This window comes from Streptomyces niger (assembly GCF_000718305.1).
Classification (GTDB): Bacteria; Actinomycetota; Actinomycetes; order Streptomycetales; family Streptomycetaceae; genus Streptomyces; species Streptomyces niger.
This window is the reverse complement of sequence record NZ_JOFQ01000006.1, coordinates 170,810-284,458: the sequence shown is the minus strand read 5'-3', so window position 1 is coordinate 284,458 and position 113,649 is coordinate 170,810. Positions and strand designations below refer to the sequence as shown.

Annotated in this window: 105 protein-coding genes and 3 pseudogenes (1 of these 108 running past the window's edge); 51 read left to right on the top strand and 57 right to left on the bottom strand. The window is 70.5% G+C overall.

The annotated features are described in order from the left end of the window. Positions 1–229, top strand: the 3' end of a protein-coding gene (locus IF20_RS13830) for a sensor histidine kinase (protein ID WP_052865421.1). It extends 980 nt beyond the left edge of the window; 229 of the gene's 1,209 nt are visible here — the last part of the coding sequence; the start codon falls outside the window, past its left edge; it ends in the stop codon at positions 227–229. Next, positions 220–888, top strand: a complete 669-nt coding sequence (locus tag IF20_RS13825; protein ID WP_407702491.1) for a response regulator — start codon at positions 220–222, stop codon at positions 886–888. The genes IF20_RS13830 and IF20_RS13825 overlap by 10 nt, the downstream gene beginning before the upstream one ends. 36 nt (positions 889–924) lie before the next feature. Here IF20_RS13825 and IF20_RS13820 read toward each other — a convergent pair whose 3' ends face one another. Further along, on the bottom strand, positions 925–1,482 hold the full coding sequence (locus IF20_RS13820) for a GNAT family N-acetyltransferase (RefSeq protein ID WP_052865420.1): 558 nt from the start codon (positions 1,480–1,482) through the stop codon (positions 925–927). 26 nt (positions 1,483–1,508) lie between these two features. Further along, positions 1,509–2,108 (bottom strand): TetR/AcrR family transcriptional regulator, encoded by a 600-nt coding sequence (locus IF20_RS13815; RefSeq protein WP_052865419.1) that lies wholly within the window; start codon positions 2,106–2,108, stop codon positions 1,509–1,511. An 89-nt stretch (positions 2,109–2,197) separates the two neighbouring features. On the opposite strand from IF20_RS13815, the gene IF20_RS13810 reads away from it, so the two are divergent. Together IF20_RS13810 and IF20_RS13805 are read left to right on the top strand one after the other, a co-directional pair. After that, entirely contained in the window at positions 2,198–2,623 is a 426-nt protein-coding gene (locus tag IF20_RS13810; RefSeq protein ID WP_052865418.1) for a nuclear transport factor 2 family protein, read from the top strand. Beyond that, positions 2,620–3,468 carry an NAD(P)H-binding protein gene (locus IF20_RS13805; RefSeq protein WP_052865417.1) on the top strand — a complete coding sequence of 283 codons (849 nt, stop codon included), beginning with the start codon at positions 2,620–2,622 and terminating at the stop codon, positions 3,466–3,468. The genes IF20_RS13810 and IF20_RS13805 overlap by 4 nt, the downstream gene beginning before the upstream one ends. Before the next feature lie 16 nt (positions 3,469–3,484). Here IF20_RS13805 and IF20_RS13800 read toward each other — a convergent pair whose 3' ends face one another. The 3 genes from IF20_RS13800 to IF20_RS13790 form a co-directional block, all read right to left on the bottom strand. Next, positions 3,485–4,852: an aldehyde dehydrogenase family protein gene (locus IF20_RS13800; protein ID WP_052865536.1), complete on the bottom strand. Its 1,368-nt coding sequence runs from the start codon at positions 4,850–4,852 to the stop codon at positions 3,485–3,487. A gap of 96 nt (positions 4,853–4,948) precedes the next feature. Continuing rightward, positions 4,949–5,644, bottom strand: a complete 696-nt coding sequence (locus IF20_RS13795) for a type 1 glutamine amidotransferase domain-containing protein (protein ID WP_052865416.1) — start codon at positions 5,642–5,644, stop codon at positions 4,949–4,951. 127 nt (positions 5,645–5,771) lie between these two features. Then, complete coding sequence (locus tag IF20_RS13790; protein WP_234426650.1) at positions 5,772–7,100, bottom strand: MFS transporter; 1,329 nt, start codon at positions 7,098–7,100, stop codon at positions 5,772–5,774. A gap of 447 nt (positions 7,101–7,547) precedes the next feature. Here IF20_RS13790 and IF20_RS13785 point away from each other — a divergent pair, with 447 nt between their 5' ends. Continuing rightward, positions 7,548–8,177 carry a histidine phosphatase family protein gene (locus IF20_RS13785; protein WP_052865415.1) on the top strand — a complete coding sequence of 210 codons (630 nt, stop codon included), beginning with the start codon at positions 7,548–7,550 and terminating at the stop codon, positions 8,175–8,177. 53 nt (positions 8,178–8,230) lie between these two features. Here IF20_RS13785 and IF20_RS39155 read toward each other — a convergent pair whose 3' ends face one another. Further along, positions 8,231–8,404 (bottom strand): hypothetical protein, encoded by a 174-nt coding sequence (locus IF20_RS39155; protein WP_199896593.1) that lies wholly within the window; start codon positions 8,402–8,404, stop codon positions 8,231–8,233. A gap of 217 nt (positions 8,405–8,621) precedes the next feature. On the opposite strand from IF20_RS39155, the gene IF20_RS13780 reads away from it, so the two are divergent. Next, complete coding sequence (locus IF20_RS13780; RefSeq protein WP_030608576.1) at positions 8,622–8,816, top strand: hypothetical protein; 195 nt, start codon at positions 8,622–8,624, stop codon at positions 8,814–8,816. Positions 8,817–8,865: 49 nt separating this feature from the next. Beyond that, positions 8,866–10,470, top strand: coding sequence for a hypothetical protein (locus tag IF20_RS13775; RefSeq protein WP_234426646.1), 1,605 nt, complete (start codon positions 8,866–8,868; stop codon positions 10,468–10,470). 114 nt (positions 10,471–10,584) lie between these two features. On the opposite strand, the gene IF20_RS13770 is transcribed toward IF20_RS13775, so the two are convergent. After that, positions 10,585–12,090, bottom strand: coding sequence for an SCO1417 family PLP biosynthesis transcription factor (locus IF20_RS13770; RefSeq protein WP_052865535.1), 1,506 nt, complete (start codon positions 12,088–12,090; stop codon positions 10,585–10,587). A gap of 100 nt (positions 12,091–12,190) precedes the next feature. Between IF20_RS13770 and yczE the strand changes: the two genes are divergently transcribed. The 4 genes from yczE (at position 12,191) to IF20_RS13750 (ending at position 15,832) form a co-directional block, all read left to right on the top strand. Beyond that, positions 12,191–12,928, top strand: a complete 738-nt coding sequence (gene yczE, locus IF20_RS13765; RefSeq protein WP_234426645.1) for a membrane protein YczE — start codon at positions 12,191–12,193, stop codon at positions 12,926–12,928. Between the two features lie 48 nt (positions 12,929–12,976). Further along, complete coding sequence (locus tag IF20_RS13760; protein ID WP_052865414.1) at positions 12,977–13,777, top strand: glycerophosphodiester phosphodiesterase family protein; 801 nt, start codon at positions 12,977–12,979, stop codon at positions 13,775–13,777. Positions 13,778–13,844: 67 nt separating this feature from the next. Continuing rightward, a complete protein-coding gene (locus IF20_RS13755) occupies positions 13,845–15,197 on the top strand; it encodes an MFS transporter (RefSeq protein ID WP_052865533.1) in 1,353 nt (450 codons plus the stop codon). Positions 15,198–15,454: 257 nt separating this feature from the next. Next, positions 15,455–15,832 (top strand): RNA polymerase-binding protein RbpA, encoded by a 378-nt coding sequence (locus IF20_RS13750; protein ID WP_052865413.1) that lies wholly within the window; start codon positions 15,455–15,457, stop codon positions 15,830–15,832. A gap of 155 nt (positions 15,833–15,987) precedes the next feature. On the opposite strand, the gene IF20_RS13745 is transcribed toward IF20_RS13750, so the two are convergent. Further along, entirely contained in the window at positions 15,988–16,143 is a 156-nt protein-coding gene (locus tag IF20_RS13745) for a hypothetical protein (protein WP_407702490.1), read from the bottom strand. A gap of 128 nt (positions 16,144–16,271) precedes the next feature. On the opposite strand from IF20_RS13745, the gene IF20_RS13740 reads away from it, so the two are divergent. From IF20_RS13740 to IF20_RS13725, 5 genes are all read left to right on the top strand, one after another. Further along, positions 16,272–17,012, top strand: coding sequence for an HAD family hydrolase (locus IF20_RS13740; protein ID WP_052865412.1), 741 nt, complete (start codon positions 16,272–16,274; stop codon positions 17,010–17,012). Between the two features lie 4 nt (positions 17,013–17,016). Then, complete coding sequence (locus IF20_RS13735; protein ID WP_052865411.1) at positions 17,017–19,425, top strand: glycoside hydrolase family 65 protein; 2,409 nt, start codon at positions 17,017–17,019, stop codon at positions 19,423–19,425. A gap of 250 nt (positions 19,426–19,675) precedes the next feature. Further along, on the top strand, positions 19,676–20,527 hold the full coding sequence (locus IF20_RS13730) for an MEDS domain-containing protein (protein WP_052865410.1): 852 nt from the start codon (positions 19,676–19,678) through the stop codon (positions 20,525–20,527). A gap of 48 nt (positions 20,528–20,575) precedes the next feature. After that, entirely contained in the window at positions 20,576–20,992 is a 417-nt protein-coding gene (locus IF20_RS39150; RefSeq protein WP_199896592.1) for an ATP-binding protein, read from the top strand. Between the two features lie 524 nt (positions 20,993–21,516). Further along, positions 21,517–22,434 (top strand): universal stress protein, encoded by a 918-nt coding sequence (locus tag IF20_RS13725; RefSeq protein ID WP_052865409.1) that lies wholly within the window; start codon positions 21,517–21,519, stop codon positions 22,432–22,434. A gap of 255 nt (positions 22,435–22,689) precedes the next feature. Here the strand turns inward: IF20_RS13725 and IF20_RS13720 are convergent, their stop codons facing one another. From IF20_RS13720 to IF20_RS13705, 4 genes are all read right to left on the bottom strand, one after another. Beyond that, positions 22,690–23,346 carry a potassium channel family protein gene (locus tag IF20_RS13720; protein WP_052865408.1) on the bottom strand — a complete coding sequence of 219 codons (657 nt, stop codon included), beginning with the start codon at positions 23,344–23,346 and terminating at the stop codon, positions 22,690–22,692. After that, on the bottom strand, positions 23,343–24,002 hold the full coding sequence (locus tag IF20_RS13715) for a potassium channel family protein (RefSeq protein ID WP_052865407.1): 660 nt from the start codon (positions 24,000–24,002) through the stop codon (positions 23,343–23,345). Before IF20_RS13715 ends, IF20_RS13720 begins: the two co-directional genes overlap by 4 nt. Further along, entirely contained in the window at positions 23,999–26,827 is a 2,829-nt protein-coding gene (locus IF20_RS13710) for a cation-translocating P-type ATPase (protein ID WP_234426644.1), read from the bottom strand. Before IF20_RS13710 ends, IF20_RS13715 begins: the two co-directional genes overlap by 4 nt. A 308-nt stretch (positions 26,828–27,135) precedes the next feature. Then, positions 27,136–29,271 (bottom strand): heavy metal translocating P-type ATPase, encoded by a 2,136-nt coding sequence (locus tag IF20_RS13705; RefSeq protein ID WP_052865531.1) that lies wholly within the window; start codon positions 29,269–29,271, stop codon positions 27,136–27,138. Between the two features lie 523 nt (positions 29,272–29,794). Here IF20_RS13705 and IF20_RS13700 point away from each other — a divergent pair. Together IF20_RS13700 and IF20_RS39145 are read left to right on the top strand one after the other, a co-directional pair. Further along, entirely contained in the window at positions 29,795–30,223 is a 429-nt protein-coding gene (locus IF20_RS13700; protein ID WP_052865406.1) for an Hsp20/alpha crystallin family protein, read from the top strand. A 123-nt stretch (positions 30,224–30,346) separates the two neighbouring features. After that, entirely contained in the window at positions 30,347–30,814 is a 468-nt protein-coding gene (locus tag IF20_RS39145) for a hypothetical protein (protein WP_199896591.1), read from the top strand. 235 nt (positions 30,815–31,049) lie between these two features. Here IF20_RS39145 and IF20_RS13690 read toward each other — a convergent pair whose 3' ends face one another. Together IF20_RS13690 and IF20_RS40495 are read right to left on the bottom strand one after the other, a co-directional pair. Continuing rightward, a complete protein-coding gene (locus tag IF20_RS13690) occupies positions 31,050–31,505 on the bottom strand; it encodes a CBS domain-containing protein (RefSeq protein WP_052865404.1) in 456 nt (151 codons plus the stop codon). A gap of 251 nt (positions 31,506–31,756) precedes the next feature. Further along, entirely contained in the window at positions 31,757–31,879 is a 123-nt protein-coding gene (locus IF20_RS40495; protein ID WP_267881130.1) for a hypothetical protein, read from the bottom strand. Positions 31,880–32,018: 139 nt separating this feature from the next. Between IF20_RS40495 and acsA the strand changes: the two genes are divergently transcribed. Genes acsA through IF20_RS13665 form a run of 5 tightly spaced genes read left to right on the top strand, consistent with a single transcriptional unit; the run spans position 32,019 to position 37,565 of the window. Next, positions 32,019–33,809 (top strand): acetate--CoA ligase, encoded by a 1,791-nt coding sequence (gene acsA / locus IF20_RS13685; RefSeq protein WP_052865403.1) that lies wholly within the window; start codon positions 32,019–32,021, stop codon positions 33,807–33,809. Then, positions 33,806–34,954, top strand: coding sequence for a pyruvate dehydrogenase (acetyl-transferring) E1 component subunit alpha (gene pdhA / locus IF20_RS13680; RefSeq protein WP_110944138.1), 1,149 nt, complete (start codon positions 33,806–33,808; stop codon positions 34,952–34,954). The genes acsA and pdhA overlap by 4 nt, the downstream gene beginning before the upstream one ends. Beyond that, positions 34,887–35,906, top strand: a complete 1,020-nt coding sequence (locus IF20_RS13675) for an alpha-ketoacid dehydrogenase subunit beta (protein WP_052865402.1) — start codon at positions 34,887–34,889, stop codon at positions 35,904–35,906. The genes pdhA and IF20_RS13675 overlap by 68 nt, the downstream gene beginning before the upstream one ends. Continuing rightward, positions 35,899–37,296, top strand: coding sequence for a 2-oxo acid dehydrogenase subunit E2 (locus tag IF20_RS13670; RefSeq protein ID WP_052865401.1), 1,398 nt, complete (start codon positions 35,899–35,901; stop codon positions 37,294–37,296). Before IF20_RS13675 ends, IF20_RS13670 begins: the two co-directional genes overlap by 8 nt. Positions 37,297–37,328: 32 nt before the next feature. Beyond that, the gene (locus IF20_RS13665; RefSeq protein ID WP_234426643.1) at positions 37,329–37,565 is read left to right on the top strand and encodes an acyl carrier protein; all 237 of its coding nucleotides are present in this window, start codon (positions 37,329–37,331) and stop codon (positions 37,563–37,565) included. Between the two features lie 42 nt (positions 37,566–37,607). On the opposite strand, the gene IF20_RS13660 is transcribed toward IF20_RS13665, so the two are convergent. Next, the gene (locus IF20_RS13660; protein WP_199896590.1) at positions 37,608–38,039 is read right to left on the bottom strand and encodes an ATP-binding protein; all 432 of its coding nucleotides are present in this window, start codon (positions 38,037–38,039) and stop codon (positions 37,608–37,610) included. Between the two features lie 284 nt (positions 38,040–38,323). Here IF20_RS13660 and IF20_RS13655 point away from each other — a divergent pair, with 284 nt between their 5' ends. After that, positions 38,324–39,250 carry an MEDS domain-containing protein gene (locus IF20_RS13655; RefSeq protein WP_052865398.1) on the top strand — a complete coding sequence of 309 codons (927 nt, stop codon included), beginning with the start codon at positions 38,324–38,326 and terminating at the stop codon, positions 39,248–39,250. After that, positions 39,247–39,681 carry an ATP-binding protein gene (locus IF20_RS37710; protein WP_110944137.1) on the top strand — a complete coding sequence of 145 codons (435 nt, stop codon included), beginning with the start codon at positions 39,247–39,249 and terminating at the stop codon, positions 39,679–39,681. The genes IF20_RS13655 and IF20_RS37710 overlap by 4 nt, the downstream gene beginning before the upstream one ends. Here IF20_RS37710 and IF20_RS13650 read toward each other — a convergent pair. From IF20_RS13650 to IF20_RS13640, 3 genes are all read right to left on the bottom strand, one after another. Beyond that, a complete protein-coding gene (locus IF20_RS13650; RefSeq protein ID WP_052865397.1) occupies positions 39,629–42,007 on the bottom strand; it encodes an ATP-binding protein in 2,379 nt (792 codons plus the stop codon). The two genes, IF20_RS37710 and IF20_RS13650, sit on opposite strands and share 53 nt — an antisense overlap. Before the next feature lie 353 nt (positions 42,008–42,360). Beyond that, positions 42,361–43,614 (bottom strand): SLC13 family permease, encoded by a 1,254-nt coding sequence (locus IF20_RS13645; RefSeq protein WP_234426641.1) that lies wholly within the window; start codon positions 43,612–43,614, stop codon positions 42,361–42,363. Between the two features lie 104 nt (positions 43,615–43,718). After that, complete coding sequence (locus IF20_RS13640) at positions 43,719–44,840, bottom strand: PrpF domain-containing protein (protein WP_052865395.1); 1,122 nt, start codon at positions 44,838–44,840, stop codon at positions 43,719–43,721. Positions 44,841–45,015: 175 nt separating this feature from the next. Between IF20_RS13640 and IF20_RS13635 the strand changes: the two genes are divergently transcribed. Continuing rightward, positions 45,016–45,969, top strand: coding sequence for a LysR family transcriptional regulator (locus IF20_RS13635; RefSeq protein WP_052865394.1), 954 nt, complete (start codon positions 45,016–45,018; stop codon positions 45,967–45,969). 221 nt (positions 45,970–46,190) lie between these two features. Here IF20_RS13635 and IF20_RS13630 read toward each other — a convergent pair whose 3' ends face one another. Beyond that, positions 46,191–47,159: a quinone oxidoreductase family protein gene (locus IF20_RS13630; protein ID WP_052865393.1), complete on the bottom strand. Its 969-nt coding sequence runs from the start codon at positions 47,157–47,159 to the stop codon at positions 46,191–46,193. A 136-nt stretch (positions 47,160–47,295) separates the two neighbouring features. Continuing rightward, a complete protein-coding gene (locus IF20_RS13625) occupies positions 47,296–48,192 on the bottom strand; it encodes an NADP-dependent oxidoreductase (RefSeq protein WP_052865530.1) in 897 nt (298 codons plus the stop codon). Between the two features lie 144 nt (positions 48,193–48,336). On the opposite strand from IF20_RS13625, the gene IF20_RS13620 reads away from it, so the two are divergent. Further along, positions 48,337–48,750, top strand: coding sequence for a winged helix-turn-helix transcriptional regulator (locus IF20_RS13620; protein ID WP_052865392.1), 414 nt, complete (start codon positions 48,337–48,339; stop codon positions 48,748–48,750). Between the two features lie 74 nt (positions 48,751–48,824). On the opposite strand, the gene IF20_RS13615 is transcribed toward IF20_RS13620, so the two are convergent. The 4 genes from IF20_RS13615 to IF20_RS13600 form a co-directional block, all read right to left on the bottom strand. Beyond that, positions 48,825–49,241 (bottom strand): alpha/beta fold hydrolase, encoded by a 417-nt coding sequence (locus IF20_RS13615; protein WP_052865391.1) that lies wholly within the window; start codon positions 49,239–49,241, stop codon positions 48,825–48,827. 308 nt (positions 49,242–49,549) lie between these two features. Next, positions 49,550–50,851, bottom strand: a complete 1,302-nt coding sequence (locus IF20_RS13610; RefSeq protein ID WP_052865390.1) for a C-glycoside deglycosidase beta subunit domain-containing protein — start codon at positions 50,849–50,851, stop codon at positions 49,550–49,552. A gap of 79 nt (positions 50,852–50,930) precedes the next feature. Then, a complete protein-coding gene (locus IF20_RS13605) occupies positions 50,931–52,265 on the bottom strand; it encodes an MFS transporter (RefSeq protein ID WP_199896589.1) in 1,335 nt (444 codons plus the stop codon). A 259-nt stretch (positions 52,266–52,524) separates the two neighbouring features. Continuing rightward, positions 52,525–53,799 carry an ROK family protein gene (locus tag IF20_RS13600; RefSeq protein WP_052865388.1) on the bottom strand — a complete coding sequence of 425 codons (1,275 nt, stop codon included), beginning with the start codon at positions 53,797–53,799 and terminating at the stop codon, positions 52,525–52,527. 113 nt (positions 53,800–53,912) lie between these two features. On the opposite strand from IF20_RS13600, the gene IF20_RS13595 reads away from it, so the two are divergent. The 7 genes from IF20_RS13595 (at position 53,913) to IF20_RS13565 (ending at position 62,179) form a co-directional block, all read left to right on the top strand. Next, positions 53,913–54,980: a Gfo/Idh/MocA family protein gene (locus tag IF20_RS13595; protein ID WP_052865387.1), complete on the top strand. Its 1,068-nt coding sequence runs from the start codon at positions 53,913–53,915 to the stop codon at positions 54,978–54,980. Continuing rightward, on the top strand, positions 54,977–55,897 hold the full coding sequence (locus IF20_RS13590) for a sugar phosphate isomerase/epimerase family protein (RefSeq protein WP_052865386.1): 921 nt from the start codon (positions 54,977–54,979) through the stop codon (positions 55,895–55,897). The genes IF20_RS13595 and IF20_RS13590 overlap by 4 nt, the downstream gene beginning before the upstream one ends. A 21-nt stretch (positions 55,898–55,918) precedes the next feature. After that, on the top strand, positions 55,919–57,436 hold the full coding sequence (locus IF20_RS13585; RefSeq protein WP_052865385.1) for a GMC oxidoreductase: 1,518 nt from the start codon (positions 55,919–55,921) through the stop codon (positions 57,434–57,436). A 398-nt stretch (positions 57,437–57,834) separates the two neighbouring features. Further along, entirely contained in the window at positions 57,835–58,935 is a 1,101-nt protein-coding gene (locus IF20_RS13580; protein WP_110944135.1) for a non-reducing end alpha-L-arabinofuranosidase family hydrolase, read from the top strand. 35 nt (positions 58,936–58,970) lie between these two features. After that, positions 58,971–59,879, top strand: coding sequence for an alpha/beta hydrolase family protein (locus IF20_RS13575; protein ID WP_110944134.1), 909 nt, complete (start codon positions 58,971–58,973; stop codon positions 59,877–59,879). A 61-nt stretch (positions 59,880–59,940) separates the two neighbouring features. Then, entirely contained in the window at positions 59,941–60,996 is a 1,056-nt protein-coding gene (locus IF20_RS13570) for an endo-1,4-beta-xylanase (protein WP_052865384.1), read from the top strand. A gap of 577 nt (positions 60,997–61,573) precedes the next feature. Further along, positions 61,574–62,179: a class I SAM-dependent methyltransferase gene (locus IF20_RS13565; protein WP_052865527.1), complete on the top strand. Its 606-nt coding sequence runs from the start codon at positions 61,574–61,576 to the stop codon at positions 62,177–62,179. A gap of 322 nt (positions 62,180–62,501) precedes the next feature. On the opposite strand, the gene IF20_RS13560 is transcribed toward IF20_RS13565, so the two are convergent. The 4 genes from IF20_RS13560 to IF20_RS13545 form a co-directional block, all read right to left on the bottom strand. Further along, entirely contained in the window at positions 62,502–63,689 is a 1,188-nt protein-coding gene (locus IF20_RS13560) for a beta-ketoacyl synthase N-terminal-like domain-containing protein (RefSeq protein ID WP_052865383.1), read from the bottom strand. Between the two features lie 120 nt (positions 63,690–63,809). After that, entirely contained in the window at positions 63,810–64,940 is a 1,131-nt protein-coding gene (locus IF20_RS13555; RefSeq protein WP_199896588.1) for a methyltransferase, read from the bottom strand. Between the two features lie 178 nt (positions 64,941–65,118). Beyond that, a complete protein-coding gene (locus tag IF20_RS13550; RefSeq protein ID WP_052865526.1) occupies positions 65,119–66,321 on the bottom strand; it encodes an acyl-CoA dehydrogenase family protein in 1,203 nt (400 codons plus the stop codon). 229 nt (positions 66,322–66,550) lie between these two features. Beyond that, complete coding sequence (locus IF20_RS13545; RefSeq protein WP_199896587.1) at positions 66,551–66,898, bottom strand: hypothetical protein; 348 nt, start codon at positions 66,896–66,898, stop codon at positions 66,551–66,553. Positions 66,899–67,287: 389 nt separating this feature from the next. Between IF20_RS13545 and IF20_RS13540 the strand changes: the two genes are divergently transcribed. Continuing rightward, positions 67,288–67,857 carry a DoxX family protein gene (locus IF20_RS13540; RefSeq protein ID WP_052865380.1) on the top strand — a complete coding sequence of 190 codons (570 nt, stop codon included), beginning with the start codon at positions 67,288–67,290 and terminating at the stop codon, positions 67,855–67,857. A gap of 371 nt (positions 67,858–68,228) precedes the next feature. Here IF20_RS13540 and IF20_RS13535 read toward each other — a convergent pair whose 3' ends face one another. From IF20_RS13535 to IF20_RS13525, 3 genes are all read right to left on the bottom strand, one after another. Beyond that, positions 68,229–68,660, bottom strand: a complete 432-nt coding sequence (locus IF20_RS13535) for a LysR family transcriptional regulator substrate-binding protein (RefSeq protein ID WP_199896586.1) — start codon at positions 68,658–68,660, stop codon at positions 68,229–68,231. A 925-nt stretch (positions 68,661–69,585) separates the two neighbouring features. Continuing rightward, entirely contained in the window at positions 69,586–70,509 is a 924-nt protein-coding gene (locus tag IF20_RS13530; protein WP_052865379.1) for a M56 family metallopeptidase, read from the bottom strand. Then, complete coding sequence (locus IF20_RS13525; RefSeq protein ID WP_052865378.1) at positions 70,509–70,877, bottom strand: BlaI/MecI/CopY family transcriptional regulator; 369 nt, start codon at positions 70,875–70,877, stop codon at positions 70,509–70,511. Before IF20_RS13525 ends, IF20_RS13530 begins: the two co-directional genes overlap by 1 nt. Before the next feature lie 147 nt (positions 70,878–71,024). Between IF20_RS13525 and IF20_RS13520 the strand changes: the two genes are divergently transcribed. The 4 genes from IF20_RS13520 to IF20_RS13505 all read left to right on the top strand — a co-directional run bounded on the left by IF20_RS13520 (position 71,025) and on the right by IF20_RS13505 (position 74,685). Then, entirely contained in the window at positions 71,025–71,708 is a 684-nt protein-coding gene (locus IF20_RS13520; RefSeq protein WP_052865377.1) for a DedA family protein, read from the top strand. Next, positions 71,705–72,313 carry a phosphatase PAP2 family protein gene (locus IF20_RS13515; protein ID WP_052865376.1) on the top strand — a complete coding sequence of 203 codons (609 nt, stop codon included), beginning with the start codon at positions 71,705–71,707 and terminating at the stop codon, positions 72,311–72,313. Before IF20_RS13520 ends, IF20_RS13515 begins: the two co-directional genes overlap by 4 nt. A 318-nt stretch (positions 72,314–72,631) precedes the next feature. Then, positions 72,632–73,294, top strand: a complete 663-nt coding sequence (locus IF20_RS13510) for a response regulator transcription factor (RefSeq protein ID WP_052865525.1) — start codon at positions 72,632–72,634, stop codon at positions 73,292–73,294. After that, positions 73,291–74,685, top strand: coding sequence for a sensor histidine kinase (locus tag IF20_RS13505; protein WP_052865375.1), 1,395 nt, complete (start codon positions 73,291–73,293; stop codon positions 74,683–74,685). The genes IF20_RS13510 and IF20_RS13505 overlap by 4 nt, the downstream gene beginning before the upstream one ends. Here the strand turns inward: IF20_RS13505 and IF20_RS13500 are convergent. Next, entirely contained in the window at positions 74,610–75,629 is a 1,020-nt protein-coding gene (locus IF20_RS13500; RefSeq protein WP_234426640.1) for a bile acid:sodium symporter, read from the bottom strand. The genes IF20_RS13505 and IF20_RS13500 overlap by 76 nt on opposite strands. Here IF20_RS13500 and IF20_RS39920 point away from each other — a divergent pair. Continuing rightward, on the top strand, positions 75,624–75,782 hold the full coding sequence (locus IF20_RS39920) for a hypothetical protein (RefSeq protein ID WP_234426653.1): 159 nt from the start codon (positions 75,624–75,626) through the stop codon (positions 75,780–75,782). The two genes, IF20_RS13500 and IF20_RS39920, sit on opposite strands and share 6 nt — an antisense overlap. Before the next feature lie 146 nt (positions 75,783–75,928). Then, positions 75,929–76,822, top strand: coding sequence for a COG4705 family protein (locus IF20_RS13495; RefSeq protein WP_052865373.1), 894 nt, complete (start codon positions 75,929–75,931; stop codon positions 76,820–76,822). Between the two features lie 100 nt (positions 76,823–76,922). Here IF20_RS13495 and IF20_RS13490 read toward each other — a convergent pair whose 3' ends face one another. Then, positions 76,923–79,064 carry a PIG-L family deacetylase gene (locus tag IF20_RS13490; protein WP_052865372.1) on the bottom strand — a complete coding sequence of 714 codons (2,142 nt, stop codon included), beginning with the start codon at positions 79,062–79,064 and terminating at the stop codon, positions 76,923–76,925. 303 nt (positions 79,065–79,367) lie between these two features. Then, positions 79,368–80,855 carry a glycosyltransferase gene (locus tag IF20_RS13485; RefSeq protein WP_110944129.1) on the bottom strand — a complete coding sequence of 496 codons (1,488 nt, stop codon included), beginning with the start codon at positions 80,853–80,855 and terminating at the stop codon, positions 79,368–79,370. A gap of 397 nt (positions 80,856–81,252) precedes the next feature. On the opposite strand from IF20_RS13485, the gene IF20_RS13480 reads away from it, so the two are divergent. Continuing rightward, positions 81,253–82,617 (top strand): DUF6056 family protein, encoded by a 1,365-nt coding sequence (locus IF20_RS13480; RefSeq protein WP_234426639.1) that lies wholly within the window; start codon positions 81,253–81,255, stop codon positions 82,615–82,617. Between the two features lie 375 nt (positions 82,618–82,992). After that, positions 82,993–84,426, top strand: a complete 1,434-nt coding sequence (locus IF20_RS13475) for a hypothetical protein (RefSeq protein ID WP_052865369.1) — start codon at positions 82,993–82,995, stop codon at positions 84,424–84,426. 616 nt (positions 84,427–85,042) lie between these two features. Here the strand turns inward: IF20_RS13475 and IF20_RS13465 are convergent. From IF20_RS13465 to IF20_RS13435, 9 genes and pseudogenes are all read right to left on the bottom strand, one after another. Further along, a complete protein-coding gene (locus IF20_RS13465) occupies positions 85,043–86,161 on the bottom strand; it encodes a hypothetical protein (RefSeq protein WP_052865367.1) in 1,119 nt (372 codons plus the stop codon). A 142-nt stretch (positions 86,162–86,303) separates the two neighbouring features. After that, positions 86,304–86,819: pseudogene (locus IF20_RS13460) on the bottom strand (hypothetical protein); the annotation flags it as partial. Positions 86,820–86,983: 164 nt separating this feature from the next. Beyond that, on the bottom strand, positions 86,984–87,157 hold the full coding sequence (locus IF20_RS39140; protein ID WP_199896585.1) for a hypothetical protein: 174 nt from the start codon (positions 87,155–87,157) through the stop codon (positions 86,984–86,986). Between the two features lie 171 nt (positions 87,158–87,328). Further along, positions 87,329–87,892: a hemerythrin domain-containing protein gene (locus tag IF20_RS13455; RefSeq protein WP_052865366.1), complete on the bottom strand. Its 564-nt coding sequence runs from the start codon at positions 87,890–87,892 to the stop codon at positions 87,329–87,331. Between the two features lie 124 nt (positions 87,893–88,016). After that, a pseudogene (locus IF20_RS37690) lies at positions 88,017–88,744 on the bottom strand (IS5 family transposase). Then, positions 88,744–88,872, bottom strand: a complete 129-nt coding sequence (locus tag IF20_RS40490; RefSeq protein WP_267881129.1) for a hypothetical protein — start codon at positions 88,870–88,872, stop codon at positions 88,744–88,746. The pseudogene IF20_RS37690 and the gene IF20_RS40490 overlap by 1 nt, the downstream one beginning before the upstream one ends. 49 nt (positions 88,873–88,921) lie before the next feature. Beyond that, a complete protein-coding gene (locus IF20_RS13445; RefSeq protein WP_110944127.1) occupies positions 88,922–89,563 on the bottom strand; it encodes a TetR/AcrR family transcriptional regulator in 642 nt (213 codons plus the stop codon). A 93-nt stretch (positions 89,564–89,656) separates the two neighbouring features. Next, entirely contained in the window at positions 89,657–90,535 is an 879-nt protein-coding gene (locus tag IF20_RS13440; RefSeq protein ID WP_052865364.1) for an alpha/beta hydrolase fold domain-containing protein, read from the bottom strand. 220 nt (positions 90,536–90,755) lie between these two features. After that, positions 90,756–91,508: an acetoacetate decarboxylase gene (locus IF20_RS13435; RefSeq protein WP_052865363.1), complete on the bottom strand. Its 753-nt coding sequence runs from the start codon at positions 91,506–91,508 to the stop codon at positions 90,756–90,758. An 85-nt stretch (positions 91,509–91,593) separates the two neighbouring features. Here IF20_RS13435 and IF20_RS13430 point away from each other — a divergent pair, with 85 nt between their 5' ends. After that, on the top strand, positions 91,594–92,457 hold the full coding sequence (locus IF20_RS13430; RefSeq protein WP_052865362.1) for a 3-hydroxyacyl-CoA dehydrogenase family protein: 864 nt from the start codon (positions 91,594–91,596) through the stop codon (positions 92,455–92,457). Positions 92,458–92,597: 140 nt separating this feature from the next. On the opposite strand, the gene IF20_RS13425 is transcribed toward IF20_RS13430, so the two are convergent. Beyond that, a complete protein-coding gene (locus IF20_RS13425) occupies positions 92,598–93,125 on the bottom strand; it encodes a GNAT family N-acetyltransferase (RefSeq protein WP_052865361.1) in 528 nt (175 codons plus the stop codon). A 166-nt stretch (positions 93,126–93,291) separates the two neighbouring features. Here IF20_RS13425 and IF20_RS13420 point away from each other — a divergent pair. Then, positions 93,292–93,758, top strand: a pseudogene (locus IF20_RS13420) (GNAT family N-acetyltransferase). 49 nt (positions 93,759–93,807) lie between these two features. On the opposite strand, the gene IF20_RS13415 reads toward IF20_RS13420, so the two are convergent. Then, the gene (locus IF20_RS13415) at positions 93,808–94,107 is read right to left on the bottom strand and encodes a hypothetical protein (protein ID WP_234426638.1); all 300 of its coding nucleotides are present in this window, start codon (positions 94,105–94,107) and stop codon (positions 93,808–93,810) included. A 134-nt stretch (positions 94,108–94,241) separates the two neighbouring features. Between IF20_RS13415 and IF20_RS13410 the strand changes: the two genes are divergently transcribed. From IF20_RS13410 to IF20_RS13405, 3 genes are read left to right on the top strand one after another with little or no spacing between them, the layout of a single operon-like run. Beyond that, a complete protein-coding gene (locus IF20_RS13410; protein WP_052865360.1) occupies positions 94,242–94,856 on the top strand; it encodes a TetR/AcrR family transcriptional regulator in 615 nt (204 codons plus the stop codon). Positions 94,857–94,893: 37 nt separating this feature from the next. After that, complete coding sequence (locus tag IF20_RS39915) at positions 94,894–95,118, top strand: hypothetical protein (protein WP_234426637.1); 225 nt, start codon at positions 94,894–94,896, stop codon at positions 95,116–95,118. Further along, complete coding sequence (locus tag IF20_RS13405) at positions 95,115–95,546, top strand: GNAT family N-acetyltransferase (protein WP_052865359.1); 432 nt, start codon at positions 95,115–95,117, stop codon at positions 95,544–95,546. Before IF20_RS39915 ends, IF20_RS13405 begins: the two co-directional genes overlap by 4 nt. A 27-nt stretch (positions 95,547–95,573) precedes the next feature. Here the strand turns inward: IF20_RS13405 and IF20_RS13400 are convergent, their stop codons facing one another. The 3 genes from IF20_RS13400 to IF20_RS13390 all read right to left on the bottom strand — a co-directional run bounded on the left by IF20_RS13400 (position 95,574) and on the right by IF20_RS13390 (position 98,539). Continuing rightward, positions 95,574–96,485 (bottom strand): GNAT family N-acetyltransferase, encoded by a 912-nt coding sequence (locus IF20_RS13400; RefSeq protein ID WP_110944126.1) that lies wholly within the window; start codon positions 96,483–96,485, stop codon positions 95,574–95,576. 153 nt (positions 96,486–96,638) lie between these two features. Then, positions 96,639–97,799, bottom strand: coding sequence for an agmatine deiminase (gene aguA, locus IF20_RS13395; protein ID WP_052865357.1), 1,161 nt, complete (start codon positions 97,797–97,799; stop codon positions 96,639–96,641). Beyond that, positions 97,796–98,539, bottom strand: a complete 744-nt coding sequence (locus IF20_RS13390; RefSeq protein ID WP_052865356.1) for a VC0807 family protein — start codon at positions 98,537–98,539, stop codon at positions 97,796–97,798. The genes aguA and IF20_RS13390 overlap by 4 nt, the downstream gene beginning before the upstream one ends. Before the next feature lie 226 nt (positions 98,540–98,765). Here IF20_RS13390 and IF20_RS13385 point away from each other — a divergent pair, with 226 nt between their 5' ends. Then, on the top strand, positions 98,766–99,347 hold the full coding sequence (locus tag IF20_RS13385) for a TetR/AcrR family transcriptional regulator (protein ID WP_052865355.1): 582 nt from the start codon (positions 98,766–98,768) through the stop codon (positions 99,345–99,347). 60 nt (positions 99,348–99,407) lie between these two features. On the opposite strand, the gene IF20_RS13380 is transcribed toward IF20_RS13385, so the two are convergent. From IF20_RS13380 to IF20_RS13350, 7 genes are all read right to left on the bottom strand, one after another. Further along, entirely contained in the window at positions 99,408–100,322 is a 915-nt protein-coding gene (locus tag IF20_RS13380) for a LysR family transcriptional regulator (RefSeq protein WP_052865354.1), read from the bottom strand. After that, positions 100,319–101,506 carry a glycine C-acetyltransferase gene (locus IF20_RS13375; RefSeq protein WP_052865353.1) on the bottom strand — a complete coding sequence of 396 codons (1,188 nt, stop codon included), beginning with the start codon at positions 101,504–101,506 and terminating at the stop codon, positions 100,319–100,321. The genes IF20_RS13380 and IF20_RS13375 overlap by 4 nt, the downstream gene beginning before the upstream one ends. 66 nt (positions 101,507–101,572) lie before the next feature. Next, positions 101,573–102,601 (bottom strand): L-threonine 3-dehydrogenase, encoded by a 1,029-nt coding sequence (tdh, locus tag IF20_RS13370; RefSeq protein WP_052865352.1) that lies wholly within the window; start codon positions 102,599–102,601, stop codon positions 101,573–101,575. Positions 102,602–103,115: 514 nt separating this feature from the next. Then, positions 103,116–103,679, bottom strand: a complete 564-nt coding sequence (locus IF20_RS13365; protein WP_052865351.1) for a DinB family protein — start codon at positions 103,677–103,679, stop codon at positions 103,116–103,118. 252 nt (positions 103,680–103,931) lie between these two features. After that, the gene (gene meaB / locus IF20_RS13360; RefSeq protein WP_052865350.1) at positions 103,932–104,918 is read right to left on the bottom strand and encodes a methylmalonyl Co-A mutase-associated GTPase MeaB; all 987 of its coding nucleotides are present in this window, start codon (positions 104,916–104,918) and stop codon (positions 103,932–103,934) included. A gap of 12 nt (positions 104,919–104,930) precedes the next feature. Then, positions 104,931–107,123 carry a methylmalonyl-CoA mutase gene (gene scpA, locus IF20_RS13355; RefSeq protein ID WP_052865349.1) on the bottom strand — a complete coding sequence of 731 codons (2,193 nt, stop codon included), beginning with the start codon at positions 107,121–107,123 and terminating at the stop codon, positions 104,931–104,933. After that, positions 107,123–108,934 (bottom strand): methylmalonyl-CoA mutase family protein, encoded by a 1,812-nt coding sequence (locus IF20_RS13350; protein ID WP_052865348.1) that lies wholly within the window; start codon positions 108,932–108,934, stop codon positions 107,123–107,125. The genes scpA and IF20_RS13350 overlap by 1 nt, the downstream gene beginning before the upstream one ends. A 460-nt stretch (positions 108,935–109,394) precedes the next feature. Between IF20_RS13350 and IF20_RS13345 the strand changes: the two genes are divergently transcribed. Both IF20_RS13345 and IF20_RS13340 read left to right on the top strand, forming a co-directional pair. Next, positions 109,395–109,616 (top strand): CbtB domain-containing protein, encoded by a 222-nt coding sequence (locus tag IF20_RS13345; RefSeq protein WP_052865347.1) that lies wholly within the window; start codon positions 109,395–109,397, stop codon positions 109,614–109,616. Positions 109,617–109,637: 21 nt separating this feature from the next. Continuing rightward, the gene (locus IF20_RS13340; RefSeq protein ID WP_052865346.1) at positions 109,638–110,390 is read left to right on the top strand and encodes a CbtA family protein; all 753 of its coding nucleotides are present in this window, start codon (positions 109,638–109,640) and stop codon (positions 110,388–110,390) included. A 143-nt stretch (positions 110,391–110,533) separates the two neighbouring features. Here the strand turns inward: IF20_RS13340 and IF20_RS13335 are convergent, their stop codons facing one another. Both IF20_RS13335 and metE read right to left on the bottom strand, forming a co-directional pair. Continuing rightward, positions 110,534–111,118 (bottom strand): histidine phosphatase family protein, encoded by a 585-nt coding sequence (locus IF20_RS13335; RefSeq protein ID WP_052865345.1) that lies wholly within the window; start codon positions 111,116–111,118, stop codon positions 110,534–110,536. 184 nt (positions 111,119–111,302) lie between these two features. Further along, the gene (gene metE, locus IF20_RS13330; protein ID WP_052865344.1) at positions 111,303–113,621 is read right to left on the bottom strand and encodes a 5-methyltetrahydropteroyltriglutamate--homocysteine S-methyltransferase; all 2,319 of its coding nucleotides are present in this window, start codon (positions 113,619–113,621) and stop codon (positions 111,303–111,305) included. Positions 113,622–113,649 lie beyond the last annotated feature (28 nt).

The following is a 113,649-nucleotide window of genomic DNA, read 5'->3' as shown; positions in this document are numbered from 1 at the left end:
CAACGTCGCCAAGCACAGCGGAGCGGGCCGCGCCGAGGTGCGGGCCCGGCTGCGTACGGACACCCTCGTCCTGTCGGTCGGCGACGACGGCACCGGCGGCGCCGATCCGGCCGCCGGGACCGGCCTGACCGGCCTCGCCGACCGGGTCGAGGCCACCGACGGCCGGCTGTGGCTGTCCAGCCCGGCCGGCGGACCAACCCTGATCCATGTGGAGCTGCCGTGCCGCTGAACCCCGCGGGAACACCCCTGCGCGTCGTGCTCGCCGAGGACTCGGCCCTGATGCGGGACGGGGTGGTCGGCGTGCTGACCCGTTTCGGGCATCAGGTGCTCGCGGCGGTCGGGGACGCCGAAGCGCTGGTCACCGCCGTGCACACGCACCGGCCCGACATCGTCGTCAGCGACGTGCGGATGCCGCCGGGCCACGGCGACGACGGGCTGCGGGCCGCCGTGGCGCTGCGCAGGGACCTGCCCGACCTGCCGGTGCTCGTGCTGAGCCAGTACGTCGAGCAGTCCTACGCCACCCACCTGCTGGACCTCGGCGGCGACAGCGGGGTGGGGTACCTGCTGAAGGACCGGATCAGCGCGGTGACGGAGTTCGCCGACGCGGTCACCGCGGTCGCGGCCGGCGGCACGGTCATCGACCCGGAGGTCGTCCGTCAGTTGCTGCGCCGCCGCCAGGACCCGTTGCAGCGGTTGACGCCGCGCGAGCGGGAGGTGCTGGGCCTGATGGCCGAGGGCCGTTCCAACACCGCCATCGCGCGTGGCCTGTTCGTCACCGAGGCCGCCGTCAACAAGCACATCGGCAGCATCCTGCAGAAGCTCGACCTCCCCGTGGACAGCACCGTCCACCGCCGCGTCCTGGCCGTCCTGACGTACCTGCGGGGCTGACAAGATCCGAGGTGCGCCGGACGGCCGGAGGCCTCGTCAGACGCGCGGCGGGCGGTCGTTGAGGATGCGCTGGAAGAGCCGGACGTCCTGCCACTCGCCGTTGATGTGGAGGTACTTGGGCGCGACGCCGTAGGGCTCGAAGCCGCACTTGCGCAGGACGTGCTGCGAGCCGGTGTTGTGCAGCAGCGTGCCCGCTTCGAGGCGGTGCAGCCCGGCCTCGTCGGCGTACCGGACGGCGGCCTCGACGGCCGCGCTCGCCAGCCCCTTGCCGGTGTGGTCGACGTCGATCCAGTAGCCGAGGCTGCCGCTGCAGGACGGGCCGTACCGGATGCCGGAGAGGGTGAGGACGCCGACGATGCGGGGGCCGGACGTCAGCACCCACAGCATCAGCCGGCCCTCGTCCCGCTCCGCCAACTGGCCGAGCAGCCGCTCCCGTTGCCCCTCCAGGGTGTAGAAGTCCGGCTCCCGCAGCGGGTCCCAGGGGCGCAGGTGCTCACGGTTGTGCGAGTACGCCGCGAGCAGCCCTTCGGCGTCGTCGGCGACGGCCGGGCGCAGCACGACGCCGCCCGGCAGAACACAGGGGTCACTGGCCATGCCCGGCACAGTAACTCCGCGGTGTGTCAAGCGGGATCACCCTGCACGGAGGTGCCGAGGACGGTGGCGGTGTGGGCCGCCAGCTGCGCGCGGAGGGTGTCGCGCGGTACGCCCTCCGGGCCGGCCAGGTGCTCGACGAGGTCGGCGCGTACGGCGGCGAGCAGGGCGTGGGCGGTGAAGCCGGCAGTGGGCAGCCCCGGGAGCTGTTCCAGCATGTCCCGGAGCAGGGCGTGCCAGCGCGCGTAGTGGCCCGCGTCGTACGGGCTCGCGCTGCCGGTGCCTTCCAGGGCCAGCGCGAGGCGGCGGTTGTCGAGCTTGAAGCAGAGGAGCGCGTCGAGCAGCGCGGGCACCCGGTCGCGCGGCGGGGTGTCCGGCCCCAGGGGCGGCGGGCCCGCCTCGACGGCTTCCTCGATGGGCTGGAGCCGTGCGGCGTACAGCTCCCGGATCAGGCCGGTGCGGTCGCCGAACGCCCGGAAGAGGGTGCCCTTGCCGACGCCGGCCGCCGTCGCGACGTCGGCCATGGTGACGTCGTCGGGGCTGTCGCAGCGGGTGAAGAGGGTGTCGGCGGCCGCGAGGACGGCCGCCCGGTTGCGGGCTGCGTCCTTGCGGGGCTTGCGGTCGGGCACGCGGCGTCTCCTTTACAAAGCGGACCACGGGTCCGTATATTTTTCGAAGCGGACCCAGGGTCCGCATTCTATGGGAAGAGAGGACACCCATGCCCGCACACACCGCACCGGAAGAGCTGTTCCGCCACGGCCTTCGCCTCCTGCTCGACAAGGACATCCCCGGGTGGGTCGGCCTGTGGGCCGAGGACGGCGTCATGGAGTTCCCGTTCGCACCCGACGGGTGGCCCCGGCGGCTGGAGGGCAGGGACGCCGTCGCCGCCTACATGCGCGGCTATCCCGACCACATCGACCTGCACGACATCCCCGAGCTGCGGATCCACCGGACCGAGGACCCGGAGACCATCGTGGCCGAGATGCGCGGCGTGGGCCGCCTGGTACGGACCGGCGCGCCGTACGACATGACGTACATCGCCGTCGTGACCGTCCGGGAGGGGCGCATCGCCTCCTACCGCGACTACTGGAACCCGCTCGCCGTGCTCGAATCCGGCGCCGACTTCGCCGGGAGCACCCGATGAGCACGGCCGGCACCACCCTGGTCATCGGCGCCACCGGCACCACCGGCAGCCGTACCGCGGCACGGCTGTCCGCGGCGGGCCACCGCGTCAGGGCGGCGAGCCGGCGCGGCACCCCGGTGCCGGGCGCCGAGCCCGTCCGCTTCGACTGGTACGACCCGGCCACGCACGGCGCGGCGCTCGCCGGGGCCGACCGCCTCTACCTCGTACCGCCGGTGGGCGACCCCGACCCGGCCGCGGTCATGCTGCCCTTCCTGCGGCAGGCGCGCGCCGCCGGGGTGCGCCGTGCGGTGCTGCTCAGCTCCTCGGCCATCCCCGAGGGCGGTCCCGCGGTGGGGGCCGTGCACCGGGAGCTGCCCGGCCTGTTCGAGGAGTGGGCGGTGCTGCGGCCGTCCTGGTTCATGCAGAACTTCCTGGGCGGTCATGTGCACGCCGAGAGCATCCGGGAGCACGGCACCCTCCTGAGCGCCACGGGGAACGGCCGCGTGGGCTTCGTGGACGCCGACGACATCGCCGCCGTCGCCGTGCGTGCCCTGACCGACGAGCGGGCGCCCGGTACCGACCTGGTCCTCACCGGCCCCGAGGCGCTCGGCTACGACGACATCGCGGCCATCATGACCGAGGTCAGCGGCCGGCCCGTGGTCCACCGCTCGCTGACCCAGGACGAGCTCCGCGCCCACCTGGCGAAGGAGCTGCCGGCCGAGTTCGCCGCGCTGCTGGCCGGCCTGGACCGGGCCATCGCCGACGGAGCCGAGGACCGTACCACCGACACCGTGCGACGCCTCACCGGCCGCCCGCCCCACGACTTCCGCTCGGTGGCGGAACGGGAAGGGACGAGCGGCCGGTGACGTACCGTCAGGTACTTCAGGCGAGCGGGACGTCCAGCATCGCCTTGCGGTGGCTGAACGTGGCGATGGAGTGCGGACCGTGGTACGCGCCCATGCCGCTCTCGCCGACCCCGCCGAACGGCAGGTCGGGGATGCGGAGGTGAGCCATCGGCATGCCGAAGCCCAGGCCGCCCGAGGAGGTCTCGGTGGCCAGCCGGCGACGGGTGGCCTCGTTCTCGGTGAAGCCGTAGAGGGCCAGCGGCTTGTCGCGGTCGTTGATGAACGCGATCGCCTCGTCCAGGTCCTCGACCTCGACGATCGGCAGCACCGGGCCGAAGATCTCCTCCTGCATGACCGGGGAGTCGGGGGTGACGTCGGCCAGCACGGTCGGCGCGATGTACTTCTGCTCCCGGTCGTGGCCGCCGCCGGTGACGGTCCGGCCCGAGCCGAGGAGGCCCGTGAGCCGGTCGAAGTGGCGGTGGTTGATGATCCGGCCGTACGCGGTCGAGGCCGCCGGGTCGGTGCCGTACAGCTCCTCGATCGCCTCGGCGAGCGCGCCCTGCAGGGCCTTGGAGGTCTCCGGGTCGGTCAGCACGTAGTCGGGCGCCACGCAGGTCTGGCCGGCGTTCTGGAACTTGGCGCGGGCCAGCCGCTGCGCCGTGCGCGTCACGTCCGCGTCCCGGTCGACGAACGCCGGTGACTTGCCACCCAGTTCGAGGGTGACGGGCGTGAGGTGCTCGGCGGCGGCCCGCATCACGATCCGGCCGACCGTGCCGTTGCCGGTGTAGAAGATGTGGTCGAAACGCTGGGCGAGCAGCTCGGTGGTCTCCGGCACGCCGCCCTCGACGACGGCGACCGCGTCGGTGTCGAGGTACTCCGGCAGCAGCCGCGCGAGCAGCGCCGAGGTGGCCGGGGCCAGCTCGCTGGGCTTGGCGACGACGGTGTTGCCCGCCGCGAGCGCGCCCGCGAGGGGCACGAGCAGCAGCTGGGCCGGATAGTTCCAGGGCGCGATGACCAGGACGACGCCGAGCGGGTCGTACCGGGTGCCCGCCGTGCTGCCCGCCGGGAAGCCCTCGGCGGACAGGGCGACCGGCTTGGGCCGCAGCCACTCCTCCAGGTGCTCCAGGGTGTGGTCGATCTCCCGGATCGGGAAGTCCACCTCGGCGGCGAAGGCCTCGGCCTCGCTCTTGCCCAGGTCCGCGTGGAGCGCGGCGGCGAGGTCCGCGCGGCGCTCGGTGAGCAGCGTCCGCAGCTTCCACAGCTGCTGCGCGCGCCACTCCAGCGAGCGGGTGCGGCCGCCGCGGAAGGTGGCACGCAGCCGGGCGACGAGGTCGGCGGGTGCCTCGGCGGCCACGGCAGCGGTGACTGCGGGCGCTTCGGCGGTGGTGGCGGGTGAGCCGGTCATGCGGTGCTCGATTCGTTCGAGGTGGTGCGTGCGATCGTCCATGCACAGCGTCGGAGTGGAAGCATTCATTCCGCCTGGCCTTGAAACGACCCGCGATCAGCCCAGGGCCCTGGCCACCTCGACGGCCAGCGGCGCCGAGGAGTCGGGGTTCTGGCCGGTGTAAAGGTTCCGGTCCGTGATGACGTGCGGCGCCCACGGCTCGCCCGCGCGGAAGTCCGTACCGAGCTCCACCAGGCGGTCCTGGAGCAGCCACGGCGCCTTGTCCGCGAAGCCGGCCTGTGCCTCCTCCTCGTTGGTGAAGGCGGTGAGGCGGTACCCGGCGAACGGCGAGCTCCCGTCGGCGCCGCGCGTGGCGAGCAGCGCGGCCGGGCCGTGGCAGACGATGCCCAGCGGCTTGCCCGACGCCAGCGCCTCGGTGAGCACCCGACCCGAGGCCTCGTTCGTCGCCAGGTCCTCCATCGGGCCGTGTCCGCCGGGGTAGAAGACGGCCGCGTAGCCCGCCACGTCGACCTGCTCCAGCTTGATCGGGCTGCGCAGCGGGTCCATGGACTGCAGCGCGGCGGCGACCGCGTCCGCGCCCTCCTGGCCGCCGTTGGACTCCGGCGCCAGGCTGGCCGCGTCCGGCGTCGGCAGCACGCCGCCGGGCGTGGCGACCACGACCTCGTGTCCGGCCTCGGTGAAGACCCGGTACGGGGCCACCACCTCCTCGCCCCAGAAGCCGGTGGGATGCCGGGTGCCGTCGGCCAGCGTCCAGTGGTCGGCGCCGGTCAGTACGAAAAGGATCTTCGCCATGTCGGTCCTCCGGTTCCTTCGTTTCCACCGCGGGGGTGCCTGCTGCCCCGAACGTAACGGCTGCGCGCGGTCCGCGCCGTCCAGCACGCCGGGGTCTCGGGCGCTCGCGTGCCCGGCCGTCCGCCGGCTATGCCTGCTCCACCCGGCCGGCGCGCTCCGCAGGCGGCCCGGCCGGTGATTCGCCCGCCTTCTCCGGGTCCGGCGCGTCCTCCCGCCTCGGCTTCGGCGCGTCCTCCCGCTCCCGGTCCATCTCGCGCCACTCGCGGCGCAGTCCCGCGAGGTTGGTGGCGAGGAAGTACGCCGCTCCGCCCACCGCGAGGACCGGCACCAGCCCGGCCCAGGCCACCGCGGCGCCGGCCACCAGGCCGCCGAGCGGAATACCGGCCCAGGCCAGCGAGTCGCCGAGGGCGCCCACCCGGCCGAGCAGCCGGCGCGGTATTCGCTCCCAGACGACCGCGCCCAGGATGGGGTTCAGGAAGCCGGCGCCGAAGCCGGAGACCGCGTGGACGGCCACCACCGCCCACACCGGTACGTCCAGCGCCAGGATCACGAAGCGGGGCGCGCCGGACAGCAGGAAGCCGGCGAAGAAGAGCAGCCGCCGGCGCATCCGGTGCGCCACGACCGCGGCGACCAGGCTGCCGGCCACCGCCGCCAGCCCCGCGGCGGCCGTCACCGAGCCGACGGCGGACGGGCCGTGGCCGGTCTCCCTGGCCCAGATCGGCAGCAGTACGGAGATGCGGGCCGCGTCGAGGAAGTTGGTGAAGCCGACGGTACAGATGATGGTGAGCAGCAGCGGCTGGCCGCGGAGGTAGGCGAAGCCTTCGGCGAACCGGCGCCAGTACCCGGGCTGCGGCTCGCCGGCCGCCGCGCCCGCGGCGTCGTCGGCGCGCCCCATTCCGCGCGGCAGCGCCAGAGCGACGATCACCGACCCGAGGGCGAACGTCGCGGCGTTGACGAGCAGTCCGGCCAGCGGCCCGAGCACGGCGACCAGCACACCGCCGGCGCCGGGGCCGACCGTGGAGGCGAGCCGTTCGACGACGCCGAGCAGGCCGGTGGCCCGCTCGATGGGGACCGCCGAGCGCGCCGCCGCCTCCGGGATCATGACCTCCTTGGCCAGGTCGCCCGGGCCGCGGGCCGCACCGATCACGGCGACCATGACGAGCAGCAGCCGGAAGTCCAGCAGCCCGAGCGCGTGCAGCGCCGGCACGGCGGCGACCACCAGCGCGCTGACCACGTCCGTCGACCACGAGATCACCCGCGCCCCGGCCCGGTCCACCAGCGGCCCGGTCAGCGCCTTGATCAGGACGTACGGCGCCATTTCACAGAACGCCACCAGCCCGGTCTGCGCCGCACTGCCCGTCGTGACCAGGACGAACCAGGGCAGCGCGATGGCCGAAACCCGGGTGCCGGTCTGCGAGACGGCCACCGCCGCCAGCAGCCCCGCCAGCGGGCGCATCCTGGCCGGCGGCCCCGCCCGCCACCCGCTCGGTATCCGTCTGCCGCCGGCCGGCCGCACTGCCATGACCGCTCTCATGTCGTCCGTCCCGTTCCCCTCCGCGCGCCGTCACGCGCCCCCACAGCCCTGGTGTCTTCCGGTTTCCTATACCGCCCGCCGCGCCCGGGCGGCAGTGCTCGCTCCTCGCGTCCTCCCCCACTCCGGGGGCCGATGCGCACGAGGATCCGGGTATGGCTGATACCTCTCGCTCCGGCACCGCCGCCCTGCGGATCGGCGAGGCGCTGCTGCGCCGGTTCTCCGTCCACGGGCCGGACCGGGCGGCCCCGTCACGGTGTCCGGTAGCCTGAAATTGATTGCATAGCCCACTTACGTACGTGCCGTACGGGCGGCGCGCCGCACGGCAGGCGCCGTGCGGCGCCCGCCCACGCCCTTGTTCGGAGCTCCTCCATGCGCCTGCTGCTGATCCGTCACGGTCAGACCTCGTCCAACGTCGGCCACTTGCTGGACACCGCCGCTCCCGGGCCCGGCCTGACCGAACTGGGCGAACAGCAGGCGGCGGCGCTGCCGGAGCGGTTGGCCGACGAGAAGATCGACGCGCTCTACGCCTCCACGCTGGTGCGGACGCAGCTGACCGCGGCGCCGCTGGCGCGGGCCCGCGGCCTGGAGGTGGTGATCCGCGACGGCATCCGTGAGATCGCCGCCGGCGACCTGGAGATGCGCGGCGACGCGGCCTCCAACGACCAGTACCAGCGCGTGGCGTTCTCCTGGCCGGCGGGGAAGCCGGAGCTGCGGATGCCCGGCGGGGAGAACGGCGTGGAGATGCTGGCGCGTTACGACGCGGTGATCGAGGAGATCGCCGCGTCCGGTGTGGCGGCGGCCGCGGTGGTCAGCCACGGTGCGGCGATCCGTACCTGGTCGGCGGCGCGCGCCCACAACCTGGACGCGGACTGGGCCATCGCCCACCCGCTCCCGAACACCGCGGTCGTCGTCCTGGAGGGCACGCCCGCCACCGGCTGGACGGCGGTGACCTGGTCGGACCTGGAGCTGCCGCGCACGGAGCCGCAGCCCGGCCGCTGAGCCCGCACCGACGCAACCGCGCTCCCCCGCGCCGGCGGGGGAGCCGCCGGCGCTCACGTGAACAGGGTGTCGCCGAGCCAGAGGAGCAGTGCGCAGGCGGCGGCCAGGGCCACCATGAGGAGGGCGAACTCGACCCACGCGGCGACGGGAACGCGCGGCGGGGGAACCGGCCTGGCGGGAACGACCGGACAGCACTTCGAGCAGTGCGGTGGCACCGATACGGCCATGGCGCACAGGATCCTGCGTACCGAGGTACCGCACAAGGGGCGCGAAAGGTGTCTTCGGCGCTCGTAGGCACACTCCGGGCCATGCTGCGCTACGAGGGACCCCGATTGGGGGGTTTCAACGATAAATCACCCATTTGCGGCTTTCTTGGGCTTGATACGTACTGTGAGGCTGGAAGGACTCACGGTGACCGTCCCCACGACCCAGGAGAGCATCACCATGGTTCTGTCCGTCTCCGGCGTTGTCCTGCTCGGCATCATCGTCTTCCTGTTCTTCCGCAAGGACGGGCTGAAGGTCACCCACGCCCTCGTCTGCGCGCTGTTCGGCTTCTACCTCGCGGGCACCGCCATCGCCCCCGGCATCAAGGCCGGCGGCGCCAGACTCGCCGGTCTGATCAGCGGGTTGAACGTCTGAGAGCCGTGCCGCGCGAGCCGTCACGCACCCACCCTCCAGGAGACCTTCCGTGCCCCGGCGTCCACTGCCCAGCATCCTGAGCAACCGCGTTCCCCTCGCCCGCGGCCGCGACTTCGCGCGGACCGCGGCCGACGGCGCCTCCGACGTGTTCCACCCGCTGTTCGTCATCGGCCGCGGCCTGCGCCGGCTGGTCGGGGCCGGCCGGCAGCGGTGGTCGGCGACGCCCCGGGACCGCCGCGGCCCGGCGCTGTGCATGATCGCCATGGGCCTCGCATCGCTCGCCCTCGTGCCGTACGGGCCGCTGCTCGCCCTCATCTCGCTGATGGCGGCGGCGGCCTGGGCGGGCCGCGAACGGCGGCCGGCGGACGACGGGCCCTCCGAGTCCGAGGCCGGGCGACTGCGGGCGCTGTACGAGGCGCTGGTGCCCTACCTCAGCTTCGAGGGCGACCCCAGCCCCCTGTACGTGCACGAGGGCGACTGGACCGCCGCCTTCTCGGAGTACGAGTTCGACGACGACGGGCGGCTGTCCCGCCTCCTCATGAAGTACCCGGTGTACTTCACCGATGCCGAGGCCCCGTCCCGCGCCCGCATCGAACAGGTCCTGCTCGCCAAGTCCGGGCGGGGCCGGGAGTACCACTTCGCGTGGGACCAGGAGGCCAATCAGCTCCTCCTGACCGTGCTGCCCGCGCTGCCGACCGACATCGCGGCACAGCGGTTCGTGACCGCACCGGGCGAGACCGTCCTCGGCTTCACCGACGCGGGCGCCGTCCAGCGCACCGTGCCGGTAGCGGGCGCCACCGCGGAGACGGACCCCCGGGACGTCCCCCCGGTGGTCTGGCGGACCGGGCCGCGCTCCACCGAGTCCCACCTGCTCGCCCTCGGCCGCCCCGGCAGTGGCACCACGACCCTGCTGCGCTCCGTGGCGCTCCAGGCGCTCGCCCACGGCGACGTCCTGGTCATCGACGGCAGCGGCAGCGGCGAGTACGCCTTCCTGCTGGGCCGGCCCGGCGTGCTCGGCGTGGAGTGCGGGCTCAGCGGCACGCTCGCCACGCTGGAATGGGCGGCCCGTGAGACGGAGCGGCGGCTGATCGCCGCCAACCGCGCGCGGCAGGCCGGGCTCGCCGTCCCCGACGACATCCGCCAGCCCCTGTGGATCATCATCGACCGGCCGGCCACCCTGACCCATCTCGCCGCCGCCGAGGGCCGCGAGGACCCCCAGCGCCTCCTCCAGGTCCCGCTGCGCCACGGGCGCGCGGCGAGCGTCACGGTGGCCGTCGCCGAGCAGTTCGAGGGCGCGGAGCTGCTGAGCGACCCGGTACGGGCCCACACCCGCGCCCGCGTCGTCCTCGGGCCCACCTCTCCGGAGGACGTACGCGCCGTCCTGGGCGCGACCCCGGAGACCACGCCCGCCGACCAGGTGCCGCCGGGACGCGGCTACGCCCGCCTCGGGTCGGGCCCCGTCCTCCGCCTCCAGGTGCCCGCCACGCCGGACCCGTTCGACGACGCGACCAGCGAGTACCACCGGCAGGCCGTACTGGCGCTGCTGCCGGAGCGCTCGGCGCAGCTCGGCTCCGTCCCCGCGGCCGCCGACCCGTCCGCCGACCCGGACTTCGGGTTCGAGTACCGGACCGGCACCGCCCCCGAGACGGTGTAGCCACTGCCCTTCGGGGCACCCCGCCTCCGGGCGGCCACCGGTGACGCGCTCCACCGGTGGCCGCCCGGACCCTTTCGGGGGCCGCGAAGCTCAGGCCACGAAGGGGGCAACCGGTCAGGCCACGAAGGAGTGCACCGGGCCGGTGTCCAGGGACTGGCCCGTGGCCACGAGGTGGGCTGCGCCGGCCAGCCGGGCGGCGGCCTGGTCGGCCACCGCGCCACTGACGGTGAACGGCAGCCGCACGAAGCCCTCGAAAGCGCCGTCCACGCCGAAGCGCGGGCCCGACGGGACGCGCACGCCCAGCCGCTCCCCCGCCTCCGCGATGCGCGAGCCGGACAGGCCGCCCGTACGCGCCCAGAGGGTGAGGCCGCCGTGGGGGACGCTGAACTCCCAGTCGGGCAGATGGCGCCGGACCGCTTCGACGATCGCGTCCCGGTTCTCGCGCGCCTGCTTCCGGCGGATCCCGACCGCCTCCGACCAGCCGCCGCCCTCCAGCAGCGAGACGATCGCGAGCTGTTCGAGGACCGGCGAGCCGAGGTCCGCGTAGGCGCGGGCCGCGACCAGGCTGCGGATGATGTCGGGCGCGGCGCGTACCCATCCGATGCGCATGCCCGCCCAGAACGCCTTGCTCGCCGAGCCGACCGTGATCACCGAACTGCCCGACGGGTCGAACGAGCAGAGCGAGGACGGCACTTCGATGCCGGGGTCGAGGCACAGCTCGGTCATCGTCTCGTCGACGACCAGGACCGTGCCGGCCGAGCGGGCCGCGGCGACCAGCCCGCGCCGCTGCTCCTCCGTGGCGAGCGACCCCGTGGGGTTGTGGAAGTCGGCGACGACGTACGCCATACGAGGCGCGGCGTCCCGCAGCACCTGGCGCCAGGCCGGCACGTCCCAGCCGCCGAGCCCCTCGGCCAGTGCGACGGGCACGAGCCGGGCTCCGGCGTCCCGCATCAGCTGCAGGATGTTGGCGTACGAGGGCGAGTCGACGGCCACCCGCTCCCCGGGGCGGGTGATCAGCCGGCAGATCGCGGCCACCGCGCCCATCGCGCCGGTGGTGACCATGATCTGCTCGGGCATCGTCGGGATGCCGCGGGCGGTGTAGCGGTCGGCGAGCGCCTGCCGCAGCGCGGGCAGCCCGGCCGGGTAGTCGCCGTGCGTGTGGGCGTAGAGCGGCAGTTCCGCCATGGCGCCCTGGACGGCGCGGGTGAGCCAGGGTTCGGGCGCGGGCAGTGCGGCGCAGCCCAGGTCGATCATCGAGCCGGCGGCCTCCGGGGGCAGCGGTTCGAGCCCCCGAGTGGGCAGCGGGTTGCCGGCCGGTACGGCGGTCCAGCTGCCCGAGCCGCGCCGGGACTCCAGGAAGCCCTCGGCGCGCAGCGCTTCGTAGGCCGCGGCGACCGTGGTCCGGCTGACCGACAGCGCGGCGGCCAGCTCGCGTTCGGCGGGCAGCCGGGCCGCCACGGGGACGCGCCCCTCCAGCACCAGAAGGCGGACGCCGTCGGCGAGGGTCCGGTAGGCGGGTATGCGGCGGCCGCCGACCGCCGCCGCGGCGGCGCGGTCGTCCTGCGACCGCACCAGGCGGGCGAGTTGAGTCGCGCCCACCGCTGAAGTCCACTGCGCCATCTCGACCAGTCCACCCTTCCAGAATTGGCCCTGGTACCGGCTCATCAGCCCGCCACAGGCTGACCCTCCACAGTCCAATTCTGCCAGGAGGGGGAAAACAATGAAAACAACGTCCGCGAAGGGGTCGGAAACCGGGCCGCGCTCCCGACATCTGCCACGGCGGCTGCTCCAGCTGTACATCGGCCTCGCGGCCTACGGCATCAGCATGGGGCTGATGGTGCGCGCGGGGCTGGGCCTGGAGCCGTGGAGCGTGCTGAACCAGGGCATATCCGAGCACACGGGCGTGACGATCGGCACGGTCACGATCATCGGCGGTGCGCTGATCCTGCTGCTCTGGATCCCGCTGCGGCAGCGCGTGGGGCTGGGCACGGTCTCGAACGTCATCGTGCTGGGCCTGGTCATGGACGCCACGATCGCCCTGGTGCCCGCGTACTCCTCGTGGGCCGTCCGCATCCCGATGCTGGCGCTCGCGGTCACCCTGAACGGCGCCGCGACCGGCCTCTACATCTCCGCGCGCTTCGGGCCCGGGCCCCGGGACGGTCTGATGACCGGGCTGCACCTGCGCACCGGCCGCCCGATCCGCCTCGTCCGTACGTGCATCGAGGTCACCGTCCTCGTGGTGGGCTTCCTGCTGGGCGGTTCGGTCGGGGTGGGCACCGTCGTGTACGCACTGGCGATCGGCCCGATGGCGCAGTTCTTCCTGCGGATCTTCGCGATCAAGGGCCTGGAGGAGGAGCGGTCCCGGGTGGTCGCCGTGCAGAGCGCGCCGGAGCGGACGCCTGGAGCATCTGAAGAGCAGTCCGCGGCGCGGGAGGCGGTCACGGGCTGCGGGTCCTGAGCCGGACCCCCGCCCCTGGCCGTGCCGGCCGCCCGCCATACTGCCCGCGTGACCGCACTGCTCCCCCGCCCCCGCCACCCGTACCTCGACCACCCGGCACCGCTCGCCTTCGCCCACCGGGGCGGCGCGGCGGACGGCCTGGAGAACACCGCGCTCGCCTTCCGCCGCGCCGTGGCAAGCGGCTACCGCTACCTGGAGACCGACGTCCACGCCACGTCGGACGGCCGGCTGGTGGCCTTTCACGACGCCACCCTGGACCGCGTGACCGACGCCCGCGGCCGGATCGGGGCACTGCCCTGGCACGCGGTACGGCGGGCCAGCGTGGCGGGCCGGGAACCGCTGCCCCTCTTCGAAGAGCTGCTGGAGGAGTTCCCCGAGGCGCGCTGGAACGTGGACGTGAAGGCCGAGCCCGCGCTGCGCCCCCTACTGGAGCTGCTGCGGCGTACGGGGGCGTGGGACCGGGTGTGCGTCGGCTCGTTCTCGGAGGGACGGGTGGAGCGGGCGCAACGACTGGCGGGCGGCCGGCTGGCCACCTCGCTGGGCACCCGTGGGGTGGCGGGACTCCGGCTGCGCTCCTACGGGCGGAGCCTGCCCCTGGACCGACTGCTGGGGGCCGCGGTGCGGCGCAGCGCGGTGTGCGTCCAGGTACCCGAGCGGCACGCAGGCCTTCGGGTGGTGGACCGGCTGTTCCTCCGGGCCGCCCGGCAGCTGGGCCTGCAGGTGCACGTGTGGACGGTCAACGATGCGCGGCGGATGGCGGCGCTCCTGGACCTGGGCGTGGATGGCATCATGACCGATCACATAGACACGCTGCGGGATGTGCTGACCGCGCGGGGCGCCTGGAACTGACCTACGGATGCCGTACCGCGACCGTTTCCACCCGCCGTGGCGGGAACGCGAGGGGGAACGGGTGGGTGTGGACATAGCCGTGGCACCGGACGGGCCGACGGACGGCGCGGCCCGGCGGCGTGAGCAGCGCGGCTGGTACTGGTACGACTGGGCGAACAGCGTCTATTCGACGACCGTCCTGACGGTGTTCCTCGGGCCGTACCTGACGTCCGTGGCGAAGGCTGCGGCGGACGCGCACGGGTTCGTGCACCCGCTGGGCATCCCGGTGCGGGCCGGGTCCTTCTACGCGTACTCGGTGTCGGCGTCCCTGCTGCTGTCGGTGCTGGCGATGCCGCTGGCCGCGGCCGCCGCCGACCGCAGCGGCCGCAAGAAGCCGCTGCTGGGCGCCTGCGCCTACGCGGGAGCCGCGGCGACGACGGGGATGTTCTTCCTCGGCGGCGACCGCTACCTGCTCGGCGGGGCGCTGCTCGTCGTCGCCAACGTCGCCTTCGTGGTGTCGATGATGCTCTACAACTCCTACCTGCCCCAGATCGCGGCACCCGAGGAGCGGGACGCGGTGTCGTCACGGGGGTGGGCCTTCGGATACGCGGCGGGCGCACTGGTTCTCGTGGCCAACCTCGTGCTGTACGCGGGACACGCCTCCTTCGGGCTCGCCGAGGGGGACGCCGTACGGATCTGCCTGGCCTCCGCGGGCCTGTGGTGGGCGGTCTTCACGGTGGTGCCGCTGCGGCGGCTCCGGGACCGGGTACCGGCCCGGACGGCGGCGGCCCCGCCCTCCCGCGGCGGCCTGCGGCAGCTGCGGGAGACGCTGCGCGACCTGCGGCGGCACCCGCTGACGCTGGGCTTCCTGCTGGCCTACCTGGTGTACAACGACGGCGTGCAGACCGTGATCACCCAGGCGTCGGTGTTCGGCTCCGAGGAGCTGGGACTGGACCAGACGACGCTGATCGTGGCGGTGCTGCTGGTGCAGGCGCTGGCGGCGGCCGGCGCGGTCCTGATGGGCCGACTGGCCCGGCGGTACGGCGCCAAACGGACGATTCTCGGGTCGCTGGTGGCCTGGACCGCCGTGATCGTGGCGGGATACTTCCTGCCCGCGCACGCGCCGGTGTGGTTCTTCTCCCTCGCCGTGGCCATCGGGCTCGTACTCGGCGGCAGCCAGGCGCTCTCGCGCTCGCTGTACTCGCATCTGATCCCGCGCGGGAAAGAGGCCGAATACTTCGCCGCTTACGAGATCAGCGACCGCGGCGTGAGCTGGCTGGGCCCGCTGGTCTTCGGCGTCGCGTATCAGGTGACGGGCAGCTACCGGGACGCGATCGTCTCGTTGGCGGCGTTCTTCTTGATCGGATTTGTCCTGCTCAGCCGCGTGCCGGTGCGGCGCGCCGCGGTGGCCGCGGGAAATCGCGCACCGGACCTGATTTAGGCAAGCGGGGCGGGGGGCGGTAGTGTACGCCTTTGGCTCACCAGGCGGACCGTTACTGCGCGCTGCACTTCGGACAGCGGCGGGTGACATCTGCTGCCAGATGTGACAAACCGGGCGTTGGTGGGTACAACAAGGGGCGGCACGACGGGCGACGCATGTGCGGGTTACGGGAATCTTCACCGCCGACCGGACGTTGACCGGATGACGACGACAGCGACACCTGTCCTGTGGGCGACCAAGCCCGGGAGGCACGATTCATGAGTGAGCGAGCTCTTCGCGGCACGCGACTCGTGGTGACCAGCTACGAGACCGACCGCGGCATCGACCTGGCACCGCGCCAGGCGGTGGAGTACGCATGCGAGAAGGGCCATCGTTTCGAGATGCCCTTCTCGGTAGAGGCCGAGATTCCGTCGGAGTGGGAGTGCAAGGTTTGCGGCGCTCAAGCACTTCTGGTGGATGGCGACGGCCCCGAGGAGAAGAAGGGTAAGCCCGCGCGTACGCACTGGGACATGCTCATGGAGCGGCGCACCCGCGAGGAGCTGGAGGAGGTGCTGGCCGAGAGGCTGGCCGTCCTGCGCTCCGGCACCATGAACATCGCCGTGCATCCGCGCGACAGCAACAAGAAGTCCGCCTGACGGCGGACGGCGCATCGAGGGCCGGGACCCCTGCTTCGGCAGGGGTCCCGGCCCTCATGTCGTTCAATGTCGTTCCTGATCGTTCCTGCCGTTCCTGATGGAGTGCCACTCGGGCGGGCCGGGGCGGGGCCGAGCCGCCCCGGCGGCGCCCGCCCTCAGCGGGGCAGTGGCGGGTCCTGACGCGGCCCGGCCGGCGGCTCGTCGTCCCGTATGACCTCACCCTGGACGACCTTGCCGTCCGGAGCGTGCATACGCGCCTGCTGGAAGGCGTCACCGAAGGAGCCCGGTGTCCGGCGCGCCTGGCGCTCCACCAGCCGCTCCACGCGCCGCTGGAGCAGCCTGCCGGTGGGCGGGAAGAGGCACAGCAGGCCCGCGACGCAGGACCGCGTGTGAGCGTGCCCGCGCGGAGCTCGCCTCGTGCCTCCGAGACGTACGAGCCGTGGTCCTCGACACCGACGGTGTGCTCGTCGACTCGGCCCGGTTGCATGCCGCCGCCTGGAAGGACGCCTTCGACGCGTGTCTGCGGGCCCACCCGCCCGACGACCCGGCACAGCGTCGCCCCTTCGATGCGGGGGAGGACTACCGGCGGTACGTGGACGGCAAGTCGCGGCTGGACGGGGCGCTCGCCTTCCTGGACTCCCGCGGCCTGCGGCTGCCGGAAGGCGGGGCGGGGGAGGAGCCCGGTGTGGGATCCGTGCGTGCCGTGGCGGCGGAGAAGGAACGGCGTTTCGTCGCGCGGTTGCGCGCCTCGGGCGCGAGGACCTGGCCGGGCACCGTGCGCCTGCTGCGTGGTCTGCATGCGGCGGCGATCCCCTGTGCCGCGGTGTCGGCTTCCCGGCACGCCAGGGAGCTGCTGGCCAAGGCCGACCTGACACCGCTGTTCCGCACCGTGGTGGATGGGCAGGACGCGGCCCGGCTCGGGCTTCGCGGCAAGCCCGACCCGGCACTCTTCCTCGAAGCGGCCCGGCGACTGGAGGTCGCCGCTTCCGAGGCCGCCGTGGTGGAGGACGCACTGGCCGGCGTGGAGGCAGGGCGGCGCGGCGGCTTCGGGCTGGTGGTGGGCGTCGACCGGACGGCGACGCCGGAGAGCGCCCGCGACCTGCGCGAGCACGGGGCCGATGTCGTGGTCGGTGACCTGGGTGAGCTGCTGACCGCGGTACCCGGAAGCGCGGAGGGCTGAGGCAATGACGGGCTGGACGTGGGAGTACGAAGGGTATGACCCGCAGCAGGAACGCCTGCGCGAAGCGCTGTGCACGCTCGGCAACGGATACTTCGCCACGCGGGGCGCCGCGCCCGAGACGTCCGCCGGGCCTGTGCACTACCCGGGGACGTACGCCGCAGGCTGCTACAACCGGCTGCTGTCGGACGTCGCCGGCCGGCAGGTGGAGAACGAGGACCTGGTCAACCTGCCGAACTGGCTGCCCCTGCGGTTCCGCGTCCGCGGTGACGAGCCCTCCCCACCGTGGTACACGCCGGACGACGGCTCGCTGCTTGCGCACCGGCAGGTTCTCGACCTGCGCGGTGGCACTCTCACCAGATATCTGAGCGTACGTGTCGACGGTGGGCCCGGGCGGGAGCTGCGCGTGGTCCAGAAACGCCTGGTCCACATGGCTGACCCTCATGTAGCCGCGCTGCGCACCGAGTTCACCGCAATCGGCTGGTCCGGTGTGCTGGAGATCGAATCCGCGCTCGACGGGGACGTGACCAACGCCGGAGTGGACCGTTACCGCGACCTCGCCGGCCGCCACCTCACCCGTCTGCACACCGGCACGGTCGATCCCAGCACCTGCTGGCTGCGCTGCCGCACGGCGACCTCCGACGTACGCATCACCCTGGCCGCCCGGGCCCGGGTGACCGCCGGCGGGCCCGCCGACTCACACCCGCTGCGGGAACCCGGCCGCGCGGGCCAGCGTCTGACGGCGGCGGTGACCGACGGTACGCCGCTGGTGGTGGAGAAGATCGTGGCTCTGTACACCTCTCGTGACCCGGCCATCAGCGACCCCTCACTCGCCGCGCTCGACAGTGTGACCCGGGCCCCGGGCTTCCCCGGCTTGCTGGCGACACACCACGCCGCCTGGCAGCGGCTGTGGCGGCGGGCCGAGCTGGAGGTGCCGGGCGAGGCCGGCGGCGTCCTGCGACTGCACACCTTCCATCTGCTGCAGACGCTCTCGCCGCACACCGCGGAGCTCGACGTCGGGGTGCCGGCCCGTGGGCTGCACGGCGAGGCGTACCGGGGACACGTCTTCTGGGACGAGCTGTTCGTCCTGCCCTACCTCAACCTCCGCTTCCCCGAGGTCTCCCGTGCCCTGCTGGACTACCGCTACCGGCGGCTGCCGCAGGCGTGCCGGTCGGCGGATGCGGCCGGCCGGGCCGGAGCCATGTACCCCTGGCAGAGCGGCAGCGACGGCCGGGAAGAAACACAGGTCCTGCATCTCAATCCACGCTCCGGCCGCTGGCTCCCGGACCACTCCCGGCTCCAGCACCACGTGGGGTCGGCCGTGGCGTACAACGTCTGGCGGTACTGCGAGGCCACCGGCGACACGACATACCTGCACACCAGAGGAGCGGAGATGGTGCTGCAGATCGCCCGCTTCTGGTCGAGTACCGCCACGTACGACGCGGCGCTGGACCGCTACCGCATCCGGGGCGTGGTCGGCCCCGACGAGTACCACGACGCGTATCCGGACGCGGCGGAGCCCGGACTGGACGACAACGCGTACACGAGTGTCACCGCGGCCTGGGTGCTTGCCCGGGCCCTCGATCTGACCCAGCTCCTCCCGGCTCCCCGACGGCGGGAGCTGCTGGAACAACTGGGCATCGACGCCGGCGAACTCGACCGCTGGCGGGAGATCTCCCACCGACTGCACGTACCCTTCCACGCCGGCGTGGTGAGCCAGTTCGAGGGGTACGGCGACCTGGCCGAACTGGACTGGGCGGCGTACCGCGCGCGCTACCACGACATCAGGCGACTGGACCGCATCCTGGAGGACGAGAACGACACACCCAACCGCTACCAGGTCTCCAAGCAGGCGGACGTCCTGATGCTGGGATACCTGTTCTCCCCAGCGGAGCTCGTGGCGCTCTTCCGACAACTGGGTCACGTCATGAACGAAGACCTGTGGCGGACCACCGTTGATTACTACCTCCGGCGGACCGCTCACGGGTCGACGCTGAGCAGCCTCGTGCACGGCTGGGTGCTGGCCCGGGCCCGGCGGCAGGACGCCTGGGAGCACTGCTTGGAGACGCTGAAGGGCGACGTGGCCGACACCCAGGGCGGCACCACGGCCGAAGGCATCCACCTCGGTGCGATGGCCGGGACGCTGGATCTCGTGCAGCGGGGACTGACCGGCTTGGAGACGCGTGCGGACGCCCTGCGGTTCGACCCCGCCCCGCTCCCGGAGCTGTCGAACTTCAATTACCGGCTGCGGTACCGGGGCCACTGGGACGTCGGGGTGCGGGTCGGCGGCGGACGGTTGCTCGTCAGCGTACCGGTCTCGGAGCAACGCCCGGTGCCTGTCGTGTGCGCGGGGCGGACGATGACGGTGCCACCGGGGGAGACGCGGGAGTTCGCCCTGAACGCGCCTGTTCGGTGATCTCTACGGAGACACACGGAAGCCGCCACACGCGCGGAGCAGGCCCCGCTTCAGGCAGCGTAAGGAGACCGGTCAGCACGCGGTCAGATCAGTGCACAACCGCACCACCAAGAGACGCAGCGGGTATTCACTCCGAAAACCACCAGAGAACCGCGCACTTGCCTCGCGGCTTCCGCTAGCGTGCACCGCACCGACCACGGAACGCTCAGCAGATAGGCAGGACATGACGTCTGGTCGCGGGCATCCAGGCATGCTGCCGGTGCAGCAACTCAGCTCCGGGGACCACGCCTTCGTCAGCTACGGCTGTGATCACGCGGCCCGGGACATCGTCACCACCTTCGCCTGGATGGGATTGGCTCAGCAGGAGAAAGTGGTCATCTTCGCCCCTCCACAGCTGAAGGAGGAAGAAGTGTGGGCCCGCATCGACGTACCAGGACCCCTGGTGGCGGACGCACGCAGACGTGGGCAACTGGCCGTCAGCAGCATGCGGACACTCATCCACCCCCAGGATCGGTTCACCGCAGCGCGCCAGTGGCAACGCATCGAGGAAGAAACCGACCAGGCCCTCGACGAGGGGTACCGCGGCCTGCGCACGTACATCGACATGCACTGGGTGCCCGACCTGAGCGCCGACGTCGATGTGATGATGCACCGCGAAACCCACGCCGACCACCTCTTCGCCGATCGCCCGTACACCGAGATCTGCGCCTATGACACGCGCTGGTTCGCCCCCGACGTTCTTGAGGCGATGCACCACGCACACCCGACCAGCCTTCTCTCGCATACGGGTGCCTTGCACACGGAGTCATCCCCTCATGGGTTGCGACTCGTGGGCGAGGCGGATGTGGCCACGCGAGAGCAGTTCAACGCCGCTCTCCGCAAGACGTTGGCCGGCAAGGCCCAGGCAGGGCAGGTGAGCGTCGACATGTCGCGGCTGGTGTTCCTCAGCGCGGCGTGCGCCGAGGATCTGGTACAGCTGACCTGCGACGCATCCTCCCCCGAACATGTCCGCGTCCTCTGCCGACCGCAGCAGGCGCATCTTCTCCGCCGTGTCGGTGCCGAGCACCTGTCGCACCTGGTACTGAGCGAGGTGAGCTGCTGAATGACACCAGCCGCCTTCGGTGACGCCCCTGGCCACACTCTGCTGAAGATGCCCTTCACCCTCCGCGACCTGTCTCGCCTGCGGCTGCACATCGAATGCCTCACCGCACCATCAGGGCTCACAGAACTGACGCGAGGAACGTTTCTCATAGCCGTGGACGCTGTTGCCACCAGCGCCATCGAACACGGCAACAGTGGCACGCTGCTCCTGCGTCAGAGCCATGAAAGCCTGGAGTGCCGGATCGACGCGTCAGGGCTCGCATGCGAAGCACCGAACGGCGCACCGCGGGAGAACGAGTGCGAAAAAAGCCGATGGGGATGTAACGCCGGGCTCGTCACTCGGATCGCCGACCGGCTTTCGATCCCCGCCAGTGCCACCGGAACCACAGTGACCCTGTCCGTAAGGCTTCCTTCGGGGAAGAGGCCGGAGAGTGGCACGAACGAACGGCAGGCGGTCGCCGAGTAGAGAGCAGTTGGCAAGGAGGTGGTCCGACGCGCCGGCCCCCGTGCCTCCCCCTCCGTGAGGCGATCAGGCCGACCACACCAGGCCGGGCATCTGCATCAGGCCGGGCATCTGACGAGGGAGTACGCCCTGCCGTTTCCGGGGTCTGGGGAGCGCGGTCCAGGGCGCACGTGGTCGTCGTCCACCCACTCGGCGGCGACCACCGTCCCCGAGCGGCACCTGACCGCCCCGGAACGTCCCCTGATGGCGCCGTTACCAACCCGGGAGCCGGGTTGGCAGGGCAATCGACGCCATCGGCTCGGGAACCGCGGAGCCCTGTACTTATGGCATATCGCATGCAGTCACGTCCCCGTGAGGGGCGTTCGGTCCATACCTCGTGCCAGGTGGCCCGGGCCTTGAGACACCCGGCCCCGGCCGTGACCGGTCGGCCCACTGCCGCCGTGCGCCGACGGACGGAAGATGGCGAGGGAGACGTGCACGAAGCGCACAGTGACATGTGACCGACGCCCTTCTGTCTCATGGAGGTGATGGCCGTGCCGGATTGCATAGCTGCCGGACTGGACGGCTCCCGGGAGAGCCTGGCCGCGGTGGACTGGGCGGCCAGGGAAGCCCGGCGGCGAGGCCTGCCCCTGCGGTTGATCCATGCCTGGGAAGGGCTGGCGACCACCGGCACCGACCCGGACCTCCCGGAACTCGCCGTCCCCCGCCGCTGGGCCCACCAGATCCTGCGCGAGGCCGCCGATACCGTGGCCCAGCGCTACCCGGACGTACGCCTCACCTGCGAGCAGGTCGGCAGCCTTCCCGCAGAGGCGATGCGCGAGGCGGCCGAGAACGCGGAGGTGTTGGTGCTCGGCTCCCGAGGGCTGGGCGGCGTGGCCGGCGTCCTTGTCGGCTCGGTGGCGCTGGCCACTGTCGCACATGCCAGGCGGCCCGTGGTGTTGGTACGCGCCGGAGAGACGGCGGAGGACGAACGGTTACCGGCGAGCGGCGACCAACCATCGACGGCCACCCCGTACCGAGAGGTGCTGCTCGCCCTCGACCCGGACTCCGCCTGCGACGCGCCGATCTCGTTCGCCTTCGATGCAGCGGTACGCCGCCGGGCACCGCTGCACGTACTGCACGTATGGGCCCCGCCCGCGGGGTACGGCGACCTGCCGGCCACCGCTTACGCGCTCGGTATCGACTCCGAGCTGGAGCTCCGGGCGCGGCGGGCGGTGGCAGCCATCCTGCACCCATGGCGGGACAAACTGCCGGAACAACCGGTGATCGAGACGGTGACCATGGGGCGGGCCGCGCACAGCGTCCCGGCGGCCGCGCGACGTGCCGGTCTGGTCGTGGTCGGGCGCCGCATCCGACACGCGGCTGTCGGTGTGCACATCGGGCCTGTCACCCACGCGGTCATTCACCATGTCCGCTGTCCGGTCGCGGTCGTGCCGCACGACTGAGGCACGCGGCGGAACGCGCCGGGGCTCGGGTGCACGACGACCACTCGCGGCACTTCCGCCAGGACCGGGCCCCTGCCCGGAGGTGCCATGACGCGCCTGCACGAAGCCCGGCCGGCGGCCGGACTCCCGTCCCCGCCGACCGTCGGCCGGGGCCCCGGTTCCGCATGGCCGCCCGGACCGCGTTTCCGGGACGTACGGCCCTGTCGTCGGCCGAGACACCGGCGGGCATGCGCGAACGCCGGTCGCCATGCTTTCTCACTGGAACACCGCCCGTACCTCGTCCTCGGTGGCGCTGTGCGACACGACGAGGATTTCGTCTCCTGTGGCCAGTACGAGGTCCGGTGACGGAGCGGTGGGCCGGCCGTCGCGAATGATCGCGGCGATGACGGTGCCGGCGGGCACCGAGAGGTCGGCGAGGGCACGCCCGACGGCGCGGGACCGGGCGGAGATGCTGGTCTCCATGACGTCGACCCCGGCCCGGCTGAGACGCAGCAGCGGAATCGTGTCGGCCGCGCTGGTGGCCTCTTCGATGAGGGAGACGAGCGGAGCCGCGGCAGGTACGGCGGTGTCCACTCCCCATCGCTGGTCGAAGAGCCAGGTGTTCTCGGCGTCGTTGACGCGTGCGACGACCCGGTCGACGGCGAACTGCCGCTTGGCGAGCAGGCTGATGACGAGGTTGTCCTCGTCCTCGCCGGTGGTGGCGATCACGAGGTCGGCCGTCAGCGCACCGGCCCGCTCCAGTACGACCGGTTCGCAGGCGTCACCGGCCTCCACCCGGGCGGGAAGTGTGTCGCGCAGTGCGGCCGCGCGGTCGTCGTCGCGTTCGATGAGGGTGACGTCGTTGTGACTCGCGCCGAGGACCTGGGCGATCTGCGTGCCGAGCCGGCCGGCGCCGGCGATGAGGACCTTCATGTGCCGAGCTCCCTGTCCAGGAAACCGCGCAGCCGGTTCAGGGCTTCGGCGGCGACCACGAAAGTGACCAGGTCGTCGGCTTCCGCCCGGGTGCCGTGGACAGGGATGAACGACCGTCCGCCGCGCGTCACCTCGGCCACACGTATCTCTCCGTCGACTTCCAGCTCGGCGAGCGGACGGCCGGTGAGGTACACCGGGAGCTGCGAGCGCATCAGCAGCGTTTCGCCGTTGCCGAAGCCGACTTCAGGGGCCAGGTGGCGGTGGAGGAGCATCTGGTGGAGCTGGTGCACGGTCCAGCGGACGCTGGCGATGGTGGTGATGCCGAGGCCGCGGTAGATGTCGGCCCGGCGCGGGTCGTAGATGCGTGCCAGGACGATCGGTACGCGGTAGACCTCCTTGGCGGTCCGGGCGCTGACGATGTTGGTGTTGTCTCCGGAGGTCACGGCCACGAAGGCATCGGCTCGGCCGGTGCCCGCCGTGTCCAGGAGGGTGCGGTTGTAGGCGTTCCCATGGAGGACCCGGCCGGTGAAGCCCGGTGGCAGCAATCGTTCCGTCTTGGGATCGCGGTCGATGACGCGCACGTCGTGCCCTTCGTTGACGAGTCGGGCGGCGAGTGCGGAGCCGACGCGCCCGCACCCCGCCACGATGGCCCTCACCGGAGCGCACCCTCGTGCGCCGGATACCTGGGTGACCTGTGGCGCAGCCACGCCTTGCGTGCCTCTTCGGCCAGCAGGAGCAGGAGTCCGAAGGCGAAGAGGATCGCCCAGTCCACGAGCGACAGGGGAGCGGTGTGGAAGACGGCCTGCAGGGGCGGGGCGTAGCTGATGGCGGCCATCAGCCCGAGACCGAAGCAACCCGCCGCGAGAAGACGGGGGTTGCTGAGCAGTCCCGCTCGGAACACGCTCTGGCGGTCGGTGCGTACGGCGAGGGCGTTGAAGAACTGGCCGACCACGATCGACGCCTGTGTCATGGTGATCGCCTCCTGGTAGGCAGGGGTGTCCGCGGTGAATTCCGCGTACGGGATTCCCGAGGCGTGGATGTGCCAGAAGAACACGGTGCACGCCCCGAGGGACTGGACGGCACCGAGGAAGAGGAAGCGCCGCACCAGGGCGGCGGAGAACAGCCGTTCGCGCCGGGACCGTGGTGGCTGTGTCATGGTGTCGGGCTCGGGTGGCTCGGCACCGAGTGCCAGCGCGGGCAGTACGTCTGATCCGAGGTCGATGGCGAGGACCTGGAGCGCGGTGAGCGGGACGAGCGGGAAGCCGGCGAAGGTCGCGGCAAGGATCGGGGTGAGTTCGGCGATGTTGTGGCTGAAGAGGTAGACGAGGAACTTTCGGATGTTCCGGTAGACCGACCTGCCCAGTTCGACGGCTGCGGTGATGGCGGCGAAGGAGTCGTCGAGCAGGACCATGGCGGCGGCTTCGCGGGCCACGTCGGTGCCGCCGGCGCCCATGGCCACACCGATGTCCGCATGCTTCAGCGCGGGGGCGTCGTTGGCACCGTCCCCGGTGACCGCGACGACCTCTCCGCCTGCTTGCAGCGCCGCGACGACACGCATCTTGTGTTCGGGACTGGCCCTGCAGAGCAGCAGTTCCGACGGCCCGGAAAGGAGAGCGCCGAGCGCCGCGGCGTCCATACGATCCAGGGACGGCCCCGTCAGCACTACTGGATCCGAGGTGGTCACGATGGCGACGCGACGGGCGATGGCTTCCGCCGTCAGCGGATGGTCACCGGTCACCATGATGATGCGGATGCCGGCACTCCGGCAGCTGCGCACTGCGCGGGAGACCTCCTCGCGGGGCGGGTCGAGCATGCCGATCAGGCCGAGGAGGGTCAGCTGTGATTCGGCCTCTTCCTGGGTCTCCGGCACAGCGGGCGTTCTGCGCCGGGCAGCGGCCAGGACCCGCAGTCCCTGGCGGGCCAGGGCATCGGCGGCCGCGGTGACTTCCTCCCGCAACCGGTCCGTCAGAAGCCGGTCATCGCCGGCCCGGTCGATGTGGGTGCAGTGGCGCAGCAACTCCTGCGGGGCGCCTTTGACGTGCACGAGGTACCCGCCGCCCTCGGTGTCCTGGTGAATGGTGCTCATCAGCTTGCGTACCGGGTCGAAGGGGAACTCCGTGAGTCGCGGGGCGCTCGCCGCCGACACGGCCATGTCAACCTCTGCTTTCGCCGCGGCTACGAGGATGGCACCTTCAGTGGTGTCCCCGAGCACGCGGGGACCATCGGCGCCGGAAGCCGGCAGCAACCGGGCGTTGGAACACAGGGCGGCCACGCGCAGCAGCTCCCGCACCGGCTCCGGGTCTCGCACCGACCCGACAGGTGCGTACCCCACTCCGGTGACCGGATGCACCGTCCCATTCGCCCACAGCCGGGTCACCGTCATCTCCGCCTGCGTCAGCGTGCCGGTCTTGTCCGTACAGATCACGGTCGTCGACCCGAGAGTCTCCACGGCGAGGAGCTGCTTGATGAGGGCCTGTCGGCGCGCCATGCGCCGTACGCCGATGGCCAGCGCGACCGAGAGTGTCGCGGGCAGGCCCTCGGGAACCAGGGCGACCATCACCCCGAGAGCGAAGACGAACGTGGGAACCAGGGGTGCTCCGGTCTGCCAGCGGACGAGGAGCAGGGTGGCGCCGATGGTCAGAGCGAGCCCCGCCACGCGCCGCGCCATCGCGGCCACCTCGCGCTGCAACGGAGTCTTCTGCTGCGGGACATCGTCCGTCAGCCGAAAGATCCTGCCGAACTCGGTGGCCGCCCCGATGGCGTACACCAGGGCCTTGCCGGATCCGGCGAGCACGGTGGTACCCATGAAGACGCAGTTCCGCGCCCGCAACGCGGTTTCCTCATGGGTCGCGTCGGCCATCCGACCGACGGCGGCGCTCTCACCGGTCAGCGGGGCGTTGTTCACCAGGACGCCGTGTGCTTCGACCAACCGGCAGTCCGCCGACACCGCATCCCCGGCCTCCAGCACGACGAGGTCACCGGGCACCAGGCTGCCGGTCGGTACCTCCTGACGCTGCCCGTCCCGCAGCACTCGGCAGGTGTGCGGCACCATGGCCTGCAACGCCTGCGCGGTGCGTTCGGCGGAGTATTCCTGCGCGAAGCCGATCACCGCGTTCAGCACCACCACCCCCAGGATCGCGATGGCGAGCTGGAGGTTGCCGACTTGGTGTGGCTCCTGGAGCGCATAGGCGAGGAAGGTGAGGCCCGACGCGACGAGCAGTACCAGTGCGAACAGGTCGGTGAACTGGGCGAGGAATCGGCGCCAGATACGTCGTCGCCGAGGGCGCGGCAGCTCGTTACGACCGAACTCCCGTTGTCTGTCCGAGGCTTGGGCAGACGAGAGCCCACGGGGTGAGGCGCCGAGCGCTGCGAAGACTTCTTGCGGGGGGAGGCTCTGGACCGGTGCCGGCACCGCCGTCGCCGTACCGCCGCCCGGCTCACGTCCACCGTGCGGCGGCGCCTCCTCTCCGGCGCGCCTCACCGTCCTTCTCCGGGCGTCCGCGCGGCAGCGGCGCCGCTCCCGCTGCCGACCCGGCGCCCATGGCCGCACCTACCCGGACCCGTCACGGCGCTGGGTCGTGTCATGCGGGACGCCTACGACACCGGCTGCGCCCGGGGCCCCGGCAGGGCGGAAGCGGGCCAGGAAGTCGCGGAAGCCTGCCATGGGCGTCACTCCTCACGCGGTGCGGGCGGTGCGGCAACCCTCCCGGTCAAGTTAGGAGTGGTGCCTTGACGGAGATAGGGCGGAAACGGCCACACCGCGGAGCCGGTTGGGCGCAACGGTGCCGGTCACTCGTCGGACGCGAGGGAGAAGTAGCTCTCCTCCTCCTGGAGGAAGTGCAGACAGAGGACGGTGTGCAGGCCGTAGAGGGAGGCGCGGAGGTCGTCGAGCTGCCCGGGCCGGAGTGACCCGGCCTCCTCGGCCAGTCGCAGGTGGGTGGCGATACGGCGCGCGAGGCGTTCGATCTCGGTGTGGGCTCGGCTCATCGTTGTGGTGGCCTCGGGCCCGCCGAGGGCAGGAGCGAGCGCAGGGTAGAGCTGGTGTTCCTCGGCGTACTCGTGTGGCAGCAGGCGCTCGCTCAGTAGGCGGTGGGCTTCCCGGACGGCGCACAGCGCACCAGGCGAGGAGCCGCGGCCCAGCTGGTCCGCGGCGTCCCGTACGGTGTCCAGGACGCCGCGCAGGACGTCGTGCTCGGCGGCGAAGCGCTGGATGAGCTGCTCGGTGGCGGGATCGATGAGCGGCCGGACGGCCGACCCCGGACGCAGCGCGCGCAGGGCGTTCAGGATGACGGCCACGTCGATGCCTTCCTGGAGGAGAGCGCCGGCCGTAGGAGGAATGAGGCCGCACGCGGCCACGACCATGGCCGTTACGGACATCGCCATGCCACCGAGCGCGCTCTGCACGGCGATGCGCCGTGTCCGCACGGCGATCACGACGGCGTCCGCCAGCCGGTCCACCCGGTCGGTCGTCAGCACGACATCGGCTGCCTCGCACGAGGCACCGGAGCCACGGGCGCCCATGGCCACACCGATGTCGGCGGCGGCCAGTGCGGGAGCGTCGTTCACGCCGTCCCCCACCATGACCGTGACCGCCCGGCCGCATTCGGCACGTACCGCGGCGACCTTGTCCGCGGGCGTCTGCTCCGCATGCACATCGTCCAGACCGAGGACGGCAGCGACCTCCCCGGCGGACTCGGCCCGATCGCCGGTGAGCATCACCAGTCGCTCGATGCCTGCCGCGCGCAGCCGCCGCAGTGTCCGGGCGGCGTCGTGGCGCAGCGGATCGCGGAGCAGGACGGCGCCGGCAAGAGTACCGTCGAGGGTCAGCCAGGAGAGAGTGGCGCCCTCAAGGGCCGCGCGGTCGGCCACGGCAGCGGCCCATGCGGGCAGTGGCACGGTGCCGGGAAGGCGCCCCACCGCGGCCGGCCGGCCGTCGACGAGGCCGCCGGCGCCGACTCCCGGTTCCTCCGTCACCGCCTCGGGTTCGGACAGCTGCAGCCCACGACGCTCGGCCTCTTCCGTCAACGCGCGGGCCAGTACATGAGGGGAGAAGCGGTCCAACGACGCGGCCAGCCGCAGGACCTCGGACGCCTGTCCGCCCGGTGCGGCAGTCACCTCGACGACCCGCGGGCGCCCCGCCGTCAGCGTCCCGGTCTTGTCCAGCAGTACCGTCCGCGCCCGCCCGAGGTTCTCCAGGCCGGCGCCCTCGCGGACGATGACGCCGCGGCGGGCCGCTTGCGACAGCCCGGAGACGACCGCTACCGGTGCCGCCAGCAGCAGGGGGCACGGCGTGGCGACCACCAGGACCGCAACGGCCCGCACCATCGAGCCACTGACCAGCCAGGCCGCTCCGGCCACACCGACGGACAACGGCAGGAACCAGGCCGCGTAGCGGTCGGCGAGCCGGACCACAGGGGCGGACTCGGCCCCTGCCTCCCTGGCCAGCTGGACGATGCCCGCGTACGTACTGTCCTGTTCGGTCGCCGTGGCCCGCATGTCGAACGCGCCGCCGACGTTCACGACACCGTTTCGGACGGGATCGCCCGGGGCCCGCTCGACCGGGCGGGATTCGCCGGTGAGCACTGCTTCGTCCAGTACGGCCTTGCCGTTCATGACCCGGCCGTCCACGGGAACGGCATCACCGGGGCCGACGACCAGCACATCTCCCACGGTGACCTCGGCCACCGAGATCAAGCGGACGTCTGACCCCGTCCGGCGGCGGGCCGAGCGCGGGGCCCGTTCCAGCAACGACCGGAGATCACGTGCGGCCCGTCGTTCCGCGGCCGTGTCCAGCCACCGGCCGGTGGCAAGCATCAACGCGATCAGCGCCCCGGCCAGGTACTCGCGCACGGCAAGTGTGCCCACCAGCGCCAGTACGGCGATCAGGTCCACCCCCGCGCGGCCCTGCCGGAGAGCCTTCAGCATCCACACCGACGCCGGAACCACGGCGACCACCGTGGTCAGCGCCCAGCACAGGTGGGCGACGGCTGGCGCTCCCAGCAACTGCGCCAGGCCACCGGCGGCCAGGGCCAGCACGGTGGCGACGAAGAGAACTGGTTCGGACTCGTGCCGCCTCACGTCGGCCCCCTCGCAGCAGGTGGTCCCGGAAGCAGAGCCCGGCGGCGCTTCCGGAAACGCGGAGCACCGGGGAACACCCACCTCTCGTGGGTCCTGATTGCCCGGTGCGCGGTTTCTCTCCGCTTCACCCGTCCGGCGCTCTCCCCGGTGCTCACTTCCACGTCACCACACAAGCCCCTCCGCCGTAAGGGGCCTGATGGCGCCCTGCACCGGCCGATCGACCCTGTTTCCGCGCGGGCCGGTGTGCGTGCGCATCGGTGAGCCGGGCCGCCCGGGACCGTTCGGCTCCGTGGCGAGGCCGCCCGGCCCATGTTGCTCGGGGCAGCGGTCTGGCTGACTGGGCCCCGGGGTTCTGAGTAGGGAGGACGCAATGACGCTGGAATGGCGACCGCAGGTGCTGCCCGACGTGTTCGACTGGGCCGAGTCGAGCCTCGCCGGATTCCCGATGTGGCGGGGGCTGGCCGGAACGCACGGCATCCGGATCGAGGAAGACCTCACCGATGACGCGTACCGTCTCCGGGCGGAGTTGCCGGGGCTGGACCCCGGGAAGAACGTCGAGATCCACATCGCGCAAGGAGTGCTGAGTCTGCGTGCCGAGCGCAGTGAGGAGACCGAGCACAGGCACCACAGCGAGTTCCGTTACGGCTCGTTCGCGCGGTCCGTACGGTTGCCCGCCGGTGCACGCGAGGACCAGGCGAAGGCCGAGTACAAGAACGGCATCCTGACCGTGACGGTCCCGCTCAGCGGCGCGGAAAAGCCGGCGGGCAGGACCGTGCCGGTAGAGGCCGTCACCTCGTGAGTGGCTCCGGTGCACGGGCAGGCGGTCCGCCGAAGCGCCGCCCGTGCACCGGGCCCGTCAGCGGGTCATCCGCCGGACCGACATCGGAGCACGCGCAGGTACGACGGACGCCAGGAGGACGACATGGGCGGACGTGAGGAACGGGAACACGGTGCCACGTCGGCGGAAGCCCGCCGGACACTGCCGAAGAGCCTCCCGCATCCGGTACCGGTCCGGCGGGAGGACCTCATGGTGCGGTACCTGTCGGCTTCCGCCGGCGACTCGTCACGTCGCTCGGCGGCAACGAGGTTCCCGGAGCCACCGGTTCGCGGTCCTGCCATGATCCCGGGTCCTGACAGGACCGCGCAGACCGCAGCAGACCCACGGCTCCGGGACATCATGAGTCCTTGCACCACGCACGTCACTCGGATCAGGAAGTGTCTTGAGGAGAGGTTCTGCCCCGACCTCCCGGAGTCAGCGCACGCGGACGTGGCGAACGGCACGGTCACACGGACCGGGAAGCTGGACGTGGCGCTGATACCACAACTGATCGGGACGGTGGCGGCGATGGACGGGGTCATCGAGGTGGTCGACCATCTCAGGCCGGCCTGAGTCCCCCAGGCCAGGTCGGCGCACCGAGTCGGCCGGCACGAGGAAGTCCCGTCCGACCTCCTTGCGGGCCCGGCCTCTTTTTCTGGGGTTCCGGGTTTCTGGCTTTCTGGGTTTTCGGGTTTCCGGGGCACCAGCTCCTCACGTATGGGGGACCACAGCGACAGGGCAGTTCGCGTGGTGCAGTGAGCCCGGCGTGACGCCCGCCTCCGGGCCTTCCCCTTACCTCGCTCGGCCGTCAGGCGGCGCGGTAAGGGGAGGTGGGCTCGCGTGCGACGTCCACCGCGTCCCGGAGGTCGTCCAGCCCCTGCGCTGTCAGCCCTCCCTGCATCGCGAGCCAGAAGAGGTCCTCGAAGGTGACGACGCCCATCAGCCGGCCCTCGTACACGACGGGGACCCGGCGTATGCCGTGGCGCCGCATGACGTGGTGGACGGTCGCGATGTCGTCGGCCGGGGTGACAGCGACAGGTTCCCTGGTCATCACCGATTCGACGCGTTCCTGTGCCGAGAGGCCCGGAGCCAGGACCCGCAGCACCAGGTCCCGGTCGGTCACCATGCCCAGGAGCCGGTTGTCGTCGTCCACGACGAACACGGCCCCGACCGACGCGTACTGCATGTGCTTCGCCACGTCCTGCACCGAGGCCATCACCGGAACGGCGACGGCCGGTGAGGACATCGCGTACCGGATCTCCATGCTTCTCCTCCTGCCCGGCCGGCGGTGGCGGTGCGGCGGTTGCCGACGTGGTGGCCGCCAGCCACGAGCCACCACGTCGGCCCACGCTCAGCATTTCTCCGCCGACCCGTCGCCGACAGGGGCCGGATGCCTCGGCCGGGGGACCGGCCGGCCCGGCCGGAGGCCCCGTTCGACGGGACTCCCACGCGGTGCGGCGGACGGCGGCCATCGAGCCGTCGTCCGCCGCATGCCACCTGACCGGATCCTCCGCGTCACTTCGCTGCTGCGATCACCTCGACGCAGTGCCCCACCTGGGCCTCACTGACATGGCGGGCGAGGTCGGCCTCGCTGATGACGCCGAGCGGCCGGTCGTTCTCCACTCCACGGGCACGCACGTTCCGCGTCAGGACGGCCGTATGGGCCCCGGCAGGGGACGACCGGCCCTTACGCGACCCCGAAGCGGCCCGCCATGCTTGTGCCGAGGTAACGAGTAACCCGGTACGAGCGACCGGGCTTGCGGAAGCGAGAGCGCTCATGGCGGGGCAGACGATCCCCAAGGCCGCCCGGCCTCGGGTCAGGCCGAACCTCACCGACTACGACGCGACTTGTGCGCACTTCAGCTGGCGCACGGTACGTGAGCAGCTGGCCGGGCTGCCGGGCGGCGGCATCAACATGGCCTACGAGGCGGTGGACCGGCATGTCACCGAGGGCTGGGGCAAGCACACGGCCCTGCGCTGCGTGCGCCGGGACGGGGTGACGCAAGGCATCAGTTATGCCGAGCTCGCCTTCTCCAGCAACCGGTTCGCGGCGGCCCTGCGCTCGCTGGGCGTGATCCGTGGCGACCGGGTCTTCACGCTGCTCGGCCGCTGCCCGGAGCTGTTCACCACCGTCCTCGGTACGCTCAAGTGCGCCGCTGTGCTCTGTCCGCTGTTCTCCGCGTTCGGTCCGGACCCGGTGCAGCAGCGCATGCGTCTCGGCAACGCTCGCGTACTCGTCACGACCGAGCAGCTGTACCTGCGCAAGGTCGCCCCGGCCCGTGCGTCACTTCCCGAGCTGCAACACGTACTGATCGTCGGCCCACGAGAGCACGAACTGCCCGGGACCCGCCCCTTCGACGACGTCCTCGCGGCGGCACCGGAGAAGTTCACCGTGCCGCACACCGATCCGGACGACATGGCGCTGCTGCACTTCACCAGCGGCACCACCGGCACACCCAAAGGGGCGATACACGTCCACGAAGCGGTGGTGGCCCACCACATCACCGCGGCCTACGCACTCGACCTGCACCGCGACGACGTGTTCTGGTGCACCGCGGACCCCGGCTGGGTCACCGGCATGTCGTACGGCATCATCGCCCCGCTCACCCACGGTGTGACCGTCGTCGTGGACGAGGGCGATTTTGACGCCCGCCGCTGGTACCGGATCCTCGCCGACGAACGCGTCACCGTCTGGTACACCGCACCCACCGCGCTGCGCATGCTGATGCGCGCCACACCGCGCGAGGGCCCGTACGACCTGCCCCGCTCTTACGACCTGTCGGCCCTGCGCTTCATCGCCTCCGTCGGCGAGCCGCTCAATCCGGAAGCGGTCCGGTGGGGGAGCGACGTGCTGGGCCTGCCGGTACACGACAACTGGTGGCAGACCGAGACCGGCTGCATCGTCATCGCCAACCTCGCCGGCAGCGACATCAGGCCGGGATCGATGGGCCGGCCGCTGCCCGGTATGCACGCCACCGTTCTGGCACGCGGCCCCGACGGGCGCGCGCTGCGCCGCGGTGGGCACGTCGAGGAAGTGGGCGGGTCCGACGTAGCCGGTGAACTCGCCCTCCGGCCCGGCTGGCCGTCGATGTTCCGGGGCTACCTGCACGACGAGGGGCGTTACGCCGAGAGCTTCGCGGACGGCTGGTATCTCACCGGCGATCTCGTCCGCCGGGACGCCGACGGCTACTACTGGTTCGTCGGACGGGCCGATGACGTCATCAAGTCCGCCGGGCACCTCATCAGCCCGTTCGAGGTGGAGAGCGCGCTGCTGGAGCATCCGGCGGTCGCCGAGGCAGGCGTGATCGGACGTCCCGACGACACCGTGGGCGCGGTCGTGAAGGCCTTCGTGTCGCTTCGGGCGGGCCGGGAGCCGGGGAAGGAGCTGGAGCGTGAGCTGATGGCCTTCACCCGGCGCAAGCTCGGCCCCGCGGTGGCTCCCCGGGAAATCGAGTTCGACCAGAACCTGCCGAAGACCCGCAGTGGAAAGGTCGTACGGCGGGTACTGCGGGCCCGTGAACTCGGCCTGCCGGCAGGTGACGTGTCCACACTGGAAGGGCCACCATGAGCACCGCGCGCAAGAAGAGCCCGAAGAACGAGGCCACGCGCCGTGGCGTCGGAAGTTCCCGGACGGCCCGGCCCCGGCCTCGGTCCGGCGCCAGGAACGACGGAGAGGCCGAGGACAAACACCGGCACGAACTGCTTGCCGCGATGCTGCTGATCCGCCGCTTCGAAGAGCGTTGCGTCGAGCTCTACAGCGCCTCCGCGATCCGCGGTTTCGTCCACCTCTACATCGGCGAGGAAGCCGTCGCCGTCGGTGTGACGCAGGCGCTGGAACCGGCGGACGCGGTGGTGTCCACGTACCGGGAGCATGGTCACGCCCTGGCGCGCGGAGTACCTGCCGAGGCCGTGCTGGCGGAGATGTACGGCAAGGTCAGTGGCTGTAGCCGGGGCCGCGGCGGCTCCATGCACCTCTTCGACGCCGGACGCCGGTTCTACGGAGGCAACGCCATCGTCGGCGGCGGCCTCCCGGTGGCCGCGGGGCTGGCGCTCGCCGAGAAGTTACGCGACACCACGAACGTCGTCTGCTGCTTCTTCGGCGACGGTGCCTTCGCCGAGGGGGAGTTCCACGAGACCGCCAACCTCGCGGCGCTGTGGAACCTGCCGCTGCTGCTCGCCTGCGAGAACAACCGCTACGCCATGGGAACACCGCTGACGGCCGAACACGCGCAGACCGACCTGGCGATGCGCGCGTCCTCGTACGGCATGCCGGCCTGGGCCGTGGACGGCATGGACGTACTGGCCGTCGAGCAGGCCGCCCGCCGTGCGGTGGACGGCATCCGGGCGGGACACGGCCCGCACTTCCTGGAGCTGCGCACGTACCGCTTCCGCGCCCACTCCATGTACGACCCCGACCGCTACCGCGACAAGGCGGAGATCGAACGGTGGCGCACCCGCGACCCCCTCACCGTGCTCGGCACGCTGATGCGGACGCTGGGCGAGCTGCACGATGAGGAGTACGCGGACATGGAGCGGGACGCTGCCGAAGCAGTCGCACGGGCGGAGTCGTTCGCCGAGGAAGCCCTGCTCGAACCGACGGCCGATCTTCTGCGGTTCGTCCATTCCGAGGACCAGGTGGCACGCCATGGGGACGACAACGGGCACCAACAGCAAGCGGAGCACGGGGACGACGTACCGGGAGGCGTTGCGTGAGGCGATGCGTGAGGCGCTGACGGCCGACGACCGTGTCTTCCTCATGGGCGAGGACGTCGGCAAGTACGGTGGTGCCTTCGGCGTCAGCCTGGGGCTCCTGGAGGAGTTCGGCCCCGAGCGCATACGCGACACACCACTGTCGGAGGCGGCTTTCGTCGGGGCCGGCATCGGGGCGGCCATCGCCGGCCTCCGGCCGATCGTCGAGGTGATGACGGTCAACTTCAGCCTGCTCGCCCTCGATCAGGTCCTCAACAACGCCGCCACCCTGCTCCACATGTCCGGCGGCCAGGTGTCGGTGCCGATCGTCCTCCGCATGACCACGGGCGCGGGGCGACAGCTCGCCGCCCAGCACTCCCACAGCCTGGAAGGCTGGTACGCGCACATCCCGGGCATCCGCGTGCTGGCCCCCGCCACCCCGGCGGACGCCCGGGACATGCTCGCGCCCGCCCTGGCCGACCCGGACCCGGTCGTCATCTTCGAACACGGCTCCCTCTACAACACCAGCAGTGACCTGTCCGCGACCCACCACCGCCGAGCGGACATCTTCTCGGCGGCCGTACGACGACAGGGTGACGACGTCAGCCTCATCACCTACGGCGGATCGCTGCCGAAGGCACTGGCCGCCGCGGACCGGCTGGCGGCGGACCGGGTGTCCGCCGAGGTCATCGACCTCAGGTCGTTGCGTCCGCTGGACGACGCCACGATCATGGCGTCCGTCCGCCACACCAACCACGTCGTCGTCGTCGACGAGGGCTGGCGAACCGGAAGCCTGGCTGCCGAGATATCCGCCCGCATCTGCGAGCAGGCCTTCTACGAACTCGATGCCCCGGTCGAGCGGGTCTGCAGCGCGGAAGTACCGATTCCGTACGCCCGCCACATGGAGGAAGCGGCCCTGCCGAGCACAGGGAACATCGTCCGGGCGGCACTGAGGACGGTGGGCCGCAATGGGTGAGTTCCGCATGCCCGCGCTGGGTGCCGACATGGAACAGGGCACCCTGACCGAATGGCTCGTGCACCCGGGGGACCACGTCAGCAAGGGCGACCCCGTGGCCGTGATCGAAACCGCGAAGTCCGACATCGAAGTGGAGTGCTTCGAAGACGGCGTGGTCAGCGCACTCCTCGCGGAACCGGGCACGGTGCTGCCGGTCGGTGCGCCCCTCGCCCTGATCACCAGCGAGGCGGAAACCGGCGCGGTGCCGCCAGTGGCCGACGAGCGTGCGGTCTCCCGGTCCGGCGAGCCCACCGCTTCGCCCGAGCCTCCTGTTGCACCGGACATCTTGGAGCCCGCGCCACCACCCGCCGACACGGTGACGTCCCCTCTCGTACGCCACCTCGCCCAGGACAAGCACGTCGACCTCGCCACAGTCCGCGGCACCGGCCGTGGCGGACGCATCACCCGCCACGACGTGGAACGGGCCGCAGCGCCCCCGGTACGGATCCGTGCCACCCCCATGGCCCGCCGTCTCGCCTCCGAGGCGGGCATCGACCTGGCTGCCGTGACCGGTACGGGAGACGCGGGCGCGGTTCGCGGCGCCGACGTACGAGGCTGGGCCGCTGCCCACCCGGCGCCGGACGGGCGGAGGGAGGCCGCCGACCACGTGCCGAAGGCGGCCACCGCAGCGCCGCACCGGGCGACGAGCGGACCTGCCACCGACGGGCCCGGAGCACGGGACCAGCGCCGCGAAACGATGCGCTCGGCCATCGCCGCCCTCATGGCCCGCTCCCAACGCGAGATCCCGCACTACTACCTCTCCCGGACCGTCGACCTCGCCCGCGCAATGGCCTGGCTGAACGCACACAACCGTGACTGCCCCGTCTCCCGGCGCCTCCTCCCGGCCTGCCTGCTGCTCAAGGCCGCGGCACGGGGCGCGCGCGAAGTGCCGGAGCTGAACGGTCACTGGGCGGATGGCCGCTTCCACCCGGCCGACACGGTGCGTCTCGGCGTCGCGATCGCCGTGCGCGGTGGCGGCCTGGTCGCCCCCGTCCTCGTCGACGCGGACGAGGACACGCTCCCGCACCTCATGTCCCGGCTGAAGGACCTCGCCAACCGGGCCCGCACGGGACGCCTCAAGAGTTCCGAAACGGGCGCTCCCACCATCACGGTGACCAGCATCGGAGACCGTGGAGCGGACGCCGTCTACGGCGTGATCCACCCACCGCAGGTGGCCCTCGTGGGATTCGGCGCGATCCAGGACCGGCCGTGCGCGGTGGACGGGCTTCTGGGAATCCGGCCGACGGTCATCGCCACGCTCGCCGGGGACCACCGGGCGAGCGACGGAGCCACCGGAGCCCGTTACCTCGCGGCGGTCGAGCGGCTGCTTCAGCAACCGGAGGAACTATGAAACCACTGACGCACGAGGAAGCCCGCACGATCATGCGGGAGGAGATCTTCCGCATCGCACCCGATGCCGATGTCGACGCCCTGCCCGCGGACGCACCGTTCCGGGAGGTCCTCGAACTGGATTCGCTGGATTTCCTCAATCTCGTCGAAGCACTCACCGAACGCACCGGCGTTCGCATCGACGAAGAAGACTACGACTCCTTGCGCACGCTCTCCGGCAGCGCCGACTTCCTGGTCGCCCGAACCGCCGACCGGGCGGCCGCTCAGTAACCCGCCTCCTTGGCCGTGGCGGCGCAGTGCCGAACTTCGTCCTCACGGCACGCGCCACATCGCGCAGGCCACGGGCAATTCGAACCAGACGGCTTTGCCGCCGTGCGCGGGGGCGCTGCCCCAGGCCAGAGCCAGCCCGTCCACGAGGCGAAGGCCGCGCCCTCGCTCGCTGTCGATGTGGGCAGCGATCAGTTGCGGCTTGTTCGGATGGATGTCCAGGACTTCGCAGCGCAGTAACCCGTGACGGAGGTACAAACGCAGCCTCGCCGGACCGGGCGCATGCTGTTGCGCGTTCGTGGTCAGTTCGTTCATCAGGAGTAGGGCACTGTCGGCTTGGCCGGCGATGCCCGCCGCGGTCAGCCAACCCCGGACAGCGCGCCGGAGCAGAGCCAGCCCTTCGGCCTCGGGACTGATCGCGCTACTCAGGTACGCAGTGGCCACCCCGGCACCTGCCGGCACGGTTACGTGCTTCACCAATTCTGTCCTTCCGGTCGGAACTACTCTGCGTCGACCGGGGATCGTGCGCACGGGGAGAATTACCTGTCCGCATACCTGTTGTGCGGGCAGTCTCGGGGAAGCGCCGTTCTGCCGACAACAATGGTCCCAAACAGCGCAGCTGTGGCCAAGTGATCGACTGGACGAGGCATTTATCGGGCTTCCCGAGTAGTGCAGGCTCACCTTTCTCTAAGGTTCCGCATGTCCGGAACAGTGACGCGGCACCGGCCGACACGGCACGCCGACAGCAGGGAGGTCGCCTGATGGCTGAACACCACCGCACGGACGGTCGAATCATTCCTGTGGAGCGACTGCGGCCGGGCGATCACTCGTACATGGACGGCGTCGACAGTGAGGCTCGATGGGAGGTACTGGCCGCCTTCGCGCGGACCGGACTGGCCCGCGGGGAGAAGGTGATGCTCGTCCTGGACCCGAGCGACCTGAGCGACGATGATGCCGTCTCGTACCTGGACGGTGGCACCGGGCAGGCCGAAAACGGGTCGCGGACAGGGCAGTTGGTGCTCTCACGCAGTACCTCCGTCTACCTGCCGGACGGCCGTTTCTCCAAGGAGCGGCAGCTCCGCAGCTACACCGCGGAGGTCGCGCGGGCCCGGGAGGCGGGTTATGCACGGTTGCGCTCAGGCGGGGACATGTCCTGGGCATCGCGGGCAGGCGTGAACGACCAACAAGTGGCGGATTATGAGACTTCGGTGGCGGCGCTGTTCGCGGACGCGTGCTTCACCGGTCTCTGCTGGTACGACCGGCAGCACCGCAGTGACCACCTGGTGGCCACCATGCGCAACATCCATCCACTGCAGGTGATGGAGTATCTGGGTGCGTTGGAAGTGACCTGGTCCCCGAACGGTGCCAGGATCGCGGGATCGGCGGAGCTGGGATCACGCGAGGAATTCACCAAGGTGCTGCACCAAGCACTGGAGCGGCGGCCGTCTCCCGGCCCCTTCCCATACGAGTGCGACGGGCCCTTCCGATACGAGTTCGACTTGACCGACCTGGCGTTCATGGAGGCTCACTGCGTCTGGCAGTTGATGGACTTCGCCGCCGGACTGCCGAAGGACCACAAGGCCGCCGTCAGGTGCGGCCCGATGCTGGAAATGGCCCTGCGAGGGCTCGGCTCCGCCGCCGTACCGCAACTGGAACTGCACGTGGAAGACGAGGAGGACGTGGCGTGAAGGAGCGGCGACTGCTGGAGCTGGAGTTCACCTTCTCGGACCTGCCACTGGTGCGGATCACGCTCGCCGCGACGCTTCTCCGGACCGGTCTCTCCCGCTCCGTACGAGACGCACTCACGCAAGCAGTCCTCGAAGCCGTGGCCAATGCAGTGGAGCACGGCGGAGGCAAGGGGCTGCTGACCGTGCGGACATCGGAAGACGAGGTGCGGTGCGCGGTCACTGACTACGGTCCCGGCCCTGCAGCCGTGCTCCTGAAGCGGGAAGCGACCGTCTCGGGCACCTCGGAGGAGGACACGGCCGATGAGGGCCACGGACTGCAGATCGCTGAGACCCTCACCGACCGCATCGAATTGCGTCCGGGCCTGGGTGGTCGGGGTACTACCGTTGTTCTGGTGGTTTCCCGGAACCGCTCACCCGGGTGCGTTCACTGACCCATACGGCCACCTGGCTGCGTGTGGTGAAACCCAGCTTGCCGAGGATGCGTTCCACATGGCCCTCGGCCGTACGCCGTGAGATCACCAGGGTTTCTGCGATCTGTCGGTTCGTCAGCCCCTGGGCGATGAGCCCGGCGACCTCGCATTCGCGTGGGGTGAGGCCCGCTTCGGATGCCGTGCTGAGGACAGTGGAGACATCGGAGGCGGTACGGTCCGACGGCACGGCATCGGGACGGCGCCCGGGTGCAGGAGCGGTCCGGCCGTTGGCGGACTCGGGGAGGGCGCAGAGGGCATACTCGATGGTCTCCTGCAGGGACTTCTCCTGCCCGCTTCGGTATGCCCGGCCCCGGTCGCGGACGGGCGCATCAAGAGCCTGGTCGGTATCCCGCTCGTCACGCTGCTCCGGTCCCACCGACTGCTCCTCGCGGTGTCGGTCCACCGGCTCACCACGCACATCACGTCGCATGTGGTGGGCCGCCCCTTGCAGGACGGCAGCCCGCTCGGTTTCCCCCTGGTCCGCGGCTACGGCAGCCAGCAGTTCAACGGTCCTGCCCACGGCGCGCGGTTCCTGGGACACGTAGTCCAGCCGCAGGCACTGTCGGGCGTAACGCGCGGCACGCTGGTGATCGCCCAGCGCCCAGTGGGCCGTGGCGAGCGTGCACAGGACGTACGAACGGACCCACTGCTCGCTGTACGCCTCGCAGACGGCGAGGGCCTCCTCACACAGCGGCAGGGCGTGCTCGGGCACGCCCCGGAAGACGAGCGTGCAGGCGATCTCCACCCTGCTCAGCACGTGAAAACACAGTTCGCGTTCGCCACCGTCCTCCCGGGCGGCAACGACCGCCAGAGAATCAAAGCCAGGCGTCCCTTCCGATGGGGGCTCTTGCCTCGGTGGGATGCCGGACTGCAGCACGGCGGCGGATCGGCTGTGGATGACCGACAGCAGCCCGGCGAGCCACACCGACTTGGCGGCGGCACTGATCGCCTTGCGGTTCTCCTGCAGGCCGATGCGGCGCCACCAGTGCCGCATCTCCGCCAAGGCGCCACGCTCGGCCCAGTAGAACCACAACGCTCTCATCAGCTGTCGGCCATACCCGATCTCGTCGGGAGAGGTCAGGCAGAATTCCAGTGCCGCACGCAGGTTGCCACGTTCGGCCCGCAGGCGTGCCACGATCACGGACTGGCCGGGACCGAACCATTGCCTTTCGAAAGCCTCGGCCAGGCGCAGGAAATGATCACGGTGAAGGCGCTGGACAGCGACGTTCTCACCCATCAATTTCAGCCGCTGCCGGCCGTACTCGCGTACCAACGCCAGCATCCGGTACCTCACCGCGCCCCCGGCGTTCTCTCTGGCCAGGATCGACTTCTCCACCAGCCCGGCCACCGAGTCCAGCACCTCCGATCGATCGAGGCCGGCGCCGGGGCAGACGGATTCCGCCGCGCACAGGTCAAAGCTGTCGACGAGCACCGAAAGCCGCGCCCAGGCCAGTTGTTCTCGGGGGGTGCACAGGTCGAAACTCCAGTCCACGGCCGAACGCAGTGTTTGATGACGTCGCGGGGCGGCGGGGCTGCCGGCGGTGAGAAGTCGGAACTGGTCGTCGAGCCGCTCGTCGAGCTGCTCGACGCCGAGGGCGTGCAACCGCACCGCGGCCAGCTCGATCGCGAGCGGCAGGCCGTCGAGACGACGACACACGCGGACCACGGCAGCCCGGTTCTCGTCGGTGATCTCGAAGTCGGGTGCCACGGCCGTCGCACGGTCGGCGAACAGTTGCAGTGCCGGGAACCGGGAGGTGTCTGCAGCGTGTGCCGGTGTCTCGCGAGCCGGGGTGGGCAGCGGCTCCACGGCGAGCAGGTGCTCCTCGGTGAGACGGAGGCGGTGCCGGCTGGTGGCAAGCACCCGCACGCCCTCCGCGGCGCTGAGGATGTCTCGGATCAACAGCGCACAGGCCCCCAGCACGTGCTCGCAATTGTCCAGGACCAGCAGTAATTGCCGTGAGCGCAGATGCTCGACGAGGACATCCTCGGGGGGCCGGCCGGTCTCGTCGTGGATGTCGAGCGAGTCCACGACGGCGTGCGGGATGAGCGCGCTGCTCTGGACGCCGGCCAGCGACACCATCCAGACGCCACCACAGAAGGCACGCTCGACCTGCTTCGCCAGGTGCTCGGCGAGGCGGGTTTTGCCGACCCCACCGGGACCGATCAGTGTCAGCAGCCTGGCAGTGGACAAGAGCCGTCGGGCCTCCGCCAGCTCACGTCGACGGCCGACAAAACTGGTCGCTTCCGCGGGAAAGCCGACAGTGCGTCGGGCCCCCGATCCACCCACGCTCGGTCACGCCCTCACGAGTGCCGCGATGTGCTTGTTTTCTTCTCGCGAGGCTAGCGCTTCCGGACCGCACGAAGCCACGCAATCCGGAGAATAGTACTTCTCTGCGTTCAACCGGCACTTCAGGCGTTGTTGAGGGGTGCGGTTCCACCGAGTGCGGATGACGCGCGTGAGCCGGTGAGGGCTGCAGCCGCCGCCCCCTCGGACTCCCCGACGGGGTCTGTCCTCCCCGCCGACTCCCGAGACGGTGTTCGAGAGCGCCCCCTCCGAACATCCGGCAGGACGATCCGGCAGGACACCCACGGCGGCAGCCCGCCGCCGTGGGTCGGCACGTGGTGCTCGTCCTGGTGTGGTTATGACCAGGGGAGGACCAGGGCGCCCCAGGCGACGACGGGGCCGAGTGCGACGATGCCGCCGGTGTAGCTGATGATCTGGCGGTAGAAGCGGCGGGTGTCGATACCGCGGGCGTTGCTGAGGACCAGGGCGCCGTTGGTGGAGAACGGGGAGGTGTCGACGATCGTGGTGGAGACCGCGAGCGCTGCGATCAGGCCGGCGGCATTGAGGTGGCTGGAGAGCAGCAGCGGTACGGCGAGGGGGATGATCGCGGTGAGGATTGCGGTGGAGGAGGCGAAGGCCGAGGTGATGGCTACGGTGAAGCAGAGCACCAGGGCCACGAGGAGTGGGGCGCCGAGGCCGGCGGCGTGGTGGGAGATGTCCTCGATGATGCCGGCCTTCTCCAGCATGGCGATGTAGGTCATCATGCCGGCCACCAGCAGCAGGGTGGACCAGCTGATGCCGTCCACGGCCTTCTCCTGCCGCTTCATGTCCACCAGGGCCAGCAGGGCACCGGCCACCAGGGCCAGGAAGCCGATCTCCAGCTGGAAGCCGAGTGCGCCGACCACCAGCGCGAGCAGACAGGCGAGGGTGAGCCACTGACGCCAGTCGGGTCTGCCGGACGTGGCGGGGTTCTCGTCGTCGGCCGTCTCGTGTGCCGTGTCCGCCAGCGGGGCGGGGCGCTTGGCGAGGAGCACGAACGTGAGCGCTGACAGCAGCAGGTTGATCACGAAGCTGGCGGTGAAGAGTGTCACGGGCGAGACGTGCAGCGTGGTGTCGTCGACCAGGCCCAGTACGAGGGCACCGGAGACGGCGAGGGGGGAGAAGGCGCCGGCGTGCCCGCCGCTGATCACCATCATGCCGGTCACCAGCGGGTTGATCTTGTAGCGGTGGGCGAAGTTCATGGCGATGGGGACGAGGATCGCGACGGCGGCCGGGGTGAAGGTGCCGAATGCCGTGAGCGTCGCGGCGACCAGGAACAGCACCCAGGGGATGAGCGCCACTTTCCCGCGTACCAGTCGCACGCCGGCCGCGACGAGCCAGTCGATGGTGCCGTTGCGGCGCGCGACGGAGAAGAGGTAAGTGACCCCGACGATGGTCACGAAGAGGTCCACCGGGAAGCCCGCGAAGATCTGGTCCTCGGTGAGGCCGAGCGAGACGGTGCCGATGGTGAAGGTGGCGACGAAGGCGAGGATGCCCAGGTTGATCGGCAGAATGGTGCCGACCACGAACATGACCAGCAGCGCGCCTATGGAGATCACTTCAGTAGACATCATTGTCCTTGGTGCGGTGGGGACAGGATGGCGCGCCCCGAGGGCGCGAGATTACCCCGGGGTGGGGGCGTGAGAACAGGCCCGGGGACAACAGATGTCGCGGTTCAGGCTGCTTGCGGCCGGCCCGGTTCCGGTACGTAGATGCGGGCATCGGCGAGCAGTCGGGCCGCCCGCTGTACGGTGACTCGGCCGGGCCGGCCGTCCGACAGGTCCGAGCAGCGGACCGCGATCACGCCGGCGGGGGTGCCCAGGCGAAGCCACTCCTCGGTCGGGCCGCCCGCGGCCCGGGAGACCACGGAGCCCTCCAGCAGACCCGCGGCCGCGACGGCGACGGCGGAGGTCAGGCCGATCGCGGGGTGCGGTGCGTTCATGGTGAGCATGCGCACCGAGACGTCGTAGTCCTGGGCCGCGACGCGTTCGCCGAGCGTGGTGGTGTACGGGACCGGCCGGCCGACCAGCCCCACCTTGGGGACCGCGTCGCCGGGCTCCTCGCCCGGCTTGAGCAGGCCCATCAACGGCGCGGCGGCGTGGCGTACGGTGCGCAGCCACGGTGCGTCCGCACGCATCTGCTCCAGGGTCTCGGCACCGGTACGCGCCGCACTGGTGGCATCGACGAGGACGACCGGCGCCCCGGCGTCCACCATGCTCACCAGAATCGGATCAGCGGCACCGATCCGCAGCTCCTGCGCGGCCGACCCGGTGGGCAAAAGGGAGCCGGTGGTGCGGCCCGCCGGGTCGCGGAAGGTGAGCCCGACCGCGACGCCGCCGGCCCGGGTGCCCGGTACGGTCTGGTCGCCGAAGTCGTGCGCCACCCCACCGGTGGTGTCCACGAGCCCTTCGAGCACCGCGCCGGTGTTCATGTTGCGCATCACCACACGTGTGCGGTCCCCGGTGATCGGCACCAGGCCCTTGGCGACGGCGTACAGGGCGACGCCGGTGGCGCAGTTGCCGCAGTTGCTCGTCCACTCCACCGAGCCGGTACCGATGCCGACCTGGGCGAAGAGGTAGTCGATGTCCGTGCCGGGCTCGGGCGAGGCGCTGACGACCGCGGCCTTGGAGGTGGTGGGAGTGGCCCCGCCGACCCCGTCGAGTTCCACCGGGTCGGTGGCACCGTAGGCGGCGACCAGCAGTTTCTCCAGGGCGCCGAGCTCGGTGGGGACATGGACCTGGTGGAACAGCCAGCACTTGCTGGTGCCACCGCGGACCAGGGTCGCGGGAGTGTGCACGTCTGAGGCTCTTTCTCGATCAACGCGGAGGGGAGCGGCCGGAGAGCGGTTACGGGCGTATTGCCAACCGGTGAACCTGAACCGCCCCGGCGAATGCGAAGACCTTCGCAGAGGTGTGACTTGCGCACAATGGCAGTCAACTTCACCCGGGTTTAGCTGAGCTAAACTCGGCGCCATGCTGAACGTGCGCCATCTCCTGCTGCTCACCGAGGCTGTCGAACGCGGCTCGCTCACCGCCGCGGCGGAGGCGATGGGCATGACCACCTCCGCGGCCTCCCAGCAGATGTCGCTGCTGGAGCGCGAGGCCGGACAGCCGCTGATGGAGCGGCTGCCCCGCGGCATCCGTCCCACCCCGGCCGGCGCCGCACTGGCCGAACGCGGGCAGGCCATCCGTCGCGAGCTGCGCGCCGCCCGGGCCGACCTGGAATCCTTCGCCGACCTCGACCAGGGCACACTGCGGCTCGGTTCGTTCCCCACCGCGAGCGCTTCGCTCCTGCCGCTCGCCCTCACCCGCTTCCGCCGCCGCCATGAAGGGGTCCGCATCGAGGTCCACGCAGGGGTGCTCGCCGAGCTGCGCGAGATGCTGCACACCGGCGAGGTGGAGCAGGCGCTGCTGTGGGACTACGGCTGGAACCGCCTCGAAGACCCGGCCCTCGCCCTCACCCACCTGCTCGACGACCCCACGGTGCTGGTCGTCCCGGCGGACTCACCCTTGCGCGCCCACCCCTCCGTGCGCCTGAGCGACCTCGCCGACCAGGAATGGATCATCCGGGCCGACAACCATCCCGTCGCCGACGTGCTGCGCCGCAGCTGCCGCCAGGCCGGGTTCGAGCCGCGCATCGCCTACGCCTCGCACGACTACCAGGAGGCTCAGGCCATGGTGGCCGCCGGGCTGGGCATCGCGCTCGCGCCCCGACTCGCCCTCACCAGCCGCCGCAGCGACGTCCGCCTGCTCCCCTTCGCCTCCGACGTGCCGGCGCCCACCCGCCGCATCCTGCTCGCGCACGCCAAGGCCCGGCCCACCACGCCGCCCGCCCAGGCGATGGCGCATGTCCTGCGCGTGGTGGCGCAGCGGTTCGCCTCCTCGGGCCTGCACCGTGCCCAGCTCGGAGCGGTCCGCCGTAGCTGACCGGTCCGGCGCGGCGCCCTGGCCGCCCTCGACCGTAGACCGGCCGGCCGCACACGGCACGCCGGGCAGCTCACCTTGGTGGCACGGCGCAGGGTGGGGATAGGCGCAAGACGGTTCCATGGCGGCGGTGACTGCCCCCGTGGAGCCGCGGCCGGCCCACGGGGGCAGGGCCGTGGTCGCACAGGCAGCGCCCGGCACCACCGGGGAAGTGCTCGGGTGCGCTACTCCGCGTCGCGCATGTCGAGGACGATTTTGCCGACCGCCGTGCCCGTGCGCAGGCGCTCGACCGCCTCGCCGAGCGCGCCCATGCCGTAGCGCTCGTAGGGCAGGGACAGGGCGCCGGAGGACAGGTCGGGCAGCAGGCGCAGCACCTCGGGGGCGACCTCCTCGCCGCGGGAGATCATGTTGACCGGCAGGAGGGAGACGTCGGCGAGAAAGAAGTCCGCGAGGTCCAGGGTGAGTTCGCGGCCGGCGGTGTAGCCGAGGAGTGCGGCCCGGCCGCGCGGGCGGACCAGGGTGAGGGCGTTGCGCAGGATCTGACCGCCGACCGTGTCGATCAGTACGTCGACCTTGCCGCCGAGCGTTTCCTCGGAGAGGTCCGAGGCGAGCAGCGCCTTGGCGACATCGGGTACGTGCGGCAGCTTCGCGGGGCGGCCGACCGCGCCGATCACCTCGGCGCCGGCGCGCGCCGCGAGCTGCACGGCCACGGCGCCCACCGCGCCGGACGCGCCGGTGACCAGCACCCGCTCTCCCGGTCGTACCTGGGCGATGGAGTGGACGGTGGCCCAGGCGGTGCCGACGGGGGAGAAGTAGATGCAGGCGAGGGCGGGGTCGGTGCCCTCGGGCATGGGCTCCGCGGCGGCGTCCGGCACGAGGACGTGTTCGGCCCAGGCGCCGTCGCGGCTGAGGCCGAGCCCTTCGCCGCGCAGCCGGACCAGGGCACCCACGGGGTGCGTGTCCGAGGCGACGACGTGGCCGCTGCCCTGGGTGCCGGGGATGAACGGCAGCTCGGGCAGGATGCCGAACTGTCCGTCGAGGATGTTCAGGTCGAGATGGGCGACGGTGGCCGCCGCCACCCGGACGAGGGTGTGCCCCGGGCGCGGCGCGGGCACGGCCCGTTGACCGAGCCGCGGCAGAGTGCCGAACTCCTCAAGGACCAGGGTGCGCGAGGTGGTTGCGGGACTGCTCACGTGCTGTGTTCTCCGTTCTACCCGTTGACTGCCGTGCCCTGGGGCCCGTCTTCACACGGACCCCGCCACAGCAGGAACGATGCGAGTGTGACCACTGCTTCGTAGGCGGTGGCGGTCTTGTCGTATGCGGTAGCCGTCAGGGTGCGATGACGAGTCGCCCGCGCAGGCCGCCCTCGGCCAGCCGTGCATGGGCCGCGGCGGCATCCGCGAGGGGGAAGATCCCGGCGACGCGGGCCAGCAGTGTGCCGCGGTCGGCGAGTCGGGACAGTTCGGCGAGCCGGGCGCCGTCGGCGCGTACGTCCAGGGCGTCGATGCGGATGCCGCGTTCTGCAGCGGGCTCCTGTCCGGGCCACACGCCGATGTACGTGCCGCCGTCGCGGACCGGGGCGAGGGCCGTCTCACCCAGCACCGCGGCGTCGATGACGCCGTCGAACGCGGCCGAGGGGAGTGTTTCGTCGCGGGACAGGAAGCTGTGGGCGCCCCGGGCGCGCAGGAACTGCTCGTCCTGTGCGGAGCCGAGGGCCGTGACCTTCAGGCCGCGGTGGTGCCCGAGTTCCACCGTGTGCGCGCCGACGCCGCCCGCCGCGCCGGTGACCAGCAGGCTCTGCCCGGGGTGGAGGGCGGCCATGTCCAGTGCCTGCGCCGCGGAGAGCGCGTTGAGGGGGAGGGCCGAGGCGTGGGCGTCGTCCAGGGTCACCGGGGCCGGCGCGATCGCATCCGCGTCGAGGACGGCGTACTCGGCGTGGGTGCCCAGCGGCGTGCGGTGGCCGGTGGCCAGGCCGATGACGCGGTCGCCGGGGGACCAGGTCACACCGGTACCGACGCTGTCGACGGTGCCGGCGACGTCCCAGCCCAGGCCGATCCGCTCGCCGGCGCCGCCGAAGACGCCTGCCCGCATGGCCGCGTCCACCGGGTTCAGCGCTGCCGCCGCCACCTTGATCCGTACCTGCCCCGGGCCCGGGACGGGCACCGGGACCTTCGTGATGTCGACCGCCTCGGGCCCGCCGAAGCGGGACACGGTCGCGGCACGCATGAGCATGCTGATCCTCCTGGGGGGGGTGCACGGACGAGGCGCGGGCAGCCATTTCTTACCTGGGGTGCGCAACCCCATCCTGCGTCAGCATGAAAGCCTCTACAAAAGGCACACGCGTGTAAGAAAGGCGAGGGCAGGCGCACGATGACACACGACTCCCGGGCAGAACAGCCGCCGGACCGGACGGGGCCGTGTGCCCGCTGGCCTGCCGAGCAGGGCGAGACGATCCGGCAGATCGTCGAGCGGGCCGGCGACAAGTGGGGCGTGCTCGTGATCGGCACACTGGAGAACGGCCCTGTGCGCTACACCGACCTGCAGCGCTCCATCCCGGGCATCTCCCAACGCATGCTCACCCACACCCTGCGTCAGTTGCGCCGCGACGGCCTGGTCACCCGCACCGCCTACCCCGAGGTGCCACCACGGGTCGAGTACGCGCTGACCGGCCTGGGTGCCACGCTGCTCGACGCGGTCACCGCCCTGATCGACTGGGCGGGCACGCACCACGACGAGATCGTCCGCAACCGCGCCCGCTTCGACCGCGACGCCGCCGGCAGCTGAGACACAGGCGGCGCGTCCCGCCTAGGTGCGCGAAGAGGCGGACGGCCGGGCAGGGGCCGCTCGCGGCAACCCGGCTACCGGAGGTCGGCCGCGTCGGGGGCCGGGGTCCGGGGCACGGTGGCGGGATGCTTCAGGTGCAGGCGGCGCAGCGCCCGGTGCGAGGCCGCGCGCGGATTCTCGCCCATGTCGGCCTCACCCCTGTCCAGGCGGTCGACGAAGGCGGCGAAGTCGCGGACCGATCTGGAGATCGTGTACTGGTCCGTGGGGAGCAGGTCGCTTCGCCCGCCACCGGCCTGTTCGTAGGCGTAGACGTCGTAGCCCTGCCGCGCCAGGAGCTGCAGGAACCGGTGGTCGAGCAACGAAATGCCGCGGACCGGCCCGCCGTTGAGGTACACGAGCGGGGTGGGGTGCCGGGGGCCGGCCGCCGCGGGCGGGTAGTGATACACCGCGACGCGGCTGCCTGTGGTCAGCCTCCAGCGCTGCGCGGCCACGAACGGTAGGTCCGGCGGGTACTGCCGGGCCGTAGGCGCGGTCGGGACGCAGACCGATCGCCGGCACCGGGCCCGCCCTGACGTGGGACGGGAGCGCCTGCCGGCCTCCGTCAGGGCGAAGGCCGCGTTGCGCCGCAGGCCAACCGAGAGCTGCCGTGCCATGCATGGCCCGTCAGCAGCCGTGCATGGTACGGCAGGCAGGAGTCGGGCGATCGGCGCGCGGGGCGTGAGCGGCGTCCGTGTCTGAACAGGGGTTTGCGTCGCCCACTTCGACCGGCCGGACGCCTTCCCGGACGTCTTCCCGGACGTCATCCCAGGCCGGCGCTCCCGTTCAGAGACCGGAGCAAGGCGTGCTGGCGGCGGACCTGGTCGCGGCCTCGGTAGGGCTCGCGCCGGCCCTCGTACTCGCTGGAGAGCCAGCCCTGCCAGCCGGCCGTGCGCAGGGTGGTGAGGATGTCGTGCCAGGGAATGTGCAGGTCGGTGAGGTGGTCGTCGATCTCGAAGAACTTCGCCTGGACGAAGTGCACATGCGGCAGCACTTCGGCGAGGTCGGACGTGGGGACGGCCAGGGGCTCCAGGAATGCGGGGCGCTTCTTTCCCTCGAAGCCTTCGTGGCCGTCGTCGACCGGGGCGGTCTGGAAGATGCCGGTGTCGATGAGGAGCTTGAAGTGGTCGCTGCCGGTCCGGTCGATGAAGTCGAGGTACGCCTGGGTGACCGGATGCTTGATCGGGGTGGGGCTGTGGATCTCGGGGCAGATGACGATGTCGAGGTCCGCCGCGAGGTCGAGCACCCGCTCCACGGCCGGCTGCCAGATGGGGTGCGGGTCGAGTTCCGGGGTGATGACGCCGAACTTGGGGCGGACGGAGGTGAAGCCGAGCAGCTTGGCCAGGCGCAGGTCGCGTTCGAGCTGTGCGCGGCCCTCCTCGGCGGTGAGGTCGCGGTCGCGCCACATGGCGGTGTCGACCCAGGAGCCGTAGTTCGTGGGCGTGAGCCCGTAGCGGTCCAGGAGGTGGTGCCAGGTGTCGATCCAGGCCGGGTCGGGGTGCGGGTAGCCGGGGATGTTGCCTTCGCCGAGGATCTCGATGCCGGTGGCGCCCAGGTCGGCGATGTCGGCCATGGCGTCCTGGAGCGTCATCGACGTGTACAGGTCGCCCGAATAGCTGTAGAGGGAGACGCCGTAGCGCAGCCCGTGCGGGATGCCGTCGCCGGCGGGCACGATCGTGGCCGTGGTGGCGGAGCGGAACACGGAGGGTCCGGCGACCTCGGGAATGTAGGGCCGGCGCAGGTGGACGGCGACCTCGATGTGGTGAATGCCGGCGCTCAGGCCGCCCGGGTGGTCGACGGAGAGCGTGGCGGTCTCGTCGAGCTGCCAGCGTACGTCCGTGGAAGCGCGCAGTTCGTCGAGGGTGAACGTACGGCCCTGCAGTGTCCAGTGCTGGGCTTCGCGCGGGAAGGCGTGTCCGTCGACGACCACGTCGGCGCCGTCGACGAGGCTGCCGGCGATGCCTCGGTAGTTGGGGTTGCGCAGCAGAAGCTGGAAGCCCGTGACGCCGGTGTCGTCGGTCGTGTTGCGGAATCCGCGCTGCTGGATGATCGGGCGTTCGAGCATGGTCGTCCTTCGTGACGGGATGGTGGGGGAGAGGCAGAGGTCGGGCTCGCTCGGGCCGCGTGCGGGAGCGGCTGCGAGGTCAGTCCTTGCGGTCTTCCAGGCCGTAGAGGGCCATGCAGGCCGCCTGGACCAGGCAGAGTGCCGCGGGAAGTCCGATGAAGGCCCACTCGATGGCCCGGCTCGCCTGCGCGGAGACGTGGTCGGCGCGGTATCCGCCCCAGGCCAGGGCACAGGCGAAGAGGGAGCCGCCGAGCGCCGTGCCGACCTTGGTGGCGAAGCTGTAACCGGCGTAGAGCAGGCCCTCGTCGCGGCGGCCGGTGAGGGTCTCGTGGTGGTCGACCGTGTCCGAGACGAGCGCCGGGGCCGCGACGAAGCCGAAGCCGCCGATGAGGTTGGCGAACAGGAAGACGGCGAGGAACACCATCGGCTGCCCGTCCAGGAAGAAGAGCAGGACGTACAGGAGCGCGGTGGCGGCCAGGCCGGTGTTGATGCCGCGGCGCTTGCCGGTGCGGCGCAGGAACCAGGGGGTGACGAGGGAGCCGATCAAGGCCGACAGGGAGAACGCGAGGAGGATGTAGCTGGTCGCCCAGCCGTCGTCGAGGACCTCGCGGGCGTAGAAGACGGCGCCGGCGGTGATGATGCCCAGGCGGACGAATGCGATGAGGGACGCGGCGCTCACGCCCAGCCAGTGACGGTTGCCGCGCAACGAGGCGAGTGCGCGCCAGGTGGTGGCCTCCCGGGCGACCGGTGCGGCGGGGCGTTCGCGGCACAGCAGGGCGACGATCCAGTAGAGCAGGGTGCCGACCGCGCCGAGGACGACAGCCATGCCGGTGAAGCCGCGGGCCCGGTCGGCGCCGCCGAGGGCGCCGACGAGCGGCATGACGGCGAGGGAGACGGCGATCAGCCCCAGCGAGGCGCCGGCGAACCGGTAGCCGCTCATCTTCAGGCGGGTGTCGGCGTCGTCGGTGAGCATGGGCAGCATCGCGCCGTAGGGGACGTTGACGAGCGAGTGGCTGATGCCGACGGCGACGAAGGTGACCGCTGCCCAGACCACCGCCGTGGTGCCGCGGCCGGGTGAGGAGAAGGCCAGGGCGAGGGCGATGCCGAGGACGGGCGCTGCGAAGATCAGGTAAGGGCGGGCGCGGCCGAAGCGGCTGCGCGTGCGGTCGACGGCCAGACCGACCACCGGGTCGATGACCGCATCCGCGATCCGGCCGACCAGCAGGATGGTGCCGGCGGTGGCGGCAGCCAGCCCGGCGACGTCGGTGTAGTAGTACAGCAGGAACGCCGTCAGCGTGGTCCAGGTCAGGTTGGACGCCAGGTCACCGAGCCCGTAGCCGAACTGGGCGGCCTTGGTCGGCGAGGGCAGCGTAGCGGTGGAGGTGGGGGGCACGGCGCTGGCGGGAGAGGGCACGGCACTCATCGTCGAGTCCCTTCAGGAGGCAGAGGGCATGCCGCCACGACGCACAGAAGGCGGGGGACTGCGGGCGGCTGCCGGGACCGCGGCGGATCTCGTCCCGAGTCCGCTCGCTGCCGACGGAACTTATGCACGCCACAGACATAAGTCAATGGTTTCTCGTTCTCCATCTGCACGGCATAGCCATCGCTGATGACGAACGGCCGGGGTATCAGCCCCGGCCGTCCCGTGGATACGGCAGCAGTTCGCCGGCGTCTCACGCCCCGCCGGCAAGGCGGGCCGGCTCCACCGCGGAGGGCCTTCCGCCGGGCGCCCAGGTGGCGAGCGCGTCCGCGGCCAGGAGGGTCTCGACGGCGAGGTGGGCCCCGCCCGCGACGCCCGCGGTCTCGCCCGCGGCCGAGGCCCGGATGGTCAGGTCCGCCGAGGCCAGAGGCAGGGCCCGGCTGCGTACCGTGTGGTCGACGACGCGCAGGAAGGTGTCATCCCCGCCGGTGACCGCGCCTCCGCCGAAGACCAGGCAGTCGGGGTTGTAGAAGTTCACGAGCGCGGCCATCAGGCTGCCGATGCGCTCGGCGGCCCGCGCCACGGCGGTCAGGCACCAGGCGTCCCCCGCGACGACGCCGCGGCCGATGTCGGCCGGAGTGATCTCTCCGGTGGCGCGGTGGGCGTCGGCCAGGAAGCGGCTGCGCCCCTCGTGCACGGCGCTCACCGCGTCCCGGGCCAGTGCCCAGCCACCCGCGAGCGCCTCCAGGCAGCCGGTACGTCCGCACCGGCACATCACGGAGTTGTCCTCCAGGACGCGGGCGTGCCCGATGTCGCCCGCGGCGCCCTTGCTGCCGCGGTGGATGCGGCCCCGGCTGACGACGCCCGCGCCGATGCCGGTGCCGGCCTTCACGAAGATCAGATGCTGGTCGTCGTCCAGGCCGGTGCTCCTGGCCTCGCCGAGGGCGAGGAGGTTGGCGTCGTTGTCGACCCAGACCGGTACGCCGTGGCGGTCCTGGAGCCGGCCGCGGATGTCGAAGCCGTCCCAGCCGGGCATGATCGGCGGCTGTGAGGGCCGGCCCGTGGCGAACTCCACGGGGCCGGGCACGCCGATCGTAACGGCCCACAGCCGCCCCGGGTCACGCTCCTTGAGCAGGTCGGCGAATTGGTCGTCGAGGAAGCCGAGGGTCTCCTCGGGCCCGCGGGCGACCGGCCATTCCAGGTGGCGGTGTGCCAGCACTCGGGCGTCGAGGTCCGTGACGGCCACGTCGAGTGCGGTGGCACCGAGGACCGCGGACAGCACGAGCCCCTCCTCGGCCCGGAAGCGCAGCCGCCTGGGTGCCCGGCCGCCGCTCGACGGGCCGACGTCGGCGTCCTCCAGCAGCCCGAGATCCATGGCCTCCTCCACCCGCTGGGAGATGACGGTCCGCCCCAGGAGGGCGGTCGTGCCGAGCTCGGGACGGGTGCGCGCCCGGTTCCCGCGCACCAGGCGCACGACGGTGGAGAGGGCTTCGTACTGGTCGATGGCGGTGGGCGGTCGGCGTGGCATGCGGCCATCATTCCGCACTTCCGCCGTGGCGGCGCACACCCTTGACAACTTTTGCATACGACGTGCAATAGTGCCCGGCGTCGCGTCGTTTCAAAGAGAAGCCGGAGGCTGCCATGACGCAGCGGATTCAGGCCGCGATCGTGGGCACGGGGTTCATGGGATCCGTGCACGCCCGCGCCGTGACGGCGGCGAGAGGCCGCGTACGCCTGGTCGTCGGCAGCTCGCCAGGACGCGCCCAGGAGCTGGCCGAGGCCGTGCCCGGCGCCGAACCCGCCGGATTCGAGGAGGTGCTCGCCTCCGACGTGGACGTCGTCCACCTCTGCACACCCAACCACCTGCACTACGACATGGCCCGGCAGGCGCTGGAGGCCGGCAAGCATGTGGTCTGCGAGAAACCCTTGGCCGTCTCCGTGAAGGAGGCGGCCGACCTGGCCGACCTCGCGGCGCGCACGGGCCGCGTGGCCACGGTGCCGTTCGTCTACCGCTTCTATGCCTCGGTACGGCTGGCGCGGTCGCTGATCGGCGCCGGCACCCGCGGGCCGTGGCTGCTGCACGGCTCCTATCTGCAGGACTGGCTCGCCTCGCCCGACGCCGACAACTGGCGGGTGGATGCCGCCCGGGGCGGCGGAAGCCGGGCCTTCGGAGACATCGGCATCCACTGGTGCGACCTCATGGAGTTCGTCACGGGGCAGCGCATCACGGCGGTGCAGGCCGTGCTCGGCAACGCCCACCCCGTGCGCGCGGGACGTCCGTCGGCCACCGAGGACGGCGGCGTGATCTCCTTCCGGACCGACGACGGGGCGCTGGGCTCCCTGGTGATCAGCCAGGCCAGCGCCGGACGCAAGAACCGGCTGTGGTTCTCCTTCGACGGTCCGGACGCCAGTTACGTCTTCGACCAGGAGAAGCCCGAAAGCCTCTGGGTCGGCGGCCCGCACGCCAACCGCACGCTGACCCGCGACCCCGCTCGCGCCGGCGGCCGGCCCGACGCGCTGCCCGCCGGACATCCCCAGGGCTACCACGAGTGCTTCGCCGACTTCGTCGCCGACACCTACGCCGCCGTCCGGGGCCAGATCCCGGACGGCCTGCCCACCTTCGACGCCGGGCTGCGCGCCGCCCGGCTGACCCAGGCCGTACTCGACTCGGCCGCCGCCGATGCCACCTGGACGGAGATCCCCGCGTGAAGCTCGGCATGCTCACCGCCTGCCTGCCCACCTGGCCGTTGGAGCTCGTCGCCGACCGGGCCGCCAAGACCGGCTACGAGCGTCTGGAGGTCGCCGTCTGGCCCGGCACCGGCGGCCGCGACTTCGAAGCGTCACACATCGACGTCGCGCACTTCGATGCGGAGGAACGCGAGCGCGTACGGCGGCTGCTGCGCGAGACCGGGCTGGAGATCTCGGCTCTGGCGTACTACGAGAACAACCTCCACCCCGACCTCGTACGGCGCGAAGAGATCCGCGCCCACCTCACGTACGCAATCGACGCGGCACAGGCGCTCGGCGTGCCGTACGTGGGTACCTTCATCGGCCGGGACCCGGCCCGCAGCGTGCCCGAGAACCAGCGCGAGGCCGAACGCGTCCTGCCCGAACTCGTCGCCTATGCCGGCGAGCGCGACGTGAAGCTGATCATCGAGAACTGCGTGATGGAGGGCTGGCACCCCGACGGCTACCCGGGCAACATCGCCTACTCTCCTGAGCTGTGGGAGTGGATGTTCTCCCTCGGCCTGTACCTCAACTGGGACCCGTCGCACCTGATGTGGCTGGGCATCGACCCACTGGCCACCATCACGCCGTACGCCGACCGGATCGTCCACGCCCAGGCCAAGGACATCGAACTGGACCCGGTCGCCCGCAACCGGTACGGGTTCTTCGGCACCACCGCCAAACACGCCGATCCGTGGGCCACCGGCTGGTGGCGCTACCGGGTCCCCGGCCGCGGCCAGGTCGACTGGACCTGTGTCGTCGACCGGCTGTACGAGGCCGGATTCACCGGCACCCTCTCCGTCGAGCACGAGGACCCGCTGTGGGGCGGCACCCCGGAGAAGGTCTGCCAGGGCCTGACCATCGCCCACCACACCCTCCGCCCTCTCGTAGTGGCCTGACCTCTCACCCCGGAGCCCTCCATGTCCCTCCCCTCGGCAACCGCCTACGACCTCGTCGTCATCGGCAGCGGCCCCACCGGCAGCACCTATGTCCGCGAGGTGTACGAACAGCACCCCACCGCGCGCATCCTGCTGCTCGACGCCGGCCCGCGCCTGACCGATCCGCCCGGCACCCACGTCAAGAACATCCCCGACCCAGGCGAACGAGCCCGCGCCCAGCGGGACTCCGAGGGCCCCGGCCCGGCGGGCCGCCCCGGCACCCGGCTGCTCGGCTCGCCCGAACTGCCCGCCGCCGCCCTCTCCACCAACGTCGGCGGCATGGGCGCGCACTGGACCGGCGCCTGCCCCCGCCCCGGCGACGGCGAACGCATCGGCTTCATCCCCGACGCCGAGATGGACGCCCACCTCACCCGCGCCGAGCAGCTCCTGCACGTCGACGCCCACGCCTTCGACCACGCCCCCTTCGCCGACGAGGTACGCCGCCGGCTCTCCGCGCTCCTCGACCCCGCCCGACCCGCGCACCGGCGCGTGGGCCCCATGCCCCTGGCCGTCACCACCCGTTCCGACGGCGCCCACGTGTGGACCGGCACCGATGTCGTACTGGGCGGGGCGGTGGCGAATGAGCGCGTCGAGATCGCCGACCGGTGCCTGGGCCTGCGCATCGTCATGGACGGGGACACCGCCACCGGGGTCGTCGTGCGCGACGTGGTCACCGATGAGGAGACGACCGTCGCCGCGCGGGCGGTCGTCGTGGCCGCGGACGCCCTGCGCACGCCGCAGCTGCTGCACGCCTCCGGCATCCGCCCGCCCGCGCTGGGCCGCTACCTCAACGACCAGCCGCAGATCGTCTACGCGGTCCGGCTGCCCGATGACGTCGTCGCCGCCCACCGCGCCGTGACCGGCCGCACCCGCGACGAGGACGGCGCCATCGTCCCCCAGAGCGGCGTCAGCTGGGTGCCGTACACCGACGCGCACCCCTTCCACGGCCAGGTGATGCAACTCGATGCCTCCCCCGTCCCGCTCGCCGGCGACCTCGACGTCGAGCCCGGTACCGTCGTCGGATTGGGCTGGTTCTGCGCCAAGGACATCGACCCCGACGACCGCATCGAGTTCACCGACACCGAGGCCGACGCCTACGGGCTGCCCGCCATGCGCATCCGCTACCGCTACAGCGACCGCGACCTGGCCACCATCGAACAGGCCAAGAAGGCCGTCGCCGAAGCGGGAGCCGCCGTCGGCATCCCCCTCGACGACAGCCCCCTCCTGCTGCCCGCGGGCAGCTCACTGCACTACCAGGGCACCACGCGCATGGGCCCCGCCGACGACGGCACCAGCGTCTGCGACAGTCACAGCCGCGTCTGGAACACCCGCGGAGTGTGGATCGCCGGCAACAACGTCATCCCGACCGCCACCGCCTGCAACCCCACCCTGACGTCCGTCGCCCTCGCCGTCCGGGGCGCCCACGCACTCCTGGACCATCTGGCCTCCATGGCCGAGCGGAGCACGCCGACCGATCACGCGGGCATCGGCACCGCCTGAACCGTACCGTCCTCCACCGAAAACGATAAATGGCGGCGACCGCCGTGCGGCCCAGGTGCGCCCTGGCGCCTCTCGGTCGCCCGCTCATTGCAGGTATCGAAACTTTCGCGCAGCAAAGATGGAAACTTTTGCGGGCAGAGCATTGACCGGGCACCGTCAAGCGCCCCATCATTCCTACGTCCGGAGGCCCGGCTGTTGTTCGATATATCGGCCGTGCATCGGACGAGACCAGTCCGAGCTGTACAGGCGGCCGAATCCGCCCGCTCCACCGCATGCGCTCCACCCCCCATTTCCTGATCCGGTGAGGCTCCCCCGACTCCGCGGCCACGGTCCTCGTGCGGCCGGGCGCACCAGATGTCGTGAGGCGGGTCCACCGGTCGAGTCGCCAGGAGTTGCCCATGCTCTTACCGCATCGTCTCCGCCCCCGTCCCCACCCCCGTCGCCGCCACGCCTATGTGGCCCTGCTCATCGCCCTGCTCACGGCGTTCTTCGCCGTGCCCGCCGAGGGAGCGACGCCGGCGGGCGCCCCGCAGCAGGGCCTGCCGGGCAGCTTTCGATGGTCTTCCACGGGGCCGCTGATCTCACCGCAGCCGGACGGCAGCAACTCCGTCGCCGTCAAGGACCCGTCGGTGGTTCAGGACAAGAACGGCAGATGGCACGTCTTCATGACCACCGCCGCGCGCGGCTCCGGTGACTGGAGCCTGGCCCACACCAGCTTCTCCGACTGGTCCCAGGCCGCCGGTGCGAAGCAGACCCACCTGGAGACCGCCTCCCGCATCGGCCCCGGCTACCGCGCCGCCCCGCACGCCTTCTACTTCGCCCCCAAGGACGAGTGGTACCTCGTCTACCAGACCGGGCTGCCGTCGTACTCCACCACCAAGAACATCAACGACCCGACCAGCTGGTCGGCGCCGAAGAACTTGATGAACAGCATGCCCGATGTCGTCCGGCAGAACATCGGCAACGGCAACTGGCTCGACTTCTACGTGATCTGCGACGACGCGAAGTGCTACCTGTTCTCCGCGGACGACAACGGCCACGTGTACCGGTCCGAGACCACCGTCGCCAACTTCCCCAACGGCTTCGGAAACACCCGGATCGTGCTCCAGGACTCCCGTACCGCCCTGTTCGAAGGGGGCGCGGTCTACCGCGTCAAGGGCACCGACACCTACCTGCTGATGTGGGAGGCCATCGGTTCCGACGGCAACCGCTACTACCGCTCCTACACCGCCAAGGGCCTGACCGGCACGTGGCAGCCCCTCGCCGCCACCGAAGCCAACCCCTTCGCCCGCTCCACCAATGTCACCTTCCCGGGCGGCGCCTGGACGAAGGACATCAGCCATGGCGAGCTGATCCGCGCCACCAACGATCAGACCATGACCGTCGATCCGTGCCGCCTCCAGCTCCTTTACCAGGGCCGGGACCCCAACTCCAGTGGCGAGTACTCGCAGTTGCCCTACCGGCTCGGCCTGGCCACGCAAACCGGCTCCGCCTGCTGAGACCCCCTCACCTCCCCCCCCACGAGGAGTCACGCATGTCGTTGAGACGACGCACCTTTCTCGGCCTGTCCGCGGCCGCGACAGTCGGCCTGAGCACCCCCCTGCTCGGCTCCGGGCTGCACCGTGCCTTCGGCGCCGAACGGGCGGCGCCCGCCCGGGAGTTCGCCGTCGGAGTGCGCCAGTTCCACTGGAGCCGAGGTGCCCGCTCACTGTTCACCAAGGTCTTCTACCCCACTCCCGGCACTCCCGGCGGCGCCCCTGTTCCCGACGCACCTCTCGCCGACGGTGTGTTCCCCGTCGCCGAGTGGAGCCATGGCATGGGCGGCAACTCCGACTCGTACGCCTCGCAGACCCATGCGATAGCCTCCGCCGGCTTCATCTGCCCCGCTCCCTCGTTCTCCGACAACACCAACCTCGGTTCCGTCTACGGAGGCGAATGGTCGAAGGACGTCTCCGAGGTCATCACCCGGACCCTGGCGCTCAACGACGCCCCGGGCGGCCCCTTCGCCGGACGCATCGACACCGCGGCCGGCGTCGGCGTCTCCGGGCACTCCATGGGCGGCATGACCACCCACGGCCTGGTGACCGCCTGGCCCGACGACCGCATCGTCGCCGCCGTCCCGGTCGCCTGTGTGGACATGGGCGACCTCGCCGCCTCGGTCCGTGCAGGCGTGCTGTTCATCCACGGCGACAAGGACCCGACTTGCGACTACGCCCTGGCCCGACGGGCGTACGCAGAACTGCGTGCACCCAAAGCGTTCCTCACGCACGTCGGCGCGGACCACGCCGCGTACCTGAACCCGGGGTTCCCCACCTTCGACCGGACCCAGAACACCCTCGTGGACTGGTTCCGCTGGCGCCTGTACGACGACACCGCCGCCCGCGACCGGCTCGCCGCCGATGCCACCGGCGACGGAACCCGCTGGGAATCCGCTCTGGCCTGACGGCCGACGGCCGTACGAGTCCAGGCCCTGCACCGCCACCCCCCATAAGAGAGGCACACCAATGCCCGACAGACCCTCCAGAAGCCGCACCCCGCGACGCGCCTCGCGACACACTTCGCGACGCGCCCGGCCGGCGCTCACCGCCGCGGCGACCGGCGCCCTGACGGCAGCGGCCGTCCTGGCGTTCTCGCCCACCGCCCAGGCCGCCGACACCCTCGGCGGCGCGGCCGCCCAGCACGGCCGGTACTTCGGCGCCGCGGTCGCCCCGCACCTCGGTGAGACCGACTACGAGTCCACCCTCAACCGGGAGTTCTCCAGCGTGGTCGCCGAGAACGCGATGAAATGGGACGCCACCGAGCCCAGCCGGGGGCAGTTCAACTTCAGCGGAGGCGACCAGCTCGTCGCCTATGCCCAGCAGCACGGCAAGTTCGTCCGCGGCCACGCCCTGGTCTGGCACGCCCAGCAGCCCGGCTGGGTACAAGGGCTGACCGGCGACAATCTGCGCCAGGCGATGCGGAACCACATAGCGGGGGTCGCCGGCCACTACAAGGGCAAGATCGACTCCTGGGACGTGGTCAACGAGGCGTTCGAATGGGACGGCAGCCGCCGTCAGTCCAACCTCCAGCAGCAGCTCGGCAACGGCTGGATCGAGGACGCCTTCCGCGCCGCGAAAGCAGCTGACCCCAAGGCCAAGCTCTGCTACAACGACTACGGCACCGACGGCATCAACGCCAAGAGCGACGCCATCTACCGGATGGTCAAGGACTTCCGCGCCCGTGGCGTACCGCTCGACTGCGTCGGCTTCCAGAGCCACCTCTCCTCGAACTCCGACCTCAGCACCTACCGGCAGAACCTCCAACGCTTCGCCGACCTCGGCGTGCACGTGCAGATCACCGAACTCGACGTCGGGGGGTCCGGCGCGGCACAGGCCAATGTGTACCGGCAGGTCACCCAGGCATGCGTGGCCGTCGCCCGGTGCAACGGCATCACCGTCTGGGGCGTCACCGACAAGTACTCCTGGCGCTCCCAGGAAACCCCGCTGCCCTTCAACAGCAACTACCAGAAGAAGGAGGCGTACGGTGCGGTCCTCGCGGCGCTGAACAGCGCCGCGAGCTGAACCCGGCGGAGGCCCGGCGGCCGTCCTGCCGGGTCTCCGCACCTCCATGCGTGCACAACGCCGGACGGAGCGGAGGCTCTGGTCCGGCACGTGTGCGCGGCCAACCCCTTGACCTACAGGTTTGAGGGAATTTTCTTGATCCACTCTGTCGGCAGGGACTTCTCACCCTCAGGACTCCTCAGGGACTTCCGGCTGACGACGGCCCACCAGCCAGGCGTCCATGGCGGCGAGGCCACGCCGACCCGCGCCGGGCAGGGTGGCCGATTGTGGGTCGGCTACAGACGCGGCGGGAATCTGTGAGAAACGGGAGGACGCGGCGCGCGAGATCAGCCTCCACCAGCGCCTCCAACGCCTCACCACGTAGGACGCGCTCTTGACCTGTTGCTGGCTGTACAAGAGAGCGCGAAAGTGAATTCGCGCACAATGTGCACTGTGTGAGCCTCGGGCAATACGGCGTGCGCCCCTCAGAACCCGAAGCCGTCCGCGACGCGTCGGCCGTCACCACGGTCACCCGGTCACCGCCCGCCGTCAGCGAGGTGGCCCGGTGGAGGCACACAGCGGGCCTACTGTGGATCTCATGAGCCGTTGGAATGAGCTGACCGGGGAGACGTCCGGTAATGAGTACGCCGCGCGGTTCGCGGCGTTGGCCCGCAGTGGGAAGGACGTGCACGGTGAGGCGCGGTTCTGCGCGGCTCTCGTGCCTGCCGGAGCGCGGGTGCTGGACGCCGGGTGCGGTACCGGGCGGGTCATGATCCGGCTGGCGGAGCTCGGGTACGACTGTGTCGGAGTGGACCGCGACGCGTCGATGCTGGCAGTGGCGCGGGAGCAGGCGCCGGGCCTGCCCTGGTACCAGGTCGATCTGACCGAGTTCGAGCCGGACCTGCTCGGCAGCGCGGCCGGCTTCGACCTCGTCGTCGCTGCGGGCAACATCTTCCCGTTGCTCGCGGAAAGCACCGAGGCCACGGTGGTCGAGCGTCTGGCCGCGGCCCTGCGACCGGGCGGCCTCATGGTCGCAGGCTTCGGCTTGGACGCCGCCCACCTGCCTGTGCCGCCCAGTATCACGCTGTCGGAGTACGACGATTACTGCGCCGCGGCCGGCCTCGCCCTCGTTGACCGCTTCGCCACCTGGGACGCTGATCCGTACGAGGGCGGCGGCTATGCCGTCAGCGTCCACCGCAGGTGAGGAGCGCTCAGCGTCCGCACCCCTGAGCGGCTGTGCGGCTGCCAGGGCGGCGGCGGGTGCCGCGTGGTGGCTGCTGCGACCGCCGGTTCGCGACCTGTCTCGGCCGCCGTCGCGCTGTCGGTCCGGCAGCTCTTTCGCACCGCGCAGCAGGGCGCGAGTCCGGACGGCGAGCCCCGCGCAGATCGCCTCGTCGGTCTCGTGATGGCCGGCGGACCCCTTCCCGACCAGCACGCCGGATCGCCTCGTGCGCCTCATGCCGGTTCGGGACGCCGGGGTGACCCGCGTCGGGTCACCCCGTGGCGCGTCGCAGCGGACGTACGCTTCAGGCTGCTGCCTGTCCGGGAGGCGGCGGGGCGTCGAAGACGGCGGCGGAGATGTTGCCGCCGAAGCCGATGCCGAGCTGCAGCGTGATTCCGCTGTCGCGTTCGATGGCGTCCCGTGCGAGCCGGGGGTGCCCGTCCGAGACCGGTTTCGGTACCGGGAGTCGGCCCTCCCGGTACGAGGCGGCCATCACCACGGTGTCCATCAGCGGTGCGGCGCCCATCGTGTGGCCGAGCAGCGGTTTGAGGCCGTAGCCCGCCGCTTGGCCGAGGTGGTCCAGTACTGCCGTGTCGGCCTGGTTGCACTCTTCGGTACCGGTGCCGTGAGCGCTGTAGTACTCCACCTCGGACCGCACGGTACCGGCGGCGGCGAGCGCGTCGTCGACGACGCGCAGCATCTGGACGTGGTCGGGCTTGATCGCCACCGGATGGTAGGCGTCATTGCCGAGCGTCGACGACAGCAGCCTGGCGTACGGACGGGCCGTGGCCGAACGGCTGAGCACCACAGCGGCTGCCGCTTCGCCCAGTACGAAGCCGCGGGAGCCCGACTGGAAGGGCCGGCACACCGCTTCCGGGGGAGCGTCGTGAATGAGCGGGCCGAGCGAGGCGAACAGCGTCATTTCCTCGCCGTCGAACCCGATGTCGGCCGCGGTGACCACCACATCGGTCGCATCGCCGCAGTCCAGCAGCCGCTGTGCCACGGCCAGCGCATGCAGCCCGGACGAACAGGCCGCGCTGACCACCAGGGAAGGGCCGGAGAACTGGTGCCGGATCATGGCCATGCCCGGCGGAGTGGTCCACGCCTGTTCCACGTATGAACGCCGCGGGCTGACGGATCCGGGGTCCAGATAACGGGTCCGCATGAGTTCGAGGTCGGCGCGGGTCGTCGCGTGCACGATCGCCACGCGCTCGCCGGGTTCCCAGCCCGCGTCCCGCGCGTCCTGCAGCGCCTCGTCAACAGCGGCGGCGTAGGCCTGTGCGTACCGTGACGTGCCGCTGTTCTCGCGCGCTGGTCCCTCGCCCTCCGGGACCCGGGCGAACCAGCAGCCCTCCGGGAACCGGCCACCCAGCTCGTGCCACTGCTGGGCGGCGGGACGGCCACTGGACAGGCCGTCCCACATGGTGTCGATTCCCCAGCCGTAGCCGGTCACCGCACCGATGCCGACGATCGGTATACCTGTTTTGAACATGTCGCACCTCGTTGAACGGTTTAGGGTGGGCCTCAAGCTGATGACTTCTGTTGTCGAGCCGGGTGCGGCCGGGGCGTCGTCGGCCCGTCGGAACCCATGAACTCCGGGTCTGGGCTGGGTCTACGCGGTCTCCGGTACCGGGCCGGTCTCCGGTACCGAGGCGGTGTCCGGTACCGAGCCGGTCTCCAGGACCCGGCCGGTCTCCAGGACCGCTTCGAGGACGCTGACCGCCGAGTCGGTGGGAATCACCTTCCGGAGGCGGAGCCCGGCCCGGGCCAGCAGGTCCTCGTACTCCTGCGCAGTGCGTTCACGGCCGGTGGTGAGCGTGACCATCGCGAGGTCCAGCATCTTGCCGGGGTGCGGCTCGTCGCCGGCGGGCAGCACCATTTCCACCACGAGCAATCGGTTGTGCGGGGACATCGCCGCCGCACAGGAGCGGAGGATGCGCACGCAGGCGTCCTCGTCGCAGTTGTGCAGGATGTGCGACAGCAGGTACGCGTCGGACCCGGGCGGCACCGTGTCGAAGAAACTCCCACTCTCGGTGACGCAGCGATCCGCCATTCCGGACGCCCGGATGTACTCACGGGCGTGCTCCGCACCCTCGGGCAGGTCGAACAGCACTCCGGACAAGTGGGGGTGTTCCCGGAGCACGGCCAGCAGCAGGGTTCCGACACCGCCGCCGATGTCCGTGAGGTGCCGGGCCCAGGAGAAGTCGTACGCGCGGGCCACGGCCGCCGGCTCATCACCGTGCACGGCAATCATCATGCGGTCGAACGCGGCGCCCCGGTCAGGGCGTTGCCGCAGATAGTCGAACCAGGGCAGGCCGAGGGCGAGCTCCGTCCCCGTCCGCTCGGTGGTCAGCCGCTGGGGGAGGACGGTCAGCGCGTCCCAGATGGGGCCCTGCAGGGTGAGCACCATGTCACGGGTGCCGCTGGGATGACCGGTGCACAGCGTCTCGCCGACAGGGGTCAGCGCGTAGGCCTGCTCGTTCCTGTCCCCCTTCTCCTTCCCGTCCCCGGACTCGGGGCTGGGAACGGTGCGCAGTACGTCGGTGCTCGCCACCGCCCGCAGGACCTGGTGCAGCGAGTCGGCGCGTACGCCGGTCTTGTCCGCCAGGGTGCGGCAGGACTGCGGCCGGTCGCTGAGCAGGTCGGGGATGCCGAGCGAGGTGACGACATAGAGAGCGCGGGCCATGAAGACGTTGAACATCATGTCCTGAATACCGCGTGGTGCCGTTTCGGCTGCGGGCACGACTGTCTCCCTGCTGTAGTGGGGCGGACTGCTGGAGGCGGGCCGAATTCCCGCCGTGACCGGTCGCCCTTCGGGCGCGTCAGGGCGTGTCAGGGCGTGTCAGGGCGTGTCAGGGACAAGGGGGTGTCCGGGACAGGGTGTGTCAGGGGCAGGGGGTGTCAGGGCGTGTGAGGGCGCGTCAGATGAAGTCGGTGATGTTCTCCACACCGAGCACCGCGCGCCCGAACACCTCCTTGTTGACCACCGGGCTGGCGAACGCGTGCCGGCCGGCCGTCTGGATGTCGCGGACGATGCCGCCGAGCGGGCTCGCCTCGGCGAAGGCCGAAGCGCCGTGCGCGGAGACCAACAGGTCGACCGCCTCGCAGCACTGGGCCACCACATGCCCGAAGTGCAGGCGGACCCGGGCGCGGAAGACGGCATCGGGGTACGTCCCGGCGACGGCGTATGCATCGATGGCGTCGGCCGCGCTGTGTGCCAGCGCGGTGGCCGCGTCCACCCGCGCCGTCGCCTCGGCGACAGCCAACTGGAACGCCGTGGAGTCGCTGCGCCTGCCGTACGCCGTGAACGAAATGCCGCGGGTCGACGCGTCCTCGGAGACGAGTTCCAGCGCGGCGCGAGCCATCCCGATGTAGGGGCCCATCATGTGGGTCACCAGGGTCGGCAGGAACGCCGACCGGTACCGGGGGCTGTGGGACGCGCCTCCCTGGAATGTGGCATCGCCGCGTACGGCCGGCATCACGGACAGCACACGGTGATCGGGTACGAGAAGGCCCTCGCCGGAGAGGGTGTTGCTGCCGGTGCCGCGCATACCCGTGGTGAACCAGGTGTCCTCGACGTGGAGTTCGTCCATGGGGACCAGCGCGAAACCAAGGTCCCCTTGAGCCGCGGCCGTACTGCCCAGGTGCTCTGCCGCCGCTTCAGCGGGGAGGGGGAAGCCGAGCATCGCCCACTGGGCGTGTGCGCTGCCCGAAGCGGGGCTCCACCGGCCGCTGACCGTCCATCCCCCGGCGACGCGACGCGCCGTCGCGCTGGGGGCGAAGACCGAACACACGTGTGTGTCCGGCCCGGTCGCGTACACCTCCGCCTGGCCGGCCTCGGGAAACAGCCCGGCCAGCCAGTCACCGCAGCCGAGGATCCAGTGCACCCATCCCGCGGAAGGATCCCCCTTCGTCACCTCGATGGTGGTGTCCACCATGGTGCGCAGGTCGCATTCCCATCCGCCGAACCGCTTCGGCACCCACATCCGGGACAGCCCGGCTCCGGCGAGCCCGGCCATCACCTGGTCGGTCAGCCGGCGTTGTTCGTCGCCCGTGACGCGATGCCGCGCCAGCAGTTCGCGGAGTTCCGTGGCACGGCGCACGAACTCCGGCTCCGACGTCATCGGTGCATTCGACACGGCCTCGGCGGAAATCATTGCTGTCTCCACAGTGCTCACCGTTTCCCCTCTTCGCCACGGAATTTCCCGCGCAGCGAATACAGGGCCTCCGCGCGGCACCGGACATGGAAATCGACCACCCTGCCGAACAGCCCGGGGAGGGCCGCTGATGCAGTGGCTTCCCCGGACCGACCGGCACGACGACATGCCGTCAAACGGACGGCACGACAGGAAATCAGCCGCCGAGTGCGCCCACGGAAGCTCCCACGACGGGGGAGAGGACGTCGTCGGCCATCTGCCCGTGGATCTTGAGGTTGCCGGCCGGATCGGTGAGCATGCTGGTCACCTCCCACGTGGGGTCGCTCAGGTGGTACATCTCCAGGTGGTGCCACAGGGCGCCCGCCGACTCACCGACCGGGCTCGTGAGACCGCCGGTCGGCGTCTTGTCGTGCGCCGAAGCGGTGCCTGCCCCCGCGAAGCCGGCGATCACGCCGGCGGCCACCACAGTCCCCGCGGCCCGCACCAGCCGCCGTCGGGTGTACGAAGGGCGGCCGGTCCGTATCCTGCCGGAAGAAGCAAACATGAACTCTCTCTTTCTGTGAGCGGGTTTCTGTGAGCGGGTTCTGCGTTCGCCCTCTGGGGCTTGTTGAAGAGTTCACCAGTTCGCCGACGGCCCGGAGTTTCTCGGCAGTTGCCTGCCGATGAAAGCTGAATCACCACGCCAATTCCGCAATACTGAGCCGCAGTTGACGTGAACGGCATCGCAACGACATGGCGCGGAAACGGCGTTGATGCCCGCTAAGAGGGTGGCGGCGAAGAACAAGAAATCCGATGCCCGTATTCACGTCCCTCGTTGGGAGGTGCCGTGATGTGGGCGCAGACAACGGTTTCAAGTGGTTTCGCCGGCATTCGTCCCGTGACGGCACGCAGAGATCAGTAGCCAGGCCCCGTCCGACACAAGGAGCTCCGCTCATGCCTCTCACTCCAGCCACTCTCGACGCATCGGCCACCAGCGCCGAGCCCACGGCCACCAGTGCCCGTACTCCCGCAGCATCCGCGCACGCGTACGACACCGGGCTCCTGCTGCTCCGAGTCGTGCTCGGACTGACCATCGCGGCGCACGGCTCGCAGAAGTTGTTCGGCTGGTTCGGCGGTCTCGGCCTCGACGGCATCGGCGCGGCCTTCACCGGCATGGGATATCCGGCGGGCAGGACGATGGCCGCCGTCGCCGGAACCACCGAGATGCTCGGGGGACTCGGTCTGGTGCTCGGCTTGATCACCCCGCTCGCGGGAGCCGCCGTCTTCGGCACGATGGTCAATGCCGTCGTCGTGGACGCGAGCGGCGGTTTCTTCCTGCCCAAGGGCGTGGAGTACGCGTTCCTGCTGGCCGCCGGCGCCGCGGCCCTGGCCCTGACCGGTCCCGGCCGGTACGCCGTCGACCGGATGCTCCCGGGGCTGCGCGCGCACCGCCTCGCACACGGGGCGGCAGCCCTCCTGATCGGCGCCGTACTGGCGGCCGCGACGCTTCTGACGCGCCACTGAGCAGGCGGGGCCGAACAGTCGCGGGGGCAGCGGGACTGCTGGCTGTCACCGCTTGTGCGGCCCGGCCGGACACGATGCGCCGGCCGGGTCCTGAGTCGGACAAGGATCCGGTGGCCGCCCGCCCAGCGGTTTCGGAGTGGCTGTTTCTGCAAGCGGGCCCGCCGCTCCTGCAAGCGGGCCCGCCGCTCCTGCAATCGGGTCCGCCGCTCCTGCAAGCGGGCCCGCCGCGGGGGCCGAGGTTCCCCGCGCCCGCGGGTGAACAGTGGCCGGCAACTGTTCCCGCGGCCGCGCCCGCGTCCGGACCGACCACCTGAACGGCGCACACCACCCACTGACAACTGAGCTGTTCGTTCCAGTCGGCGAACCGCCTTTCACAGTCCCGGGCAGCGGCGGATGCGATGGGCGAGGTGGGTGCGGAGGCCGTCGATCGGTGCGTGGAGCGCTGAGTGGGCATAGTGGGAGGCGTCCCGCCCGGCCTGGAGGGGGACGGTCGGCGGGGCGTCCGGCGTCTGCACGATCAGCTCCTTGAGGCCGAAGCGGGCGTCGTCGGTGACCAGGCAGGCCCCTCGCCCCTGCGCGGCGAGCGCCTGGGCGAAGGCCGCTGAGCCGGACTCGGTGACAGCGGCGGGGGTGAGTCCCGCCCGGCTCACCGCCTCGTCGACGACCAGCCATGCCACGTTCGAGCGGGACATCAGGACCAGTGGCTCGGTGACCAGTTCATCCAGGGTGATCGTTGTGCGGCCGCTCCATGGGTGTTCGGCGGGGACCCGGCCGCTGCCGTCACCGACTCGGCCGGTCGGCATGGATGGCAGCCATGGGCGCAACGTCTTCCTCGCGCCAGCGACGCAGGACCAAACGGGGAGTCTCAGGCGTGACCACCCCATCAGTCCGGATCACAAATGAGCTCTCCATCATCCTCAAAACACCGACGGCCGTGGGCGGTCCAAGATCTCCTGTAAGGGCGACGCGGGGGATCGCTCGAACGCCCGAGGCAAGTCGCAGCATCTCCGTCCGGTGGCCTCTGACCAGCGCTTTTGTTGGTCAGGTCCACTGTGCCGGGTAGAACTCAAGTTGCGGGTGTGACCATCTCTGACCGTCTCCGGGCGGACCAATGCTCACCCAACGCTGACTTTCCTGACGAGGCATCAGGTTCAGTAGAGGCTCTGCGCCGGCCTCTTGGAGCAGTTCAGACGCAGTACCGATACCGCGGCGGCCGAGATGACGGATCATGTTGGAGTGCCTCGTCCTGAAAAAAGGGGACGCCTCGCCGCGATGAGGCGCTCTGGATGAGGCAGCAGCGCCGTTGTAACGGCGCGGGGCGGTTGAGCTGTTGCCCCGCGCCGCTCTTCGCGCGAACACGCTGTCTTTTTGCCGCGCTATGGAGAACGCGGCCTGAGGTCGGAGCGAACCACGGTGTCTTCACCCGGACGCTCAGACAGGATCCGATGGGTTGCGGCCACTGGGCGCGTTGTCCGGGTGCGGGAAACTGTCGGCTTGATGGCCGTGAAGCCGGTAGACCACCTCGTCTGGACAGCTCAGCACGCGGGCCTGGCGCCAGGCGGCATCGTAGGACAGCCGTGTCCGACTGTGTCGCAGGATGCGCCAGGCGCGGATGCTGGTCAATGGGGCGAGCACGGTTCGCCCTGCCGTCACTCGATGTCGCAGTCCGGCACTCGGACTGCGTTCAGGTTGACCGGTCTGCGGCCGTCGGAGGCTGCGCTGCGAGGGTCAGCGTTCTTCGCCCTGAGCGACCTCGACGTCGTGGTGGAAGGCGAGGACACCGGTCGCCGCTGTGCCGGCGGAGACCGCGGTGCAGGCGAGGAGCAGCAGGCAGATCCAGGACGCTGTGCGGGGCGCGCGGGGGGCTGTCATCAGGGCGGCGACGCGCTGGGGGACCGGCCCGGCGGCGGCCGCGGGGGTGAAGGCCGGCCGTTCGGCGAGGGTGTGCCGGGCGGCGAGTGCGGCCCTGCCGATCGCTCGTGCGGCCAGTTTCCGGTCGCCGACGACGCGGGCCGCTGACTCGTCGGCCGCGCGTTCCGTCGCCAGCCGGATCGCCTCGCGCGTCGTACGCAGCCCCGGATGGCAGTGTGCCGCGAGGTCGGCGGCGGCCAGGAAGTAGTGGTGGCCGCCGTGGTTGTGGGCGCGCTCGTGGGCGAAGAGTGCCTCGCGCTCGGCGGCGGAGAGGCTGCGGAGCATCGCCGTGGTGACGACGATGCGGTGTGGGCGGCCGGGCAGCGCGTACGCGTCGGGGCGTGGCGAATCGACGATGCAGAGGTCACCGGCGGTGGGGTGTGCCCCGGCCTCGGCCTGTGCGGTGCGGAAGGCCCGGGACTGGCGCACTGCCCAGCGGACCAGGGCCCATGTGCTGACCGCGAGCGCACCGGCGGACAGCGCGGCGGCCGGGACGGCGAAGAGGTCGGACGCGGTGTGCAGGGGGTGGACGAGTTCGCCGAGTACCGCGAAAACGGGCAGCTTGAGCAGGCCGGTCAGGGCGAAGGCGCCGAGAGCGGCCAGGGAGCAGCCGGCCAGCGTGACCGCCGCGCAGGTCAGCGCCCACAATGCCGTGGCCGGCGCGAGGCGGTCCAGTACGCGCCGGGACAACGGCCGGAGGGCGAAGGGGAGCAGCAGCGGAACGATCAGCAGGACGGTCATCACTCATCGGCCTCCAGCAGTCGGCGCAGGAGCTGCTCGTCGTCGGAGCTGAGCTGCGCGACGAAGCGGGCGAGGACGGTCTCCCGGTCGGTGTCGCGGGCGAGCTCGGTGTGCATGCGCCGGGCGGTCAGGCCGGGGCCGTCCTGGACCGGGTGGTAGGCGTACCCGCGACCCTGCCGCTCGCGGCGGACGATGCCCTTCTCGTGCAGCCGGGAGAGGATCGTCGTCACCGTCGTACGGGCCAACCCGGAATCCAGTTCCGCCTGCACCTGCCCCGGGGTGAGCGGGGTGCCTATGGCCCAGAGTGTGGCCATCACGGCGGCTTCGAGCTCACCCGCCGGCCGGCGTTCGTCCTTCGCGTCGGTCATGGAAATGTCCCTCACCCTGCTATCGTCTACAGTCCAGTAGACCGTCTACATCATTGTAGTCACTCGTCGGGTGCCGTCCTTCGCATCCGATCGTCCAGCATCCGATCGTTCAGCATCCGATCGTCCAGAAGGGGAAGGGCGCCGACGATGACCACAGCGTCACGCTTGTCGTCACAGCTCGCTGTCAACCTACTCGACGCACAGTCCCTGCTGACCGCCTTCGGCACGGCCGGCGTCGGCGTCGTGCTGTTCGCCGAGACCGGACTGCTGATCGGCTTCTTCCTGCCCGGGGATTCCCTGCTCTTCACGGCGGGTCTGCTGAGCAGCGGCGCCGCGGTCCAGGGCATGCACCTGTCGCTCGCGCCGTTGCTCGCCGTCGCCGCGGTGGGTGCTCTCGCCGGCTCGCAGTGCGGCTACCTGCTGGGCCGCAAGGCGGGCGGCACTCTGCTGGCCCGCAGCCGCTCGCCCCGGCTGCACGAAGGGGCACGCCGGGCGGAGGAACTGCTGGCGCGGTACGGATACGCGAAGGCGATCCTGCTGGCGCGGTTCGTACCGGTGGTACGTACGGTGCTCAACCCCATGGCGGGCGCACTGGGCGTACCGGCGCGGACCTTCACCCTGTGGCAGACGGTCGGCGGCCTCATCTGGACCTTCGGCCTCACCCTGGCCGGGTACGCCCTCGGCTCCTCCGTGCCCGACGTCGACCGGTACCTCCTCCCCGTCATCGCGGTGATCGTCGCGGTCTCGCTGCTCCCGCTCGCTGCCGAGGTGTACCGCTCCCGCCGCTCTCGCTCTCGTCAGCGGGCGCAGGCCGAGGAGGCGCGCGGATGATCCTCGCGTTCGACGGCTCGCGGATCGACGGCCCGGCCTATACCGGCGTCGTGTCGCTCGCGCACCGCTCACCCGGCTGGCTGGACGAGACGGTTGTCACCTGGTCGACGTACGGCCTGGCATTGGTCGCGCTGCTCATGGCCGTGGGCTGGTGGCGCGCTCGGCACCGGAGCGCGACGGCGGCACTGACGGGGCTGACCGCGCCGGTGATCGTGGCCGTGGCGTACGGGGCGAACTCCGTCCTGAAGTTCGCGGTGCGAGAGGACCGGCCCTGCCACAGTCTGCACGTGAGCACACTGGAGGCGTGCCCGGCACCCGGCGACTGGTCGTTCCCGAGCAATCACGCCGCCATCGCCGCCGCGGCCGCCGTGATCCTGTTCTTCGTCTCCCGCCGCCTCGGCGCCGTCGCCGTGGTGGCCGCCTGCGCGATGACCGCCTCCCGCGTCTGGGTCGGCGCGCACTATCCGCACGATGTCCTGGCAGGGGCCGTGGTCGGCGGACTCGTCGCGCTGTGCGCGGGGCTGTTCCTGAGGCGCGAGGTGCCGGGTGCCCTCGCCGGGCACCTCGCGGCCACCCGCCTGCGCCCCTTGCTGCTGGCGTCATGAACCATGCCGCGGACGCCGGACCGTGTCGGACGAAGGTCGCCACCCCGGCAGCCGGTGCCGGCGCCGTGGTGGCGTTCTGCGTACTGGCCATCGTCGTGACCAGTCGCAGTGGCACGCCGTTCCGGACGGACCGATTCCTGCTGGCATGGTCCGCCGCGCACCGCTGCTGTCTCGGGGTGCACTGGCTCAGCGACGTCCTCGACGGCCGGCTGTTCGCCCTCGCGTGGCTGGGGTTGTGCCGCTGCCTCGCCATCCGGTATCTGCCGGCGGCAGCCACCACTCCCATGACGGCCCCGCTGCGAAGGTACGTGAGTGATGATGCGCCACAGGATTCTGGTCGTCGAGGATGATCACGCGCTGCGCGACGTCCTCCTGCGCGGCCTGCGGGACGAGGACTTCGAGCCCCTGCCGGCTCCCGACGGTGCCGCCGCCCTGCGGCTGGCCACCGGGGACGTGACCGCGGCCGTCATGGATATCGGGCTGCCCGATGCGGACGGCCGGGACGTGTGCCAGGCGATGCGGGCCAACGGGTTTCTGGCCCCCGTCGTCTTCCTGACCGCGTACGACCGGCTCGCCGACCGGCTGTCGGGCTTCTCCGCGGGCGGCGACGACTACCTGCCGAAGCCGTTCCACCTCGCCGAACTGGCCGCACGACTGCGGGCCGTCATCAAACGCGCCGGGCCCTGCCCCATGGCCGAGGCCGGCGACCTCGTTCTCGACGCCACTCAGCACGGCTTCCTCGTCCGCGGCAACCGCTTCGACCTCACTCCGACGGAGTTCCGTCTGCTGGCTGCTCTCATAGCCGCCTCGGGTGGCATCGTGCGCCGCCGGGACCTCGTCCGCGCGGCCTGGCCCGAGGGAGCCCGGGTCAGCGACAACACGCTCGACCAGTACCTGACCAGACTGCGCCGCAAGCTGCGGGACGCGGGCAGCGGCTTGACTCTGGGTACCGCTCGCGGGGTCGGGCACCGGCTGTCATGAGCGCCTCGGCTCCCGGCATCCGTACCTTCTCGCTGGTGCCGCGCACGCTACGCGGCCGGCTCTCCCTGGCGGCCCTCACCGTCGCAGCGCTGGTGATGGTGTTCCTCACCGCAGCGTTCAACCTCATGGTGCGCCACCATCTCCAGCGCCAGGCGGACGACGAACTGTATGCCCGGGCCGCCGCCGTCGCTGCAACCGTCGACACCAGCGGAGCGGTGCCACGGGTGCTGGAGGTCCCCGACGACACGCTGCTCGACACGAACGCCTGGATCTACGTGCGCGACCGGCTGATCGAACAGCCGCCGTCCACCTCGACCACGAGCCCGCTGACGAGAGCCGCCGGCGGACTACTCCGGCGCGGCAGGCATCGCTGCACGACGATGAGCGCAGACGGCCCCGTGCGACTGTGTGCTCGACCCGTGCCTGCCCGCAAAGACACGGTTACCGTGGTCACCGCCCTTCACCTGACGCCGTATCAGGAACTGGCGGACATTCTGCTCGTGGGGTCGCTGGCGCTGGACGCCGTGACGCTCATCGGTACCTACGTCATGACGCAGCTGGTGGTCGGGCGGGCCCTCCGGCCCGTGCGCACCATGACGGACCAGGCCACTCACCGGAGCGCCATCGCCTCCGAAGAACGCTTCGGTACCCTGGACCGGCCTGCCGAACTGGCGCGCCTGGGTATGTCATTGGACGTCCTTCTGGACCGGACCCGCGCGGTGCTCCGTCACGAACGACAGCTGACCGGGGAGCTTTCGCACGAACTGCGCACGCCGCTCAGCCGGATCATCGCCGAACTGGACTGGTGGCAAGCGCGCCCGCGCTCCGCAACCGAAACCCTGGCCACCCACCACGCCATCGCCGACGCCGCCAGGTGCATGCACACCATCTGCGACACCCTGCTGCGCGACGCACAGGACAGCGCCACCACCGTGCCCGGCACCGCCGACACCGTGCCGTCCCTGCACGGTCTGGCCGAAACCCTGCCGGCCCCGGCCGACACGACGATCGTCATCACCGGCCCCACTGAACCTGTGTTCGCCGAGGTGATGCCCGCGCTCCTCCAACGCATCGTCTCCCCTCTGCTCACCAACGCACTGCGGTATGCCCGTTCGACCGTCACGGTGCTCGCGCACCAGGGGCCCGGCACGGTGCGCATCGACGTCACCGACGATGGCCCCGGTGTGCCGGCGTCCTTCACCGACCAGCTCTTCCAGCCCGGCCGTCGAGCCGATCCCGACGACGGACACAGCGGAGCGGGCCTCGGCCTGCCGCTCGCGCGACGCCTGGCCCGCTCGGTCGGCGGTGACGTGACCTACGAACCAGGAAACGCCCCCGGAGCGCGGTTCGTGGTCAGTCTGCCCGCGAGCCCTTCCGCTCCGCCACCGTGAAGCTGGGACAGCCGCTCAGGAGAAGGAGGTTGGGGCGTCGCCGGACGTGATGGACGATGGTGGACCCGTCGTACGACGCGGCTCGCCGCGGTCTTCTGCAGCAGTCCATAGGCGAGTACCGGCAGGAGCAGATGCGGCTTGTCGGGCAGCGTGGTGGTGAGAAGGACCGCGCTTGCACTGCTGTTGTTCATACCGCAAGCAAGGGTGAGAGAGGACGCTGCCGGAGCGTCCAGCCGCAGGAGTCGGGCCGCCAGCCGGCCGAGAACGAAGGACGACAGACACACCAGGGACGCCACAGCGACCGCAGCACAGAACAGCAGCGGGCGGGGCCGGGCGAAGAAGGAACCCAGGGCGCCACTGGCGTTCACGTACGTCAGCAGAAGTGAGCCCAGCAGAGCAGCGGGCACGACCGTGTCCACCACCCGAGGGAGCCAGGGCGCGGGCATCGCGAGCCGGCTCACGATGCCTGCCGCGCAGGGCAGTACGACGCTGACGAGTGCGAAACCACCACTGCCGGCGTGGCCGGTTGCCGTGAGGGAGCGCGCGTAACCGTTGCTGAGCAGCGGCGTCAGGGCTTGGAGCAGCAGAGGAACGGTGAAGGGGCTCAGGAGGGTGGAGGCCAGTACGAGTCCCACCATCGTCGGTTGGTCGCCACCTCCCTTGCCGGTCCATACGGTGGCCCCGGCGGCGACGGGCATCGCCACGATCAGGATCACCGCGGTGAGCAGCCCGCTCCCACCGTCTGTGTCGGGGGAGCGGCGCAGCAGAAATGCCACGAACGGGATGATCAGCAGGGGGATCGCCAGGTGCAGGGTGAGCCCCGCCAGCACGGTCCCCGGTCGCCGGAGCAGGCGACCGAGCGCACGGACGGGGACTTGGAGGCCCGCCGAGAAGAGGACGAGCGACAGCAGGGCCGGGGTGGCGTGCACCGGCAGTCGGTGCACGCCACCCAGCCGACCGGCGGCGGTGGCCTCGGCCTGGGCACGGTGGTCACCAGCGCGCTGTTCCTGACGGTCATCCTGGGACTGGTCGGCTATCTCGCGGTGACACGCCGGGACGTCTCCGCGGCGCCGGCAGAAGGCCCGCAGGAGGCCTGACCTCCCGACAAGCGGCGTTCAGGATGCGTTCAGGCTCCTGCTGCCAGCGTCGGGTGTTACGGCGGCCGCGTAGGGGCGGCCCCGCTCACGGGCGCTGACGACCACTGAGCGCGCGCTTTGCCCGACCACCGACCGGAGCGTTGACATTGGAGAAGACCGAAGTGCTCACCGACCTTGGTGTCGCGGGTACGACCAAGACGGTGCTGAAGAAGCTCCCCGAAGTGACCATGGCCTTCTGGTTCATGAAAATCGCAGCCACGACCCTGGGCGAGACGGCTGGTGACCTCTTCGCCCAGACCCTGAAGCTCGGCTACTTCCTCACCACGATCGCGCTGTTCCTCGTCTTCGTGGTGACCCTGGTCGTGCAGCTGCGCTCACGCCGCTACAACCCGTTCTTCTACTGGACGGTGATCCTGTCGACCAGTATGGCCGGCACCACCATGTCCGACTTCATGAACCGCGACGCCAGCACGGAATACCTTACCGGCGGCGCCACGTCTCTCGGCTGGGGACCACAGGGCCTCGGCCTGGGGTACCCGGCCGGCGCGGCGATCCTGATCTCGCTCCTGCTGATCATCTTTGCGGCCTGGAAGGCGAGCGGCATGACGCTCCAGATCCGCGACATCGTCACCTTCCGCGGCGAGGCGCTGTTCTGGGCCGCGATCCTGGTCTCCAACACACTCGGCACCTCGATGGGCGACTTCCTCTCCGACAGCTCGGGCCTGGGCTATGGCGGCGGAGCGCTGCTCGTCATCGGGCTGCTCGCCGTTCTCGTCGCCCTGATGAAGTTGCCGGCAGTGCCCAACGTGCTGCTGTTCTGGGTCGCCTTCGTCCTCACCCGCCCGCTGGGGGCCACAGCGGGCGACTTCCTCACCAAGCCGGTCGCCAAGGGCGGCCTGGACCTCGGCACCGCCGGTTCCTCGACCGTGCTGCTGGCCGTCCTGTTGGGGTTGATGGCTTACGCGCACGCGCAAGAACGACGTACCTTTCCCATGCAGCAGGTTGCAGCGGAACAACCGGTGCATGAGCGATCCACTTGAGCGGCGTGGCTGACCTCAGCGACCGCACCACTTCAGGCAGTCTTGGAGACACGCCTCGCGGATTCGGTGCTCCGGGGCGTTCGGACGCCAAGTCGTGCACTCAGGCCTGCGGGGTGTCGTGCGGTCGCCAGGCCCATGGCGTCGCGTCGGGTGATATTCCCAAAACCGACAAGGGGTGTCCGTGCTGGGCCAAGAGGGATGGTGAGCCCACGGTGACCGGCCGGCCGGAGGCGGCCACCGGGCGCGCGTTGGCGTAAGTTCCGTACTGGACCTGGGCCTGGCCGTCGTCGGTCAGGCCCAGCAGCACCGTTGTGCCTCTACCCGTGTCCGTGGCCGGTTCGACGGCGGTGTGTGCGGTGATGGGCCCGTACCCGGTGAAGTGCGGCAGCGGAGTGCCGGCTGCGCCGGACGATGCGCCGTACACGTACGGCGTGGCCGCGGCCGGGGCGCGATAGATCAGTGCGATGTGCCCGGCCGGTCCGAGGACGGCGGCCGGCGCGCCGTCCGGGACCGGCAGGCCGGTGTGCGGGCGGAAGGTGACGGGTCCGCCCGGGCGGTCCTGGGCCCAGTGGTGCACGGTGTCGTGCCCCGCGGCGTAGACGTGTATCCGCCCCGCCTTGTCGAGGAGGACGGTCAGCCCGTCCTGAATCTCCCGGCCGCCCAGCCGGCGCCAGGGTCCCCACCGGCCGGAGGCCTCGCGTATGCGCGTGGCCAGGCTCTTGGCGGCGGTCCGTGCGAAGAGGTGGACGCGGTGGTCCGGGGTGGCCACGGCCACCGGGCAGCCGACCCGTCGCCCCCTTCCGGCGCCGGCGTCGGGGGTGCCGAGCCCCTGCCAGACTCCGAACGACCCGCCTGCGCTGCGCTGCTCCAGTACGACGATCTCGCGCGTGTCGGTACCGCCCTGGCCCTCCAACGCGGAGAACCGCAGCGCGAAGAGCAGCTGCCGCCCGGCAGTGTCGGTCACGGCGCTCAGGGATGGGGCGAGCGGTCCGCCACCGAAATTGTGCGGGGCGTCGAATCGTCCGCTGCCGGGGCTGGTCTCCTGCCAGCGGACGGCCTGGGTGCCGAGTACTCCGTAGGCGACGATCCGTCCCGAGTGGTCGGTGGTGGGCGCGGGCAGCGGGCCGGGGTAGCGCGGGTGGGCGCTGCGTGCCCAGCCCTTTCGGCTTGTCAAGGCGTGGGTGCCGCCCTGGTTGTAGTCGCCGCAGCCCGCCGGGTCGCCGCACTCCCACCGGGTACCGCCCCCGTACGCGGCGATGTAGCGAGCCTTTTCCGCGAGGACGGCAGGCGGAAGGTTGTGGGGCCAGCGCTGGTTGTAGTACCCGCGGAAGGCCATGGTGGTGAAGCTGGGGGAGCGCCCGCCCCGCCGCACGGAGTCGGCCACCCACTGGGAGATCGCCTTCCAGGTGAACAGTGCCGTCGGGGTGTGGTCCCGGTGATCGGAGAAGTGCCGCTGGTCATTGCCCTTCGGGTGCGCCGCGTCGTGCACCTGGTAGTCGGGGTCGGGGTCCATGGTGTGGATGACAGTGGGCCGGAAATGGCCCATGAGCCATGCGAGGACGTCGACCAGGACCTGGTGGTCGTAGATGTGCACCTGCGAGACCAGGGAGCCGGTGGCGACCACGGTGCGCATCATGGTGCCCGGAGTGCCCCACAGGGCGGGCAGTCGCACTCCGCGCACTCCTCCCTCGGAAAGCATGGCGATGTTGAGGAAGATCAGCCGTGCCCGGCGACCGCCCGCCGCCAGCACGTTCATCTCGGCACGGGCTCCGTGCGGCAGGTCCAGCATGGTGCGCTGCCAGCGGGTGAAGCGGTCCAGGCCCAGCATCTCGGCGTACGCCTGGCGCATCCCCTGTTGCCGGGCGGCGGAGTAACCGGGCTTGTCGCGGGCCACGGGGGCGTGCTCATGGGGTACGCGGTTCCGGCCCGAGGACTCTCCTGCCGTGACCACGACGGTGACCACCGGTACCCCTGAGGACAGCAGTTGGTAGCACTCGGGGTTCATGAAGAACAGGTCGTCGTCGGGGTGGGCTATGACCTGTAGCAGCAGGCTCTTCCCGTCGGTGGCGAAGGAGCCCGTCGCATACGGGGTGACGGCGGGGGCCGGCCCCACCGGGGTGCCGGAGCGCCCGCTGCTGCCACACCTGGCGATCGTGGCGGCGGCGAGAGCACCGAGCCCGCCCGAGAGTAGCTGTCGACGAGTCGCCGCGCACGACGCGCCCCGCCGCGCTGTGTCGTTCACCGTGAGTCCACACCTTGGTATGTCGTCGCGCGGCGCTCGGTCTGCGCCGCTCATTGATTCGCTCGGCAATCTGATCCCGCTCCGCGGCTTCGCCGGCGCCCGATACGCGCGGTTGCGCGTATCGCCCAACACGGCAGCGGCCGAGCCGTGCCGGCTCCGGCACTCCTACCGGCCCGCCGCATGGGGCCTCAGCCGCACAGCCGGAGGCGCGGGCTGGCGCGCTGAGACCGGGCTGCCCGCGCCACGATCCGAACGTCTTCATAGGCCGATGTCGGGGATCCTCGATGCGCACGCCACCACGCTTCACCGGCTCTGGTGCTCTTCGTGTCCCAGAAGGCGTTCGGGGCTGTCGGGTACGGACATCCGGTCGGTGGTGACCTGTTGGTGGGAGTGTGTGCCGGAATTGATGGCCCAACGGGCGATCAGGAACGAGAGGGGAGTGGCGAGGATGCCCGCGGCCAGGGCTGCGACGTTCTTCCCCATTCCCAACGAGTGCACGCCGAGGAAGAGAAGCAGGCCGCTGAATACCAGATTGGCGAGGCTCGACAGCGGGAAGCGGAAGAATGCCCGCCACGTCGGCTTCGTGCGACAGGTTGCGTAGGTATTCAGCAGGAATGAACCGACGATACTGACCGCGAAGCCGAATACGTGAGCGACCAAATACGGGATCCATCGGTTGAGTGTCGCGTACACGACCATATACACCGCAGTGTTGACGACGCCGATTGCCGCGAAGGTGAGGAACTGTCGCAGGGGACGGAGCCTGGCGGGGGTGAGAGCTGAGGCTTTCGCCTGCACGGACACCTCCATGGCGAGCGGAGGGCCGACTCCGGCGTCGGCGGGTACGGCATGAACCCGGTGTGCATCTTCTTCGGTCTCGCGCACGACGTAGAGCGGGCGGCGCTTCGTCTCGTTGTAGATGCGCCCGACATATTCGCCGATGACGCCGAGCGTGACGAGCTGGATTCCGCCCAAGGCCACGATGGCGATCAGCAGCGTGGCGAATCCGGGTACCTCCACTCCGTGCAGGACGACGCCTGCGACGACCCACAGCGCGTACGTGACTGCCGCGAACGACAGCGCGAGACCGGCGTAGACAACCAGGCGCAGCGGGCGATTGTTGAAAGAAATGAGGCCGTCGATCCCGTAATTCAGGAGGCGTCGGCCGCCCCATTTTGAACGTCCCGCCGCCCGGCTGACATTGTGGTAAGTGAAGCTGACGGTGTCGAAGCCGATCCAGGAGAAGATGCCCTTGGAGAACCGGTTGGCTTCCGGCAGTGCGAGGACCGCGTCGACGGCCCGGCGCGACAGCAGTCTGAAGTCTCCCTCGCCGTCGGCGACATCGACGTCCATGCAGTGGCCGATGGCGCGGTAGTACGCCGAACTGGCTGTTCTGCGCAGTAGTCCTTCGCCGGAGCGGTCCCGGCGGGCGACGACCTGGTCGTAGCCGTGTTGCCGCAGTTCGAGCATGCGGTGCAGGAGGCCCGGCGGATGTTGAAGGTCGGCGTCCATGAGGACCACGGCATCGCCGCGTGACATGCGCAGTCCCGCTAGCATCGCCGCCTCCTTGCCGAAATTCCGGCTCAGCGACGTATAGCGGATACGCGGATCCGTGCCGGAGAGGGTGCGCAGTTGGATACAGGTGGTGTCGCGGCTGCCGTCGTCGACGTAACAGATCTCGAAGATCAGCCGCGTCTTGTCGAGGGCGGACGTCAGTGCACAGTGAAAGGTGTTGATCACCTCTTCCTCGTTGAAGCATGGAACAACAATGGAAATCTGGCAGTCTTCCATTTGCCACCTCGACAGGTGCGGTTACAGCCGTCCCGGCTGTAATCGACACCGTGGCACATGTTGTTAAGACTGCGGTAAGAAAATGATGCGAGCACGGTCAGGATCCGTACGGTGAACGGTGGTACGGCCCGGCATGATAGAAACGAATGGCCGAACTCATCGGTGCATAGTCTTCCGATCGACCTGAAGGACGAGGTGTCGATCGCCAGCGAACGGCAACTGCATCTGTACGTTCAAAAACTTTCATTTCCGGCCCGGAGGGGGGAGGGGACTACCGTTGGTGCAAGGGCCGAAAGCAACTGCTCAATACCAACGCGCCGGAGACATGGCGGATAAGCGGAAGACGCGGTGGCGGACACCGGCAGGGGCGGTGCTTCTTTCGCTCCTGCCACTCGCTGTGTTCGTTTTCGCGGCGTGGAACGCCCGCTGGGTGCGCCCCGGCGGCGACGACTGGTGCTTCCTGCCGGTGGTCCGCGACGGCGGGCTGTCCGCGATGGTGGGGAAGTTCTACTTCCACGACAACGGACGTCTCGTCAACGCCGTACTGGTCTGGGCGTACGCCCGGTTCGGCGACGCGGGCCAGCAATGGTTCGCACCGGTGAGCGGCGTGCTCATTCTCGTACTCCTCCGGTCCTTCATCGCCGCCGTCCTGTCCGCCGCGCGGCTCGGAGTCCCGCGTGGCGTCCCGCTCCTGGTCGCGTCCATGATGGCGGCCTTGGTCCTCTTCGGCTCGCCCAACACCTACAAGACGTTCTACTGGCCGGCCGCCGCCGTCTCCCACACCCTGCCCCCGGTGTTCGCTTGCGCGGCGGCCATCCCTCTACTGCGGGCGACGTCGCGGCGAGGGGAGCACCTCGCGCTGCTCACCGTCGTCCTCACCGGAGCGTCCCTGGGCCTCCTCTCCGAAGAGACCAGCGTCGTCGCCGCGGCCGTCCTGGCGTGTGCACTGCTGATCAGCAGCCGCATCTTCCCGGAAGCGCACCGCCGGTTCCTACGGGCGAGCTGCGCCGCCGGGATCGTGAGCATCGTGATCGGCATCCTGATCCTCTACACGTCACCGGGCTCGCTGCACCGGCGGGAGGAGAAGCACGCCGCGACGATGCTCAACCCGGACTCGCTCCTCGCGTCCCTGTACGGCTTCCGCGAGATCGCCACCACGGTCCTCACGACCTGGCAGTACCTGGGAGCCATCGTGGCGGGCATCATCCTCGGGCTGCTGACGAGCGACCCCCTCGGCCGGCGCGCCGCTGGGAAGAAGCACGGACTGGTGGCAGCCGCCGGCCTCGGCACCCTGCTCGTCTCCGGCTACGCGTGCACGGTCATCACCTACCCCGTCTTCGGGGAGGGAGTGGTTTCGTCGACGCGCCTGTGGAACGACTACCTGCTGCTCTATATCCTGCTCCTCGTCTACGCCGGCGCACTCGCCGGCGGCGCCCTGCGAAGCCGTGTCCGGCGGACCGGACCGGTCGTGGTCGCTGGGGCTGTCGGGGCCGCGGGGTACGCCCTCGTCTGCGTCGCCCTCGCCGCATCGCTCGCTGGTCTCGAATCCAACATGATCACTCGCGCGCACGACTGGGATCGCCAGAATCGCTGGATGCACCGTCAGGCCGTCGCCGGCGCCCAGGTCCTGCCGTACAGGCGGCTGCCGCTGAGCAAGATGACCGAACCGTTCCGCCACGGCGGGCGCGCGAAGTGGCCCGCCTCCTGCATCGCCAACTACTACCAAGTGCGACACATCACTCAGGCCACCAAGCTGCCCTGACCAAGAGCGGTAGCGCACCGCGATTCCTTGTCGCTGTGCGGGGCGGAAGGATCCGTCAACTGAACGGTGCATCAAGGTATGTGTAGCCGGTTTGTCGAGGTTCGTTCTCGTGACGGGGACTCGTTGCTGTGAGCGCAGGCTGTCGCAGTGGGCTGCAGACGCAGCTGAGGCGCCGGGGCGAAGCGCTGGGCGTGGCACGACGCGCCCGCGCCCCGACGGTCTTGTACGCACGGCAGTGCTGCCCACCCTTCACAAATGGGTCACTTGCGCCGCACGCCACTGCTAATCTCCCTTCTGCTTGATCATTTGCAGGGACCGTCCATCGGGGGAGACGGCATGCCGCCTCATCGCCCCGTGCACTGAGAGGTACTGAGGATGACGATGGGCAAGACGGCGACATCCGTACTGCTGGCCGGTGCGCTCGTGGGGGTTCTGTCGGGGTGCAGCTCGTCCGGTGGCACGACCGGCGGTGGCGGCGCGCACGGCGGCTCCGTGGGCACAGGAGGAGACGTCTCGTTGCAGAGCAAGCTCACTGCTCCCGCCGCCTTCGACGCCGCCAAGGGCTGGGAGGTCGAGGCCGACTGGCTTCCCCAGGGTCAGCCCCTGCCGTACGCGGTATCGGGGAAGAGCGGCGTGGTCGCGTACCTCGACAAGACCGCGCGGGGCTACGTGCTGAACGTCCGCGAGGCCTCGTCCGGCAAGCTCCGGTCCGCGAGCAAGCCGTGGCAGGGACCCAAGCTCACCGAGGAGCAGAGCGACGAACAGTCCGGGAAGCTGGCCGTCCCGCAGATCGCGCTGATACCCGGCAAGGACCGTGAGTACTTCGCGGTGTGGGCGCGTGGCGAGGCACGCAAGGACAAGCTCCACGAGTACAAGGAGGTCGTCTCCGCGGCCTTCTACCCGGCCGACGCCTCGGGCGAGGACGTGTCCCCGGCCGGCGCGGGGATCGCCGAGGCGCCGGACGGCGAGTTCGACCGCCCCAGCGTCTTCGCCGGCCCGGGCGGCCTGGCCGTCACCTCCTACGGCGGTGACAGCATCGTGGTGTCCCCCGACGGCAAGGTCGTCGACACCAGCAACGCGAAAGTCACGCTCAACGGCGAGGCGGTCGATCCGGACTACCTGATGTCCTTCCCGGGCCCGGGCGGAGTGGCGACGAACGGCGACGAAGGCGGCACGGGGAAAGGCGGCTTCGGCGTCGACGGAGGCTGGCAGAGCGAGAAGGCGACCCCGCCCGGCGCGGCCCGCACGCTCAAGTACGACCCCGTCATCGATGTCGTCAAGGACGAGCCGAACGGTCGCATCGTCGGCGGGGTGGGCGACCACCTGATCGCCAACTGGGCCAAGAAGGAAGTTCCGACGTCGGACGACATCTCCGCCGTCCACGACCTCGCGACCGGTGCGGTCCAGGCAACCGCCCCGTGCGACACCGAGGACACCGAGTACGACGCGGACGTTCCGAGCCCGAAGAACCCGGCAGACGTGCAGCCGGCGGTTTCCCCCAACGGCCGCTACCTGGTCAAGGGCGGCAACATCTTCGACCTGAAGACGGGTAAGGGCGCCTGCACCGACAAGGGTGAGGATGCCAAGAAGATCACCCTCGCGTCGGTCGGCGACGACGGCATCGCCTACGGCCTGGCCGGCGAGGACACCCCGAGGACTCCGGTCGCCGTCTCCGCCGCCACGGGCGCAGCCGAGCCGCTGCCGGAAGCGACCACCACGCCCAACGCCCTCACCAAGGGCGCGGGGGTGTTCGCCACGTACGCCGGTACGGACACGATGCGTCTGATCGTCCTGGCCACGAAGAACTGAGGCCAGCACTTCGATGCCTTCCCAGCGGCCCCGTATTTCGATGCCTCGCCAGCGTCCCCGTATTTCGATGCCTTCCCAGCGTCCCGTGCTTCGTTGATCCCCAGCGTCCCCGCACTCCGATGACTCCCGGCGTCCCCGCACTTCGATGACTCCCGCGTCCCCGCCGCCCCTTTCAGCCCTGCCGGCCCTGCCGTTCACGCTGCGTTCCCGGCCTGGCGTCGGGGCGCGCTCCTCGTACCGGTGCTCGCGGCCGCCTCGGTGGGGTTGCTGGCCGCACGTCTGGCCTTCGACTCCGACACGTTCCAGAACTGCCGGTACCTGGGCCCGTCCACGCGGATGTACCTCACCTCGTGGGCGGGCGTCGCCTGCGCCCTCGGCGCCCTGCTGCTGTACACCGCGCTGCGCCGTGCCGCGCGCCGATACGGCACGTCGGCGGGGACGACCTGGCAGGGTCGGCTCGCGGCGGTGTCCGCGGCGCTCACCCCGGTACTGCTGCTGCTCCCGCGGCGAATGCCTGCCTCAGACCGTCGTGGACACACCGCGGCGGGACATGGTGGCACACGGCGGCCGCGTCGTGGCCCGCGACGGCGAACTGGTCGACTGGCGACGCGGGGCGTCAGCGTCCGGAACCCGTAGCCTCGTCGGCCAACCGGTCGGCGCGGGTCGCGGCGTCCTCGGCGGTACGCCGCGCCGCGCGGGCCGCGCGGTCGGCCTTGCGTAGCCGCTGTTCGGCCTCCTTGCGTGCGGCGCGGGCTTCCTTCTCCTCCCGCACCGTCTCGTCGATCTGCTGCCGCAATTCCGCGATCCGCCGCTCGGCCCGCTGCTGCCGCTCCTCGGCAGCCTCCAACGCGTCCTGCGCCGCTGAGAGCTCCGACTCCTGCGTGTGTGCTTCGCGCCCGGCGTCCTCCGCTTCCTTCCGGGCGCGCCGCACGTCTTCCTTACGCTTGCGCCGTGCACGCGCGGCGTCGAGGTCCGCGACCGTGTTGCCGGTGGACCGCTCAGCGGATTGCTCAGCGGACTGCTCAGCGGTTTTGCGGGTCTGCTTCCCGGCGGATTGCTCAGCGGTTTTGCGGGTCTGCTTGGTGCGTTTGCCCGGAGGCGTGGACTTGGTCGAAGTCGTGCGCTTGGCCGAGGTCGTGTCCTTGCCCGGAGGTGTGTTCTCGGCCGGAGCCGTGGGCTTGGCCGGAGCCGTGTCCTTCGCCGGAGCCGTGGGCTTGGTCGGCGAGGTGTCGCTGACGAGGGGGAAGCCGGTCGGCGGGGGTAGCGACCGGGTGAGCCGTCCCGCAGCCCACTGCTGCGCGGCCTCGGCATCGGACAGCGCCGCGTGCAGGGTCCCTTCGACCTCGCGCTGGGGCGCCTCGCCGAGACGCTGTCCCGTACGCTCGACCAGCTGCCGCGCCTGCCGGGCGAGCGCGGAGACCAGCTCCCGCTGCCGCGCGGACAACTCCCGCAACTGTTTGCCGGCCAGGTCCCGGTGGGCCCGACGCAGTTCCTCGCCGAGCTGCAGTAGCGGCGCCACCTCGTCCGGCTGATTGCGGACGAGCAGGTTCGAGGCCCAGGCCGCGAGGGTCGGCCGCCGCAGCCGGCGGATGTCGTCGGCGAGCCGGCGGTCACCGGACTGCCGGGCGGCCCGGGCGCGCTCGTTGCGGGCAGCAGTGAATTCCTCCGGTGGCAGCGCGTACAGCTCGTCGGCCACAGCGTCCAGCTCCACCGGTTTCGCCACCGGTTTCGCCACCGGCTCCTCCTCCGCATCCTCCTCGGCGTGCGGCCGCCCGTCAGCCGCTGGGCGGTTCCGATCCCTGGATCAGCTGCCCTCGCGCCTGTTCCCGTCCCTGTTCTGCCCGTTTCGGTTCCTGCCCCTGTTCCTGCTCCTGTCCCAGTGCCGGGTCCAGCTCCAGGTGATCGAGGAGTTGGCGGCAGTGCAACTCCGCCACTGAGGCATGCAGGTCGGGGTGGCGCAGCAGCGCGGCGGCTCGCCGGTCGTTCTCGTCGGGCTCCGTCAGACGCCGGAACTCGACCGGCGTACCGTGCAGATGCCAGGAGTCAGCAAGGGAAGCCACCGCGGTCGTGGCCAGTTCCGGGGCGCTGAGCAGGCAGGCCGCCCAGCTCGCGACCACCTCGTCCACCCAGGTGCGCCAGGCATCGTCCGTGCCGTACGGGCCGGGGGCTGCGGCGCCGGCGAGCCAGTCGAGCCGTGCAGAGCCGCCCGGCCCCGTCACGTTCACCAGCTCGATGTCCATCGGCGTCGGATACCGAAGCCAGGCCGCGACCGTGACGGCCTGCCGCGCCTGGGCCTCCGCCAGAGCGGAACTCAGGGGGCCATCGCCCGACGGGTACGCGCGTATCAGCCACTGGGCCGTCGCCGCTATCAGCGGAGAGAGATCTGCGGGCACTACTGAGCCGTCCGAGTGCAGTGGGGACAGGACACCCAAAACGCTATCTCGCCGACCTTCCCCGGAAAATGACCCGGGTCACGGGGAGGACGTGGCCTTCGCCACCCGGCGCGACGGCCTACATGTGGTGACTCCTGTCGCTCCTGTCGCTCCTGTCGCTCCTGTCACTCCTCCTGCTCATCCCAAGTATTGGCATCCGCCTCCGCCAGCTTCTCCCGCGTGGCGTCCGGGTCTTCGCGACGCTGCCTTTCCTGACGCTCGGCTTGGACCCTGTCGGGGTGCAGGACGGTGTCGTCGGTCTTCCTGCTCTTCTCCGCGTTTTCCTCGGGAGTGGTCATGACCGCTACTCCTTCCGTGTTCTTCTCGACGCTCGCGATGCTCTTGACGCTCTCGCCGCTTTTGATGTTTTCGGCACTCTCTTCGTTCTCACCACGCTCGGCTGCTCAATTCCCGAGCACGCCGGACGCATCCCGTGATTCATCTTGCACGGAGAGTGCTTACCCTGCCTCTCAGTGGCTCTTTCCGCGGCCGGAGAGGGCGTCGCGAGCTCGGTCGACCAGGCCCGTCCCGGGGGCCAGAATCTTGTTGACCGGGGGAGTGGAGGGCGTCGCGGGGTGCGGGCGGGTCGGCGCGGTCTTCTTCGCCCGGCGGATCTTTTCCCCCATCTCGTCGAGTTCCGCCGCGCTGGCGGCCTGCCGCAGCCGGGGGAAGAGATTGTTCTCCTCGTCCTCGACGTGGTTGCGGATCTCGCTCATGAGGAAGCTGATGAGCCGGTCGAATGCCGGTTCGTCGGCCTGGCAGCTTTCCAGCTGCTTCATGATGTGCTCGGCCGCCGAATGGTCCTCCAGCTCCTTGTCGGCGACGCTGTCGCCGTTCGCGAGGCAGCGGCGCGCCATGGGGTAGAGGTGCATCTCCTCGGCGATGGAGTGGCGTACCAATTCGATGGTGGCCTGGTCCGCCAGTTCCTTGCGCTGCGGGTCACCGACAGGCAGTGCCTCGATCCGGGAGAAGATCTCCTCGACCTCCCGGTGGTCGGTGGTGAGCTCATCGATGACGTTTCCGCCGTGTCCCATCTTCTGTCCTCGCTCCTTGGCAGATGCCGTGACGACGTACGGGTACCAGCCGACTCCGCGCTCATTCTCCTTTCCGTACGAAAATTCCGCGCACGGGCGAGAGCCGTATGAGCTCGTAACGCGATCATGTTCGGGACTTCTTGTGACGCCTCCAGCAGATCAGGCTGCAGGCGAGGGAGACAAAGGCATCGTGGAGTTCGGTTCGGCGTTCCCAGCGGACGGCGAGTCGTTTGAAGTGGTGGAGCAGGGCGAAGGTCTGCTCGACGACGTAGCGGAGCTTGCCCATGCCTTTGATGTCCGGTGCCCCCTTGCGGGAGATGACGGGCTGGATCCGCCGGCGACGCAGCTCGTCGTGGTGGGCGTTGGAGTCGTAGTCCTTGTCGCCGAGCAGGGTTTCAGGTCTGCGGCGGGGCCGGCCGGGGCGACCTGCGACGGGCGGGATGCCGTCGACCAGGACGAGGGTTTGGGTGACATCGTTGACGTTGGCCGCGGTGGTGATGACCTTGAGTGGGGTGCCGCGACCGTCGCAGATCAGGTGGTGTTCACTGCCCGTTTTTCGTCGGTCGACCGGCGACGGACCGGTGTCGGCGCCCCTTTTTTCGCGCGGATGTGGGAACCATCTACGCACGCACGTGACCAGTCGAGTTCGCCGGCCGCGTTCCGCTCGGCGAGCAGGATGCGGTGCAGCCGGTCGAAGACGCCTGCCTCCTGCCACCGGAGGCAGCAACGGCTCGATCAGCGCCCACAACTCATCGTCCACAACTCATCGTTCACGATCCACGGTCGAGTGCCCACACCCTCCCGAACGGACGCATCCTCACACCGATCACGGCAGGCGGTGGGAAGGTCGATCAGTTGTCGACGTTGGTGGAGACGAGCTGGTTGGCGTGGGCGAGGGCGGCGGCGGTCGCGGCGGCTGAACGGAGGGGCTTCGGGCGCACGCGGAGCGCCTGGACGAGCAGCTTCATCGCTGCGGACACCGCGGGTTCCTTTCGTGGCCCCAAGTGCTGTTCGCGCCTGTGACGTCGCTCAGCTGGGTTCGGTGAGCGCGGTGGTGAGGCCGAGAATGCATCCTTTGACCGCAGCAACGCGCACGGCGTCGGTAGCTTCGAGGAGCATGCTCTGGCTCACCGCGCCCACGTGGGCGGCGACGACGGCGCGGGTGAAGAGCGCTTCGTCCACAGTCGGAGTGAGGTGGACGCTGCGGAGCGCGTCTATGAGCAGGGGTTGCAGGGTGGCGTGGAAGCGGTCCGTGTGTGCACGCAGCAAGGCGTTGACATCCGGGTCGTGTCGGGCCCTGGTGAGCAGGACCGACCGGATGGCGTACCACTTCTCTTCGGGGGAAAGCCCTTGGACGACGCCCTGCACGACGGCGTCGACCGAGGAGTGGGCCATCGTGAGGGTGTCTTGCAGCGTCTGCGTGAGGATCCCGAAGACCTGCTCGGCTTGCTGCTCATACACGGCGAAGAACAGCTCGTCGACTGTACGAAAGTTCGAGTAGAACGCTCCACGGGTGAACCCGGCGCGGCTCACGATGGTCTCTACGCTGACCGCGGTGGAGCCGGTCTCCTCGAAGATCGCCTCGGCTGCGTCAATCAGGGATGCCCGGGTGCTGCTACGCCGCCGGACGGGACGTTGAGTCATGGGTATGGGCCCCGGTTGATTCTTCATCCGATCAGGATATGCGCTGCTGGCGGCCAGTTTCCGAGGCTAGGACCTGTGGGCTGGTAGTGCAGCCCGGGCGACGTTCGCCCCGTGGTGGGGTCAGATCGCGGTGACGGTTTCGATGATCCCCCTGGCGTGGGCGAGGGCTGCCCGCGATTCGGGGAGCTGCGGGAGGCCGACGAAGACGTGGAAGGCGTCGGGGTAGAGGTGGATCTCGGCGTCGGTGCCGGCGGCCTTGGCCTTGGCGACCATCTTCTTGGCGTCGGGACACAGAATGTCGCGTTCGCCGTGGAAGACGCAGATCCGGGGCAGTGCCTGCAAGCTGTCGTTGACCGGGCTGAGCCAGGGGTGCTGCAGGGGGCGGTCCCCCGCCCAGCGGCGCATGGCCCATAGCGCCCCGTCGCGGCCGACCATGGGGTCTCGCGGCTCGATGACCGGGATGTCGGGGTTGGCCAGAGTCGCGTCTGCGCAGGGCGAGAACAGTAGGACCGCTGCGGGAAGGGGACGGTGTTCGTCCCGGGCGCGGAGGGTGAGCGCCATGGCGAGGGAGCCACCCGCTGAATCGCCCGCGGCGATCACCGGCAGTCCGGATTCGGTCAGGCTGTCGTAAAGCCTGTGGAGTTTGGGGTAGGTGTCGTCGCCGGTATGTTCGGGTGCGAGCGCGTACAGAGGGACGGTCACGCGCAGCGGGGTGGCCAGCCCCAGGCGCCCGATGATGTGCCAGTGCGGTGTGACCAGCGGGTGCACGTACGCGCCGCCGTGCGTGTAGAGCAGCTCCCCCACGGGGGGAACACCCTTCGGGGTGAGCGTGATGACCGGCATACCCTCGACGCTGCTCCGGCAGATGTCGTACGCCCTGAGGAGGGTGCGCGGCACCTCGGCGTTGGGGCGGTCACGGTCGACCTCCGCAGCGATCTCACCGGCCGAGGCGAGAGGCTTCGGCCGCAGCCGCAGGGCCTGCACCACCACTTTCATCATCAGAGACACCGTGGTTCCTCCTCGCTCACGGGCTTACACCCGAACAGGTCACGCACTACGTGAGTACGACAAGAACAGGACAAGCAACCTGCGGCGGCGGGCGACGCAGGTTCGACAGCAGGAAAATAGGACAGCGTGATCCATCCGCTCACCACGCCAACACATCGGTAATCACGCAGGACATCGGTAATCACGCAGACGCGCCATTTGACGACGCGCCCTAGGCGGTCGTGGCTGCGGTGAGGTAGTCGTGCACCGGCTGCACGGATGCGAGCGTGAGGTCGGTGACGATGTGCGAGGCGCTGACGACCTCGAGTACGGGTAGGTCGGCCATCGGGGCGAGGGCGTGCTGGAACAGCTGCAGCCTGGCGGGCCCGGTCCATGCCTCCTTCACCACGATGTCGGTGATCTCCGTGCGCACCAGGTCTGAGGCACGCAGACCTTGTGTGAACACGTTCGGCACGATCTTGACCATGAAGGTGGGCACCGTGATCTGTGCCTTCGCCTCGTCGAGGTCGAGTGACTCCCACTTGTACGCCATCGTGGCCGTCGCCACCCGCTCAGTGCCGCGGTCGAGCGTCCCGACGAGCGCACCCTGGTCAACGCGCAGTCCGGGGGTGCCGAGCACCTTCGGATAGGCGCTGAGCTCACGGCCGGAGGCGGTCGCGGCGAAGTTGTCGAGGTACATCGCGTGCAGGTACTCGCCCTGCTCGCCGTCGAAAACCACTTGGATCGCCTGACCCGATTCGACGTAGGGGCCGTAGCCGTCGACTTCGCCCATCTTCATGACCTCAAACCTGACGAGCGGCTCGTCCACCCGCAGCGGCGCGGGGACGATCGCCCGCAGGACGTCGGGATCGGTCCGGTACACGACGTTGAGGTACTCCCGGTCGGTGAACCGGGTCGCCCGCACCGGGTAGACCGGCGCCGTGAGCGGGGTTGTCGCGTGATGGAGAACATCGGCTGGCTGCATCAGGGACCTTCTGCCGGATTTGCGATACGAAATGTACTCAGTACAGTCTGTATCGAAGCTGTCGTTTACGCAAGCGAGGAACCCCATGACCTTCCAACTGCCACAGAACCTCCAGACCCGTCCCGTCACGGTGATCGGAGGTGGCACTCTCGGCCGCAGGATCGCGTTGATGTTCGCGAGCGGCGGGAGCAAAGTCCGCGTCTACGACCTGTCGGCTGACGTCCGTGAGGCTGCAGTCAGCTATGTCGAGCAGACCCTGCCCTCAGTCGTCGCCGACCGGGAGGGTGCCGCGGCCGGGTGCGCCCAGGCTTTCGACGACCTTGATGCCGCCGTGGGAGGAGCCTGGCTCGTCATCGAGGCAATCCCGGAGCGTCTGGACCTCAAGACCACACTGTTCGGTCAGCTCGACGCGGCCGCCGACGACGACACGATCATCGCCAGCAACTCCTCGTCTTATGCCTCACGGCTCATGATCGACAAGGTCAACCACCCCGAACGGGTGCTCAACATGCACTTCTACATGCCCCCACACCAGAACGCCGTCGACCTGATGAGCGACGGGAAAACCGACCCAACGATCTTCGACTTCCTCCGCGACGAGCTGCCGCGCTATGGCGTGCATCCGTTCGTCGCGCACAAGGAATCGACAGGCTTCATCTTCAACCGCATCTGGGCTGCCATCAAACGGGAGTCCCTCGCGGTCGTTGCCGACGGCGTGTCGACGCCAGAGGACGTCGACCGGATGTTCGTGGTGAACACTGGCGCGCCCGCCGGCCCGTTCCGGATGATGGACCAGGTCGGCCTCGACGTGGTCCTGGACATCGAGAACCACTACGCCGAGGAAAACCCCGACCTGCCCGAGGGGCCGCGTCGGCTGCTCCACGAGTACGTCGACGCCGGCCGCCTCGGTGTCAAAACCGGACGTGGCTTCTACCCCTACGACCAGTAACCTCCCGCCACACCGAAAGTCTCGAACCCTCCGACGTACGGGACAGGCGGGTTCGAGCCAGGTGCGTTAGGAGCTGATCCCCAACTCGAATGAGCGGCGAAGCAACTGGGGTCACTGCGAAGGATGACTACGCCTCCGAGTCATTCCGCGTCGAAGGAACACAGGCTCTTCTCAAGGAGCGTGAACGACTTGGGTGCGCCACCCGGTTGCGGTTTTCCCGCCTTGTGGCCGACCACCCGGTAGCCGGCAGCCACGTAATAGGCATTCAGGCGCGCGTTGCCGGCCAAGCAGTCCAGACGCACGAACTCCCGTCCTGCCGCGGCGATACGGCGCTCCGCAGCACGCAGCAGCAACCGTCCCGTACCGGGGCGAGCGCAGCTGCGGTCCACCATCAGCCGATGCACGTACCCGGCCACCGGCGGTTGTGGCCCCCATGCTTCCTCGTCTTCCCACCACAACTCCCAGGCCCCCAGCACACGACTGCCAACCGTGGCGAGCCACACCTCGCCCGTCGTCATGACCTTGCGGAAGTGGCCCTCGTCCAACTGGCCGGGCTGCCATTGGCCGGTGATGCCTTGGGCGAGCATCCAGCGGGCGGCGTCGTCCCGTAAGCGAACGAGTGTGGCGAGATCGGTGTCTTCGGCGAGGCGCACATGCAGATCATTCACGGCGCGATCCTCGCATGGGCCGAGCGATTACCTCGTGCCGATTTTCCCACTACCTTTACTGCGATGATTGCGGCAATGGCGATGACCCGCGGCCACCGTGGCCACCGCGACGACTGCGACCACCGCGATGACTGCGACCACCGCGATGACTGCGACGGGGGAACAGATGGGCGTGCTGATCAGGCCGGCGTTGGCGACGGAAGCCGAGACCCTCAGCGACTTGGCGCTACGATCCAAGGCGCACTGGGGCTATGACGCTGCCTTCCTGGACGCGTGCAGAGATGAACTCACTCTGGGCACGAGTGAGGTCGCACGCCGGAGAGCCGCGGTGGCTGACAGAGGCGGCCATATTCTGGGCTGGGCTTCACGACTCTTGAGGAGGAACCACCCACGGGTGTTCTCGGCATGCTGTTCGTCGAGCCGCACGCTATGGGGCAGGGAATCGGGCGCCTGCTGTTCGAGTACACCGTCGCGACGGGGCGCGAACTCGGATTCACTCAGCTCACGATCGACGCAGACCCGAATGCCGAGCCCTTCTACCGTGCCGTGGGCGCGATACGAGTGGGCAATGTCCCTTCCGGCTCCATTGCCGGCCGGATGCTGCCCCAGATGGTCGTCACCATCCATCCCTGACGCGCTCCGGTAAGAGCGACCAACGGTGACGATCAGCCGGGTGACGGCCTCATGGACGACGCCCGGCCCGCCTCTCGGCGTAATGCCGACGCGCTGCCACTCCCAGCAGGGCCACACCCACGAAACCTACGAGGAGCGTCACCCACTCGGGCATGTGGGCTGCCCGCAAGAGGCCGGCGACGCCAAAGCTCGTGTCCCACCCGGCCTCGGTGACGGCGGAGCCGAAGCCCTGGACGACGAGGATGGCGCCGAACAGCCACAGCAGCCTCTGCCCTGAGCTGCCCTTTGCGCTCTTGTCCGGCTCCCCTTGCGAGCCTCGCTTCCCCTGCACGTTCGACTTGCCCTCCACGTTGGGCTTCCCCGGCTTCCCCATGGCGTGCTTCCCCTCCCGGTGGCTGTGCATCTATCCGATGCGAACGCATCACATCGTGCCGCGCGCTGCGATACGATGCAAGTGCATCAGAACGTGGGAAGGAGCGAACCGTGCCCAGGCAGGTCGACTACGAGGAGCGGCGCCGACGGATCGCCGAGGCGGTCTGCACTTTGATCGCACGCTCCGGCATGGAGGCCGTCAGCCTCCGCGATGTCGCTGCCCAGGCCGATGTGTCGATGGGTGCTGTCCAGCGGTGTTTCCGCACCAAGGAGGACATGCTGCTCTTCGCGCTGAAGCACGTGTCCCAACACGTCAGCGAACGCGCCAATCAGCGCATCGCCGCCACTCACACTCCTCAGGCCGCTGCCACCCTGCTGTCCCACACACTGGCGGAACTCGCCCTTCTTGATGAGGCATCCAAGACACAGGCTCACGTCTGGCTGGCCTTCGTCGCGCATGCTCCAGCGAGCGAAAAGCTGGCCGCCGTGCTGCACGACACCTATGCCGAGCTTCACCGCCTCATCGCGTGGCTCATCCGCTACGGCCAGGACACCCAAGAGGTTCTCCAGGGCCTGGACGCCGAACACGAGGCACACACACTCCTCGCCCTGGCCGACGGCCTTACGGTCCACGTCCTGGCAGGCCAGCACACTCCGGCCACGGCGCTGGCCCTCCTCCAACGCCACATCGACGTCCTACTGACGAACCCGTCCGACCGCGGCTGACACCTTCAGCGCGCACCGGTCGCACGGCGGAAACGCCGTGGCCGGCTGGTGGGATCGCATCAAGCACCACAGTCTTGGCTGGGTGGGTGCCCGTGACGGCTGCGAGTGGCTCAACGTGGACTTCGATCCACGCACGCCACCGAAGAACATTCGCCTTGCCGGCCGGCTGGCCGGCCGGAATCGGTCTCTCACCGTCGCGCTCCCGCCGCAGTACGTGATCCACCCCTCTACGCCTGAGCTGTGGTTCACACTGGCGGAATGACCAATGACGAGCCCGTCCTGCGCACCGGCGATGCCGACAAGGAGCTCGAAGAGCTGCTCGGGGAGCGGCTGGATGAGTTCAACAGTGCTGCCACGGGGGTGGACGAGGAGACGGACTTCAGCGTTCGGGTCACGGACAGGAATGGCGAGACCATCGGCGGTCTCACCGGCTGGACCTGGGGTGAACTCGGTGGCATCGAACTGCTGTGGGTCCATGAGGATCACCGCCACGCCGGCTGGGGCACCCGCCTGCTTCGGGCGGCGGAGGCCGAGGCCCGACGGCGCGGCTGTACGCGGATGACGCTCTCCACCTACTCCTTTCAGGCCCCGGAGTTCTACGCGCGCCACGGCTATCGCGAGGCCGGACGCCTGCCCGGTGTCCCGGGAGGGCATGAGGACGTGTACTTCTTCAAAGACCTGTCCGGGTAAGGGGCGACAGGGGCCGGCCGAGGAGAGCTACCGGCCTGCCGGGTCCATCGGCTTGCGGTAGCGCAGGTATTCGTTGATCCGGCGGAATCCGACGCTCTCGTAGAGGTCGTACGACCGGTACGGATTTGCCGTCCCGGTGTACAGCCGAGCGGTGGTTGCGCCGTGTTCGCGGAGGCATCGCAATCCGTCCAGGAGCAGGGCCCGCCCGAGCCCCAGGCGCCTCGATTCCTCCCGGACGCTGAGTTCTTCGATTTCGCCCACCGAGGGGTTCTGTGGGCGAATGGAGCAGAGAGCCACGCCGGCCATATGAGGCCCGTCCCAAGCGGCCCGCCAACAGGTGGGATTGGCCTTGGCGAGAAAGCGGTCGTACGGCCACTCCTGGGTGAAGGCGGCATCCGCGTACGAATTGACCACCGTTTCCCACGCCGCGCGGAAGCTGCTCGCATCGAGTGCACCCATACGGAATCCGGTCGGTAGCCGTCCGTCGTCGGGAAGCTTTCGCAGGTCGGTGAGTTGCAGTTCTGCCAGGCTGAAGACGCGCCGGTAACCCGCTTCGAGCAGCAACCGCGTGGCATCTTCGGTGGTGGACGTGGCATTCGCCCCGAAGACGGCTGTCTGTGCGGTGCCATGCTGCTGTACGAGGTGGCGGATTCGGCCTTCGGCCCAGGCGAGCATGGCTGAGCCGACACCTCGGCCGCGGTGCTCAGGGAGCAGGTGACCGCGGTGCAGGTACAACCACGTTCCGTCCCGTTCCCGCCACCACCTGATGGTCGAATAGCCGACGACTTCACCGCCGTGCTCCACCAGAACCTGGTTGTGTGATGGGTCGTCCAGTTGGGCGCAGAACTCCGCAATTTCGGTCACCGTCGGCAGGCCTTCCACGACCGACCCGGCATCGATGCGGTCCCGCTCCGCGCACCCCAACCGCACAGCTGCCATAGCGCTGTGGTCCGTACGACCTCGATACGGGCGGAAGTCGTAGCCAGGTAGTCGTTCCGGGGAGGAAGAGTCCACGCCCACAGCTCCTTCACGTCAAAACGTCAAGTAGTCGGTGACATCGGGGGCAAGCATGCGCGATGTTCGCAGGGCGCGTCACCGGTTTTTCGTGGGGTGGTCGTCGTCGGCAGTCGCCGTCAGTGGTCGGCTTCGGGCCGGGATGTGTTGGGTGGTGCAGTGGATGTTGCCGCCGCCTAGGAGGAGTTCGCGGGTGGGGAGTCCGACGATGGTGTGGTCCGGGAAGATCTGGGCGAGGCGGGTGAGGGCCTCGTCATCGTGCTCGGGGTCGAGCAGTGGGGCGAAGAGGTGGTCGGCGGTGAGGTAGAAGTTCGCGTACGAGGCGGCGAGCCGGGGGAGTTGGGGCTGTCGGGAGTGTTGCGAGTGTTGGGGGCTCTTCGCGTACGGGGTGTGGCCGTCCGTGCCTCGCATCTCGTCATCGGTCGCGTGGAGCGGGCCGGGAAGGGGGAGCTTCTCCACCCGGAGGGGGCGACCTTGGGCGTCGGCGGTGTCGCGCAGGTCGGCCAGGGCACGCGCACTGCGTTCGTACTGGGCATCTCGCGTGTCATCGGTCCAGGTCAGGCAGACCACGCCGGGGGCCGCGAAGCAGGCCATGTTGTCGACGTGACCGCGCGTTGCGTCGTGTGTCAGGCCCCACTCGAGCCACAGGGTACGAGTGATGCCGAGGTAGGCCGCCAGCAGTTCTTCCATGGCAGTGCGGGTGGGCATGTCGTTGCGGGCGGGGTCGAGCAGGGATTCGGCGGTGACCAGGGCGGTTCCTTCGCCGTCCACGTGGAAGGCGCCGCCCTCCAGTACGAGTGGTGCGCGATAACGGTCGGTGGCGGTCAGGTCGAGGACCTTGCGGGCGTACTGGTCGTCGGTGGCCCAGTACGGGTAGCGGTTGCCGTATCCGTTGAAGGCGAAGTCGATGCCACGTCGTCGGCCCGTGTCGTCCACGACGAAGGTGGGTGCGATGTCGCGGGCCCAGCCCAGCCAGCTGGTCGTCTCGACGACCCGGACGCGGGCGTCCAGCGAGGAGCGGGCGTGTGCGTACTGGTCCCCGGTGACCGTGACGGTGACGTCTTCGCCTGAGTCCACGACGGCATTGGCGAGGGCGGCCAGCGCGCGCTGGGCCGGGCGGGCTCCTTCGCGCCACACGTATCCGTTCTGCGGCCACACCATCCAGCAGCCTTCGTGCGGCTCCCACTCCGCCGGCATCCGGAAGCCGTCCGCGGCGGGTGTGCTGTGCAGGGTTCTCATCGGGCACCTCCGGGAGGTGGCTGGTCGGGTGTGACGACGCCAGGTGTGGGCGTGGGTGTGGGGGTGGGTGCGGGTGCGCGGGCGGGTGTCGAGGCGTAGTTGCTGGTCGAGGAGGTCAGGTCGGTTGTCGCAGCGGAGGCGGGCAGGTCGGCTGTCGCAGCAACGTGAGTCAGGTCGACTGTCGCGGCGGAGGGGCGGGGCAGGAGCCTTCGGCGTTGCAGGGTGGTCCATGCGAGCAGCGGGATGAGTACCGCGAATTCGAGTGGTGGGGTGAGCGCGGCGGCGGTCGGTACCGGTAGCGCGTACACGAGGACAACGCGTGCGAGCGCTTCGGCGGTGAGCCCGGCGCCCAGGACTGCGGTTTGCCTGAGGTGTGCGCGATGGAGGTGGGGAGCGGGAGCGTCTAGTGGGTAACCGTGCAGCTTGCGTGCCAGGTAGGCGGTGGCCGGCGTACCGCTCAGGCAACTGCCGAGGAACACCAGTCCGGCGAGAGCGCTCACCAGCGGGTCGCGCAGAAGCAGCAGCCGAGGCTCGGCGGTCGCCGCGGCGAAGGCTGCCGACAGTCCGTACATGAGCAGCATGCCGACCGCGAGGGCGTCGGCGCGGCGGTCGTACAACGCGGTGCTGACCAGCCACGCGGCCGCCACGCCCGTGGCGGTCAGGAGGGCGGGCGGTGTGCCGAGGCCGGCGAGTACGCAGCCGTAGTACGCGAGCGAGGCGACCCCGAGGTCGAGCGCCAAGCGTGCCAGACGTGCCAGACGCGCCAAGCGTGTGGTGCGCTTCAGGCGCCTCACGTGCCCTGGATGCTCAGGCTGGTGTGCGCGGGACGGGGTCATGGCTCCTCCTGGTTGGGTGATGTGGTCCTGTGGCGTTCCTGATGCGTTCCTGTGGTGGTCTTGAAGTCGGGATTGTTTTTAGCTTCAGCGTGCTAAAAAAACCGTAGCACGACCGTGCTATAAAAAGTGGATGCCGAAGATCGTGGATCCCGAGGAGCGCCGCCGCGAGGTGGTCGAGGCCGTCTTCCGTGTCGTGGCCCGCGGCGGAATCCGGCAAGCGACGCTGCAGAACGTGGCTGTGGAGGCCGGGCTCGCAGTCGGTTCCGTACGGCACTACTTCGCCAGCCATCCGGAGCTGCTCACCGCCGCGGCACGCGAGATGGTGCGGCGAGTGGAGGCCCGGGTGCGGGCTCAGCGGGAACGGCTGCGTCCCGAGGACGATCCTCGCGAGGTGGTGGAGGAGATGGCGGGGCAGTTCCTGCCGCTCGACGCGGCGCGCGCGGATGAGGTCGCGGTGTGGTTGGAGTTCGCGGTGGCCGCACGCACGGACCCTACGCTGGGGTCGATCGCCGCCGAGCTGCACCAGGGGCTGCGCACCGTCGCCGGTCGCCTGCTGGACCGGCTGGGCGTGACGGACCCGGTGGCGACGGAACACCTCGCTGCGGTGCTGGACGGCCTCGCCCTGAACGCTGCCCTGCACCCCGATCGACTGGGTCCGGACACGCTACGCGCAGTGCTGCGGCTCCACCTGGAGCAGTTGCCCGGGGCGTGACAGCCCGCACGCAGCCCGGCTGCTCGCCGGGAGAGCGTTGCCGGCGCCGCTGGGGCGCCCTCAGCAGGTGGAGAGGCCGTTCGCCGCGTGGGCCAGGGCCTGCAGTACGGGGTGGAACAGCGGGTGCGCCTCGGCGCCACGGCGCACCGCGGCGAACACGCGGCGGGTGGCCGCGGGGCCGGTCACCGGGCGCGATACGGCGCCCTTCAGCTCTATCCCGCGCAGTGCGGAACGGGGTATGAGCGCCACGCCGGCCCCCGCACCCACCAGCGCCGCCACCGCCCGGAAGTCGTCCGAGGAGTGGGTCAGGGCCAGCTGGAATCCGGCGAGCTCGCAGGCGAGCAGCATCACCTCGTGGCAGGGATTGCCGGGGTACGGGCCGATCCACTCTTCGTCGGCGAGTGCCGAGAGCGGCACGTCCGGGTGCTGGGCGAGCGGGTGCGAGGCGGGCAGTACGGCGTCGAAGGGCTCGGCGTAGAGCGGGACGCGGGACAGGCGCTGGTCGTCCTCGCGGGGCGCGCCGCGGTACTCGACCGCGAGCGCGACATCCGCCTCGCCGTCCAGCAGCATCGGCAAGGCCTCATCGCCCTCGGCGTCCCGTACCCGCAGGCGGATGCCGGGGTGCTCGGTGCGGAGCCGGGCGACGGCCGGGGCCAGTACCTCGGCGATGCCGGTGGCGAAGGACGCCACCGTGACCTCGCCGGCCGTCCCGCCGGCGTAGGCGGCCAGCTCCGCCTCGGCCTGTTCGAGCTGGGTCAGGACGGCGTTGGCGTGTGTCAGCAGGATCTCCCCGGCCGCCGTCAGCCGCACGCCCTTGCCGCTGCGGGTGAGCAGCGTATGGCCGCTCTCCTGCTCCAGCGCCGCGAGCTGCTGGGAGACGGCCGAGGGCGTGAGGTAGAGGGCCGCGGCCGTGGCGGTCACCGTACGGTGGTCCGCCGCGGCCCGGAGGATTCTCAGTCTGCGTGGGTCGATCACCGGTCCATCGTCGCCCGGGCGTCGGCGAACGCCGCCACCGCCCTCTCGATGTCGGCGGTCGAGTGCGCGGCGGAGAGCTGGACCCGGATGCGCGCCTGGTCCATCGGGACGACGGGGTAGGAGAAGCCGATGACGTACACGCCGCGCTCCAGCAGCAGCTCGGCCATGCGGGCTGCCCGGGGCGCGTCGCCGATCATGACGGGCGCGATGGGGTGGTCGCCGGGCAGGATCTCGAAGCCCGCCTCGGTCATCTTCGTACGGAAGAGCTGGGTGTTGGCGGCCAGCTTCTCGCGCAGGTCGCCCGCCGACTCCAGCAGGTCCAGGACCTTCAGCGAGGCGGCGGCGATGACCGGGGCGAGGGAGTTGGAGAACAGGTAAGGCCGGGAGCGCTGGCGCAGCAGGGCGACGATCTCGGCGCGCGCGGCGACGTAACCGCCCGAGGCGCCGCCGAGGGCCTTGCCGAGCGTACCGGTGATGATGTCCACCCGGTCGGAGACGCCGTGCAGGGCCGGGGTGCCGCGGCCGCCGGGGCCGGTGAAGCCGACGGCGTGAGAGTCGTCGACCATCACCATGGCGTCGTAACGGTCGGCGAGGTCGCAGATCTCCCGCAGCGGGGCGACGTAACCGTCCATGGAGAACACGCCGTCGGTGACGATGAGGCGCCGGCGGGCGTCCGACGCCTCCTTCAGCCTGTCCTCCAGCTCGGCCATGTCGCGGTTGGCGTAGCGGTAGCGGCGGGCCTTGGAGAGCCGGATGCCGTCGATGATGGAGGCGTGGTTGAGGGCGTCGGAGATGACGGCGTCCTCGGCGCCCAGCAGGGTCTCGAAGACGCCGCCGTTCGCGTCGAAGCAGGAGGAGTAGAGGATGGTGTCCTCCTGGCCCACGAACGCCGAGAGGCGGGCCTCCAGCTCCTTGTGCACGTCCTGCGTGCCGCAGATGAAGCGTACGGAGGCCATGCCGTAGCCCCAGCGGTCCAGCGCGTCCTTGGCCGCGGCGACCACCTCGGGATGGTCGGCGAGGCCGAGGTAATTGTTCGCGCAGAAGTTCAGTACGTCGCCGGAGGAGCCGGTGACGGCGACGGAGGCCGACTGCGGGCTGCCGATGACGCGTTCGGGCTTTTCGAGACCCGCCTCACGAATGTCGTCGAGGGTGGCGCGCAGGTCGTCGCGGACGGACGCGTACATGAGGGGTTCCTTAAGGATGAGTACCGGTCTGAGGGGAAGGAGGCTGGCTGGCTGCTCGGGCGCGGCTCAGGCGGTCCAGTCGAGGATGATCTTTCCGCTGCGTGCGGTGGCTGCCTCGTCGAAGGCCGCTTCGAAGTCGTGGTACGCGTAGGAGCCGGTGATCACGGGGGTGAGGTCGAGTCCGCCTTCGAGCAGTACGGTCATGGCGTACCAGGTCTCGTACATCTCGCGGCCGTAGATGCCCTTGATGGTGATCATCGAGGTGACGATCTTCGACCAGTCGACCGGGAACTCCTCCGCAGGCAGCCCCAGCATCGCGATGCGGCCGCCGTGGGTCATGTTGGCGACCATGTCCCGCAGCGCCTCGGGGCGCCCGGACATCTCCAGGCCGATGTCGAAGCCCTCGCGCAGTTCGAGCTGTCGCTGCGCTTCGTCGAGGCCCGACCGGGAGACGTCGAGCGCGAGCGTCGCGCCCACCTTGCGGGCCAGCTCCAGGCGCTCCTCGCTGACATCGGTGATCACGACGTTCCGGGCGCCGGCGTGCCGGGCGACGGCGGCGGCCATGATGCCGATGGGGCCCGCGCCGGTGATCAGTACGTCCTCGCCGACCAGCGGGAAGGACAGCGCGGTGTGCACGGCGTTGCCGAACGGGTCGAAGATGGCGGCGACATCGAGGTCGACCTTCGTGCGGTGTACCCACACGTTGGACGCGGGCAGTGCGACGTACTCGGCGAACGCACCGTCACGGCCCACCCCGAGGCCGAGCGTCGAGCGGCACAGGTGGCGGCGCCCGGCCAGACAGTTGCGGCACTTGCCGCAGACCAGGTGGCCCTCGCCGCTGACCAGATCGCCGACCGCGATGTCCGTGACGGCCGCACCCACGGCCGCCACCTCACCGACGAACTCGTGGCCGAGCACCAGCGGCGTCGACACGGCCTGCCGAGCCCAGCCGTCCCACTTACGGATGTGCAGATCCGTACCGCAGATCCCGGTGCGCAACACCTTGATCAACACATCGCCGGGGCCGGTCTCGGGCTCGGGAACGTCGGTGAGCCACAGGCCGGGTTCGGCGTGTTGTTTGACGAGTGCCTTCATGGCACGACTCCAGGCATCGAGAAGGGTGGGAGGTACGGCTGATCAGCGGCGGGACCAAATCTGCCGGGTGGGGCGACCGGCGTCCATCGAGAATTTCTGAACCCGCCCAACAGATCGTCTACAGGCCCCGCCAGAAGCCGACCAACGCCGACGGACTGCCAACCAACGCCGTACGATGCCGACCAACACCGACCAACACCGACGAACGTCGACGGGTTGTCGACCAACGCCGGCGGGCTGCCGACGAACGCCGACGGGCTCCGGCAGGACGGTGGGACCGTCGCGTGCTACGCGTCCGCTGCGTCATCGTCGAGATCGCGGGGCCCTGTGACGTGCCAGCGGGACCGGGAGGCGATGGCACGTAGCCACAGCCCTTCGCGCTGAAGTAGTTCGGCGTCGTCCAATATGCGCACGCGGAGCAGTATCTCCGAAGCGCGTCGTGCGCGCCGCGTACATCTCAACCTCGTACGTCTCGGCCGAGTGCGTCCCAACCTCGTACGCCCCAACCTCGCCGTCAGCCCATGGACTTGGCGCCGTCCAGGGACTCGCGGATGATGTCGGCGTGGCCGGCATGCTGAGCGGTCTCCGCGATGATGTGCATCAGCACCCGGCGGGCAGACCACTGGGCGTTGGGCTCGAACCACGGGGCGCTCGGCAGGGGCCACGCGGCGTCCAGGTCGGGCAGGGCGGCCACCAGATCGTCGGTCCGGCGAGCCACTTCCGCGTACTCGGCCAGCACGCCGGCCAGCGTCTCGCCGGGGAGCAACCGGAAACTGTCCGCTCGCCGGGCCCAGTCGGACTCGGTCATCGCCGTGAAGTCCGGCATGGCCGCGGGGCCCTTGAGGATGAAGTTCACCCAGTTCTGCTCGACTTCGGTGACGTGCTTGATCAGGCCGCCCAGGCACAGTGCGCCGGCGGTGGTCTGCTGCCTGGCCTGCTCGTCGGTCAGGTCACGAGTGGTGAAGCGTAGGAAGTGCCGATGCTTGGCCAGCGCCTCAAGCCATTCGGCGCGCTCGCCGGTGGTGGCCGGCCGCTCGGTGTGGGCGTGGGCGTGGGCTGTCGGTTCGTTGCTGGTCATGGCGTCTGCCTTCCATGCTTCCTGGCTCCGTCGGCCAGGGCTGTGACAGAAACCTATAAGGTGTTGCGGTCAGATTCTGTCCTCAACCGGGGACGGACATCCTGCACCGGCCTGCACCGGTCTGCACCGGTCTGCGTCGGTCTGCGTCGGTCCGGTCGGTGGGACAGGCGCGGTGCTCACGCCGGGGCGCGGGCGCCGATCGTCAGCCCTGCCTCGTCTTCGGCCAGGGCGATTTCTCGAATCCCACCGACCTCAGCCCGTTTCTCCTCCGAACGCGTCCAGGATGCGTTCTGCCGCCAGTGTGGCTGTCAGTTCGCCGTTTCGGACTTGTTGTTCCAGGGTGGGGGCAACAGATCGTACGGTCGGGTCGGCGTGGAGGCGGCCGAGGAGTTCGTCGCGGACCATGGTCCAGGTCCAGTCGATCTGTTGGTCGCGGCGCCTGGCACTGAGGTGTCCGGTGGAGTCCAGGAGCGTGCGGTGTTGTTCCAGGCGGTCCCAGACCGTGTCGAGGCCCGTGGACTCGCGTGCGCTGCAGTGGAGCACCGGCGGGGCCCAGAAGGCGTCCTTGCCGTGCATGAGCCGGAGCGCGCCGGCCAGTTCCCGTGCGGCGGCGCGGGCGTCGCGTTCGTGGGGGCCGTCCGCCTTGTTGACGGCGATGACGTCGGCCAGCTCCAGGACGCCCTTTTTGATGCCCTGGAGTTGGTCGCCGGTGCGGGCGAGGGTGAGGAGGAGGAAGGAGTCGACCATGTTGGCGACGGCGGTCTCGGACTGGCCCACCCCGACCGTCTCCACCAGCACCACGTCGTAGCCGGCGGCCTCCATCACGACGATGGACTCGCGGGTGGCCTTGGCGACGCCGCCGAGCGTGCCGGCGGTGGGGGAGGGGCGGACGTAGGCCGCCGGGTCGACGGCCAGCCGCTCCATCCGGGTCTTGTCGCCGAGGATCGAACCACCGGTCCGGCTGGAGGACGGGTCGACGGCGAGTACGGCCACCCGGTGCCCGAGGCCGGTCAGCATCGTGCCGAAGGCGTCGATGAACGTCGACTTGCCGACCCCCGGCACACCGCTGATACCGATCCGCCGCGCCTGCCCGCTGTGCGGCAGCAGTTCGGTCAGCAACTGCTGGGCCAGCGCCCGGTGTTGAGGGCGGGTGGACTCGACGAGGGTGATGGCGCGGGCGACCAGCGCCCGCTTCCCGTCGAGGACGCCCTTGACGTAGGTGTCGAGATCGATGGGCATGGACTCACCGGCTCACAGGTCGCCGTGGCCGAGCGCGGCCGCCAGCCGCGCCACCAGGTCGTACGCCGCGTCGGGTATGACCGTGCCGGGCGGGAACACCGCCGCCGCTCCCATCTCCAGCAGCGTCGGCACGTCCTGCGGCGGGATGACCCCACCGACGACGATCATGATGTCGTCGCGGCCCTCCTCGGCCAGCGCTTCGCGGAGCGCGGGGACGAGGGTGAGGTGGCCGGCGGCCAGGGACGACACCCCGACGATGTGCACGTCCGCCTCGACGGCCTGGCGGGCCACCTCGGCCGGGGTCTGGAACAGCGGGCCGACGTCCACGTCGAAGCCGAGGTCGGCGAAGGCCGTGGCGATGACCTTCTGGCCGCGGTCGTGGCCGTCCTGGCCCATCTTGGCCACCAGGATGCGTGGCCGGCGGCCCTCGTCCTCGGCGAAGGTGTCCACCAGGGCCCGGGTGCGGTCCACGTTCGGGGACTCGCCTGCTTCGTTGCGGTACACACCGGAGATCGTACGGATCTGGCCCGCGTGCCGCCCGTACACCTTCTCCAGGGCGTACGAGATCTCCCCGACGGTCGCCTTCGCGCGGGCCGCGCGCACGGCGAGCTCCAGCAGGTTGCCCTCGCCCGCGGCGGCCCGCGTGAGCGCGTCCAGCGCGTCCTGGCACTCCCGCTCGTCACGCTCCGCGCGCAGTCGCCGCAACTTCTCGACCTGCTGGGTGCGGACGGAGGTGTTGTCCACCTTGAGGACTTCGATCTGCTCGTCGCTGTCGACGCGGTACTTGTTGACGCCGATCACCGGCTGCCGGCCGGAGTCGATGCGGGCCTGCGTACGGGCCGCGGCTTCCTCGACGCGCAGCTTCGGGATGCCCGCGTCGATGGCCTGCGCCATGCCGCCGGCCTGCTCGACCTCCTGGATGTGCTGCCAGGCGCGCCGGGCGAGGTCGTAGGTGAGCCGCTCCACGTACGCGCTGCCGCCCCACGGGTCGATCACGCGCGTCGTACCGGACTCCTGCTGGATCAGCAGCTGGGTGTTGCGGGCGATGCGGGCCGAGAAGTCCGTGGGCAGGGCGAGGGCTTCGTCGAGGGCGTTGGTGTGCAGCGACTGGGTGTGGCCCTGGGTGGCCGCCATCGCCTCCACGCACGTACGCGTGACGTTGTTGAAGACGTCCTGGGCGGTCAGGGACCAGCCGGAGGTCTGGGAGTGGGTGCGGAGGGAGAGGGACTTGGCGTTCTTCGGGTCGAATTGCTTGACCAGTTTGGCCCACAGCAGGCGGGCCGCGCGCAGCTTGGCGACCTCCATGAAGAAGTTCATGCCGATGGCCCAGAAGAAGGAGAGCCGGGGCGCGAACGCGTCCACGTCCAGGCCCGCTTCGCGGCCGGCGCGGAGGTATTCCACCCCGTCGGCGAGGGTGTAGGCCAGCTCCAGGTCGGCCGTCGCGCCCGCCTCCTGGATGTGGTATCCGGAGATGGAGATGGAGTTGTAGCGCGGCATCCGCTGCGAGGTGTACGCGAAGATGTCGGAGATGATCCGCATCGACGGCTTCGGCGGATAGATGTAGGTGTTGCGGACCATGAACTCCTTGAGGATGTCGTTCTGAATGGTCCCCGCCAGCTTCTCCGGCGGTACGCCCTGCTCCTCGGCGGCGACGATGTAGAGGGCGAGGACCGGGAGCACGGCGCCGTTCATCGTCATCGACACGGTCATCCTGTCGAGCGGGATGCCGTCGAACAGCTGGCGCATGTCGTAGATGGAGTCGATCGCCACGCCCGCCATGCCGACGTCGCCGGTCACCCGCGGGTGGTCGCTGTCGTAACCGCGGTGCGTGGGCAGGTCGAAGGCGACCGACAGGCCCTTCTGACCGGCCGCCAGGTTCCGCCGGTAGAAGGCGTTGGACTCCTCGGCGGTGGAGAAACCCGCGTATTGGCGAATGGTCCAGGGCTGATTGACGTACATCGTCGGGTACGGGCCGCGCAGGTACGGCGCGGTGCCAGGGCGGGTGTCCAGGAAGTCCAGGCCCTCCAGGTCCTGCCCGGTGTACAGCGGTTTCACCGGAATGCCTTCCGGCGTCTCCCAGATCCGGTCGGCACCGTCGGCGGCCTTCTTGAAGGCCGCGCGCCACTCGTCGGTGGCCGCGCTCCCGGCAGCGCTCCCGGTAGCGGGCGCCCCCAGCTCGATCGCCGAGAAGTCGGGGATGGACATCAGGACACTCCCATGCGGTCGAGCGTGGCGGAGAGCACGGCAACGGCGTCGCAGCCGGCGGACACATAGCTGTCGACACCCGCGTACGTACCGGGGCGGCCCGCAAGGAACACGTGGTGAGCACCGGCTGCACGCAACGCCTGCGCGGTCGCCTCGGCCTGCTCCTCGTACAGCGTGTCGCTGGAGCACAGGCACGCTTCCCGGGCGCCGCTCTCCTCGAAGGTGCCCTCGGTGACCGGCTCGATGCCGCCCGCCTGGAAGAGGTTGGCGGCGAAGGTGAGCCGGGCGGTGTGCGCTGCGGCCGGGCCCAGCGCGGCCAGGAAGATGCGGGGGCGGGAGCCGGTGGCGGCGAGGTGGGCGTCGGAGCGGGCCCGCAGCGCCTCGTACGCCTCGTCCCGGCGTACCCGGGGCAGGCCCCCGGACGGCGGTTCCGGCGCGGGCTCGCGCACGACGGGCTTCTCGGCCAGGTGCGGGAACTCGCTGACACCGGTGAGGGGTTCACGCCGCTTCGCGAGCTTCGCGGAGCGCCGCGCCCAGGTCTCGGCCAGCCGCTCGCCCACCATCCCGGAACGCAGCGCCGCCGTCTGCCCGCCGGCCCGTTCGATCTCCTGGAAGACGTCCCAGGCCGCGTGTGCGAGCTCGTCCGTCAGCCGCTCCACGTACCAGGAGCCGCCCGCCGGGTCGATCACCCGGGAGAGGTGCGACTCCTCGATGAGGATGCTGGAGGTGTTGCGGGCGATGCGGCGGGCGAACGCGTCCGGCAGCCCCAGCGCGTGGTCGAAGGGCAGTACGGTCACGGCGTCGGCGCCCGCCACTCCGGCGGCCAGGGTCGCGACCGTGGTGCGCAGCATGTTCACCCACGGGTCGCGGCGCGTCATCATCACCGGCGAGGTCACCACGTGCTGGAGCTGCGCGCCCGCCTGCGGTGCCCCGCACGCCTCGGCGACGCGGGCCCACAGCCGGCGCGCCGCACGCAGCTTGGCGACGGTCAGGAACTGGTCGGCGGTGGCCGCGTACCGGAACTCCAGCTGGGCGCAGGCCTGTTCGGTGCTCAGGCCGGCGCCGGTCAGCTCGCGCAGGTAGGCGACGCCCGTCGCCAGGGAGCAGCCCAGCTCCTGCGCGGCCGAGCCGCCCGCCTCGTGGTACGGCAGCGCGTCCACGGTGAGTGCCCGCAGTCCCGGATACTGCGCGGCGCACAGCCGGGCCAGTTCGGCGACGGGGGCGATGTCGTACGCGCGTCCGGTGCGGGCCTCGTGGCCCAGCGGGTCACCGCCCAGGTTGCCGCGCGCGGCCTCGGCGGCGACGCCCCGCTCCTCGTACAGCCGGAGCAGCTCCCGCGCGGCCGGCTCGGTCTCGTCGCCCGCGTCCAGGACGACGGGCGCCAGGTCGAGGTACACGCCGTCCAGGGCGGAGCCCAGCGACGGGACGGGGAAGCCGGCGGACGCGCCGACGGCCAGCCACAGGGAGGTGACGCCGTTCTCCAGGTCGGCCAGTACGGCACTGGTGTCCGCGACCGTGTGCCACTGGCGTACGTCCCAGCCGCCGGCCGTGTTGCCGTCGGCCCGGCCGCCGCGCACGAAGGGCGCGAAGCCGGGCAGACCGGGGTCGGGCGCGTGATCGCGCGCGGTGTAGAGGGGTCGGGTGCGCAACCCGTCCTCCAGCGCGGTGGACAGGGCGTACTCCGCCTCGGAGTCCGAGACTTCCTTGCCCGACTTGCGCAGCACACCCGCTACCAGGTGCTGCCACTGCTCATGTGTCGCGTCAGGGAACTCGGCCGCCAGGGAAAGCCCGTCGTCAGGCAGGACCGTCATGCTCGGATGTTAGGCCACGTTAACAATGGAGCGGCAGAGGAGGCGGCTGTGACCTTGTTCTCTTCCGGTGTGTGGCATGAAGTGCTCGGCTACCGGGGTATGGGCACTCGTCCACGGGGCTCGTCCACGAACACTCGTCCAGGGGCACTCGTCCACGGGGCACAGGCAGGGGTAGGGGCCTTCTGCCGGGGGCGGGTGCCGGGCGTCGGGCGTCGGGCGTCAGGCGCTGGGTTCCGGATACCGGATACCGGGCGCCGAATGGCTTGTCTTGGCCCGGCGCACCGTACGCGGTAACGTCATTCCGATACCGACGACGGCATGACGGAAGCCGGTGAGAATCCGGCACGGTCGCGCCACTGTGAGCGAGCTGCCCCGACCGGGGCGGTGCGTGAGTCAGACCCGTAGCTGTCGTCCAGTGCACCACCGAGATGGGACGCGAACTCCCAGAGGAGGCCCTGCCATGGCGCAGCATGTCGCTCAGCCGCCCGCCACCACCCCCGTCGTTCCCGCCGAACTGCCGCTCAAGGAGATAGCTCCCTGGGCGGCTTTCTTCGGCGTTCTGATGCTCGTCCTGCTGTACTTCGTCGGCGCTGAGCAGGGCGCCACCTCCGTGTTCAACGGCACGGACGTCCACGAGTGGGTGCACGACGCCCGCCACCTGCTCGGCTTCCCCTGCCACTGACGCGAGGGACGCCGCACGCTCATGAACTCCACAACGGTAAGAAACCTCCTCGTCCGCGGCATGCTCGCCGGCCTCGGGGCCGGCCTGCTCGCCCTGGTCGTCGCCTACTTCCTGGGCGAACCGCACGTCGACAGTGCGATCGGGTTCGAGGAGGCCCACTCCCACGAACACGAGATGGAGGTCGTCTCCCGCTCCGTGCAGTCCACCGCAGGCCTCGCCACGGGCGTCCTGGTCTACGGGGTCGCCTTCGGCGGCATCGCGGCGCTGGCCTTCTGCTTCGCGATGGGCCGGGTGGGTCGCTTCTCCCCGCGGGCGACCGCACTGCTCCTCTCCGGCTGTGCCCTGCTCACCGTGTACGTCGTGCCGTTCCTGAAGTACCCGGCCAATCCGCCGTCCGTCGGTGACCCCGACACCATCGGCCGACGCACCGGCCTGTACTTCCTGATGATGCTGCTCAGCGTGCTCCTCGCGATCGCCGCCACCCTCTTGGGCAAACGGCTCGCACCGAGGCTGGGCACGTGGTGGGCGACCGTCCTCGCGGTGGCCGCCTTCGCGGTGGTGATCGGCCTGGCCTACGCCTTCCTGCCGGTCATCAACGAGGTGCCGAAGGAATTCCCGGCCACGCTGCTCTGGCAGTACCGCCTCTCCGCACTGGCCATCCAGACCGTCCTGTGGGGCGGCTTCGGGCTGCTCTTCGGCGAGCTCGCGGAGCGGCTGATCCACCCGAAGTCCGCGGAATCGGTGGCGGAACGGGCTGTGCCGGCCGCACATTGATTCCGTCCCGCACATTGATTCCGTCCGGACACACGAGGGCCCTTGGGTACCAACCAGGGGCCCTCGTGCTTCGGCGCTGTTGCGCCGGCACCGCGAACCGGGGCACCGCGAACCGGCCTGCTGACCGGCGGCGGCAGCCGCCGTCAGACGAGGGGGCGGCCGAGCCGGAGGTTCCAGCGTCCGGCCCGCCCACTGAACTCGGTCGCCCGCAGCGGGGGCGCGTCAAGGCGCCAGAAGGCCGCGGCGGGCATGGCGAGCGCGTGGACGGCCGCCGCCCGCACGACCTCGGGTTCGACCACGGCGAGCGTCCGACCGCCCGTCTCCGCCGCCGCCTCCAGCCAGCGTCCGACCCGGTCGCACACGTCCTGCACCGACTCCCCGCCGTGGGGCGCGGCGGTCGGGTCGGCGAGCCAGTGGGCCACCGCCTCCGGTTCGGCAGCGCCGATCTCATCGAGCGTACGTCCGCGCCAGCGTCCGGCGTTCAGCCCCGCCAACTCCGGTGCCGCCTCTGCCCCTTCTGCTTCCGTGTCGTTAAGGCCGAGTGCCGCGGCCGTCTCGCGGCAGCGGACGCTGGGGGAGAGGACGACGCGGTCGGCCGGAGGCAGCGACCCGGCCGCCGAGCGGGCCTCGGCCGTGCCGCGGGCGTCGATCGAGTCCCCGTCGTCGAAGCGGGCCTGCCGCAGCGACGGGCTCGTCGCGGGCGTGATGAAGACGACGCGGCTGGTCACCTGGTCGTGCCTCCTACTGCTGTCACCGGGTGCGGATCTGCCCGCACAGCGTAGATCGCGCGTGCGTGGCGGGCCTGTCGCAGGACGGAGCTGTCGAGCGGCGGATCTGCCCCCGGCTCGGGCCCCGGCTCAGGCCCCGGCTCGGCCGGGGGCCGGGGTCGCCCCGGCCCCCGGGAGCCTCCCCTCAGCGCGCGGGCAGCTCGCCGCGGACCGTGCGGGCCGCGGCGACCAGGTTCTCCAGTGCGCCACGGGTCTCGGCCCAGCCGCGGGTCTTCAGGCCGCAGTCGGGGTTGACCCAGAGCCGCTCGGCGGGGATGGCTTCCAGGCCGGTACGGAGCAGCGCGGCCGCCTCCGCGGCGCTGGGCACGCGCGGGGAGTGGATGTCGTACACGCCGGGTCCGGCCTCGCGCGGGTAGCCGTGGGCGGCCAGTTCGCGCGCGACCTGCATGTGGGAGCGGGCGGCCTCCAGGCTGATGACATCGGCGTCGAGGTCGTCGATGGCCTGCACGATGTCACCGAACTCCGCGTAGCACATGTGCGTGTGGATCTGCGTGTCCGGACGCACACCACTGGTGCTGAGCCGGAACGCCTCCGTGGCCCACGCCAGATAGGCGGCGTGGTCGGCGGCGCGCAGCGGCAGCGTCTCGCGCAGCGCCGGCTCGTCCACCTGGATGACGGACGTACCGGCCGCCTCCAGGTCGGCCACCTCGTCGCGCAGGGCGAGGGCGACCTGGCGGGCGGTGTCGCCGAGCGGCTGGTCGTCGCGGACGAAGGACCAGGCGAGCATGGTGACGGGGCCGGTGAGCATGCCCTTGACCGGGCGGTCGGTCAGCGACCGGGCGTACTCGGTCCAGCGCACCGTCATGGGCTCCGGACGCGAGATGTCGCCGGCCAGGATCGGCGGCCGGACGTAGCGGGTGCCGTAGGACTGGACCCAGCCGTGCTGTGTCGCGAGGTAGCCGGTCAGCTGCTCCGCGAAGTATTGGACCATGTCGTTGCGCTCGGGCTCGCCGTGCACCAGGACGTCCAGGCCTGCCTTCTCCTGGAAGGAGATGACCTCCTGGATCTCCGCCTTGATGCGCTCCTCGTAGCCGGCCGTGTCGATCCGGCCCGCACGCAGGTCGGCGCGGGCGGTGCGCACCTCGCCGGTCTGCGGGAAGGAGCCGATGGTGGTGGTCGGCAGCAGGGGCAGGCCGAGGTGGGCGCGCTGCGCCGCGGCCCGTTCGGCGTACGACTGGGAGCGCCGTCCGTCGGCCTCCGTGACGGCCGCCGCTCGGGAACGTACGGCCGGGTCGCGGGTGATCGGTGAGCTGGCGCGGGAGGCCAGGTCGGCACGGTTGGCCGCGAGTTCGGCCGCGATCGTGTCCGTGCCCTGGGCGAGGCCCTTGGCGAGGGTGACGATCTCGGTGGTCTTCTGACGGGCGAAGGCGAGCCAGCGCAGGATCTGCGGCTCGATGTCCCGCTCGGCGCCCGCGTCGAGGGGGACGTGCAGCAGGGAGCAGGAGGCCGACACGTCCACCCGGTCGGCCAGGCCGAGCAGTGTGGCCAGCGTGGCGAGCGACTTCTCCAGGTCGTCGACCCAGATGTTGCGGCCGTTGACCACGCCCGCGACCAGCCGCTTGCCCGGCAGCCCGCCGACGGCGGCGAGGGCGTCCAGGTTCGCGGCGGCGGCCTCGGTGAAGTCGACCGCGAGACCCTCGACGGGGGCCTTGGCGAGGACCGGCAGGGCGTTGCCGAGGCGGTCGAAGTAGGAGGCGGCCAGCAGCTTCGGGCGGTCGGTGAGGGCGCCGAGGTCGCGGTAGGCGCGCTCGGCGGCGTTGAGCTCGGCCGGGGTACGGTCCTGCACGAGGGCCGGCTCGTCCAGCTGCACCCACTCGGCGCCGGCGGCACGCAGGTCGGCGAGGACCTCGGCGTAGACCGGGAGGAGCCGGTCCAGCAGGGTGAGCGGGTCGAAGCCGGCTGCCACGCCGGGCGCCGGCTTGGCGAGGAGCAGATAGGTGACCGGGCCGACCAGCACCGGACGGGCCGCCAGCCCCAGTGCGAGGGCTTGCGTCAGCTCGGCGACCTGCTTACCGGAGTCCGCCGTGAACACCGTGTCCGGGCCCAGCTCGGGCACCAGGTAGTGGTAGTTGGTGTCGAACCACTTGGTCATCTCCAGCGGCGCGACGTCCCGTGTACCGCGCGCCATCGCGAAGTAGCCGTCGATGGCGTTCGCGGCGACGGCCGCACGGTGGCGGTCGGGTACCGCACCCACCATGACGGTGGTGTCCAGCACGTGGTCGTAGTACGAGAAGTCGCCGGTCGGAACCTCGTCGATGCCGGCGTCGGCCAGCTGCTGCCAGTTGGTGCGACGCAGTTCGGCGGCGGTGGTGTGGAGGGCTTCGGCGGTGACGCGGCCCTTCCAGTAGCCCTCGATCGCCTTCTTCAGTTCCCGGTTCCGGCCCTGGCGCGGGTAGCCGTACACGGTGGCCCGTGCTGCCGCGGCTGCGGAGTTCGCTGTCACGGAGATCTCCTTCGCGAGATGAATCCCT

Coding starts and splice junctions, on each gene's coding strand:
- IF20_RS13820 (WP_052865420.1), bottom strand. CDS start 1,482: ATGGCCAGTGACCCCTGTGTTCTGCCGGGCGGCGTCGTGCTGCGCCCG.
- IF20_RS13810 (WP_052865418.1), top strand. CDS start 2,198: ATGCCCGCACACACCGCACCGGAAGAGCTGTTCCGCCACGGCCTTCGC.
- IF20_RS13805 (WP_052865417.1), top strand. CDS start 2,620: ATGAGCACGGCCGGCACCACCCTGGTCATCGGCGCCACCGGCACCACC.
- IF20_RS13800 (WP_052865536.1), bottom strand. CDS start 4,852: ATGACCGGCTCACCCGCCACCACCGCCGAAGCGCCCGCAGTCACCGCT.
- IF20_RS13795 (WP_052865416.1), bottom strand. CDS start 5,644: ATGGCGAAGATCCTTTTCGTACTGACCGGCGCCGACCACTGGACGCTG.
- IF20_RS13790 (WP_234426650.1), bottom strand. CDS start 7,100: ATGCGCCCGCTGGCGGGGCTGCTGGCGGCGGTGGCCGTCTCGCAGACC.
- IF20_RS13785 (WP_052865415.1), top strand. CDS start 7,548: ATGCGCCTGCTGCTGATCCGTCACGGTCAGACCTCGTCCAACGTCGGC.
- IF20_RS39155 (WP_199896593.1), bottom strand. CDS start 8,404: ATGGCCGTATCGGTGCCACCGCACTGCTCGAAGTGCTGTCCGGTCGTT.
- IF20_RS13780 (WP_030608576.1), top strand. CDS start 8,622: ATGGTTCTGTCCGTCTCCGGCGTTGTCCTGCTCGGCATCATCGTCTTC.
- IF20_RS13770 (WP_052865535.1), bottom strand. CDS start 12,090: ATGGCGCAGTGGACTTCAGCGGTGGGCGCGACTCAACTCGCCCGCCTG.
- yczE (WP_234426645.1), top strand. CDS start 12,191: ATGAAAACAACGTCCGCGAAGGGGTCGGAAACCGGGCCGCGCTCCCGA.
- IF20_RS13750 (WP_052865413.1), top strand. CDS start 15,455: ATGAGTGAGCGAGCTCTTCGCGGCACGCGACTCGTGGTGACCAGCTAC.
- IF20_RS13735 (WP_052865411.1), top strand. CDS start 17,017: ATGACGGGCTGGACGTGGGAGTACGAAGGGTATGACCCGCAGCAGGAA.
- IF20_RS13730 (WP_052865410.1), top strand. CDS start 19,676: ATGCTGCCGGTGCAGCAACTCAGCTCCGGGGACCACGCCTTCGTCAGC.
- IF20_RS39150 (WP_199896592.1), top strand. CDS start 20,576: ATGCCCTTCACCCTCCGCGACCTGTCTCGCCTGCGGCTGCACATCGAA.
- IF20_RS13725 (WP_052865409.1), top strand. CDS start 21,517: ATGGCCGTGCCGGATTGCATAGCTGCCGGACTGGACGGCTCCCGGGAG.
- IF20_RS13720 (WP_052865408.1), bottom strand. CDS start 23,346: ATGAAGGTCCTCATCGCCGGCGCCGGCCGGCTCGGCACGCAGATCGCC.
- IF20_RS13705 (WP_052865531.1), bottom strand. CDS start 29,271: ATGCTGAAGGCTCTCCGGCAGGGCCGCGCGGGGGTGGACCTGATCGCC.
- IF20_RS13700 (WP_052865406.1), top strand. CDS start 29,795: ATGACGCTGGAATGGCGACCGCAGGTGCTGCCCGACGTGTTCGACTGG.
- IF20_RS39145 (WP_199896591.1), top strand. CDS start 30,347: ATGGGCGGACGTGAGGAACGGGAACACGGTGCCACGTCGGCGGAAGCC.
- IF20_RS13690 (WP_052865404.1), bottom strand. CDS start 31,505: ATGGAGATCCGGTACGCGATGTCCTCACCGGCCGTCGCCGTTCCGGTG.
- acsA (WP_052865403.1), top strand. CDS start 32,019: ATGGCGGGGCAGACGATCCCCAAGGCCGCCCGGCCTCGGGTCAGGCCG.
- pdhA (WP_110944138.1), top strand. CDS start 33,806: ATGAGCACCGCGCGCAAGAAGAGCCCGAAGAACGAGGCCACGCGCCGT.
- IF20_RS13675 (WP_052865402.1), top strand. CDS start 34,887: ATGGGGACGACAACGGGCACCAACAGCAAGCGGAGCACGGGGACGACG.
- IF20_RS13670 (WP_052865401.1), top strand. CDS start 35,899: ATGGGTGAGTTCCGCATGCCCGCGCTGGGTGCCGACATGGAACAGGGC.
- IF20_RS13665 (WP_234426643.1), top strand. CDS start 37,329: ATGCGGGAGGAGATCTTCCGCATCGCACCCGATGCCGATGTCGACGCC.
- IF20_RS13655 (WP_052865398.1), top strand. CDS start 38,324: ATGGCTGAACACCACCGCACGGACGGTCGAATCATTCCTGTGGAGCGA.
- IF20_RS13645 (WP_234426641.1), bottom strand. CDS start 43,614: ATGTCTACTGAAGTGATCTCCATAGGCGCGCTGCTGGTCATGTTCGTG.
- IF20_RS13635 (WP_052865394.1), top strand. CDS start 45,016: ATGCTGAACGTGCGCCATCTCCTGCTGCTCACCGAGGCTGTCGAACGC.
- IF20_RS13625 (WP_052865530.1), bottom strand. CDS start 48,192: ATGCGTGCCGCGACCGTGTCCCGCTTCGGCGGGCCCGAGGCGGTCGAC.
- IF20_RS13620 (WP_052865392.1), top strand. CDS start 48,337: ATGACACACGACTCCCGGGCAGAACAGCCGCCGGACCGGACGGGGCCG.
- IF20_RS13610 (WP_052865390.1), bottom strand. CDS start 50,851: ATGCTCGAACGCCCGATCATCCAGCAGCGCGGATTCCGCAACACGACC.
- IF20_RS13600 (WP_052865388.1), bottom strand. CDS start 53,799: ATGCCACGCCGACCGCCCACCGCCATCGACCAGTACGAAGCCCTCTCC.
- IF20_RS13595 (WP_052865387.1), top strand. CDS start 53,913: ATGACGCAGCGGATTCAGGCCGCGATCGTGGGCACGGGGTTCATGGGA.
- IF20_RS13585 (WP_052865385.1), top strand. CDS start 55,919: ATGTCCCTCCCCTCGGCAACCGCCTACGACCTCGTCGTCATCGGCAGC.
- IF20_RS13580 (WP_110944135.1), top strand. CDS start 57,835: ATGCTCTTACCGCATCGTCTCCGCCCCCGTCCCCACCCCCGTCGCCGC.
- IF20_RS13575 (WP_110944134.1), top strand. CDS start 58,971: ATGTCGTTGAGACGACGCACCTTTCTCGGCCTGTCCGCGGCCGCGACA.
- IF20_RS13570 (WP_052865384.1), top strand. CDS start 59,941: ATGCCCGACAGACCCTCCAGAAGCCGCACCCCGCGACGCGCCTCGCGA.
- IF20_RS13565 (WP_052865527.1), top strand. CDS start 61,574: ATGAGCCGTTGGAATGAGCTGACCGGGGAGACGTCCGGTAATGAGTAC.
- IF20_RS13560 (WP_052865383.1), bottom strand. CDS start 63,689: ATGTTCAAAACAGGTATACCGATCGTCGGCATCGGTGCGGTGACCGGC.
- IF20_RS13550 (WP_052865526.1), bottom strand. CDS start 66,321: ATGACGTCGGAGCCGGAGTTCGTGCGCCGTGCCACGGAACTCCGCGAA.
- IF20_RS13545 (WP_199896587.1), bottom strand. CDS start 66,898: ATGTTTGCTTCTTCCGGCAGGATACGGACCGGCCGCCCTTCGTACACC.
- IF20_RS13540 (WP_052865380.1), top strand. CDS start 67,288: ATGCCTCTCACTCCAGCCACTCTCGACGCATCGGCCACCAGCGCCGAG.
- IF20_RS13535 (WP_199896586.1), bottom strand. CDS start 68,660: ATGCCGACCGGCCGAGTCGGTGACGGCAGCGGCCGGGTCCCCGCCGAA.
- IF20_RS13530 (WP_052865379.1), bottom strand. CDS start 70,509: ATGACCGTCCTGCTGATCGTTCCGCTGCTGCTCCCCTTCGCCCTCCGG.
- IF20_RS13525 (WP_052865378.1), bottom strand. CDS start 70,877: ATGACCGACGCGAAGGACGAACGCCGGCCGGCGGGTGAGCTCGAAGCC.
- IF20_RS13520 (WP_052865377.1), top strand. CDS start 71,025: ATGACCACAGCGTCACGCTTGTCGTCACAGCTCGCTGTCAACCTACTC.
- IF20_RS13515 (WP_052865376.1), top strand. CDS start 71,705: ATGATCCTCGCGTTCGACGGCTCGCGGATCGACGGCCCGGCCTATACC.
- IF20_RS13510 (WP_052865525.1), top strand. CDS start 72,632: ATGCGCCACAGGATTCTGGTCGTCGAGGATGATCACGCGCTGCGCGAC.
- IF20_RS13505 (WP_052865375.1), top strand. CDS start 73,291: ATGAGCGCCTCGGCTCCCGGCATCCGTACCTTCTCGCTGGTGCCGCGC.
- IF20_RS13485 (WP_110944129.1), bottom strand. CDS start 80,855: ATGGAAGACTGCCAGATTTCCATTGTTGTTCCATGCTTCAACGAGGAA.
- IF20_RS13475 (WP_052865369.1), top strand. CDS start 82,993: ATGACGATGGGCAAGACGGCGACATCCGTACTGCTGGCCGGTGCGCTC.
- IF20_RS39140 (WP_199896585.1), bottom strand. CDS start 87,157: ATGACCACTCCCGAGGAAAACGCGGAGAAGAGCAGGAAGACCGACGAC.
- IF20_RS13455 (WP_052865366.1), bottom strand. CDS start 87,892: ATGGGACACGGCGGAAACGTCATCGATGAGCTCACCACCGACCACCGG.
- IF20_RS13445 (WP_110944127.1), bottom strand. CDS start 89,563: ATGAAGAATCAACCGGGGCCCATACCCATGACTCAACGTCCCGTCCGG.
- IF20_RS13440 (WP_052865364.1), bottom strand. CDS start 90,535: ATGATGAAAGTGGTGGTGCAGGCCCTGCGGCTGCGGCCGAAGCCTCTC.
- IF20_RS13435 (WP_052865363.1), bottom strand. CDS start 91,508: ATGCAGCCAGCCGATGTTCTCCATCACGCGACAACCCCGCTCACGGCG.
- IF20_RS13430 (WP_052865362.1), top strand. CDS start 91,594: ATGACCTTCCAACTGCCACAGAACCTCCAGACCCGTCCCGTCACGGTG.
- IF20_RS13405 (WP_052865359.1), top strand. CDS start 95,115: ATGACCAATGACGAGCCCGTCCTGCGCACCGGCGATGCCGACAAGGAG.
- IF20_RS13400 (WP_110944126.1), bottom strand. CDS start 96,485: ATGGCAGCTGTGCGGTTGGGGTGCGCGGAGCGGGACCGCATCGATGCC.
- aguA (WP_052865357.1), bottom strand. CDS start 97,799: ATGAGAACCCTGCACAGCACACCCGCCGCGGACGGCTTCCGGATGCCG.
- IF20_RS13385 (WP_052865355.1), top strand. CDS start 98,766: ATGCCGAAGATCGTGGATCCCGAGGAGCGCCGCCGCGAGGTGGTCGAG.
- IF20_RS13375 (WP_052865353.1), bottom strand. CDS start 101,506: ATGTACGCGTCCGTCCGCGACGACCTGCGCGCCACCCTCGACGACATT.
- tdh (WP_052865352.1), bottom strand. CDS start 102,601: ATGAAGGCACTCGTCAAACAACACGCCGAACCCGGCCTGTGGCTCACC.
- IF20_RS13365 (WP_052865351.1), bottom strand. CDS start 103,679: ATGACCAGCAACGAACCGACAGCCCACGCCCACGCCCACACCGAGCGG.
- meaB (WP_052865350.1), bottom strand. CDS start 104,918: ATGCCCATCGATCTCGACACCTACGTCAAGGGCGTCCTCGACGGGAAG.
- scpA (WP_052865349.1), bottom strand. CDS start 107,123: ATGTCCATCCCCGACTTCTCGGCGATCGAGCTGGGGGCGCCCGCTACC.
- IF20_RS13350 (WP_052865348.1), bottom strand. CDS start 108,934: ATGACGGTCCTGCCTGACGACGGGCTTTCCCTGGCGGCCGAGTTCCCT.
- IF20_RS13345 (WP_052865347.1), top strand. CDS start 109,395: ATGGCGCAGCATGTCGCTCAGCCGCCCGCCACCACCCCCGTCGTTCCC.
- IF20_RS13340 (WP_052865346.1), top strand. CDS start 109,638: ATGAACTCCACAACGGTAAGAAACCTCCTCGTCCGCGGCATGCTCGCC.